The 106,990-nt window shown below is 72.2% G+C and carries 72 protein-coding genes and 5 pseudogenes (1 of these 77 cut by a window edge); 48 read left to right on the forward strand and 29 right to left on the reverse strand.

Going from position 1 to position 106,990, the window contains the following annotated elements:
- The 7 genes from IF28_RS0124160 to IF28_RS0124190 form a co-directional block, all read left to right on the forward strand.
- On the forward strand, positions 1 to 459 hold the 3' portion of the coding sequence (locus tag IF28_RS0124160) for an RNA polymerase sigma factor (protein WP_030224045.1). Its footprint begins 33 nt before the window's first position; 459 of the gene's 492 nt are visible here — the last part of the coding sequence; its start codon lies off the left edge, out of view; its stop codon occupies positions 457 to 459.
- Positions 443 to 847 (forward strand): hypothetical protein, encoded by a 405-nt coding sequence (locus IF28_RS39945; protein WP_037893907.1) that lies wholly within the window; start codon positions 443 to 445, stop codon positions 845 to 847. Before IF28_RS0124160 ends, IF28_RS39945 begins: the two co-directional genes overlap by 17 nt.
- A gap of 51 nt (positions 848 to 898) precedes the next feature.
- Positions 899 to 1,351 (forward strand): MarR family winged helix-turn-helix transcriptional regulator, encoded by a 453-nt coding sequence (locus IF28_RS0124170; RefSeq protein WP_030224050.1) that lies wholly within the window; start codon positions 899 to 901, stop codon positions 1,349 to 1,351.
- 50 nt (positions 1,352 to 1,401) lie between these two features.
- A complete protein-coding gene (locus IF28_RS0124175; RefSeq protein WP_030224052.1) occupies positions 1,402 to 3,123 on the forward strand; it encodes an MFS transporter in 1,722 nt (573 codons plus the stop codon).
- A 146-nt stretch (positions 3,124 to 3,269) separates the two neighbouring features.
- Positions 3,270 to 4,253 (forward strand): hypothetical protein, encoded by a 984-nt coding sequence (locus tag IF28_RS0124180; protein ID WP_030224054.1) that lies wholly within the window; start codon positions 3,270 to 3,272, stop codon positions 4,251 to 4,253.
- A 44-nt stretch (positions 4,254 to 4,297) separates the two neighbouring features.
- Positions 4,298 to 6,139 (forward strand): HSP90 family protein, encoded by a 1,842-nt coding sequence (locus tag IF28_RS0124185; protein ID WP_030224056.1) that lies wholly within the window; start codon positions 4,298 to 4,300, stop codon positions 6,137 to 6,139.
- Between the two features lie 2 nt (positions 6,140 to 6,141).
- Positions 6,142 to 9,087 (forward strand): hypothetical protein, encoded by a 2,946-nt coding sequence (locus IF28_RS0124190; protein ID WP_030224058.1) that lies wholly within the window; start codon positions 6,142 to 6,144, stop codon positions 9,085 to 9,087.
- Here IF28_RS0124190 and IF28_RS0124195 read toward each other — a convergent pair.
- Together IF28_RS0124195 and IF28_RS38035 are read right to left on the reverse strand one after the other, a co-directional pair.
- A complete protein-coding gene (locus IF28_RS0124195) occupies positions 9,055 to 9,972 on the reverse strand; it encodes an NAD-dependent protein deacetylase (protein ID WP_030224061.1) in 918 nt (305 codons plus the stop codon). The genes IF28_RS0124190 and IF28_RS0124195 overlap by 33 nt on opposite strands.
- 25 nt (positions 9,973 to 9,997) lie before the next feature.
- Positions 9,998 to 10,444, reverse strand: a pseudogene (locus IF28_RS38035) (DUF664 domain-containing protein); the annotation flags it as partial.
- A 294-nt stretch (positions 10,445 to 10,738) separates the two neighbouring features.
- Between IF28_RS38035 and IF28_RS0124200 the strand changes: the two are divergent.
- The 5 genes from IF28_RS0124200 to IF28_RS0124220 all read left to right on the forward strand — a co-directional run bounded on the left by IF28_RS0124200 (position 10,739) and on the right by IF28_RS0124220 (position 24,331).
- Positions 10,739 to 13,750 (forward strand): glycosyl hydrolase, encoded by a 3,012-nt coding sequence (locus tag IF28_RS0124200; RefSeq protein WP_030224062.1) that lies wholly within the window; start codon positions 10,739 to 10,741, stop codon positions 13,748 to 13,750.
- 284 nt (positions 13,751 to 14,034) lie between these two features.
- Positions 14,035 to 16,608 carry a beta-L-arabinofuranosidase domain-containing protein gene (locus tag IF28_RS0124205; protein ID WP_030224063.1) on the forward strand — a complete coding sequence of 858 codons (2,574 nt, stop codon included), beginning with the start codon at positions 14,035 to 14,037 and terminating at the stop codon, positions 16,606 to 16,608.
- A gap of 35 nt (positions 16,609 to 16,643) precedes the next feature.
- On the forward strand, positions 16,644 to 20,021 hold the full coding sequence (locus IF28_RS0124210; protein WP_030224064.1) for a glycosylhydrolase-like jelly roll fold domain-containing protein: 3,378 nt from the start codon (positions 16,644 to 16,646) through the stop codon (positions 20,019 to 20,021).
- Between the two features lie 32 nt (positions 20,022 to 20,053).
- Positions 20,054 to 23,284 (forward strand): family 78 glycoside hydrolase catalytic domain, encoded by a 3,231-nt coding sequence (locus IF28_RS0124215; protein ID WP_030224071.1) that lies wholly within the window; start codon positions 20,054 to 20,056, stop codon positions 23,282 to 23,284.
- Between the two features lie 114 nt (positions 23,285 to 23,398).
- Positions 23,399 to 24,331, forward strand: coding sequence for a DMT family transporter (locus IF28_RS0124220; protein WP_051713861.1), 933 nt, complete (start codon positions 23,399 to 23,401; stop codon positions 24,329 to 24,331).
- On the opposite strand, the gene IF28_RS0124225 is transcribed toward IF28_RS0124220, so the two are convergent.
- Positions 24,294 to 25,241 (reverse strand): methionyl-tRNA formyltransferase, encoded by a 948-nt coding sequence (locus IF28_RS0124225; protein WP_030224075.1) that lies wholly within the window; start codon positions 25,239 to 25,241, stop codon positions 24,294 to 24,296. The two genes, IF28_RS0124220 and IF28_RS0124225, sit on opposite strands and share 38 nt — an antisense overlap.
- Before the next feature lie 261 nt (positions 25,242 to 25,502).
- Here IF28_RS0124225 and IF28_RS0124230 point away from each other — a divergent pair, with 261 nt between their 5' ends.
- The 8 genes from IF28_RS0124230 (at position 25,503) to IF28_RS0124265 (ending at position 45,533) form a co-directional block, all read left to right on the forward strand.
- A complete protein-coding gene (locus IF28_RS0124230) occupies positions 25,503 to 26,849 on the forward strand; it encodes a lysine N(6)-hydroxylase/L-ornithine N(5)-oxygenase family protein (RefSeq protein ID WP_030224076.1) in 1,347 nt (448 codons plus the stop codon).
- Positions 26,850 to 26,860: 11 nt separating this feature from the next.
- A complete protein-coding gene (locus IF28_RS0124235; protein WP_030224077.1) occupies positions 26,861 to 27,922 on the forward strand; it encodes a FecCD family ABC transporter permease in 1,062 nt (353 codons plus the stop codon).
- Entirely contained in the window at positions 27,919 to 29,004 is a 1,086-nt protein-coding gene (locus IF28_RS0124240) for a FecCD family ABC transporter permease (RefSeq protein ID WP_030224078.1), read from the forward strand. Before IF28_RS0124235 ends, IF28_RS0124240 begins: the two co-directional genes overlap by 4 nt.
- Before the next feature lie 41 nt (positions 29,005 to 29,045).
- On the forward strand, positions 29,046 to 29,885 hold the full coding sequence (locus IF28_RS0124245; RefSeq protein ID WP_030224080.1) for an ABC transporter ATP-binding protein: 840 nt from the start codon (positions 29,046 to 29,048) through the stop codon (positions 29,883 to 29,885).
- 112 nt (positions 29,886 to 29,997) lie between these two features.
- Positions 29,998 to 31,056 carry an iron-siderophore ABC transporter substrate-binding protein gene (locus IF28_RS0124250; RefSeq protein WP_030224082.1) on the forward strand — a complete coding sequence of 353 codons (1,059 nt, stop codon included), beginning with the start codon at positions 29,998 to 30,000 and terminating at the stop codon, positions 31,054 to 31,056.
- Between the two features lie 46 nt (positions 31,057 to 31,102).
- Entirely contained in the window at positions 31,103 to 32,890 is a 1,788-nt protein-coding gene (locus IF28_RS0124255) for an ABC transporter ATP-binding protein (protein ID WP_030224084.1), read from the forward strand.
- 57 nt (positions 32,891 to 32,947) lie between these two features.
- Positions 32,948 to 43,846 (forward strand): non-ribosomal peptide synthetase, encoded by a 10,899-nt coding sequence (locus tag IF28_RS0124260; protein WP_030224086.1) that lies wholly within the window; start codon positions 32,948 to 32,950, stop codon positions 43,844 to 43,846.
- Entirely contained in the window at positions 43,833 to 45,533 is a 1,701-nt protein-coding gene (locus tag IF28_RS0124265; RefSeq protein ID WP_030224089.1) for an ABC transporter ATP-binding protein, read from the forward strand. The genes IF28_RS0124260 and IF28_RS0124265 overlap by 14 nt, the downstream gene beginning before the upstream one ends.
- A gap of 6 nt (positions 45,534 to 45,539) precedes the next feature.
- On the opposite strand, the gene IF28_RS0124270 is transcribed toward IF28_RS0124265, so the two are convergent.
- Positions 45,540 to 46,616, reverse strand: a complete 1,077-nt coding sequence (locus IF28_RS0124270) for an alpha/beta hydrolase-fold protein (protein WP_030224091.1) — start codon at positions 46,614 to 46,616, stop codon at positions 45,540 to 45,542.
- A gap of 92 nt (positions 46,617 to 46,708) precedes the next feature.
- Between IF28_RS0124270 and IF28_RS0124275 the strand changes: the two genes are divergently transcribed.
- Positions 46,709 to 46,927 carry an MbtH family protein gene (locus IF28_RS0124275; RefSeq protein ID WP_030224093.1) on the forward strand — a complete coding sequence of 73 codons (219 nt, stop codon included), beginning with the start codon at positions 46,709 to 46,711 and terminating at the stop codon, positions 46,925 to 46,927.
- An 11-nt stretch (positions 46,928 to 46,938) separates the two neighbouring features.
- Positions 46,939 to 47,979, forward strand: coding sequence for a P1 family peptidase (locus tag IF28_RS0124280; protein ID WP_030224094.1), 1,041 nt, complete (start codon positions 46,939 to 46,941; stop codon positions 47,977 to 47,979).
- 36 nt (positions 47,980 to 48,015) lie between these two features.
- Here IF28_RS0124280 and IF28_RS0124285 read toward each other — a convergent pair whose 3' ends face one another.
- Positions 48,016 to 48,879 carry an NAD(P)H-binding protein gene (locus IF28_RS0124285; protein WP_030224095.1) on the reverse strand — a complete coding sequence of 288 codons (864 nt, stop codon included), beginning with the start codon at positions 48,877 to 48,879 and terminating at the stop codon, positions 48,016 to 48,018.
- 151 nt (positions 48,880 to 49,030) lie between these two features.
- On the opposite strand from IF28_RS0124285, the pseudogene IF28_RS39950 reads away from it, so the two are divergent.
- A pseudogene (locus IF28_RS39950) lies at positions 49,031 to 49,201 on the forward strand (helix-turn-helix domain-containing protein); the annotation flags it as partial.
- A 469-nt stretch (positions 49,202 to 49,670) separates the two neighbouring features.
- Here IF28_RS39950 and sigJ read toward each other — a convergent pair.
- Positions 49,671 to 50,618 carry an RNA polymerase sigma factor SigJ gene (gene sigJ, locus IF28_RS0124295; protein WP_051713862.1) on the reverse strand — a complete coding sequence of 316 codons (948 nt, stop codon included), beginning with the start codon at positions 50,616 to 50,618 and terminating at the stop codon, positions 49,671 to 49,673.
- Positions 50,619 to 50,718: 100 nt separating this feature from the next.
- Between sigJ and IF28_RS0124300 the strand changes: the two genes are divergently transcribed.
- Positions 50,719 to 51,144, forward strand: coding sequence for a hypothetical protein (locus IF28_RS0124300; RefSeq protein ID WP_051713863.1), 426 nt, complete (start codon positions 50,719 to 50,721; stop codon positions 51,142 to 51,144).
- Here IF28_RS0124300 and IF28_RS0124305 read toward each other — a convergent pair.
- The 4 genes and pseudogenes from IF28_RS0124305 to IF28_RS0124325 all read right to left on the reverse strand — a co-directional run bounded on the left by IF28_RS0124305 (position 51,093) and on the right by IF28_RS0124325 (position 56,135).
- Positions 51,093 to 52,036 (reverse strand): annotated as a pseudogene (locus IF28_RS0124305) (porin PorA family protein). The gene IF28_RS0124300 and the pseudogene IF28_RS0124305 overlap by 52 nt on opposite strands.
- Positions 52,037 to 52,057: 21 nt before the next feature.
- The gene (locus tag IF28_RS0124315) at positions 52,058 to 52,534 is read right to left on the reverse strand and encodes a (2Fe-2S)-binding protein (RefSeq protein WP_030224103.1); all 477 of its coding nucleotides are present in this window, start codon (positions 52,532 to 52,534) and stop codon (positions 52,058 to 52,060) included.
- 17 nt (positions 52,535 to 52,551) lie between these two features.
- Entirely contained in the window at positions 52,552 to 54,846 is a 2,295-nt protein-coding gene (locus IF28_RS0124320; protein ID WP_030224106.1) for a molybdopterin cofactor-binding domain-containing protein, read from the reverse strand.
- Between the two features lie 65 nt (positions 54,847 to 54,911).
- Positions 54,912 to 56,135 carry an oxygenase MpaB family protein gene (locus IF28_RS0124325; RefSeq protein ID WP_030224108.1) on the reverse strand — a complete coding sequence of 408 codons (1,224 nt, stop codon included), beginning with the start codon at positions 56,133 to 56,135 and terminating at the stop codon, positions 54,912 to 54,914.
- Positions 56,136 to 56,273: 138 nt separating this feature from the next.
- On the opposite strand from IF28_RS0124325, the gene IF28_RS0124330 reads away from it, so the two are divergent.
- The 5 genes from IF28_RS0124330 to IF28_RS0124350 all read left to right on the forward strand — a co-directional run bounded on the left by IF28_RS0124330 (position 56,274) and on the right by IF28_RS0124350 (position 61,814).
- On the forward strand, positions 56,274 to 56,942 hold the full coding sequence (locus tag IF28_RS0124330; protein WP_030224110.1) for a TetR/AcrR family transcriptional regulator: 669 nt from the start codon (positions 56,274 to 56,276) through the stop codon (positions 56,940 to 56,942).
- 162 nt (positions 56,943 to 57,104) lie between these two features.
- The gene (locus tag IF28_RS0124335) at positions 57,105 to 58,925 is read left to right on the forward strand and encodes an AMP-dependent synthetase/ligase (protein WP_030224112.1); all 1,821 of its coding nucleotides are present in this window, start codon (positions 57,105 to 57,107) and stop codon (positions 58,923 to 58,925) included.
- A gap of 36 nt (positions 58,926 to 58,961) precedes the next feature.
- On the forward strand, positions 58,962 to 59,582 hold the full coding sequence (locus tag IF28_RS0124340) for a TetR/AcrR family transcriptional regulator (protein WP_030224113.1): 621 nt from the start codon (positions 58,962 to 58,964) through the stop codon (positions 59,580 to 59,582).
- Positions 59,583 to 59,620: 38 nt separating this feature from the next.
- Complete coding sequence (locus IF28_RS0124345; RefSeq protein ID WP_030224118.1) at positions 59,621 to 60,763, forward strand: acyl-CoA dehydrogenase family protein; 1,143 nt, start codon at positions 59,621 to 59,623, stop codon at positions 60,761 to 60,763.
- Between the two features lie 91 nt (positions 60,764 to 60,854).
- Positions 60,855 to 61,814 carry a DUF1152 domain-containing protein gene (locus IF28_RS0124350; protein ID WP_030224120.1) on the forward strand — a complete coding sequence of 320 codons (960 nt, stop codon included), beginning with the start codon at positions 60,855 to 60,857 and terminating at the stop codon, positions 61,812 to 61,814.
- A 256-nt stretch (positions 61,815 to 62,070) separates the two neighbouring features.
- Here the strand turns inward: IF28_RS0124350 and IF28_RS0124355 are convergent, their stop codons facing one another.
- Positions 62,071 to 63,390: a PP2C family protein-serine/threonine phosphatase gene (locus IF28_RS0124355; protein WP_078621386.1), complete on the reverse strand. Its 1,320-nt coding sequence runs from the start codon at positions 63,388 to 63,390 to the stop codon at positions 62,071 to 62,073.
- A 451-nt stretch (positions 63,391 to 63,841) separates the two neighbouring features.
- Complete coding sequence (locus IF28_RS0124360; RefSeq protein ID WP_030224124.1) at positions 63,842 to 64,378, reverse strand: GNAT family N-acetyltransferase; 537 nt, start codon at positions 64,376 to 64,378, stop codon at positions 63,842 to 63,844.
- An 89-nt stretch (positions 64,379 to 64,467) separates the two neighbouring features.
- On the opposite strand from IF28_RS0124360, the gene IF28_RS0124365 reads away from it, so the two are divergent.
- A complete protein-coding gene (locus tag IF28_RS0124365; RefSeq protein ID WP_051713864.1) occupies positions 64,468 to 64,737 on the forward strand; it encodes a hypothetical protein in 270 nt (89 codons plus the stop codon).
- Here IF28_RS0124365 and IF28_RS0124370 read toward each other — a convergent pair.
- Positions 64,734 to 65,783, reverse strand: a complete 1,050-nt coding sequence (locus IF28_RS0124370) for a zinc-binding dehydrogenase (protein ID WP_030224127.1) — start codon at positions 65,781 to 65,783, stop codon at positions 64,734 to 64,736. The genes IF28_RS0124365 and IF28_RS0124370 overlap by 4 nt on opposite strands.
- Positions 65,784 to 65,855: 72 nt before the next feature.
- Here IF28_RS0124370 and IF28_RS0124375 point away from each other — a divergent pair, with 72 nt between their 5' ends.
- The 3 genes from IF28_RS0124375 (at position 65,856) to IF28_RS0124385 (ending at position 69,931) form a co-directional block, all read left to right on the forward strand.
- Positions 65,856 to 66,416, forward strand: coding sequence for a TetR/AcrR family transcriptional regulator (locus tag IF28_RS0124375; protein ID WP_030224129.1), 561 nt, complete (start codon positions 65,856 to 65,858; stop codon positions 66,414 to 66,416).
- Between the two features lie 40 nt (positions 66,417 to 66,456).
- Positions 66,457 to 67,173, forward strand: coding sequence for a peptidase E (locus IF28_RS0124380; RefSeq protein ID WP_030224130.1), 717 nt, complete (start codon positions 66,457 to 66,459; stop codon positions 67,171 to 67,173).
- A 163-nt stretch (positions 67,174 to 67,336) separates the two neighbouring features.
- The gene (locus tag IF28_RS0124385; RefSeq protein ID WP_030224133.1) at positions 67,337 to 69,931 is read left to right on the forward strand and encodes an MXAN_6230/SCO0854 family RING domain-containing protein; all 2,595 of its coding nucleotides are present in this window, start codon (positions 67,337 to 67,339) and stop codon (positions 69,929 to 69,931) included.
- Positions 69,932 to 70,093: 162 nt separating this feature from the next.
- On the opposite strand, the gene gap is transcribed toward IF28_RS0124385, so the two are convergent.
- From gap to IF28_RS0124400, 3 genes are all read right to left on the reverse strand, one after another.
- On the reverse strand, positions 70,094 to 71,092 hold the full coding sequence (gap, locus tag IF28_RS0124390; RefSeq protein ID WP_030224135.1) for a type I glyceraldehyde-3-phosphate dehydrogenase: 999 nt from the start codon (positions 71,090 to 71,092) through the stop codon (positions 70,094 to 70,096).
- A gap of 111 nt (positions 71,093 to 71,203) precedes the next feature.
- Positions 71,204 to 72,166, reverse strand: a complete 963-nt coding sequence (locus tag IF28_RS0124395) for a GlxA family transcriptional regulator (RefSeq protein WP_030224136.1) — start codon at positions 72,164 to 72,166, stop codon at positions 71,204 to 71,206.
- Between the two features lie 25 nt (positions 72,167 to 72,191).
- Complete coding sequence (locus IF28_RS0124400; RefSeq protein ID WP_030224137.1) at positions 72,192 to 72,971, reverse strand: SDR family NAD(P)-dependent oxidoreductase; 780 nt, start codon at positions 72,969 to 72,971, stop codon at positions 72,192 to 72,194.
- 70 nt (positions 72,972 to 73,041) lie between these two features.
- On the opposite strand from IF28_RS0124400, the gene IF28_RS0124405 reads away from it, so the two are divergent.
- From IF28_RS0124405 to IF28_RS0124430, 5 genes are all read left to right on the forward strand, one after another.
- Entirely contained in the window at positions 73,042 to 73,878 is an 837-nt protein-coding gene (locus IF28_RS0124405) for a hypothetical protein (RefSeq protein ID WP_051713865.1), read from the forward strand.
- A gap of 334 nt (positions 73,879 to 74,212) precedes the next feature.
- Positions 74,213 to 76,525, forward strand: a complete 2,313-nt coding sequence (locus IF28_RS0124415; protein WP_051713866.1) for an SDR family oxidoreductase — start codon at positions 74,213 to 74,215, stop codon at positions 76,523 to 76,525.
- Entirely contained in the window at positions 76,525 to 77,331 is an 807-nt protein-coding gene (locus tag IF28_RS0124420; RefSeq protein WP_030224140.1) for a hypothetical protein, read from the forward strand. Before IF28_RS0124415 ends, IF28_RS0124420 begins: the two co-directional genes overlap by 1 nt.
- Before the next feature lie 124 nt (positions 77,332 to 77,455).
- Complete coding sequence (locus tag IF28_RS0124425; protein ID WP_051713867.1) at positions 77,456 to 78,175, forward strand: lysophospholipid acyltransferase family protein; 720 nt, start codon at positions 77,456 to 77,458, stop codon at positions 78,173 to 78,175.
- Entirely contained in the window at positions 78,172 to 79,863 is a 1,692-nt protein-coding gene (locus IF28_RS0124430; RefSeq protein ID WP_234325335.1) for an FAD-binding oxidoreductase, read from the forward strand. The genes IF28_RS0124425 and IF28_RS0124430 overlap by 4 nt, the downstream gene beginning before the upstream one ends.
- A gap of 60 nt (positions 79,864 to 79,923) precedes the next feature.
- Here the strand turns inward: IF28_RS0124430 and IF28_RS0124435 are convergent, their stop codons facing one another.
- Positions 79,924 to 80,472 (reverse strand): hypothetical protein, encoded by a 549-nt coding sequence (locus IF28_RS0124435; RefSeq protein ID WP_030224145.1) that lies wholly within the window; start codon positions 80,470 to 80,472, stop codon positions 79,924 to 79,926.
- Positions 80,473 to 80,537: 65 nt separating this feature from the next.
- Positions 80,538 to 81,239: a 2-phosphosulfolactate phosphatase gene (locus IF28_RS0124440; RefSeq protein WP_030224147.1), complete on the reverse strand. Its 702-nt coding sequence runs from the start codon at positions 81,237 to 81,239 to the stop codon at positions 80,538 to 80,540.
- A 150-nt stretch (positions 81,240 to 81,389) separates the two neighbouring features.
- On the opposite strand from IF28_RS0124440, the gene IF28_RS0124445 reads away from it, so the two are divergent.
- Positions 81,390 to 82,031 (forward strand): DUF1707 SHOCT-like domain-containing protein, encoded by a 642-nt coding sequence (locus IF28_RS0124445; RefSeq protein ID WP_030224149.1) that lies wholly within the window; start codon positions 81,390 to 81,392, stop codon positions 82,029 to 82,031.
- Positions 82,032 to 82,155: 124 nt separating this feature from the next.
- Here the strand turns inward: IF28_RS0124445 and IF28_RS0124450 are convergent, their stop codons facing one another.
- Positions 82,156 to 85,431: a GH92 family glycosyl hydrolase gene (locus IF28_RS0124450; protein WP_030224152.1), complete on the reverse strand. Its 3,276-nt coding sequence runs from the start codon at positions 85,429 to 85,431 to the stop codon at positions 82,156 to 82,158.
- Between the two features lie 379 nt (positions 85,432 to 85,810).
- On the opposite strand from IF28_RS0124450, the gene IF28_RS0124455 reads away from it, so the two are divergent.
- Entirely contained in the window at positions 85,811 to 87,010 is a 1,200-nt protein-coding gene (locus IF28_RS0124455) for an oxygenase MpaB family protein (protein ID WP_030224157.1), read from the forward strand.
- Between the two features lie 230 nt (positions 87,011 to 87,240).
- Here IF28_RS0124455 and IF28_RS0124460 read toward each other — a convergent pair whose 3' ends face one another.
- From IF28_RS0124460 to IF28_RS0124475, 4 genes are all read right to left on the reverse strand, one after another.
- On the reverse strand, positions 87,241 to 88,440 hold the full coding sequence (locus IF28_RS0124460; RefSeq protein ID WP_030224158.1) for a TetR/AcrR family transcriptional regulator: 1,200 nt from the start codon (positions 88,438 to 88,440) through the stop codon (positions 87,241 to 87,243).
- Positions 88,441 to 88,517: 77 nt separating this feature from the next.
- On the reverse strand, positions 88,518 to 89,609 hold the full coding sequence (locus IF28_RS0124465; RefSeq protein ID WP_030224159.1) for an NAD(P)-dependent alcohol dehydrogenase: 1,092 nt from the start codon (positions 89,607 to 89,609) through the stop codon (positions 88,518 to 88,520).
- Complete coding sequence (locus IF28_RS0124470; protein WP_030224161.1) at positions 89,606 to 90,109, reverse strand: DUF4334 domain-containing protein; 504 nt, start codon at positions 90,107 to 90,109, stop codon at positions 89,606 to 89,608. Before IF28_RS0124470 ends, IF28_RS0124465 begins: the two co-directional genes overlap by 4 nt.
- A gap of 48 nt (positions 90,110 to 90,157) precedes the next feature.
- Complete coding sequence (locus tag IF28_RS0124475; RefSeq protein WP_030224163.1) at positions 90,158 to 90,862, reverse strand: TetR/AcrR family transcriptional regulator; 705 nt, start codon at positions 90,860 to 90,862, stop codon at positions 90,158 to 90,160.
- A 260-nt stretch (positions 90,863 to 91,122) separates the two neighbouring features.
- Here IF28_RS0124475 and IF28_RS0124480 point away from each other — a divergent pair, with 260 nt between their 5' ends.
- From IF28_RS0124480 to IF28_RS0124510, 7 genes are all read left to right on the forward strand, one after another.
- The gene (locus IF28_RS0124480; protein ID WP_030224165.1) at positions 91,123 to 92,277 is read left to right on the forward strand and encodes a CaiB/BaiF CoA transferase family protein; all 1,155 of its coding nucleotides are present in this window, start codon (positions 91,123 to 91,125) and stop codon (positions 92,275 to 92,277) included.
- Positions 92,277 to 93,302 carry an LLM class F420-dependent oxidoreductase gene (locus IF28_RS0124485; protein WP_030224167.1) on the forward strand — a complete coding sequence of 342 codons (1,026 nt, stop codon included), beginning with the start codon at positions 92,277 to 92,279 and terminating at the stop codon, positions 93,300 to 93,302. Before IF28_RS0124480 ends, IF28_RS0124485 begins: the two co-directional genes overlap by 1 nt.
- Positions 93,299 to 94,447 carry an acyl-CoA dehydrogenase family protein gene (locus tag IF28_RS0124490; protein ID WP_106982131.1) on the forward strand — a complete coding sequence of 383 codons (1,149 nt, stop codon included), beginning with the start codon at positions 93,299 to 93,301 and terminating at the stop codon, positions 94,445 to 94,447. Before IF28_RS0124485 ends, IF28_RS0124490 begins: the two co-directional genes overlap by 4 nt.
- 78 nt (positions 94,448 to 94,525) lie before the next feature.
- On the forward strand, positions 94,526 to 95,740 hold the full coding sequence (locus tag IF28_RS0124495; protein WP_030224172.1) for an acetyl-CoA C-acetyltransferase: 1,215 nt from the start codon (positions 94,526 to 94,528) through the stop codon (positions 95,738 to 95,740).
- A gap of 40 nt (positions 95,741 to 95,780) precedes the next feature.
- Positions 95,781 to 97,955 (forward strand): 3-hydroxyacyl-CoA dehydrogenase NAD-binding domain-containing protein, encoded by a 2,175-nt coding sequence (locus IF28_RS0124500; protein ID WP_030224173.1) that lies wholly within the window; start codon positions 95,781 to 95,783, stop codon positions 97,953 to 97,955.
- 346 nt (positions 97,956 to 98,301) lie between these two features.
- Positions 98,302 to 100,125 carry an AMP-dependent synthetase/ligase gene (locus IF28_RS0124505; RefSeq protein WP_030224174.1) on the forward strand — a complete coding sequence of 608 codons (1,824 nt, stop codon included), beginning with the start codon at positions 98,302 to 98,304 and terminating at the stop codon, positions 100,123 to 100,125.
- A gap of 132 nt (positions 100,126 to 100,257) precedes the next feature.
- On the forward strand, positions 100,258 to 100,884 hold the full coding sequence (locus IF28_RS0124510) for a TetR/AcrR family transcriptional regulator (RefSeq protein WP_030224176.1): 627 nt from the start codon (positions 100,258 to 100,260) through the stop codon (positions 100,882 to 100,884).
- Positions 100,885 to 100,896: 12 nt separating this feature from the next.
- Here the strand turns inward: IF28_RS0124510 and IF28_RS0124515 are convergent, their stop codons facing one another.
- The 4 genes and pseudogenes from IF28_RS0124515 to IF28_RS0124530 all read right to left on the reverse strand — a co-directional run bounded on the left by IF28_RS0124515 (position 100,897) and on the right by IF28_RS0124530 (position 104,666).
- Positions 100,897 to 102,402, reverse strand: a complete 1,506-nt coding sequence (locus IF28_RS0124515) for an aldehyde dehydrogenase family protein (RefSeq protein ID WP_030224178.1) — start codon at positions 102,400 to 102,402, stop codon at positions 100,897 to 100,899.
- Entirely contained in the window at positions 102,399 to 103,340 is a 942-nt protein-coding gene (locus tag IF28_RS0124520) for an oxygenase MpaB family protein (protein ID WP_030224186.1), read from the reverse strand. Before IF28_RS0124520 ends, IF28_RS0124515 begins: the two co-directional genes overlap by 4 nt.
- A gap of 232 nt (positions 103,341 to 103,572) precedes the next feature.
- Positions 103,573 to 103,857: pseudogene (locus IF28_RS0124525) on the reverse strand (MarR family transcriptional regulator); the annotation flags it as partial.
- Positions 103,858 to 103,904: 47 nt separating this feature from the next.
- Positions 103,905 to 104,666, reverse strand: coding sequence for a DeoR/GlpR family DNA-binding transcription regulator (locus tag IF28_RS0124530; protein WP_030224190.1), 762 nt, complete (start codon positions 104,664 to 104,666; stop codon positions 103,905 to 103,907).
- Between the two features lie 89 nt (positions 104,667 to 104,755).
- Here IF28_RS0124530 and IF28_RS0124535 point away from each other — a divergent pair, with 89 nt between their 5' ends.
- Positions 104,756 to 105,943: an MFS transporter gene (locus IF28_RS0124535; RefSeq protein WP_030224192.1), complete on the forward strand. Its 1,188-nt coding sequence runs from the start codon at positions 104,756 to 104,758 to the stop codon at positions 105,941 to 105,943.
- Positions 105,944 to 106,198: 255 nt separating this feature from the next.
- Here the strand turns inward: IF28_RS0124535 and IF28_RS0124540 are convergent, their stop codons facing one another.
- Together IF28_RS0124540 and IF28_RS38050 are read right to left on the reverse strand one after the other, a co-directional pair.
- Positions 106,199 to 106,399 carry a type II toxin-antitoxin system VapB family antitoxin gene (locus tag IF28_RS0124540; RefSeq protein WP_030224196.1) on the reverse strand — a complete coding sequence of 67 codons (201 nt, stop codon included), beginning with the start codon at positions 106,397 to 106,399 and terminating at the stop codon, positions 106,199 to 106,201.
- A gap of 378 nt (positions 106,400 to 106,777) precedes the next feature.
- Positions 106,778 to 106,983: pseudogene (locus IF28_RS38050) on the reverse strand (IS200/IS605 family accessory protein TnpB-related protein); the annotation flags it as partial.
- Positions 106,984 to 106,990: the final 7 nt, after the last annotated feature.

The raw sequence follows: 106,990 nt of genomic DNA on the forward strand, positions 1-106,990 counted from the left end.
CTCTTCGCCGCCCTCTACCCGCGCCTCGCCGGCTGGTGCCGCCGGCTCGTCGACGACGACGAGACGGCCCACGAGATCGCCTCGGAGGCGTTCACCCGGCTCTGGGCCCGCTGGACGTCCGTGGCCGAGCCGCGCGGCTTCCTCTACGTCACCGCGGCCAACATCGTCCGGGACCACTGGCGCAGACTCGAACGCGAACGCAAGGCCGTCCACCGTGTCACCACCGAGACGGTGGTCCGCCCGCACACCGAACCGTCCGACCCGTCCGTACGCCTGCTCGTGCAGTCGTTGCCGGAACGGCTGCGCGTCCCGATCCTGCTGCACTATTACGCCGACATGCCGGTCCGGGAAGTGGCGGCGGTGACCGGCCGCAAGGAGGGAACCGTCAAGGCCGATCTCCACGCGGCCCGGGAACTGCTCCGCGCCCATCTGAGGAGGAGCCTTGATCACACACGCTGACGAGGGACCGGAGTTCGAGCCCGACGACCCGCTCGCCGTCATCCTCCGCCCCGGCTCCGACTACCTCGGTCCGCCCCCCGGCCGGTACGAGGAGATCCGCCGCGGAGCGCTGCGCCGACGGCTGCTCCGCGCCGCCGCCGGGGCCGGACTGACCTGCGCCGTCGCCCTCCTGGTGGCACTGCCCCTGCTGTCGTCGGCCCCCGACGAGCCGGTGTCCCCGACGGTCCCGCTCGCCCCGCCGGTGCCCGCGACCAGCGCGGCTCCCACGCCCACGCCCACGCGGCCCGTGTCACCCGAGCCCGCCGAGGACCTCACCACCCCGCGGGTCCCGACCGACGCCCCCGGCGTCACGGCGAGCGACGTCGCGCCCGTACCCCAGCCGCGGTGAACCCTCGCGACCGAAGTTGATGCACATTACACGTACATGCATAATGTGCTTATGGACAAGCGGGACTCGGACGCTCCGGACGTCTCCACCGAGGAGTTGACGCTCGCGGTGGAGCAGATGGTCCGCTACGTGCGCCGCGGTACGACGGCCGGTGGGCTGAGCACCGCCGCCTCGTCGCTGCTCAGCCGGCTGGGCCGCGAAGGCCCTCAGCGCCTCACCGGACTGGCCCGGGCGGAGAAGGTCTCTCAGCCGGGCATGACCCAGCTCGTCACCCGCCTGGAACGGTCCGGACTGGTACGGCGCGTGGCCGACGGCTCCGACGGCCGGGCCGTACTGGTCGAGGCCACCGATGCCGGCCTGGAGGTGTTCCGGCAACGCCGGGCCGAACGCGCCCAAGCCCTGCAGTACTTGATCGACGAGCTGCCGGAACCCGAGCGGGACGCGGTGCGCGTCGCGCTCCCCGCGCTGGCGCGCGCGATCCATCGGCGCATGACGCGGTCCTGAGCCCGCCCCACCGAACCCGGTCCTCCGGGTACGACATGGAAGGAGCGGTGATGACAGCACCGCACGACAGGGCGGCCGGCCCGTTCCGGCAGCCGAGGGCCGTCTGGGCCGTGGCGTTCGCCTGTGTGATCTCGTTCATGGGCATCGGACTGGTCGACCCGATCCTGCCCGCCCTGGCCGAGAACCTCGACGCCACCCCCAGTCAGGTGTCCCTGCTGTTCAGCAGCTACCTCATCGTGACCGCTGTCGCCATGATCTTCGTCGGCTGGATATCCAGCCACATCGGCGCCAAGCGCACCCTCGTCATCGGCCTGGCCGTCATCGTCGTCTTCGCCGCCCTGGCCGGAGCCACCGGCTCCATCAACGGCATCGTCGGCTTCCGGGCCGGCTGGGGACTGGGCAACGCGATGTTCATCGCGACCTCCCTGGCCGTCATCGTCGCCTCCGCCAGCGGCGGATTCGCCGGCGCCATCATCCTGTACGAGACGGCGCTGGGCCTCGGTATCGCCGTGGGCCCCCTGCTCGGCGGCTTCCTCGGCGACCTCAGCTGGCGCGGCCCGTTCTTCGGCGTCGCCGTCCTCATGACCGGCGCGCTGATCGCGACCGTCCTGCTGGTCCCCGCCACACCGAAACCGAAGCACCGCACCTCGCCCATCGCCCCGCTCAGGGCACTGCGCCACCGCTCCCTGCTGACCATGGGCATCGTGGCACTGATGTACAACTGGGGCTTCTTCACCATGCTGGGCTACGCGCCCTATCCGATGGAACTGGACGCCACCGCGCTCGGCCTGGTCTTCACCGGCTGGGGCCTCCTCGTGGCCCTCTTCAGCGTCTTCGGCGCACCGCGGCTGCAGGCCCGCTTCGGCACCGCTTGGACGCTGTACGCCAACCTCGCCGCCCTGGCCGTGATCATGACCGTGATCGCCATGGGCGTGGACACGCCCACCGTGGTGATCGTCGCCGTCATCGTCAGCGGCGCCTGCATCGGCATCAACAACACGCTCACCACCCAGGCCGTCATGCTCGTCGCCCCGGTCGAACGCCCCGTGGCCTCCTCCGCCTACGGCTTCCTGCGCTTCATCGGCGGCGGCATCGCCCCGTACGCCGCCGGCAAGCTCGCCGACGCCGCCGGTCTGTCGCTGCCCTTCTACGTGGGCGCCGCCTCCTTCCTCCTCGCCATCCCCGTCCTCGCCACCGGCCACCGGATGCTGCGCGAGGCCGAGACACGGCCCGCCGACCCGGAGCCCCTCGTCCCGGCCCTCACCGCCGTCGGCGCCCCCGCCGCCTCCGGCACACCCCGGGTGATCGTCGCCGTCGGGTCGCACGAGAGGGCCGCGGGCATCGTCGACGCGGCGGCCCGTCTCGCCCGTGACACCGACAGCCCCCTGGAGATCGTCCACGTCCGGCGGACGGCCGTGGTGGAGGAGCAGGCCGTCGACACCGAGAGCGACGAGCAGGCCCGCGCCGCCGTCACCGCCCACCTCGGCCGGGTCACCGCCGCGGGAGTCACCGCCACCGGCCAGATCCTCACCAGCGTCGGCGACCACGCCGCCGCGGGCCGCGCCCTCGCCCGGCACGCGGCCTTCGCCGGCGCCCGGACCGTCGCCATCGGGCGCTCCCCGCGCGGCCCCCTCGCCCAGTTCGCCGACGGCAGCTTCACCAGCGCCCTCACCCACGCGGCACAGTGCACCGTCGTCCTCGTGGACCCCGACGAGGAACCCCGGCCGCTGACGGCGGCGGGCCTGGCCCGGCTGCGCGACAGCACCGTCTGATCCGTCCACGCGCCGCGCACCGGTGAGGAGCGCGGCGCACGGACGGCCGTCGGTGAAGCAGCGGTGAAAAAACCCTGTGGAAGCGGTGTCAGGGGGGTCCCTTATGCTGCACGCGATGATCACGCGGGCCCAGGGGAGGGTGCGGCATGCTCGGCAGGCTGTTCGGCAGGGACACCGAGAGAACGACGGACGATCCGCACGCCCTTCCCGCGCCACGCAAGAAGAACGGGATGTACCGGCTGCGCGCACTCGGCGACACCCGGGTGCTCGCGCTGGTGGAGGCCGCCGACGCGGCCGACTGGCCGGCGGTCGAGAAGGCGCTGGCCCCCTTCGACCTCGGCCACGACCACCAGGTCCTCGGTGAACTCGCCGGTCTGGACGGCGTACAGGACTGGATCGGCCGGGCCGTCGAGGAGGACGGGGAACACCGGGCGGCGGCCCTGCTGATATCCGGGGCCCGTCACATCCGCTGGGGCTGGGAGGCCCGCACCAGCGCACGCGCCGCACAGGTCACGCAGGAACAGTGGCACGTGTTCCACGAACGGCTCGAAATCGCCGAGGAACAGCTCTTCCAGGCCGCCGAGCTGCGGCCGGAATGGGTCACGCCGTGGAGCGAACTCCTCACCTCCGGCCGCGGGATGTCGCTCGGCGGTGACGTCAACCGGACCCGGCGCGACGCCGCGCTGCGCCGCGACCCGTTGAACCTGGACGCCCACCTCGCCTGGATGACGCAGCTGCAGCCCCGTTGGGGCGGCGAGCCGGGACAGGCCCTGGCCTTCGCCCAGGACGCCTTCTCCCGCGCCCCGCAGGGCCACCGCCTCGGCTGCGTGATCCCGATGGCGTACATCGAGGAATGGGTCGAGTCCGACCGCGGGGACCACCTCGAGACCGACGAGATCCGGGCGCGACTGCGGGAAGCGGCGGACCACAGCATCCTGCATCCCGCCTACCTCTGGCGTCCGGGCTGGCAGCAGGACTTCAACATGTTCGCCATGGCACTGTCCCTGGCCGGTGAGCGCCACACGGTCCGGCGCGTCTTCCGGACCCTCGACGGCGCCTGCACCGAGTGGCCCTGGACCTTCTTCGCCGAACCCGAGAAGCAGTTCGCCCGCCATCAGCGCCGCGCCTGAGCGCACCCGCCCCGCCCGCCGCCCCTCCCACCCCGGACTGCCCGATGACTCTGCCCGAAACGCCCCCGACCCCGGCCGGCACGGACCGCACCTTCCAGGTGGACCTGCGCGGCCTCGTCGACCTCCTCTCCCACCACCTCTACTCCAGCCCCCGCGTCTATCTGCGCGAACTCCTGCAGAACGCCGTGGACGCGCTGACCGCCCGGCACACCCTCGAACCGGACGCCCCCGCCGGCTCCTTCGGCATCCGCCTGTACGCCGACGGCGCGCGGGTACGGGTCGAGGACGACGGCGTCGGACTCACCGAGGCCGACGTCCACACCTTCCTCGCCACGATCGGCCGCAGCAGCAAGCGCGCCGAGAAGATCGCGGAGCAACGCGCCGACTTCATCGGCCAGTTCGGCATCGGACTGCTCTCCTGCTTCCTGGTCGCCGACGAGATCCACGTCCTCAGCCGCTCCGCCCGCACGCCCGACGCGCCCACCGTGGAGTGGCGGGGACGCGGCGACGGCAGCTACACCGTGCGCGTCCTGCCCGCCACCGCCCGTCCCCGCCCGGGCACCACCGTCACCCTCACCCCCCGCAGCGACGCGGGCGAGTGGACCCGCCCGGGCCAAGTGCATTCACTGGCCCGGCACTTCGGTTCCCTGCTGCGCCACCCGGTGACCTTCGACGACGGAACGGGCGCCGCCTGTGTCAACCCCGAACCCGCCCCCTGGGCCCGCACGTATCCGACGCCCGGAGCCCGCTCCCGCGCGCTGGCCGCGTACGGCAAGGAGGTCTTCGGCTTCGAACCGCTCGACACCATCGAGCTGGACCTGCCGGCCGTCGGCCTGAAGGGCATCGCCTGCGTGCTGCCCGAGACGGTGCCCGCCGGACGCCGCCACGGCCACCGCGTGCACGTCAAGGGCATGCTGCTGTCCGAGCAGGCCGAGGAGATCCTGCCCGAATGGGCGTTCTTCGTCCGCTGCGTCGTCGACGCCGAGAGCCTGCGCCCGACCGCGTCCCGCGAGTCCCTGTACGAGGACGACACCCTCGCCGCCGTACGGGACGCCCTCGCCGAGCGGCTGCGCGCCTGGATCGCCCGTGCCGCCGCCAGCGACCCCGGCCTCCTGCACCGCTTCCTCCAGGCCCACCACCTGGCCGTCAAGTCCCTCGCCGTGCACGACGACGAGATCCTGCGCATGCTGCTGCCCTGGCTGCCGTTCGAGACCACCGACGGGCACACCACCCTCGACGAGTTCGCGCGCACCCACCGCACCGTGCTCGTCACCTCGAGCGTTGAGGAGTTCCGGCAGGTCGCGGCGATCGCCTCGGCCGCCGGACTGGGCGTCGTCAACGGCGGCTACACCTACGACCGTGAACTGGTCCACCGGCTGCCCGAGATCAGGCCCGAGGCGAGCGTCGCCGACCTCGACCCGGCCACCCTCACCGCCCACCTCGACCCCGTCGACCGGGAGACGGAACTGGCCGCCGCGGCCTACCTCGCCCAGGCCCGCGACGCCCTCGCCGTCTTCGACTGCGACGTCGCGCTGCGCACCTTCCAGCCCGCCTCCGCCCCCGCCCTCCTCGTCGACAGCCGAGAGGCCCGGCACGAGCGCACCCGCTCCCAGCTCGCCCGCGAGCAGGAGGGCGGCCTGTGGGGCGACATCCTCGGCGCCCTGCGCCAGGAGGCCCCGCGGGCCCAGCTCATCCTCAACCAGCTCAACCCGCTGGTCCGCACCGCCGTCGCCATCGACGAGCCCGAACTCGCCCGCACCAGCGCCGAGGCCCTCTACGGGCAGGCCGCGCTGCTGTCCCGGCGACCGCTCAGGCCCGCCGAGTCGAGCCTCATCAACCGCTCCTTCCTCGACCTCCTCGCCCACGCCCTCCGCAAGGACAGCTGACGATGCCGACCACACCCCTTCCCCGGAGCACCGACGAGCTGTACCAGGCGCTCCAGGAGAACCACGAGCGCCCCTACGGCCGAGCGCGCACCGTCACGGCGGAGGAACTCGCCGAGGCAGCCGAGCAGTTCGAGGAGCCCGTCCCGCTGATCCGCGCGCTCCTCGAACTCCAGGAGGCGTACACCTACGGCTCCGAACCCCGTAAGTCGCCCGTCGTCTTCGCCCGGCTGCTCACCCTCTTCGACGAGCAGCCCGACCTCTTCGACGAGCGCCTGCGCCACACGCTGTTCTGGCGCTTCAAGTGGGTGGCCAACGCGCTGCGCGCGCTGCCCGAGATACCGCTCGCCAGCCTGCGCCAGTGGCAGACGGAGATGCGCGACCGCTACGAGAAGGCCGGCTACGGCCTCCAGCCGTACTACGGACAGGCCTACCAGCTCGCCTCCCACATCGGCGAGGATACCGCCCTCGCCTACGAGCTGTGGGCCGGCCGCACCCGCACCCGGCTCAGCGACTGCGAGGCCTGCGAGATCTGCGAGCGCGCCCTGTACCACCTGACGGCCGGCGACGACGAGGGGGCGCTGCGCGCCTGGGAGCCCGTCCTGCAGGGCAAGGAGAGCTGCCAGGAGGAGCCGGCCCGATCCATCTCCCACGCCCTGCTGCCCCTGCTGCGGACCGGCCGCACCGACCGGGCACGCGAACTGCACCTCGCCGGCTACCGCGGCTGCCGCCGCAACCCCTCGATGGCCGGGGAGGTCGGCCGGCACCTGGAGTTCTGCGCGCTGACCGGCAACGAGGCACGCGGACTCGAACTCCTCGCCGAGAACCGGAGTCTGTTCGACGAGGTGGACTCGCCGCGCGACCAGCTCGACTTCCTCACCGGCGCGGAGGTCCTCCTCCAGCGCGTCGAACTCCTCGGCCACGACGAGCTGCCCGCCGCCGGATTCGCCGGCCGCACCTGGACGGTCACCGGCCTGCGTGCCGAGGTACGCGAGCGCGCCGACGACCTCGCCGCCCGCTTCGACACCCGCAACGGCACCACCGCCCACGCCGGCCGCCGCGGCGCCCGCCTCGGCCGTGAACCGCTCACCGACGCACTCGAACTGACCCTGCGCGCCCGCGGCCTCGACGACGTCACCCCGGCCGCCGCCCCGGCGCCCGCCACCCGTGCCGTCACGCCCGCGCCCGACGAGTCGCTGCCCGAACTCATCGTGCGGGCCCGCACCTTGGACGAACAGGGGGACCCGGACTCACGGGCCTGCTGGGCACGGCTGCGCACCCTTGTCGCCGCCCGCGACTACACCCACCCCGACGACCCCGCCGTGGGCCCGCTCGTCCGGTTGCGCGCCGACCTGCTGGACGACGAGGCGGCCAAGGCCGGCGAGAAGGACGACTACGCCGAAGCCGCCGCCCTCTACGAGGAGGCCGCGGGCCTGTACGACGACGCAGGGCAGCCGGCGTACGCGGCGGTCGCCCGCGGCTGCGCCCTGCTCGCCGCCGGGCAGATCCCCGATCCGGACGACGACGGGGTGGAGGCGAAGGCCGCCGCGCTGACCGCCGCCCACGCCGCCGTGACCGCGCTGCACGAGCGGACGCCCGGCCTGCCCCCGTACCTGGAGGCCCGCCTGCTGAGGCTGCGGGCCACCGCCCTAGGCCTGCGCCTGCAGACCTCGGGGGACGAGGAGCACATCGCACCGGTCCTCGCCGAGGCGGACCTGCTGCACACCTTCGCCGTCCGGCACGACATCGCCACGCAGATCTCCGGAGCCCTGCTGCTGCGCGCCACCACCTTCGCCCTGGCCGGCGATCTGCCCGCCGCGCTCGCCGGGACCGACGACGTCCTCGACCGGCTCAGGACGCACGGCCCCGCCTGGCACCTGCCCCGCACCCTCGGCCTGCGCGGCAGGCTCCACCTCGGACTCCAGGACCCGCAGTCCGCGTACACGGACCTCTCCGAGGGCCTGCGGCTGGCCGCCGGCCGGCCCGCCGACACCAGCGGAGCCGCCCGCCTCCACAACGACATGGCCGGCGCCTGCCTGCACCTGGGCCGCCCCGACGAGGCACTGCGCCATCTGACCCGCTCGGCGGAGCTGGACCTGCGCCACGGCGTCCGGTTCGACGCCTTCTGCACGTACAGCAGCGCTGCCCGGCTCAGCCTCGACCTCGGCCGGGTCGAGGACTGCATCGCCCTGCTGGACTCCCTGCTCGCCGAACCGGACGTCACCACCGGCGAACTGGACGACCGGCTCACCGCGCAGCTGCGGCTCACCCGTGCCCGCGCGCTGCACACGGGGGAGGACCTCAAGGCCGCCACGGCGGAGTTCGTCGCCCTCGCCGCCGAGTCGGCCGGCTGGGACGACGACCCGGGGAGCCACGCCATGATCGCCGCCGAGACGGCCGTACTCCTCGGCGAGTCCGGTGAGTTCGCCCGTGCCCGCGAGGCCGCGGACCAGGCACTCGCCGCCCACGCCAAGGATCCGCGCTACGAGCAGCTCAGCAACTGTCTGCGCGAACTCGCCCGTCTCCAGGCGGAGCGCCAGGGCCCGGACGGCCTGGCCGGTGCCCGTGCCTTCCTCACCGACGCGGGCCGGGTCGCCGACGAGGCGGACGCCGCCGGGTACGAGGCGCAGGGCCGCCCGCTGGACGTCGCCCTCGCCTACGAACACGGGCGGGTCCACGCGTACGCCGGTGAGTACGCGCACTCCCTGACGGCCCTGGAGGAGGCGCTCGCCCTGATCGGCGAACCGGGGCAGGCGCAGGACCCGGAGCAGGCCGGCTCGTGGGCGGAATGCGTCCGCCTCGCGGGTGTCGTGGAGGGCGTCTACCTCGAACGCCCCGCCCCGGCCCTCACCCGCCTGGACGCGGCGATCGCCCGGCTGACCGCACTGGGCCACACCGAGGAAGCCGAGTCGCTGACCTCACTGGCGGCCAGGCTGCGCGACGAGGACTGAGCCGTCGACGGGGACGCCCAGACGGCCGGCCAGGGTGGTGAGGGCCGGCCCGAGGGGCAGCGCGACCCGGGTGACCGCGTGCCGGTCGCCCCGGGTCGGGTCCCGGTTGACGATCAGTACGGGCTTGCCGGCGTCGGCGGCCTGACGCACGAACCGCAGCCCCGACATCACCGTCAGCGAGGAGCCGAGGACGAGGAGCGAGGAGGCCTCCCGGACCAGTGAGCGGCAGTGCTCGACCCGCCCCGGCGGCACGTTCTCACCGAAGAACACCACGTCCGGCTTGAGGACACCGCCGCAGAGCGTGCAGGGCACCACCTGGAAGTCCCCGACCTGGTCGTCGGTGAGATCGGCGTCACCGTCGGGATTGATGCCCGCGGCCACCGGCTCGAACCCCGCGTTGGCCTCCTCCAGCCGCCGCGCCAGTTCGCCGCGCGGGCCGAGAGCACCGCAGCCGAGGCAGACGACCCGGTCCAGGCCGCCGTGGAGCTCCACCACGTCCGCACTCCCGGCGGCCTGGTGCAGACCGTCGACGTTCTGCGTGATCACCCCCGACAGCAGACCCTGCCGCCCGAACCCGGCCACGGCCCGGTGCCCCGCGTTGGGCAGGGCGCGGCGGAAGGTGCGCCAGCCGAGATGGCTGCGCGCCCAGTACCGGCGCCGGGCCTGCGCGCTGCCGGTGAAGTCCTGATACGTCATCGGCGTATGACGGCTGAGGCTCCCGCCCTCACCCCGGTAGTCGGGAATGCCCGACTCCGTGGAGATCCCCGCCCCGCTGAGCACCAGCACACCGCCGCTGCCCAGCGCGTCGGCGACCGGCGCGAGATCCGTGGTGCCCGGCGGCAGGTCCGCGTCGGGGGTCCATCTCAAAGTGGGGCGCATCCGCATGCGGCAAGGGTACGGAACGAGGTCGGCGTCCGGTCGACCCGTCGATCAGCTCACGCAGGATGTCCGGGTGGCCCGTGTGGCGGCCGGTCTCCTCGATCATGTGGGCGAGCGCCCGGCGGACGCCGGGGGCGGGGCTCCTGTCGGGCACCTCGTTCGCCCTTGCGACCGTCTGCCGGTAGCGGGTGACGACGTCGGACACGCTGTCGCCGGGGGCGGCCCGGAAGGCGGCCGGCCAGTCGGTGACCCGTTCCCCGACAACGTCGCGCGCTCGACGAAGGTGAGTGTGGTGGAGCAGCCCGAGCAGATTCGTGCCCGACGGCACCGCGGCGGTCCGGACCTGCGGTTCGGGCGCGCCCTCGACCTTCGCGGCGCCCGAGGCCCGCAGACGGTCGAGGAAGCCGCGCAGGACCTCGCTCTCGGCGGGGTCCCCCTCTCCAAGCTCCCCCGGCAAACAAAGTTGCCAACCCGGCAAACCACACACCGAGCCCCGCCCCACGCCCCCACCGCGGCGAACCGCACCCCCATCCCGCCCGTCAAACGGACGTGCCGCGAGTGCAGCACCGCCAGGGGCGCGGGGAACTGCGCAAAGGGGGTCTGGGGGCGGAGCCCCCAGGGACGGGACGGGAAGGGGCGGCGGGGGCGAGAAAAATCGTCCACCCCACCCCGCCCCACCCCTTGACCCACCGGAACCACGCGGATTAACGTTCCGGCGTTTAGTGGCGATTGAAACGATTCAACAGCACGCGAACTCCCCTGAGGTGCACTCATGTACGACGAATCCGTCCCGCAGCGCGGCAGGATGTCCCGGCGCACGGTCCTGGCCGCCGCAGTGACCGTGGGCACCGCAGCCGCCCTCGGCGCAGCCTCACCCGCCGCCACCGCGGCCGCCACCGCCACCGCAACCGGCCCCACCGCCACCTGGTTCGCCGACCCCACCCGCGCGGCACGCCCCAAGTTCCGCTGGTGGTGGCCCGACGGCCTCGTCGACCCCGACGAGATCACCCGCGAGATCGACCAGATCGCCGACGCCGGCTTCGGCGGAGTCGAGATCGCCGCCGTCCACCACAGCATCAGGGACAAGTCACCGCTCGACACCGCCCGCCACGGCTGGGGCAGCACACCCTGGCGCGACGGCGTCGAGGCGGCCCTGCGCCGCGCGGCGAGACGCGGCGTCACCGTGGACATCACCCTCGGCCCCAGCTGGCCCGTGGCCGTCCCCGGCGTCACCCCCGACGACGAGGCCGCCGCGAAGGAACTCGTCCACGGCCGGGCGGAGCTGGCCGGCGGAGCCACCTACGAGGGCCCGGTCCCCCCGCCCGTCCACGAGCCCGCCCCCCACGTCACAGGCACCCGGCTCCTCGCCGTACAGGCCGCCCGCGTCGACACCGCCAACTCCACCCGCAAGGAGACCGGCCTCGCTCCGGACAGCGTCCGCGACCTGACCGCCGACGTCACCGGCGGCACCCTGACCTGGACGGCGCCCGCCGACGGCGACTGGGTACTGATCTCCTACTGGCAGCGCGGCTCGGCCCAGCAACCGGAGTCCGGCCCCCACTCCGCCCCGGCCGCCTACGTGGTCGACCACTTCAGCGCGGCCGGCACCACCGCCGTCACCGACTACTGGGAGCGCCACCTCCTCACCCCCGGCCTGCGCCGCCTGCTGAAGGCCGCGGGCGGCGCCTTCTTCGAGGACTCCGTCGAGATGGAGACCGACGGACTGGTCTGGACGGGGCGTCTGCCGCAGGAGTTCGAGAAGCGCACCGGCCGCCCGCTCCTGCCGTATCTGCCCGTTCTCGTCCTGGACGACAGCAACCAGGTGTTCGCGTTCGAAGCCCAGCTCACCCGGCAGATCAGGCACGACTTCTGGGGCACGGTCTCCGCCCTGTTCAACCGTCACCACCTGCGCGCGCTGCGGGACTGGGCACACGGCCTGGACATGACCCTGCGCTCCCAGCCGTACGGCCTGCAGACCGACGCCATCGAGTCCGCCGCGATCCTCGACATCGCCGAGGGCGAGTCCCTCGGCTTCAAGAACCTGGACGACTACCGCTGCCTGGCCGGCGGCCGGGACATGGCCGGTCACACCGTGCTCTCCTGCGAGTCGGGCGCCTACAACGGCTCCGCCTACAGCACGACGTGGGACCGTGTCCTGCGCACCATGGGCGGCGCCTACGCGGCCGGCGTCAACCAGACCGTCCTGCACGGCTTCTCCTACGCGAAGGCGCCCGAGGCGCAGTGGCCCGGCTTCGCCGCGTTCAGCCCGTACAACGGCAGCCCCGGCTACGGCGAGTCCTGGGGCCCCCGGCAGCCGACCTGGCGGCACGTCGGGGACATCTCCGGCTATCTCGGCCGGGTGCACCAGGTCCTCCAGGCCGGTACGGTCCGCGCGGACGTCGCCGTCTACCGGCAGACCGGCTACACCGCCACCGGCATCGGCGCGTCCTGGTTCACCTCCACCGGTGTCCCGCTCGGCTGGACCCACCAGTTCATCAGCGGCGCGCTGCTGGACCTGCCGAACGCCGAGGTGTCCGGCGGCCGGCTGGCCCCCCACGGCCCCGCCTACAAGGCGCTGTTCGTCGAGGGCGACTTCTTCCACGGCTCCACCCCGACCCTCGCCCTGGCGGACGCCCGCACACTGCTGCGCTTCGCGAAGGCCGGGCTGCCCATGGTGCTCCTCGGCGCCTTCGACCAGGCGCTCACCCCGGGCGTGCCCGACTCCGGCGAGACGGAGCGGCTGCGGGAGGTTCTGGCCCGTCTGCTCGCCCTGCCCAACGTGGTCCGGGTCACCGAGAAGCCCGCGGTCGGCGACGCCCTCACCGCCCTCGGCGTCAGCCCCGACGTCCGCCACTCCGTCTCCTCGACGCTCCTCAACGCGCACCGTGTGACGAAGGAGGCGGACTTCTACTACCTGTGCAACGGCAAGCACGCCGAGACCGTCAAGCCCCCGGTGGCCGCGATCGACCACGACGTCACCCTGCGCTGCACGCGCGGCCGCGAGCCGGTGCCGTATCTGCTCGATCCCTGGACGGGCGAAGCCGTGCGGGTGGGCCGGTACACGCGGGAGGGCGACGAGATCACCCTGCGCGTCGCGCTCCGGCCGGGCCAGACGACGATCGTCGCGCTGGGCAGGCCCGGACTCTTCGGGGACCGGCACGGAAACCGCCCTTACGCCGTCTCCTCGGACGCCGACAAGGTGCTGTTCACCCGCGACGGACTCACCGTACGGGCCGCCGCGGCGGGCACCTACCGTACGACGCTGTCCCAGGGCCGCACGGTCACCACCACCTTCCGGTCCGTGCCCGCCGCGATCGAGCCGGACCGGTGGAACGTCGAGGTGGAGGACTGGACCCCGGGCTCCGACGTCACCCGGACCGAGAAGGTGCGCAGAAACCTCGTAATGGACACGCTGCTGCCCTGGTCGAAGATCCCCGAACTGGAGGACTCGGCCGGCATCGGCCGCTACCGCACCACCGTCGTGCTCCCGCGCGACTGGAGCCCCGCCTCCCACGGCGCCTACCTGGACCTGGGGCAGGTGAGTGACACCTTCCGTGTGACGGTCAACGGGAAGGAGTCGGGACCCGCCGACCGGCTGTCTCCCGTCCTCGACGTGGGGCCGCTGCTGCGGCGGGGTGAGAACACCATCGAGATCGAGGTGGCGACGCCGCTCGTGAACCGGCTCCGGGTCACCCGTCCGGAGGTCTTCGGCTCCCTGGCCCGCCAGGAGCACGGGCTCGTCGGGCCGGTGAAGCTGGTGCCGTACGCCCAGACCACACTCTGATTGAACGTTTCAATATTCCTCCTCCAGACCCCACACCGAGACAGCCGCTGTGCGGACGGTGCGTGCGCCGATCCGCGCAGCGGCATGCCTGAACACAGGGCAAACGCCCCCTTCCCGGGGCCTTTTCGAAGCCCCGGTCGCATTCTGTGAGAACACTTGACGCATGTATGACATGCGCTTAGCGTCTCCGCCCAGTCGGGTAAAACGATTCAATCCTCCGTCGGTGTCCCGGTGCCGTGCCCGACCCGTCCGCCGCCGTCGCCCGTGAAGGGAGCCCCCGCGCCATGCCCGCAGAGTCCGGCAGGCCCGCCCCGTCCCGACGTCAGATCCTGTTCACCGCGACCGCCGCGACCGCCGCGGCCACCGCCGTGTCGCTGACGGCGTCCCCGGCCGCCGCCGCACCGGCCCGCCACCCGGCGGACGCGACCCGCCCGCACCCGGTGCTCACCCCGTTCGCGCTCTCCGAGGTCCGGCTGCTCGACAGCCCCTTCCTCGCCAACATGCGCCGCACCTGCGCCTATCTCCTCTTCGTCGACGTCGACCGGCTGCTGCACACCTTCCGGCTCAACGCCGGCCTGCCGTCCTCGACGGAACCCTGCGGCGGCTGGGAGGCCCCCGACGTCCAGCTGCGCGGACACACCACCGGACACCTCCTCACCGCCCTCGCCCAGGCGTACGCGAACACCGGCGACACCGCCTACGCGGACAGGTCCCGCTCGCTCGTCTCCGCGCTGGCCGAGTGCCAACGCGCCGCGCCGGCGGCCGGCTTCCGCCGCGGCTATCTCTCCGCGTTCCCCGAGTCGGTCTTCGACCAGCTGGAGGCCGGGGGGAGGCCCTGGGCGCCGTACTACACCATCCACAAGATCATGGCCGGCCTGCTCGACCAGTACCGGCTGGCGGGCGACCAGCAGGCGTTGGACGTGCTGCTGGAGATGGCCGCCTGGGCCGAGGCCCGCACCGCGGCGCTGTCCCGCGAGCGGATGCAGGGCGTGCTCAAGGTCGAGTTCGGCGGCATGAACGACGTACTCGCCCAGCTGTACCTGGTGACCCGCGACCCGGCGCATCTGCGCACCGCCCAGCGCTTCGACCACGACGAGCTGTACGCGCCGCTCGCCGCGGGCCGCGACGAACTCGCCGGCCGGCACGCCAACACGGAGATCGCCAAAGTGGTGGGCGCCGTGCCGGGTTACGAGGCCACCGGCGACCGGCGGTACCTGGACATCGCCGACACCTTCTGGACCGCCGTCGTACGCCACCACTCGTACGCCATCGGCGGCAACTCCGACAAGGAACTCTTCGGCCCGCCGGACGAGATCGTCAGCCGGCTCTCCACGGTCACCTGCGAGAACTGCAACAGCTACAACATGCTCAAGCTCGGCCGGCACCTCTTCCGCCACCGGCCGGAACGCGCCGAGTACCTGGACCACTACGAGTGGACGCTCTACAACCAGTTGCTCGCCGAGCAGGACCCCGACTCGGCCCACGGCTTCGTCACCTACTACACCGGACTGTGGGCCGGCTCGCAGCGGGAACCCAAGGGCGGCCTCGGCTCCGCGCCCGGCAGCTACAGCGGCGACTACGACAACTTCTCCTGCGACCACGGCACCGGCCTGGAGACCCACACCAAGTTCGCCGACACCGTCTACTTCCGTTCCGACCACCCCCGCCGGCCCGAGCTGTACGTCAACCTCTTCATCCCCTCCGAAGTGCGCTGGCACCAACAGAATGTGACGATACGTCAGGAAACCGAGTACCCCGCCGGCGACCGCACGCGGCTCACCGTCACCCGCGGACAGGCGCGCTTCTCGCTGCGGATCCGCGTTCCCGGATGGGTGGCGGAGACCGGCGGGCGGGCCGTGCTGAAGGTCAACGGCCGCACCACCGGCACGCGCCCCGAGCCGGGCACGTACGCCACCGTGACCCGTCACTGGCGCACCGGGGACCGCGTGGAACTCGTCCTGCCGCGCGTCCCGGTCTGGCAGCCCGCGCCCGACAACCCGCAGGTCGCCTCGGTCTCGTACGGTCCGCTGGTCCTGGCGGGCGAGTACGGCGGCACCGGCCTCGCCACTCTGCCCGTCATCGGCCCCGGCACCGTGCGCCGTGTGCCGGGCGAACGCACCGCGTTCAGCGCGGTCGCGGACGGGCGCGCGGTCTCACTGCGCCCCTTCCACGAGATCCACCACCAGCGCTACAACGTCTACTGGGCCGTGCCGCCGAAGCCCGGCCGCGCCCGCGACATCGCCCGCTACCCCCTCGACGAGGGAAGCGGCACGACGGCCGCCGACCGCACCGGGACGTTCGCCCACGCCGCCCTCGCCGGCGGCGCCGCCTGGAGCACCGACGGCGGCACGCCCTCCGTCACGCTCGACGGACGCGACGGCCACCTCGCGCTCCCCGCCGCACTGCCCAGCGGCCTCGACGAGTTGACCGTGGCCGTGCGGGTCCGCGTCGACACCCTCGCCCCCTCCGCCCGCGTCTTCGACCTCGGCTACCACAAGGACACCTATCTCTTCCTCGCCGCGACCACGGGCTCCGGCCGCGCCCGGGCGGCGCTGAAGATCGCCGGCATGGAGGCCGAGGACGTCGTCGACGCGGCGGGCCCGCTGCCGCCCGGCCGGTGGATCCACGTGGCACTCACCCTCGCCGACGGCACCGGAGTGCTCTACATCGACGGCGCGGAGGCGGGCCGCAACCCGGCCATGGTGGCCGGACCCCTCCTGCTCGGCCGGACCAGCCACAACTACCTCGGCCGGTCCCAGAACAGCACCCACCCCCATCTGCACGGAGCCGTACGGGACTTCCGGCTGCGCAACCGGGCCCTCACCGCAGACGAGGTACGGCGACTCGCCGACGGCTGACCCATCACACCGACCACCGCTCCAGGAGCTCCGCCATGCCCGAGAACCCCCTCTCCAGACGCCGTTTCGTGGCCGCGGCCGGCGCCACCGGCGCCCTCGCCGCCGTGGGCCTGCCCGACCTCGCCCACGCGACGGACGCAGCCGCCGCGCACGGCCGGGGCGGCTTCTCCCCGCGGCACTTCGCCGACCCGCGCCGCGACAGCCGCCCCACCGTCTACTGGTACTGGAACGGCCCCGTCACCCCCGAACTGGTCGACCGCCAGCTGGCGGACCTCCGCGACAAGGGCATGTACGAGGTCGTCCTCTTCTCCTTCGACAACGCCGAGATGACCCCGGTGTTCTTCACCGAGGAGTGGTTCGACATCGTGGGCCACGTCCTGCGCACCGCCGAACGCACCGGCATGCGCGTGTGGTTGTTCAACGACGACCACTTCCCCAGCGGCCGGGCGGGCGAGTTCATCGTCAAGGGCGGCCGGGTGGGCACCCGCACCTACGCCCCCCGTCCCGAACTCCGGCTGAAGGCGCTGGCCCGCTCGACCACGGTGGTGCGCGGCCCGGCCTCGGTCGACCTGCGGCGCAGCACCGGGGTCGGGGCGGAGGCGGGACGCCTGGTGGCCGACTCCGCGGTCCTCGACGGGGCCGCCGTCCTGCGCGACAGCGCCGGGTGGGGCGACCTCACCGTCACCGGCAGCGCGAAGGCCGAGCACGGCGCCGCCGGCCTCGTCGTACGCGCCTCCGCCGACGGACGCTCCGGATACGCCGTCACCTTCGACCAGACCGGCGTGGTCACCGTCGACCGGCTGGCCCCCGGCGCGGAACCGGCCGAACTGCTGCGCAGTACCCGCACCGACGGCTTCAACAAGACCAAGTTCCACACCCTGCGCGTCACCGTCCACGCCGGCACGTTGTCCGTCACCCTCGACGGCCGGGACAAGGGCACCGTCCAGGACGCCGCCCACCCCGAGGGCGGGGCCGGTGTGCGGGCCGTCGGCGACCAACGTGCCCTGTGGGAGAACCTCACCGTCGAGTCGGCCGACGGCACCGTCCTGTACGACGGTGCCTTCGACGACCCCGCCGCCGCACGGGACTTCCCCGACCGCGACCTGCCCGCGGAGGGCTTCACCCTGGCCGCCGCCGCGGCACGCCCCGCCGGATCGGCCGACGTCACGGACCTCACCGCCCGGCTGACCGGCGACCACACCTGGCGGGTACCGGAGGGGGAGTGGCAGGTGGACCTGTTCGGCGGGGTCGCCCTCGTCGACGACTCCCAGGGCTACAGCCGCAGTTACGTCGACCTGCTCGACGACGAACCGGTCGAGCTGTTCCTTGACATCGTCCCCGGCGAGTACCACCGCCGCTTCGGACGCTACTTCGGCACCGTGGTCCCGGGCTTCTGGGACGACGAACCCTTCTTCGCCTCCGCGGAGGCCCACTTCAAGCGCCTGCCGTGGTCACCCTCCCTGGGGACCGCCCTGCGCGCAGTCGGCGTCACCCCAGGAGCCGCCTACGCCGCAGCGTTCGACGACCTCGGCCGTACGGGCCGCACGGCACGCGGCCGCTACTGGCAGGCCGTGTCCAACCGTTTCGCCCGCGCCTTCGAGAAGCAGGCACGCCTCTACGACAGCTGGGGCGTCTCCCTCATCACCAACCCGCTCTACGACGAGACCGCCCCCGCCAAGCGTGTCGTCACCACCGGCGACCTGCACAAGGTCCACCAGTGGGCGCAGGTGCCCGGCGGCGACATCATCACCGCCGAGTACGTGGCCGGCGAACCCACCATGATCCCCCGCAACCCGGTCTCCGTCGCCCACCAGATGGGCCGCGAACGGGCGTTGCTGGAGATGTTCGGCAACATGGGCTGGCAGGTCACCCCCGCCTTCGTGCACGCGACCGTCGGCGCGCAGGCCGCCCGAGGTGTCAACCTGACCGTGCTGCACGCCCTGTGGACCGACGAGGCCCGCGTCTACTTCCCGCCGCCGTTCGGCCCCCGCGCCCCCTGGTGGTGGGCGATGCGCCCGCTCGCCGAGTGGATCGGCCGCGTCATGGAGGCCGGCCGGGGCACCTCCGACGCCCGCACCGCGCTGCTGCAGCCGCAGCGCGCCGCCGAGCAGTGGACCGGCACCGACAGGCAGCAGGACGTCGACGGGCCGCTCGCCGACGCCGCCTACGCCCTCGAACGCGCCCAGGTCGACTTCGACCTGCTGCACGAGGGCGCCCTCACCGGCGACCCGGAGCTGCGTGCGCACGCCGAGGTCCGCAAGGGCCGGCTCGAGGTCGGCGCCGCCGGCTACGACCTCGTGGTGATCCCCGGGACGCCGACCCTGGACGTGACCGGACTGAAGGTCCTGCGGGAGTTCGTCCGGGCGGGCGGCACCGTGATCGCGGTGGGCGCCCTGGACGCCGACGAGGCCGGCGGCAGCGATCGCAGCCTCGCGCACGGACTGACCGGCCTGTTCGGCGACCGGGCGCCCGGCCGCCGCACCCTGGGTCGCGGACACGCCGTACGGGTCGCCGACACCACAGCCCTGGGCGCCGCCGCCGTCGAAGCCGGGGCGGCCGCCGCCGTCCTCGACCCGCCCCGGGACGCCGTCCGCGTGCTGCGCGTACGCCAGGGGCCCGACACCGTCTTCCTGGTCAACAACGAGAGCGGGGAGCGGGTGGAGACCGTCGCCGCCCTGCCCGTCAGCGGTACACCCGAGATCTGGGACCCGGCGACCGGCGCCGGCGGTCCGGCTCCCCTGCACCGGAGCACCAAGGACGGCGTACTGCTGCCCCTGGACCTCCAGCCGTACCAGTCCGTCGTCGTCGTGGTCCGGCCCGGCGGCCGCGACACCCCCCACCTCACGGACTCGCCGCTGCCCGTCCTGGCCGTCGAACGGCACGGAACGGCGCTCAGGGCCACCGTCGAGGCCGCCGGACCCGGCACCCACACCCTCACCGGCACCGACGGCCGCCACCGCCACCGCGGCACCGTACGCGTCGACGACCCCCTCGTCCCGGTCACGGTGGACGGCGACTGGACGTTCGCCTTCGAACGCGACGGCGCCACCCCCGTCACCGCGCCCCTGGGCAGCTGGACCGAGCACGACCCGCTGTTCTCCGGCAGCGGCGTCTACACCAGGGACGTCGACGTGGACGCCGCGCACCTGCGCGACCGGCGCGTCCTGCTGGATTTGGGAGACGTGCGCGACGTCGCCGAGGTCACCGTCAACGGGACCGTGCTGCCGCCGCTGCTGTGGGCGCCGTTCGTCGCCGACGTCACCGGCCGGCTCCGCCCCGGACGCAACACCGTGCGGGTCCGCGTCGCCAACACGCTGTCCAACGAGCGCAAGAAGCCGCTGCCGTCCGGGCTGCTCGGTCCCGTGACCCTCCGGTTCCGGCGCCGCGTCACCGCCGAACTCCGCCGTATCTGACACCCGTTCCCCCGACCCCGGCAGGAAGCCCCATGCCCACATCGCACCGCGGACACCGATGGCCGGCCGCCCTGGCCGCCACCACCGCCTTCGTGACCGTACTGGCCGGCGCGGTCACCGCCGACGCCGCCACCGGCACCATCTCCCCGGCCGCACTGCGCACCCAGCACCTCACCGAGGCCCTCGGCATCGACGACACCACCCCCGACCTCAGCTGGGGGACCACCGCGAACACGCCGAACGTCCGGCAGACCGCCTACCGCGTACAGGCCGCCACCTCCGCCCGGCTGCTGAACTCCGGCCGCCCGGACCTGTGGGACTCCGGCCGGGTCGGATCGGCCGTCCCCGAAACGACGTACGACGGCAGGGAACTCGGTTCCCGCACCCGGGTGTACTGGCGCGTGATGCTCTGGTCCGGACCCGGACAGCGGCACAGCGGCTGGAGCCGCGCCGCCGTCTTCGAGACCGGACTGACCCGGCAGTCGGACTGGAACGCGGACTGGATCACCCACCCCGACTGGCAGTTGAGCCGGCGCACCGCCGAACCCGTCGTCGTCCGCCTCCCGAGGACCACCGCCCGCTACGTCCGCCTGGACGTCACCCGGCTCGGCCTGCCCCTCGCCGAGTCCTTCCCCGACCGCGCCTGGCGGCTCCAGCTCGGCGAGATCGACCTCCGCGACTCGGCCACCGACACCACGGGCCTCGCCCGCGGCGCCACGGTCACCGCCTCCGAGAGCAACACCGTCCGCAAGACCTGGGAACCCGCCCTGGCGGTCGACGGCCTGCCCAACAGCGCCCTGCAGACCGCCGCCGGTTACGCGAGCGCCGCGCACACCGGCCCGGACGTATCCGCCGCCCCGGTCACCCTCACCCTCGACCTCAAGTCGGCGAAGACGTTCGACGAACTGGTCCTCCACCCACGGGCCGACGTCCTCACCGACGACGGCAGGGTCCCCAACTTCCCCGTCGACTACGCCGTTTCCGGCGCCGACGCCGCCGACGGCCCGTTCAGCACGCTCACCCGGGTCAGCGGACAGCAGCCGCCGGCCCCGTACCTCCCGGCCGGACTGCCCCTGCTCGCCGACGACTTCACCCTCCCGAAGCACGTCCGCAGCGCCCGCCTGTACATCGCCGGACTCGGCGTGTACGAGGCGAGCATCAACGGCGAGCCCGTCGGCGACGCCGTCCTCGAACCCGCCAACACCGACTACGCCGAACGCGTCCAGTACGCCACCTACGACGTCACCGACCGGCTGCGCACCGGCGCCAACACCATCGGCGTGGCCCTCGGCAACGGCATGTCCAACGTCGTCAGCACCGCCGACCGCTACCGCAAGCTCTACGGCAACCTCAGCGACCCCAAGCTGATCGCCCGGCTGGAGATCACCCTCGCCGACGGCCGGGTCCGCACCGTGACCAGCGGCGACGACTGGCGCACCGAACTGGGCCCCACCACCTCCTCCCACTGGTACGGCGGCGAGGACTACGACGCCCGCAGGGAGATCCCCCACTGGGACGAACCCGCCGGCGACCGCCGCGACTGGCGGCACGCCACCGAGGTCCCCGGCCCCGGCACCGCCGTGCTCAGCGCCCGCGAGACCGAGCCCGTCCGGGTCGTGGAGACGCTTCGCGGCCGTGAGGTGGACGGCGCCGACGGCAGCCGGGTCTTCGACCTCGGACGCAACATCGCCGGCTGGCCGGAGATCACCGTACGCGCCCCGAAGGGCACCACCGTCCGGGCGTATCCGGCGGAGAGCCTGAAGGACGGCCACGCCTTCCAGTCCATCAGCAACGTCGGAGCCCCCCTGTGGGACTCCTACACCGCCCGCGGCCGGGGCTCGGAGACCTGGCACCCGCACTTCGGCTACCACGGGTTCCGCTACCTCGAACTCAAGGGCGTCCCCGAGGGCGCGACCGTGAGCGTGCGCGGGCACGTCCTGCGCACCGACAACGCCACTGCCGGCGACTTCACCAGCTCCGACCCGCTGATCAACGGCATCCACTCGCTGATCCGCCGCTCCATCGAGGGCAACATGATGAGCGTCCTCACCGACTGCCCCAGCCGCGAGAAACTGGGCTGGCTGGAACAGAACCAGCTGGTCTTCCCGGCCCTCGCCGGCAACTACGACATGCGGTCCTACCTGCGCAAGATCGTCCGCGACATGGCGGACGCGCAGACCGCGGACGGACTCGTCCCGAGCACCGTCCCGGAGTACACCAGCCTGCCCGGCGGCTACCGCAACGACGCCAACTGGGGCGGCGCCTTCGTCCTCGTCCCCTGGCAGCTCTACACCACCTACGGCGACAAGGAGACCCTGGAGACGTACTACCCGCGCATGCGGGAGTACGCGGCCTTCCTGGAGAACCAGGTCAAGGACGGCATCCTCGACTACGGCCTCGGCGACTGGTTCACCCCCGACCGCACCTTCCCGCGCGCCGTGGCCGGCACCTACGGCTACTGGCGGGTCGCCGACGCGCTGAGCCGTATCGCCGGCGTCCTCGGTGACACCGACACCGCCGGCGCCTACCGGGCCAAGGCCGACGCCAGTGCCGCGGCGCTGTCCGCGAAGTACTACGACCCCGCCACCGGGACCTTCGGAGGCGGCGGCCACGGAGCCGAGGCGCTCGCCCTCGACATGGGCGCCCACCCGGCGGGGGAGCGGGACCGGCTGCTCGCCCACTTCACCACCGCGATCCGTGACGCGGACGACCACCTCCTGCTCGGCGAGATCTCCCTGCCCGCCGCCTTCCGGGTGCTGAGCGGGGCCGGGCGCGACGACATCGTGCACGCCATCGCCACGCAGACGACCAGCCCGAGCTACGGCTACCAGGTACGCGCCGGCAACACCACCCTCGGCGAGTCCTGGGACGGCGGCCCCGGCCAGTCGCAGAACCACTTCATGCTCGGCGCCATCGACTCCTGGTTCACCACCCGCGTCGCCGGCATCTCCCAGACCGCCGGCTCCGTCGGCTACGCCGAACTGCTGATCGCCCCGGCCGTCGAGGGCGACATGACCTCGGCGTCCGGCTCCTACCGGACGCCGTACGGCACCGCCCGCACCGACTGGGAGCGCACGGCCGGCCGCTTCCGGCTCACCGTGGACGTCCCCGCGGGAAGCACCGCCGAGGTGCACGTCCCGGCCGCCGGCGGCCACGCCGAGGTGCCGGGGGGCGCGCGGCTGCTGCGCACGTCAGGGGAGGAGGCCGTGTACCGGGTGGGTTCGGGCCACTGGACCTTCCGCTCGGCCCCGCCCGGGGCCTGACGGCCACTCCCGCCGGGGTGACGACGCCGTGTCGTCACCCCGGCGAAGCGCCCGCGCGGGTCACCATGGCAGGGCACGGGGAGGGGCCGAACGTCATCCCGGAGGACACCCACGGTGGACATCCTGCTGCCGGTCCTGTTCGCGCTGGGCGCCGCGTCGAGCAACGCCCTCGCGACCGTCCTCCAGCGCAAGGCCGCCCTGACCGTGCCACGCTCCGACGGTCTGCGGGCCGGTCTCATGCTCGATCTGCTGCGCCGCCCCGTCTGGCTCGCCGGCATCGCCGCCGTCGTCGCCGCGGCGGTCTGCCAGGCCGTGGCCCTCGCGACGGGTCCGCTGACGGTCGTCCAGCCCCTCCTCGTGCTGGAGCTGCCGTTCGCCCTGGTCATCGCCACCCTGCTGCTCCAGGGACGGCTGTCCCGCGTGAGCTGGCTGGCCGTCGCCTCCGTGGTGGCCGGACTGGCCGTCGCCCTGGCCGCCGCGTCCCCCGAGGGCAACCGCACCCAGGTCCCGATGGACCGGTGGATCCCGGCCCTCGCCGTCTGCGCGGCCGCCCTCGCCGGACTGGTGCTCGCGGCGCTGCGCCGGCCCGAGGGCCGGGGGCGTGCCGCCTGCTTCGGGCTGGCCACCGCCGTCGCGTACGCGGCGACGGCCGCGCTGATGAAGGCGTCGATGCACACCCTCGACGACGGCGGCCTCACCGCCTTCCTCACCGCGTGGCAGACCTACGGCTTCGCCCTCTTCGGCGTGGCCGCGCTGTTCTTCCTGGAGAACGCGATGCAGTCGGGCCCCCTCGTCGCCTCCCAGCCGGCCGTCACCCTCGGCGACGCCGCGGTGAGCCTGACCCTCGGCATCACCGTCTACGCCGAATACGTACGGACCGGCTGGTGGCTGCTGCCCCAGCTGCTGGGCGTCGCGCTGATCGCGGCGGGCGTGCTCGCCCTCTCCCGGGTGCCGCTCGCCCACGCCCTGACCGGCGACGGCGCGGGGACGTCGGGAGAGGGGCCGGCGGTCAGGGACGATGCGTCAGATAGCCGCCCATGGAGGTGAAGTACTCCGTCGCGGGCAGTTCCCGGCCGTCCTGCGTCCGTACGCGCGTGATGGCCAGGCCGCGATTGCGGCCGGTACGGGCGTCGGCTCCGGCGACGATCACCACGCCGTCGCCCTCGCGGTAGAAGATCCGGCCCGGAGTGCCGCCGTAGCGTCCCGTGGAGACGACGGCGGCCAGCACCTCGAGGCGCGCGCCCCTGTGGAAGGTGAAGGCGCTCGGATACGGCTCCGACTGGGCGCGCACCAGACGCTCCAGGTCCTCCGCCGGCCAGGACCAGTCGATACGGCTGTCCTCGATGGACCGCTTGTGGAAGAAACTCGCCCCGGATCGGTCCTGCCGGGTGAACTCCGTCCGGCCGGAAGCGATCAGGTCCAGCGCGCCGATGGTGACGGGGGCGATGAGGCCCACCGTCTTGTGGAAGAGGTCGGTCGCCGTGTCCGCCGGCCCCACCGGCACCGCCTCCTGCCGGACGATGTCGCCGGCGTCGAGCTCGTCGTTCATCATGTGCGCGGTGACGCCCACTTCGGGTTCACCGTTGATGAGGGCCCAGATCAGCGGGGAGAAGCCCGCGTACTTCGGCAGCAGCGAATCGTGCACGTTCAGGGTGCCGTGCCGGGGAAGACCGAAGATGCGCGGCGGGATCCACGTACGCCAGTTGTTCGCCACGATGATGTCCGGGTCGGCCTCCTTGAGCCGCTCGAACAGTTCCTCGTCGTCGGGCCGGTTGCGGATCACGACCGGTACGCCGTTCTCCTCGGCGAGGTCGGCGACCGAGTCGCTCCAGATCTTCTCGTACGCGTGCTCGCTCCTGGGGTGTGTCACCACCAGGACCACGTCGTGCTCGGAGTCCAGCAGGGCTTGCAGGGTGCGATGCCCCCAGGTCTGGTAACCGAACATGACGACCCGCATGTGGTTCCTCCTCGTGCCAGGAATGGGCCAGGACAGTAAAGCAAGGCTTACCTAAGCGGTCAACGGGGCTCATGGAGACTCGCGTTGACGGTCCGTCGGCTTCCAGGTGTCCGTTTTGCGCTATGGACAGCCTCGCAAGCTGAGCTTAGCCTTACCTAAGTTTGGGGCGCGGGTCTTCGGCGTGCCCATCCTCCGTACTTCCCGATGCTCGACCAACGGCGGCCTGCCCCGCACGGCCGCCGTCCGCACGATGGGAGTGACATGGCAGAGGCTCGTCCTGACGACGCCCCGGTGGTCCACGACATCATTGGTATCGGCTTCGGTCCGTCCAACGTGGCCATGGCGATCGCGCTCAGCGAGCACAACGCACGCGCCGGCGAAGAGGAGGCGGTCAGCGCCCACTTCTTCGAGCAGCAGCCGCGCTTCGGCTGGCACCGAGGCATGCTGATCGACGACGCGACCATGCAAGTGTCCTTCCTCAAGGACCTGGTGACGCTCCGGAACCCGGCCAGCGAGTACAGCTTCCTGTGCTACCTCAAGAGCAGGGAACGGCTGATCGACTTCATCAACCACAAGAACCTCTTCCCGCTGCGCGTGGAGTTCCACGACTACTTCGAGTGGGCCGCCGGCAAGGTCGACGACATGGTCTCCTACGGCCACGAGGTCGTCGGCGTCATGCCCGTCGCCGGTGACGACGGCGTCGAGTGCCTGGACGTGACGGTCCGGTCGGGGGAGGGGCTTGCCGTCCACCGCGCCCGCAACCTCGTCATCGGCACCGGCCTGCGTCCCCTCATGCCGGAGAACACCGAGCGCACCGATCGCGTCTGGCACAACTCCGAACTGCTCGCCAGAGTCGGCGAACTGGAGGGCACCGCCCCGACCCGGTTCGTCGTCGTGGGCGCCGGACAGAGCGCCGCCGAGAACGTCGCCTACCTTCACCGGCGCTTCCCCGAGGCCGAGGTCTGCGCCGTCTTCGCCCGCTACGGCTACAGCCCGGCCGACGACAGCGGCTTCGCCAACCGCATCTTCGACCCGGCCGCCGTCGACGACTACTTCACCGCTCCGGACAGCGTCAAACGCCGGCTGATGGACTACCACGGCAACACCAACTACTCCGTGGTGGACATCGACCTGATCGACGACCTGTACCGGCAGATGTACCAGGAGAAGGTGCTCGGCACCGAACGCCTGCGCTTCCTCAACGTCTCCCGGCTCACCGACGTCACCGAGACCCCCGACCGCGTCGAGGCCACCGTCACCTCCCTGGTCACGGGGGAACAGACCCGGCTGGACGCCGACGTCGTGGTCTTCGCCACCGGTTACACACCCGCCGACCCCGTCGGTCTGCTCGGTGAGGTCGCGGACCGCTGCCTGCGCGACGAGGAGGGCCGCGTCCGCGTCGAACGGGACTACCGCATCGCCACGGACCCCGGTCTGCGCTGCGGCATCTATCTGCAGGGCGGCACCGAGCACACCCACGGCATCACCTCCTCGCTGCTGTCCAACACCGCCGTCAGGGTCGGTGAGATCCTCGACTCGCTCCTCGATCGGGGTCTCAAGTCCGCTTCGGACGAAGCCCGTTCGGTCGCCGACGGCACCGCCCGGTAACGTACGTCCGCATGAGCACGACTGCGGTGGAGCGTCCCGCCGCTCCCGGGGCCGTCACCGGTCCCCGACAGCGGCGGGTCGCGGGGCTGAGCGCGCTGGCGTTACTACTCGTGATCGCGGGGGTCGTGTCGCTGGCCGTCGGCGCCCGGGCGCTGACCCCCTCGGAGGTGTGGCACGGGCTGTTCGCGGCGCCGGAGCCGGACCAGCGGCTCACCGAGATCAGACTCATCGTGCGCACCGTGCGGGTGCCCCGCACGGTCCTCGCGATCGTGGCGGGCGTCGCCCTCGGGGTCGGCGGCGCGCTGATCCAGGGGTACACGCGCAACCCGATCGCGGACACCGGCCTGCTGGGCGTGAACTCCGGCGGGTCGTTCGCCGTGGTGACGGCGATCGCCGTGTTCGGGCTCTCCGACCCGTTCCAGTACCTCTGGTTCGCCTTCCTCGGGGCGGCGGTCGCCGGTGTGGTGGTGTTCGGGCTGGCGAGCATCGGCCGGGGGGCCGGCAATCCGCTGACGCTCGCCCTGGCCGGGCAGGGGGTCACCGTCTTCCTGGCGGCGATGACGACCGCGGTCGCGCTCTCGGACCAGAAGTCCCTGAACGCGCTGCGGTTCTGGAACGCCGGCTCCGTCGCCGGAGTCGGCTTCGACGTCATCTGGCCGGTGACCGTGTTCATCGCGGCCGGGCTGGTGCTGGCACTGACCACGCTGCCCGCCCTCAACCTGCTCAACCTGGGCGACGACGTCGCGCGCGGCCTCGGCGTCAACATCGCGCTGACCCGCACCGTCGGCATCGCCGCCATCACGCTGCTGGCGGGCGCGGCGACGGCCGCCTGCGGCCCCATCGCCTTCGTCGGGCTGATGGTGGCCCATGTGGCCCGCCACCTCACCGGCCCGGACTACCGCTGGCTGGTGCCGTACGCCGGTCTGCTCGGCGCGGTCGTCCTGCTGGTCTGCGACATCGTGGGGCGTCTGGTGGTGCGCCCGGGCGAACTCGACGCCGGCATCCTCGTCGCCCTGCTCGGCGCCCCGTTCTTCGCGGCACTGGTGTGGCGCGGAAAGTTCAGGAACGCGTGAGCGGGGCCGGGGTGAAGGTGAACGGGGCGGACGGGAAGGCGTCGTTGACGCCGGGCGTGCGGTTCGGCGGGGTGTCGTTCGTGTGGCGGCCCTGGCTCGTGCTCGTCACGCTGCTGCTGGCGGCCGTGACGTTCCTGTTGTTCTGTGTGTCCATCGCCGTGGGGGACTTCCCCATCGCCCTGCCCCAGGTGATGGCCACGCTGGCCGGCCGGGGCGAGCGGGTCGACGAGTTCGTGATCATGGACCTGCGGATGCCGCGCGCGCTGGCCGGGCTCGTCGTGGGCGTCGCGCTCGGCGTGTCCGGCGCCATCACCCAGTCCATCGCCCGCAACCCGCTGGCCAGTCCGGACGTGCTCGGGATCACCGGCGGAGCGAGCGCGACCGCCGTCTTCCTGGTCACCGTGTCGGGCGGGACCTCTGCGGCGATCATGAACTCCGTGGGCCTGTCCGCGGCAGCGCTCCTCGGCGGACTCGGCACCGGGCTGCTGGTGTACTTCCTCGCGTGGCGGCGCGGCATCGACGGCTTCCGGCTCATCCTCATCGGTGTCTCGGTGAGCGCCGTGACGGAGGCGATCACCTCCTGGCTGCTGGTCACGGCCGACATCAGGGACGTTGCCCAGGCCCAGGCCTGGCTCGTCGGCTCGCTGGACGACCGGTCGTGGGACGAGGTCCGGGTGGCCCTGTGGGGCACGCTCGTCCTGCTGATCGTGGTCACGGGCGTGGCGTTCCAGTTCAAGCCGATGCACCTCGGCGACGACGTCGCCGCGGGCCTGGGCGTCCGCTACTCGGCGGTGCGCGCCGTCCTGCTGCTGTGCGCGGTCCTGCTGGCCGGCGTGGCGGTGGGCGCGGCCGGTCCCGTCCCCTTCGTGGCGCTGGTCGCACCGCAGGTGGCGATGCGTCTGGCACGGTGCCCCACCCCGCCGATGGTGGCCTCCGGGGCGTTCGGCGCCCTGCTGCTGATCGGCGCGGACCTGATCGCGCGCACGGCACTGCCCTTCACCCTTCCGGTCGGTGTGGTCACCGCGGCGATCGGCGGCCCCTTCCTCGTCCATCTGCTGGTGCGTGCCAACAGGCGCGGATAAACGGGTAACGAAGCAATGCACGAATCGACGAGGGGGGCCCTGTGGTCACTCGGTCCATCACCAAGATCGCGACGAAGGCGGACGCCGCCTCGCGGCTGACGGCCGACGGTGTCACGGTCGGCTACGGCGCGCGCACCGTCATCGACGGCCTCGACGTCGCCATCCCGTCCGGCGAGGTCACCACCATCATCGGCCCCAACGGCTGCGGGAAATCGACCCTGTTGCGGACCCTCGCGCGGCTGCTGAAGCCGACGGGCGGAACGGTGGTGCTGGACGGCGAGGACATCGCCGGACTCAGGACCAGGGACGTGGCGAAGAAGCTCGGCCTGCTGCCGCAGGCGCCGGTCGCCCCCGAGGGGCTGACGGTGGCCGACCTGGTCGCGCGCGGCCGCCATCCGCACCAGAGCTGGCTGCGGCAGTGGTCGTCGGACGACGCCGGGGTGGTGGAGCGCGCCCTGGCCATGACCGGCGTGTCCGACCTGGCCGACCGCGCGGTCGACACCCTGTCCGGCGGGCAGCGGCAGCGCGTCTGGATCTCCATGACCCTGGCCCAGGGCACCGACCTGCTGCTCCTCGACGAACCGACGACCTATCTGGACCTGGCGCACGCGGTCGACGTACTCGACCTGGTCGACGACCTGCGCGGGTCGGGGTGCACGGTGGTGATGGTGCTGCACGACCTCAATCTGGCCGCGCGCTACAGCGACAACCTCGTGGTGATGCGCGAGGGCTCCGTCCTCGCCCAGGGCCACCCGCGCGACGTCATCACGGCCGAGCTGCTGCGGGAGGCGTTCGGACTGCGGGCCAAGGTGATCGACGATCCGGTGGGCGACCGGCCCCTGATCGTGCCGATCGGCCGTACGCACGTTCAACTCGACTAGTCCGCAATAAAGTTATACCGGTTAGGCTAGGCTTGCCTTATCTCCATGGGGTACGGTTTGCCTGCCCTCGGTCAGGGGCGCAGCGGACAGCGCACGAGCAAGGGGACACCGGATGCTCCACCACAGAACGACGCGTACGAGACCATGGCGACGAGTGGCGGCGGTCCTGTCCGCGGCGACGCTCGGAGCCGGGCTCCTCGCGGGATGCGGCTCCGACTCGGACGCCTCGGACAAGGCGGCCGACACCGGTTCGACCGCCTCGGCCGGCGCCTTCCCGGTCACCGTGGAGCACGCTTTCGGATCCACGACCGTCGACAAGGCCCCCGAGCGCGTCGTCACCGTCGGCTACACCGACGACCAGACCGTCCTGGCGTTCGGCGTCAAGCCGGTCGGCATGACCGACCAGTACCCGAACCCCACGGGGCAGAGCCCCGACATCAACACCCAGTGGCCCTGGGTGAAGGACAAGTGGGGCGATGCCGAGCCCGAGGTCGTCATGAAGAACGGTGACGCCGGCCCCAACTACGAGAAGATCGCCGCGCTGCGCCCCGATCTGATCATCGCGGTCTACTCCGAGATCGACCAGGCCGGCTACGACAAACTCTCCAGGATCGCTCCGACGGTGGGCCGTACCAAGGCGGAGAAGGAACTCTTCAGCGCCCCCTGGCAGGACAACGCCCTGCACATCGCCAAGGCCCTCGGCAAGGCGGAGGAGGGCGCGAAGATGGTCGAGGACATCGAGGGCAGGCTCGACACGGCCAAGAAGGACCACCCAGAGTTCGCCGGGCAGTCCGCCGTCGCACTGTCCTGGTACGAGAACTCGGTGGCGCCCTTCACCTCCACCGACGTACGCGGACGCCTGGTGTCGGGCATCGGCTTCACCTACCAGACCAAGATCGACGACATCGCCGGCGGCAGCTTCTACACCAAGCTCTCCCCCGAGCGCGTGGACCTCGTCGACGTCGACCACATCTTCGTCATCAACGACGAGGCGGACACCGAGGCGCTGAAGAAGTTCAAGCTCTTCGCCAACCTCGACGCCGTGAAGAAGGGCAACGTGTCGTACCTGCCGGACAGCGAGGGCCCCGCGGTCGGAGCGGCCATCTCGCAGGGCACCCTGCTGTCGATGCCGTACGCCGTCGACGAACTCGTCAGGTCGGCGGCCGAGTGAGGACGGCCGGCCGCACTCCCCGTCCGCGAGCCCCGTGGGCAGCGGTGTGACCACGACCGCACCACGCGTCGCCCCGGCCGCGCTGCGCACGGCGACCGGACGCGAGGCGACCCGATGGGTCGCGGCCCACTGCCGCGACGTGCCCTGGCTGACGGCCGCCACCGTGCTCACCACGGTGGCCGGGGCGGCCCTCCAGGTACTCCCCGTCCTCCTGCTCGGCCGGGTCGTCGACGGCGTGGCCGACGGCGCGTCACGCTCGGTCCTCGTCACCATCGGCGTACTGATCGGGGCCGCCGCGCTGCTCGGCGCGGCGGCCACCGCGGTGTCGACGTATCTGATCGGACGGCTGGGCGCCGATCTCCTCGCGCGGCTGCGCGAGGGCGCCGTCCGTGCCGTCCTCGGCATGCCCAGCGCACGCATCGAGCAGGTCGGCAGGGGAGACGTCCTGTCCAGGGTCGGCGACGACGTCGCCGTCATCTCCAAGGGCATCCGCACGGCCGTTCCCACGGTGTTCTCGGCGGGGGTGCTGGTCGCCATCGCCACCCTCGGCATGTTCGGCCTGGACTGGCGGCTCGGGCTGGCGGGCGCCGGCGCGCTGCCCGCGTACGCGCTCGCCCTGCGCTGGTACCTGCCCCGTTCGGCGCCGCTCTACCGGGAGCAGCGCATCGCCCAGGCCGACCGCGCACAGGCCCTGATCAGCGGCCTCAACGGGATCGACACCGTCCGGGCCTACCGTCTGGAGGAGGCGTTCCGGGAGCAGGTGACCCGGGAGTCCTGGCGGGTGCGCGATCTCGGGATCGACGTCTTCCGGTTCTTCGGCCGCTTCGTGGGCAGGGAGAACCGCGCCGAGTTCATCGGCCTGGTCCTCATCATCGTCGTGGGGTACGCCCTGCTGGAGGCCGACGCCGCCACACTGGGCGAGGTCTCCGCGGCCCCGCTGCTGTTCCACCGACTGTTCGGCCCGCTGGGCCTGATCATGTTCACCTTCGACGAGGCGCAGAAGTCGGGCGCCAGCCTGACCCGGCTGGTCGGCGTCCTGGGCGAGCCCGCCGAGGAGCGGCTGGTGGGCGACGCGACCGCCCTGCAGGCCGGCACGGCGCCACTGCCGGTGACCGTACGGGGACTGACGTTCACCTATCCCGGCGGCGAGGAACCCGTGCTCAGGGACATCGACCTGACCATCCCGGCGGGCGGTTCGCTCGCGCTGGTCGGGGCGACGGGCGCCGGCAAGACCACCCTCGCCGCGCTCGTCGCCGGCATCGGGACACCGCAGGCCGGGTCGGTCCGCATCGGGCCGACCGACCTCGCCGGACTGGACGAGGCCGGGGCACGGGCACTGGTGAGCATCCTCACCCAGGAGACCCATGTGTTCTCCGGTCCGCTCGCCGCCGACCTGAGGCTGGCGGCACCGGAGGCGACCGACGCCGAGCTGACGGCAGCCCTGCGTACGGCCGGCGCGGGCGAGTGGGCCGAATCGCTGCCCGAGGGGCTGAACACCCCGGTCGGCGAGGGCGGCGCACGTACGGACGTCACCAAGGTCGCCCAGATCGCCCTGGCCAGACTGGTGCTGACCAGGGCGCCGGTGGTGGTGCTCGACGAGTCGACCGCCGAGGCCGGCAGCGAGGGGGCCGCCGAGCTGGAACGCGCCGTGCTGGCCGCCTGCGAGGGCCGGACCACCCTGTTCGTGGCACACCGGCTGACCCAGGCGATGGCGGCGGACCGGATCGCCGTACTGGACGCCGGACGCGTCGTCGAACAGGGGCGGCACGAGGAGCTGGTGGCCGCGGACGGCCGGTACGCGCGCCTCTGGCAGGCATGGCGCGAGGGTAGTTAGGTAAGCCTAAGTCAGGTTGCTTGCTCTCATTTCCTTGGAAAGGGTGCTGAGTCTTCGATGGAACCGAGCGCTCGTCTCGTACGGCTTTCCCCCACCCGCCTGACCGATGTGCGCCGGCGGACCGGCGACTACTCCGACAGGACGATCACCCGGGCGTGCGCCCTCGCACTGTCGTACTGGGCGACCGGCCGAGGACCCGACGGCATCCATCTCACCCCCGCCACCCTGTTCGCCGACGTCCTCGGCTGGGTCGACAACGGCGGCGCCCCGCCGGCCGGCTGGGCGGCCGGCGCCGACGACCGCAGCATCACCGTGCCCGACGGCGTCGTCACGGCCGACGCGCAGCTCGCCCTGGACGACCTGGCCGACTTCCCGGACCGTCCCCTCGGCACCATCGCCCCGACCGGCGCGGAGGCCCGGCTCCGCCTCCTGGCCGAGTGGAACGACACCCACGCCGACCGGGTGCGCCCGACCATCGTGGAACTGTTCCTCGAGCAGGCGGAGTCCAGGCCGGACGCCGTGGCCGTCGTCGACGAGCGGCGCTCACTGACGTACCGCCAAGTCGCGGCATACTCGGCTCAGCTGGCCCACCACCTCACGGAACGGGGGCTCACCGCCGAACAGGTCGTCGGCATCTCGCTGGGACGCTCGGCCGACATGGTGATCGGGCTGCTGGGCGTCCTGCGCGCGGGCTGCGCCTTCGTGCCGCTCGATCCGCAGTGGCCCGCCGCACGCCGGGCCGTCGTCATCGAGGACGCCCAGGTCGTGCTGCAGCTCAACGACTCGGGCGAGCACGACCCGGCCGAACCGGACGCCGTGCCCGTCGGCCTCGGCGACTGGCGTCATGGCTCCCACCCCACGGACGGGCCCGGGATCACCGTCCCCGGCGACGCCCTGGCCTACGTGATCTTCACCTCCGGTTCCACCGGGCGGCCCAAGGGCGCGATGATCCGGCACGAGGCGATCAGCGAGCGCCTGCTGTGGCAGTCCGCCGAGATCCTCGGCTTCGGCCACGACGACGCCTCGCTGTTCAAGGCACCCCTGTCCTTCGACATCTCCATCAACGAGATCTTCCTGCCGCTGGTGACGGGCGGCCGGCTCGTGGTGCTGCGGCCCGGCGGCGAACGCGACCCGCACCATCTGCTGAGCGTGATCGCCGAACAGCGCGTCACCTTCACCTACCTGGTCTCGTCCATGCTGGACGTACTGCTGGAGATCTCGGGCGACTCGGACCGGCTGGACAGCCTGCGGCACGTGTGGTGCGGCGGCGAGGTACTGACCCCGGAACTGTACGAACGGTTCCGCACCAGGCTCGACATCCCCATGTACCACGGCTACGGCCCCGCCGAGACCACGATCGGCGTCTCCCACGTCATCTACCGGGGCGCGGCCGAACGCCTGTCCACGTCGATCGGCAGGGCCAACCCCAACACCCAGCTGTACGTCCTGGACGACGAACTGCGCCCCGTCCCGGTCGGCGTCGGCGGCGAACTGTACGTCGGCGGCCTCCTCCTGGGACGCGGCTACGCCGGCGCGCCCGGCCTGACGGCGTCACGGTTCGTGGCGAACCCCTTCGCGGACGACGGGTCCCGGCTGTACCGGACGGGTGACCTCGCTCGGTACACCCCGGACGGGACGCTGGACTTCCTGGGCCGCGCCGACAACCAGGTCAAGATCCGCGGCATGCGGCTGGAGATCGAGGACGTCGAGGCCGGCCTGGCGGAGCACCCGGACGTCCGGCACACCTGTGTCGTCGCGAGGAAGAACACCGCGGGCGGCACCTATCTGGTGGGCTACGTCATCCCGGCCGGCGGCCGCGAGGACCTGCGGCCCGACGAGGTCAGGGCGTGGGCCGCCGAGCACATGGTCGAGTACATGGTGCCCGCCCACATCGTCGTCCTGGAGGAGTTCCCGCTCACCGCCAACGGCAAGCTCGACCGGGGCGCGCTGCCCGAGCCCACCGTCGTGACCGGCGCGATCGTACGGCCCACCACCGACGAAGAGCGCGCGGTGTGCGCCGCCGTCGCGGCCGTGCTGCGGCTCGAGGAGGTCGGCGTCGACCAGGACTTCTTCCAGCTCGGCGGCGACAGCATCCTCGCCATCTCACTCCTCGGCGCCCTGCGTGAGGCGGGGCTCCACGTCACGGCGCGGCAGATCTTCACCCACCCCACCGTGGGCGCGCTGGCCGCGGTGGCCGGCCGTGAGGACCTCACCGTCGTGGACCACCGCGACATCGCGACCGGGCCCGTGGTGGGCGCGCCCATCGTGCAGTGGCTCGGCGAGACCACGGACGCGATCGACGGGTTCGTCCAGTCGGTCGTGCTCAACACCCCGCCGGAGCTGACCGCCGACGCCCTGGACCCGATCCTCACCGCCGTGGTCCGGCACCACGCCATGCTGCGGGCCCGGCTGGTGCGCGGCGACCGCTGGAGCTTCGACATCCCGGACGCGGACGCGGCCGTCGCGCCATGGCAGGAGAGCGACCGCCCTCTCGACGAGTGCGTCACCCTCGCCACCGAGGGGCTGGACCCGGACGGCGGTGTGATGCTGCGTGCCGTCTGGCGTCGCGCGGCTCGACAACTGGTCCTGGTCGCCCACCATGTGGTGATCGACGGCGTGTCCTGGCGGGTCCTGATGGACGATCTGGCCACCGCCTGGCGGCAGTCGGCCTCCGGCGCGCCGATCGAACTGCCCCCGGTGGGTACGTCGTTCCGCCGCTGGACCCAACTCCTCGAGCGCGCCGCCTTCGACGCGGACAGCACCTACTACTGGCGTCCGCTGCCCGCGGAGGACCAGCCGGTGGGCAGGCGGCCACTGACCGCCACCGACACCGTCGCGACGGAACGCCTGTGGACCGTGTCGGTCGGTCCCGAGGTCACGGCCGAGCTGCTGGGCGGGACGCCCGCGAAGTTCCACGCCGGCGTCAACGACGTCCTGCTCACCGCACTCGCCGTCGCCCTCGCCCGCCGGCGCCGCGACCTCGGACAGGACCAGACGTTCGCGCACATCGAGCTCGAGGGCCACGGCCGCGAGCCACGGTTCGTCGCCGGTTCGGCCGGCTTCGAGCCCGAACTGTCCCGCACCGTCGGCTGGTTCACCACCCTCGCCCCGGTGGTCGTGGACCCCGGCGCGGCAACGGACTTCACCGCGCCCGCGTATCTGACCGCCGCACTCAAGAGGGTAAAGGAAGACCTCGCCCGGGTGCCGGACAACGGCGTCTCCTACGGAGCCCTGCGCCATCTGACCGGTACCGCCTTCGACGCGCCCGCCCCGCAGGTGCTCTTCAACTACCTGGGCCGCTTCGACGCCGGCTCCGCCGAGGACTGGCAACTCGCGCACACGACCGGCCAACTGGGGGAGCGGCGCGACCCGAGGATGCGGCTGCCGCGTCCCCTGGAGTTCAACGCGATCGCCGAACCCGCCGCCGGCGGCGCCTACGAACTGGTCACCACCATCTCCTGGCCCGACGGCATGTTCACCGACGAGGACATCGCCGCCCTCGCCGACCACTTCCGGACGGCCCTGACCGGGCTGGCCGCCCTCGAGCGGGGCGGCCACTCGCCCAGCGACTTCGCCATGGTGCCCCTCACCCAGGCCGACGTCGACGCCCTGGACGGGCCGGGGCTGCGGGACATCCTGCCGCTGACCCCGCTCCAGGAGGGCCTCTACTTCCACTCGGTCTTCGACGAGGACTCGGCGGGCGCCTATGTCGAGCAGCAACTGCTCACGCTGCACGGCGAGGTGGACGCCAACCGGCTCGCGGCGGCCGCCACCCGGCTGCTCACGCTCTACCCGAACCTGGCGGCACGGTTCGTGGCCCTCGCCGACGGCCGCGTGGTCTCCGTCCTGGAGAGCGGCGCCGAGGCCCCGTTCACCGTCCTGGACCGACCCGGCATCACCGACGACGAGATACGCGACCACGCCGAGCGGGACCGCCGCACCGGGTTCGACCTGGCCGCCGGGCCCCTGATGCGCTACACGCTCGTCCGCGGCGGCCCCGGCCGCGACGTCCTGGTGCAGACGGTGCACCACATCATCGCCGACGGCTGGTCCGTGCCGCCGATGCTGCGCGCCCTGCTCGCCGAGTACCACGCGCCGGGCACCAGGTACCCGCTCGGCGGCTTCCCCGACCATGTACGCCGGCTCGCCGGACGCGACGCCGACGAGAGCGACCGCGTCTGGAGCGACCAACTCGCCGGCCTGCCCGGCCCGTCGCTGATCGCCGAGGGGCACACCCCCTCCGACCGGTTCGCCGACATCGCCGTACACCCGGAGACCGACATCGACGCGGCGGCCCGGTCGGCCGGCGTGCCGCTCAGTGTGGCGGTGCACAGCGCCTGGGCGGTGACCCTGGGCGGCCTCCTGCACGGCGGTGACGTGGTGTTCGGCTCCACCGTCTCCGGACGGGACGCGGACGTGCCCGGCATCCAGGACATGGTGGGCCTGTTCATCAACACCATCCCGGTACGCGCCCGTTGGACCAAAACCACCACGGCACGCGAACTGCTCGCCTCGGTACGGGAACACCAGAGCGCGGTGCTTTCGCACCAGCATGTCTCCCTGGCGCGGATCGGCCGACTGGCCGGCGCCGGCTCCCTCTTCGACACCCTGGTGGTGTTCGACGTGGAGACCGATGTGGCGGCACTGCGCCGGCCCGACGACACGCTCGTCATCGGCGGCATCCTCAACGAGGGCGCCCCGCACTACCCGTTGACCCTGGTCGTCGAACGCACCCCCGACGGACGTCCCCGCTTCAACCTCATCCACGACGGCGAGGTGCTGGGCGAGACCCGCGCCCGGGAGATCCTGCGGGCCTTCACCTCGACACTGACCGGCCTGCTCACCCGGCCGGACGCCCTGATCGACGACCTCACGGCGGAGGACTCCCGGCTTCCCGAGCGCATCACCCCCACCACGCTGGGCGAGCTGTTCGACACCGCCGCGCACCGCGACCCGACCGCCACCGCCGTCACCCAGTGCGGCCTCGACGGCGGCACCCGGTCCCTGACATACGGCGAACTGGCTTCGGCCAAGGACGAGTTGGCGGCAGCGCTGCGGGCGGCCGGGGTCGGGCCGGGCAAGCGGGTCGCCGTCGCCGTCCCGCGCTCCGTCGAGCAGGTCACCGCCCTCGTCGCGATCGTCGGGGCCGGCGGCGCATATGTGCCGCTGGACCCGGCCTACCCGGACGAGCGGCTGGAGTACATCCTCGCCGACGCCGCCCCGCAGGCGGTCCTGGTGGAGCGCGAGCAACGGGACCGCTTCGCACGGCTGCTGGACAGGGCGGGCGTACCGGCCCGGGTACTCGTGCGAGGGGACGAGGCGCAGCCGGTAGCCGCCGGTACCGTGGCGACGCCGAGCTGGCACGACCCCGCCTACGTCATCTACACCTCCGGATCGACCGGCCGGCCCAAGGGCGTCGTCGTCCCGCACTCCAGTGTGGTGACGCTGCTCGCCCGCACCCGGCCCGCCATGGGATTCGGCCCGGACGACGTATGGGTCCAGTTCCACTCCTTCTCCTTCGACTTCGCCGTCTGGGAGCTGTGGGGCGCGCTGGCCCACGGCGGAGAGCTGCTCCTCCCGGAGTACGGGCTGACCCGCTCCCCGGTCGACTTCCACCGGCTGGTACGCGAGCGCGGAGTGACCGTGCTCAACCAGACCCCCTCGGCGTTCTACCAGTTCATCGAGGCGGACCGGCACGCCGGTACACCCCTGCCCGCCCTGCGCCGCGTCATCTTCGGCGGCGAGGCACTGGACCTCGGACGGCTGCGCGGCTGGGTCGAACGGCACGGCACCACGTCGCCCGAACTGGTCAACATGTACGGCATCACCGAAACCACCGTCCACGTCACCCACCGGGTGCTGACCGACGGCGACTTCGGCTCCGGCGACGACGTCAGCCCGATCGGCGGCCCGATCCCCGGCCTGGTCACCCATCTGCTCGACGACCGCCTCCACCCGGTGCCGCCGGGCCGGGTGGGCGCCATCTACGTCGCCGGCGACCAGGTGGCGCTCGGCTACCTGGGCAGGCCGGGGCTGACGGCCGGCCGGTTCGTGGCGAACCCGTTCACCGGGGACGGCTCCCGCATGTACCACACGGGCGACCTCGCCCGCCGCACCCTCGACGGCGAGCTGGAGTTCGTCGGCCGCGCCGACGACCAGGTGCAGCTCAAGGGCTTCCGCATCGAGTTGGCCGAGGTGGAGGCCGCGATCAGGGAACTCGACGGGGTCGTCGACGTGGCCGTCACCGTGGCGGACGGCGGCGACCACCTGGTCGCACACCTCGTGGGCCGGGTGCCCGGAGACCTCATCGAGCGGCTCTCCGCGAAACTGCCCGCGCACATGGTGCCCGGCAGGGTGCTCTCGGTCGACGCGCTGCCGCTCACGGTCAACGGCAAACTGGACCGCAAGGCGCTGGCCGAACGCGCCACGCGGGACGACACCCCGCTGCCCCGCACCGCCGGCTCGGCACTCGGCGCACTGGTCGACATCTTCGCCGGTACCCTGCCCGGATCCGACGTGGACGGTGACACCGACTTCTTCAGGGCCGGGGGCGACAGCATCCTCGCCATCACCGTGGTCAACCGGGCCAGGGCACTGGGCCTGACGATCGCCCCCCGGGACGTGTTCCTGCACCGGACCCCGCGAGCACTCGCCGGCCACCTGGCGACGACCGCGCCCACGCCCGCCGCGACGCCCTCGCCCGCCCACCCGGCCGACGGTCCGGTCCTACCCACGCCGATCATCCTGCGCCGGCGTGAACTGGGAGGATCACTGGCCGGGTTCGCCCAGGCCAGGGCGCTGACGGCCCCCCAGGGCACCGGGTTCGCCGACGCCGTACGCGCCGCGAACGCCGTAGTGGCCACGCACCCCGCGCTGCGGCTGAGGCTGCGCACCGAGCACGGGGTGTGGGCCCTGAGCACCGAACCGGTCCGTGAGGTCACCGTCGTGGCGACGGACACGACCGACGCGACCACGGCGGCGAACCGGGCCGCCGGACGGCTCGACCCGGAGTCCGGGAACGTGGTCGCGTTCACCTGGCTGGAGGCCTCCCGGACACTGGTCGTCACCGTCCACCACCTCGCCGTCGACGCGGTGTCCTGGCTGATCCTCCTCGACGACCTCACCACCGCGATGCGCGGCGCCCCCCTGCCCCCGCCGACCACCTCCTACGCCGAATACGCCGAGGCGCTGACCCTCCGCACCGCCCGCGCCGTCGACGACCTCGGCCACTGGCTCACCACACTCCGGGCGCCCGCACTCCTGCCCGCCGTCGAACGAGCGAGGGAGATCGAGGCCGTCCTTCCGCCCGAAGCGACCGGACACCTGACCCGCACCGCGCCCGCCGCACTGGGCGTCGGGCTCACCGAGCTGCTGTGCGGCGCTCTGCGCACCGCGCTCACCCGCGTCCAGGCGACACCCACGGATCTCGCGATCGAACTGGAGCGGCACGGCCGGGTCCCCGCCCTCGACCACCACGACTACACCCGCACCGTCGGCTGGTTCACCGCCATCGCACCCGTGCGGCTCACCGCCCACACCGACCCCGTCGCGGCGGCGCGCGAGGTCGCGGAACGCCTGCCCGACGAGCGCACCCACGTCGCCTACGGCGTGCTGCGGTACCTCGACCCGCAGACCGCCCCGCTCCTCACCGCCCGCCCGCAGGTCCTGTTCAACTACCTCGGCAGGGGCAGCGAGTCCCAGGCACTGCACCTCACCGGCGGCGAGGGGAACACGCCGTACGCCGTCGAGGTCAACGCCTGGCTCGACGACACCACCGGCAGCCTGCGCGCCGTCTTCACCCTCGCCGACGGCATCCCCGACGAGATCACCGCACACTGGCTGAGCGCGCTGCAAGCCGTCGCGCACACCTCCGCGACGGCCGAGCGCACCGCACCGGTGACCCCGCTCCAGCGCGGCCTGTACTTCCAGGCCCAGCTGGCGGGGACCGCCGGACACTACGTGGCACAGAACTGGTTCACCTTCGACCGGCAACTGGACACCGGCGCGCTCGCCGAGGCCATGACGCATGTGATGTCCCGGCACCCGGCCGTGGGCGCCGGCTTCACCACCGACGACGACGGCAACCCGGTCCAGGTCCTCGCCGGGGGCCGGCGCGTCGACGTCCACACCGTCGAACTGGCCACCGACGCGGACATCGAGGCACTGCGTGCCCGGGACCGCGACACCGGATTCGACACCGGCGCACCGCCCCTCGTCCGGCTCACCGTGGTACGCCGGCCCGACGGTCGCGACGGACTGCTGCTCAGCTACCACCTGCTGCTCTGGGACGGCTGGTCACGCGAGATCGTCCTGCGCGACCTGTTCGACGCCTACCGGTCGCTCCTCGCCGGTGAACCGCTCGACCCGGCCCCGGCCACACCCGGCTTCGAGGAGTACGCCCGTGCCCTCGACGCCAGGGACACCGCCGTGTCGGAACGCTTCTGGGCGGAACACCTGGCCGGACTCACCGGCCCGACCCTGCTCGCCGGACCGGCACCCTCCCTCACGGACGAACTGCCGCGCGCACTCGTCCACACCCTGTCCGCCGAACGGTCCGACCTGCTCCGGGACGCCGCACGAGCGCACGGCGTCACCCTGAACTCCGTCCTGACCGGGGCGTTCGGCCTCTTCCTGGGCTCCCGCACCGGCCGCAGCGACGCCGTCTTCGGTGTGACCGTCTCCGGCCGCGAGGGCGAAGGGCTCTCCGGCATCGTGGGCGTGCTCCTCAACACCGTGCCCCAGTGGACACGGCCCCGCCCCGGCCACACCGTCCGCGAGTACCTCACCGCCGTGCAGGAGGCCCGCGTCGCCGCGATGGAACACGAGCACCTCGGCCTCGGCGAGATCCAGCGGGCCGGCGGCCACGACACGCTGTTCGACAACCTCTTCGTCCTCCAGAACTTCCTGGACATGGAGGCGTTCGCCGAGATGAACGCCCGCCACGGCATCACCTCGGTGAAGGCCGACGACTCCACCCACTACCCCTTCACCTGGGTCGTCACCCCCGGCGACCGGCTCACCGTCAAGCTCGAGTACCGCGACGACGACACCGGGAACGCCCGACGGCTGCTCGACGACTACCTGCGCGTCCTCGACGACCTGGCCCGCTCCACCGGACCGGTGGGCGCCCTGCCGGGCCCGGCACCCCGGCCCGGGCCCACGCGGCGCACGGACGTCGGCACGGACACCGTCGTCGACCGCTTCGACCTCGCCGCCGACCGTGACCCGGAACGCGTCGCGCTCGTCGCCCACGGCTCCACCATGACCTTCGCCCGGCTGCGGGACCGCAGCCGCGCGGTGGCGGGGGTGCTCGCCGCGCGGGGCATCGGCCCCGAGACGACGGTCGGCCTGGCGATACCCCGCTCCCTCGACTCCATCGTGGCGCTGTTCGCCGTACTGCGCACCGGCGCCGCGTACGTGCCGCTGGAGCTGGACCACCCCGACGAGCGGATCGCCGCGATCGTCGCGGACGCCCGCCCCGACGCCGTCCTCACCGTGAGCACCGTGACCCCCAGGCTGGCCGGACTCACCGGCGAGCTGATCGAACTGGACCGCCCGCTGCCCGGGGGGGAGCCGTACCGCACCTTCGCGCCCGACGACCCGCACCGGCTGCGGCACCCCGCGTACACGATCTACACCTCCGGCTCCACCGGAAAGCCCAAGGGTGTGGTGACCGAGTACGCCGGGCTCACCAACATGCTGATCAACCACCGACGCCGCATCTTCGAACCGGTGCTGGCGGACCACGGCCACCGAGTCTTCCGGATCGCGCACACCGTCTCCTTCGCGTTCGACATGTCGTGGGAGGAACTCCTCTGGCTGGCCGACGGGCACGAAGTGCACATCTGCGACGAGGAGTTGCGCCGTGACGCGCCCCGGCTGGCCGAGTACTGCCGGGAGCACGCCATCGACGTCGTCAACGTGACCCCCACCTACGCCCAGCAGTTGGTCGCCGAGGGTCTGCTCGACAACCCGGAACGGCGCCCGGCACTGGTGCTGCTGGGCGGCGAGGCCGTCACGCCCAGCCTGTGGCAGCGGCTGGCCTCGACCGGGGGGACGGCCGGCTACAACCTGTACGGGCCCACCGAATACACCATCAACACCCTCGGTGTCGGCACCTTCGAATGCCAGGACCCGGTGGTGGGCGTCGCCATCGACAACACCGACGTCTACGTACTGGACCCGTGGCTGCGGCCCCTGCCGGACGGAGTCCCCGGCGAGCTCTACGTGTCCGGCATCGGCATCGCCCGCGGCTATCTCGGGCAGCCCGCCCAGACCGCGCACCGGTTCGTCGCCTGCCCGTTCGGCGCGCCCGGCGAGCGCATGTACCGCACCGGCGACCTCGTCGTCCGGCGGCCGGACGGCAATCTGATGTACCTGGGCCGCACCGACCAGCAGGTCAAGATCCGCGGCCACCGGGTCGAACCGGGCGAGGTCGAGGCCGCGTTCGAGGCACACCCGGCGGTGCGGTTCGCCGCCGCGGTCGCCCAGCCCGACCCGCGGGTCGACGGCGCCCACCGGCTCGCCGCCTACCTCGTCCTCGACGGCTCCGACCTCGCGTCGGTCGCCGCCGACGTCGGCGCCGCCCTGCCCGACTTCATGCGCCCCACCCACTACGCCCAGGTCGACGCCATCCCGCTCACGGTGAACGGGAAGGCCGACACGAAGGCACTGCCGGAGGCCAAACCCCTCGGCGCCCTGACCACGGCCGGCGAACGCCGGCCCGGGACCGACACCGAGATCACGGTGTGCGAGTTCTTCGCCGAGGCGCTGGACCTGGACGACGACGAGGTCAGCGCGGTCAGCGACTTCGTGTCCCTCGGCGGTCACTCCATGCTCGCGGTGCGGCTGATCGGCCTGCTCCGCCGGGAGTACGGTCCTGTCGTCACCATCCGTGATCTGCTCACCCTGCGCACACCGGAAGCGATTGCCCGCCACCTCGATGACCACAACTGACCCGCAGCGGCCCTTCACCGGGTCCCACATCCTGCGCACCGCACTCCGCCGCAACACCGGCGCGATGGCCGGCGGCACCGTCCTCATGGGCCTGTACCAGGCCGGTGAGACGGCGTTCCCCATCGCGCTCGGCCTGATCGTCGAACACGCGCTGCGGGACCGCGGTCCCGCAGCCCTCGGCTGGTCCGTCCTCGCCCTCGCGGTGATCATCACGACCGTGTCGCTGTCCTGGCGGTTCGGGATGCGCGTCCTGCAGAAGGCCAACACGACGGAGGCGCACCGCTGGCGGGTGAAGGTCGCCGCCCGCGGACTCCAGCCGGTGGCGCGGGACGTCGACCTCAAGTCCGGCGAGGTCCTGACCATCGCCACCGAGGACGCCGACCAGACCGCCGACATCATCGAGGTGGTGCCCCTGCTGATCAGCTCACTGGTCGCGGTCGTGGTCGCGGCCGTCGCCCTGGGGCTGGCCGATCTCCGGCTCGGCCTGCTGGTGATCGTGGGCACCGCCGCGATCCTGTCGGTCCTCAGTGTGCTGTCCCGGCGGATCGGCAGCAGCACCAAGGAGCAGCAGGCCCGGGTGGCCCGCGCGGGCGCCAAGGTCGCCGACCTGATCATCGGCCTGCGCCCGCTGCACGGATTCGGCGGCAACCACGAGGCGTTCCGCGCCTACCGGAAGGTCAGCACTCAGGCGCGGCTCCAGGCGATCACCGTCGCCAAGGTGAACGGCGCGTACGCCGGCACCGCGCAGGCCCTTAACGCGGTCCTCGCCGGCGCGGTCACCCTGCTGGCCGGCTGGCTGGCCTTCGACGGCCGGATCGGCATCGGTGAACTCGTGATGGCCGTCGGGCTGGCGCAGTTCATCATGGAACCGCTGAAACTGTTCTCGGAGATGCCCAAGTACGTGATGATCGCGCGCGCGTCGGCGGAGCGGATGGCCCTGGTGCTCGCCGCGCCGCCGGTGACCACCCCGGGGACGGAACTCCCGTCCCCGGGAGGGGACATCGAGGTCGACGGCGTGCAGTACGGTGCCCTGCGCAGGCTGAAGTTCCGGGTGTCGGCGGGTGAGTTCGTGGCGATCGCCTGTTACCGGCCCCGGGCGGCCGCCGACCTCGCGTCGGTCCTCGCGGTGAACGTCCCGCCGGACGCGTACGAGGGTGCGGTGCGGCTCGGCGGACGGGAGCTCGGGGAGCTGTCGGTCGAGGCCGTCCGCGCACAGCTGCTGGTGAACCCGTACGACGGCGAGATCTTCGCCGGCACGCTCCGCACCAACATCGACCCCTCGGGCACCGGCAAGCGGATCGCCGAGGCCGTGGAGGCGTCCATGCTGACCGACGTCGTCGCCCTCCACCGCGAAGGACTCGAGCACGGCGTCCGCGACCGCGGCGCGAACCTCTCCGGGGGGCAGCGCCAACGGCTCTCCCTGGCCAGGGCGTTGGCAGCCGACACCGATGTCCTCGTGCTCCAGGATCCGACGACGGCCGTCGACGCGGTCACCGAACAGCTCATCGCACGCAACATCGCCCGGCTGCGCAGGGGCCGCACCACCGTCGTGATCACCAGCAGCCCTGCCCTGCTGGACGCCGCCGACAGGGTCCTGGTCCTGGACGACGGCGTCATCACGGCCGAGGACACCCACCGCAACCTCCTCGCCGCCGACGAGGACTACCGCAGGGCGGTGGCCCGGTGACAGGCCCTAGGCGAGCGCCCAGGCGACGTCCCTGAGCAGGGCGTGCCGCCAGCCCGCCCGGTCGTGGTGCGACGCGGACCGTGAGACCCGCACGGTCGCGCCGGCCCGTTCGGCGAGGGTCTCGGTGAGCGCGCAGTGCGGCAGCATACGGGTCTCGTGTTCTCCCACGTCGAACGCGACCCGCAGCCCGGTCAGTCCGTGGCATTCCCGCAGTCGCGCGGCCAGGCTGCCGCCGACCGGGCCTCCCAACGGGTCCGGCCGGTCCGGGGCATCCGGCGTCCACCAGAACGCCCCCGACTGGCAGGCCACGCGCGACACCAGCTCCGGGAACTCCAGGGCCGCGTACAGCGCGCTCAGCCCGCCGAGGCTCTGTCCGGCGACCACGAGCCGGCCCGGGTCGGCGGTCACGCCGGACTCCGCCACCAGCGGCAGCAGTTCGTCCCGGACCGCCTCCCACAGCTCGGACCGGCACGCGAACTCGGCCTCCCGGTCCCTTGCGGGCAGGAAGACGAGGGTGACCGGGGGCATCTCGCCATGGGCGACGGCCGAGTCGAACGCGGACATCGCCGGGTGCAGATACAGCCAGTCGTCCCCGTCGAGCAGCAGCACCACCGGCCCACCGCCACCGGCCGGATGGACGCGTACGGTGCGCCGCCCGCCGAGCCGTTCACTCGCCCAGCGGATCCGGGTGCCGGGGAGGGGCAGGACCCCGTCGGCACCGACGGCCGGCCAGTGCGGCTGCTCCGGGGCGTCCGGCGTCGCCGCGATGGACCGGTCGCCGCCCGCGCCGACCGGATTGAGCGGATCGGCGTACGCCACGTCGTCCACGAGGAACTGATACGTCACCCGCAGCCGCGCCGGCATCCGCACCTCGGCGTACCAGCAGTCCGTGTCGCCCCACCGGCGCAGCGGCACGGGATCCGACCAGCTCTCGAAGCCGATGCTCGCGGCCGGTCCCCGCCACAGGAACAGGGTCGACCACCCGCCCCCGTCCGCCGGCACCGACACGGGCGCCCTCACCCCCGCCCAGAACGCGTCTTCACCGGGGCTGCCGGACACCCCGAACTCCGCGAGGGGGCGCATGACGTCTCCTTGTGAGGGGGAACGGGAAAAGCTAGGCTCGCTGCAATTAGGCGAGCCTAACCTAATGTTGACGTTCCTGGGAGGCACTCAGCATGAGCACGAACCCCTTCGACGACACCGACGGCCGCTTCCTGGTCCTGGTGAACGACGAGGGCCAGCACTCGCTCTGGCCGTCCTTCGCCGAGGTACCGGGAGGGTGGACCGTCGCCCTCGCCGAGAACACCCGGGACGCCTGCCTGGACTACATCGAGACCCACTGGACCGACCTGCGCCCCCGGTCCCTCACGGCGGCCACGGAGCGGCCCGCGTAACGTCGGGCCGTATGGAATCACAGTCGCCGGGCACCGGGCGTCGGGCCCGTGACCTCGGTCTCGCCATCGGACGCATCGCCCCCGGACCGTTCAACGCGATCACCGACGTGCCGGGCGTCCGCGTCGGCCACGCGACCGTCCGCCGGCCGCCCTCCGTGCACAGCGGAGTCACCGCCGTGGTGCCCGGTGCCGTCGGCCCCCGCACACCGCTGCCGGCGGGGGTCTTCACCGGCAACGGCTACGGCAAACTCATCGGCACGACCCAGCTCGCCGAACTCGGCACCCTGGAGACGCCGGTGCTGCTCACCTCCACGCTCTCGGCGTTCCGGGTCGCCGACGCCCTCGTCGGCTGGATGCTGGAACAGCCCGGGTGCGAGGAGGTGCGCAGCCTCAACCCGGTCGTGGGGGAGTGCAACGACGGCTTCCTGTCCGACATCCGTGCCCGGCCCGTCCACGCGGAGCACGTCCGGGCCGCCCTCGACGGAGCGTCCGGCGGGCCCGTCGCCGAGGGCTGCGTCGGCGCGGGCACCGGCACGGTCGCGCTGGGCTTCAAGGCCGGCATCGGGACCGCCTCCCGCACACCGGACGTGGACGGACGGCGCTTCACCGTCGGCGTCCTGGTCCAGGCGAACTTCGGCGGCACCCTGCGGGTGCTCGGCCGCACCGTCCCGCCAAAGGCCGACGATCCGGCGGCGGAGGGGGAAACCGGCTCCTGCATGATCGTGGTGGCCACGGACGCCCCGCTCGACGCCCGGCAGCTCACCCGCGTGGCGAGGCGCGCGGTCTTCGCCCTGGCCCGTACGGGCGCGGCCTACAGCCACGGCAGCGGTGACTACGCCCTCGCCTTCGGTACCCGGCCCGGCGGGGCGCCGGTGGCCGACACCGGACTGGGGCCGCTGTTCGAAGCGGTCCTCGACGGGGTCGAGGAGGCGGTGCTCAACTCCCTGCTCGCCGCGGAGACGACCACCGGCTTCGGCGGGCGGACGGTGGCCGCCGTCCGGGCGGACCGGCTGCTCGCCGTTCTCGCGGCGCCCGTGGACACCTCCCGCTGACCGGGACGCGGGCCATCGGCACCGGGATCCCGCGGGCTACCGGGACCGTACGAGATCCCCGAGCACCTCGTGCACGGTCCGCGCCGGGCGGCCGATGACGGTTTCCAGCGTCGGGTCGGTCACCGCGAACTCGCCGTTCCGCGATGCCGCGAACATGGCCAGGGTGAACTCCGCCGCCGCCCGCGGCATGCCGCCGGCGACCGCCGCGGACAGCCACTCGTCGTCGTCCACGACGACCCGGGTGACGGTCCGGCCCGTGACCCGTCCGAGGACGTCGGCGACCTCGGCGAAGTCGAGGGCGTGCGCGGCCGTCAGCGGCGGTGTGACCCCGTCGAGCGCTCCGTCCCCGGTCAGGGCGATGGCCGCCGCTTCGGCCAGGTCCTCGTGGGCCGTCCAGGACACCGGGCCGTCCTGCGGCACGGCGAGCGTGCCGCTCTCCAGCGCGGAGCCGATGTAGTGGCCGAGCGTGGAGGCGTAGAACCCGTTGCGCAGGGCGGTGCAGGGCACTCCTTGCCGCACCAGATGCTCCTCGGTGGCCGCGTGGACCCGCTGCGGCGGGAAGAGCGAGACGGGCGAGGCGGCCTGGTGGCTGGTGTACACGATGTGCCGGGCGCCCGCTTCCCGCGCCGCGTCGACGGCTGCCCTGTTGGCGGCGGCCGCGCCGGCGCCCCGGATGGCCGCGGAGACGACCAGGACGCGCTCGGCGCCCTCGAAGGCGTGCTTCAGCGTGCCGGGCTCGGTGAAGTCCCCCTCCCGCACCCGGACACCGCGTCGGGCGAGCCCGGCCGCTGCGCCGGCGTCGCGCACACTGACACCGACCCGGCCGGCCGGTACCCGCTCCAGCAGGCGGTCGACGGTCAACGACCCGAGATGGCCGGTGGCTCCCGTGACGATCAGCATGGTCGGCTCCCCATTCGCGATGATTCCAATGGAACGAGAATGACGATAACACTGATACTTCCGCTGTGAGTAATAGCCAAAGAAGGCACAGCTCAGGCGCGGGTATCGTCGATAACATCAACTGTCGCGTCCAAGCGGTACCATCGTCACCATGGCACCGAACACGCGGCGGCGGGACAGCACGCGGGACCGCATCCTGAAGGCCGCGGCGGACCTGCTGCGCGACCAGGGGCCCGGCGCGGTGACCACGCGCCGCGTGGCCCAGGAGGCGGGGCTCCAGCCTCCCGCCCTCTACCGGATCTTCCAGGACAAGGACGATCTGCTGGTCGCCGCCGTGGAGCACGTCTTCGCCGAACACGTGGCCGGCAAGCACACCGCCGCGCCGTCGGACGACCCCGTCGAGGACCTCCGCGCCGGCTGGAACATCCAGATCGGCTTCGGCCTGGCCCACCCGTACGTGTACGGCCTGCTGCTCGACCCCGACCGCGCGCGCGGCAATCCGGCGCACCTCGAGGGAGTGCGGGTGCTCGCCGAACGCGTACACAGGATCGCCGCAGCCGGGCGGCTGCGGGTGAGCGAGGAACGTGCCGTCGACCTCATCCGGGCGGCGGGGGTCGGAACCGTCCACACCCTGCTGACCCAGCCGCCGGAGCGGCGCGATCCGCAGCTGGCCGACGCCGCCTTCGACGCGGTCACGCGCGCCGTCCTCGTCGACGGGCCCGCCGTGCCCGCCGAGGACCCGGCGGCCGTCGTCGCGGCCTTCCGCACCCTGCTGCCCGGGCTGCCCGGCCTCAGCGCGGCCGAGGCCGCCCTGCTCGACGAGTGGCTGCGACGCCGGCCTCGGGGTCCGGTGCCGGCGTCCGCGTCCACGGCCGCAGCTTCTCCGGATTGCGGACCACCCAGATCCGGGTGACCCGCCCCTCGGAGATCTCGAACGAGGCGACGGTCTCGACGCCGCCGGCCCGCCGGGCGACCAGCCCCGGGACGCCGTTGACCGACCGCTCCAGGAGTTCGAGTCCCGGCGCCCGCTCGGCGACGGCGACCATGTACCGGGCGATGCGCGCGGCGCCCTCGACCGGGCGCGGGGCCGTGCCGGCCAGGCCGCCGCCGTCGGCGGTCATCACCGCGGCCGGGTCGAGCAGGCCGACGAGGGCGGCGATGTCCTTCGACTCCCACGCCTCCCTCACCCGCCGCACCACCTCCGCCCTCCCGGCCGCCGGCACCGGAGCGGGCGCCGCGCCGATCCGCCGCCGGGCCGAGGCCGCCAGCTGCTTGCACGCCGCCGGGGTCCGGCCGAGCACGCCGGAGATGTCGGCGAACGGGTACCGGAAGACGTCGTGCAGCACGAACGCCACCCGCTCCGCGGGCGTCATCGAGTCCAGTACGACGAGGAAGGCCATGCCCACCGACTCGTCCAGGACGATCCGGTCGGCCGGGTCCGCGACGTCCCACTCGGCGCGGTCGGGCAGCGGCTCGGGCAGCCACGCGCCGGCGTAGCGTTCCCGGCGGGCCCGCGCCGAACCGAGCAGGTCCAGGCAGATGCGGCCGGTCACCGTCGTCAGCCAGGCGCCGGGGGAGCGGATCTCCTCCCGCCGGCTCGGGGACAGCCCGTACCAGCGTGCGTAGGCGTCCTGGACCGCGTCCTCCGCCTCGGTCAGCGAACCCAGCAACCGGTAGGCCACGTTGACGAGCCGGCCGCGCTCGCCCGCCTCGTCCGTGCCGGTGCGGACAGTCCCCATGCTTCCGGTGGCCCCCTCGCCTTACCTTTCGCGTGCCCGCGTCGTCGAACTGCCGAGACCTTATCGAGCCGCAGCCCAAGGGCGGGAAAGGGGACCGGACATGGCCACCGAGGTGACGACGACCGACCACACGCAGCGGGGACTCTCGTTCCTGCGCATCGCGATCGCCCTGCAGACCCTCACCATCTTCCTGCAGGCGGTCTCCGCGGGGCTGTTGCTCACGTCCGCCCACGGGGAGACGCTGCACAGCGCCGGAGCCCGGGTGATGTACGGGGCGTCGATGCTGTACGTGCTCGCGGCGGTGCTGGCGTGGAAGCCCGGCGGCGGCTCGCCCCGGCCGGTGTGGCACGCGTGCGGGTTCCTGGCACTCGCCTCCGTCCAGGTGATCCTCGGCATCGCCCGCGTTCCGTCGGTGCATCTCCCGCTGGGCGTGCTGATGTTCGGCCTGAGCGTGCTGGCCCTGGCACGGGGCTTTCAAGCGGACGCGGCCGGCGCCGGACGCCTCCGTCTCCGCCCGCGCAGGTAGAGGACCGACAGCGGCACGGCGGCGACGGCGAGCAGGACGAGCGGGGCCACGACGGTCACGAGGGTCAGCAGCAGGCCGGCCGAGGCGGCCTTGTCGCCCAGCTCCTCGGAGCTTTCGGGAGTGATCCCGAACGTGACGGCGGACACCGGCAGCAGCGGGACCGGCTCCCCGCCGACCCGGACGGTCGCCACGACCTTCCGGTCCACCGTCTGGTCGATGGCGATGCCGGTCTGCCGGTCGACGTAACCGACCAGCGTCGACTCCCCCCGGTAGGCGAGGGGGACGGGGTCCGGCAGTGCGGACAGCGCCTCGGGCGTCAACCGTTCCCGGGCCCCGCCGTCGAGTCCGGGGACCAGCGCGGCGACGAGCTTCTTCGGCAGGGCGGGCGGCAGCGGTCCGAGCACCTCCGGGTCCTTGACCGCGGCCGACACGCCGATCTTGTAGACGTTCACCGTACGGCCCTGGCGTTGTGAGGATCCCGTGTAGCGGACCGGCACGACGGAACGGGTCGTCGAGTCGTAGTACGTGTACGAGTCGTCCTGGGCGGCATCCGGCGGAAAGGCCGAACTCAGCGCGCCCCGCGAGGGTTCGACGGCGGTCGAGTCCGGCGGTGACGTCCCCTCCCTGCTGACTCTGTCGACGGCGTACGTCTTCGAGCTGGGCTCCGGTCGACGGTGACCGGGATGCCGGACCTGACCGCGTGGGCGGTGTCCCCGGACCGCAGGGCCTCGTCGTCCAGCATGGTGGCCCTGCCCGCGTAGCGCACCGTCAGGTCGGTGTCACCGGGCAGCTCGGTGAGTCCGGGGGCGACGACGAAGCGTACGACCGCCGCGAGCGCGGCCAGGACGACGGTCAGGGTGATGAGCACGATCGATGAACGACGAGCGGACACGGTGTCCTCCTGTCACGGGTGTCACATGCGGTCGGCGCCGGCTCTGATCGCCTGGCGGATCCGGGGGTAGGTGCCGCAGCGGCAGATGTTGCGGATGCCGTCCAGGTCGGCCTCGGTGATCGTCCGGCCCTCCTCCCCGACCCGGCGGACCAGGGCGACGGCGGCCATGATCTGGCCGGGCTGGCAGTAGCCGCACTGCGCCACGTCCAGGTCGAGCCACGCCTCCTGCATCGGGTGCAGCTCCGCGCCCACCGTGGCCGGGAGCCCCTCGATGGTGGTCACCTCGTCCGACGGACGCAGTTCCTTCACGGGGATGGCGCAGGGATTGGCCGCCCTGCCGTTGAGGTGACTGGTGCACGCCTTGCAGACATTGATGCCGCAGCCGTACTTCGGCCCGGTGACGCCCAGGACGTCACGCAGGACCCACAGGAGCCGCTCGTCGTCCGGGACGTCGACGGTGACCTGCTCGCCGTTGAGGCGGAACGTGTGCTCGGGCACGGGAACTCCCTGGTGTGTCAGCGGACATGGTCCAGGCCGTCCACGGGGGACGCCGGGACGGGCGGGACGGTGGGCTTGGGCTCGAAGGAGAGCGTGCCGTGATTGACCGGGAAGACGGTCGGCATGGTCCCGGTGGCGCGGCCGTACGCACAGGCGACGGCGGCCATCGACGCGGCCACCCCCAGTTCCCCGGCGCCTCCGGGCCTGCCGGTGCTGTCCGGCAGGACGACGACCTTCAGCTCGGGCGGAGTGTTCCACTGCCGGGTGTAGAAGTAGTTGTCCCAGCTGGCTTCCAGGAAGTGACCGTCCTCCAGATGCAGGCTGGAGGTCAGGGTCAGGGCGATGCCGTCCATGAGGCAGCCCATCATCTGCGCCTCCAGCCCCCGCGGATTGACGGGGAGGCCGACGTCCACGGCGACGACCGCCCTGGTGACGCGCGGGCCGGCGACGCCGTCGCGGACGGGACGGCCGACCGTCTCCGGGCGGCAGTCGATCTCCACCAGGACCGCGCAGGCGGAGTGGTACTCCGAGTGGAAGGCGATGCCCTGGGCCGTGCCGGCCGGCATGCTCCTGCCCCAGTCGCCCACCTCGGCGGCCTTGTCCAGCACCGCGCGGAACCGATCGTCCCGCAGGAAGTCGTGCCGGAACCGGAAGGGATCCTTTCCCATGGTCGCGGCGAGCCGGTCGACGAGGAGTTCCCGGGCGCAGGTGACGTCGGGGGAGTACACATTGCGCATGCTGCCCGTGTTGAAGCCCTTGTCGGTCTCGCTCAGCAGCCGGCTGTTGACCCCGAAGTCGTACGGCATCGACTGGGAGAGCTGGAAGAACGTCTCCGAGAACCCGATGTCACCCACCGGGAGCCGCGCCGCCAGGGCGGTGAAGATCTCGCCCAGACCGTGGCCGAGGTCGGTGGCGACACTGGTGTGCCGCTGCCGGTAGGCGAGGACGGTGTCGCCGAGGTAGGAGATCCGTACCCGCGAGGTGGCCATCGGGTGGGTGCGCCCCTGACGGGAGTCGTCCGCGCGGTGCCACATCAGCTTCACCGGTTTGCGGATCCTCTCGGAGACCTCCACGGCCTCCAGCGCGGCGTCGAAGAAGAGCTTGCGGCCGAACGACCCGCCCCCTTCGGTGACATGCACGGTCACCGCACCGAGCGGCAGTCCGAGCCTGGCGGCGATCGCCTCCTTCGCGACGATCGGTGCCTTCAGGCTCGACCAGACCTCGGCCCGGCCGGAACGGACGTCGGCGATCGCGCAGTTCGGCTCCAGCGCGCTGTTGCTGCGGAAGTGGAAGGTGAACCGCTCCTCCACACTAGGCGTCAACGGCGGCAGTCCGAGCGGCAGTTCGGCCGCCCGCAGTTCCCTCAGCACCGACGCGTCGGACTTGCCCTCGGCGCTCCCGGGCCGCCACGTGACCCGCAGGGCGCGTACGGCGTCGATGCACCGGCCGAAGGTGGTCGCCCGTACCGCCACCCCGGTCGGGATGACGACGACGTCCGTGACCCCGGACATGGCCCGGACCTCCGGGAGGTTGGCCACCGAGCCGACCCTGCCGTTGATGGTCGGAGGCCGGCACACCATCGTGGGAAGGGCGTCCGGGACGTTCAGGTCCATCGTGAACCTCTTGCGTCCGGTGACCGCGTCGAGGGCGTCGACCCGGCCGTGCGGCTTTCCGATGACGGTGAACATGTCGCGCGGCTTCAGCCGCACGCTCACCTGCTCGGCCCGTACGCCCGCCGCCTTCTCGGAGAGTTCCCCGATGCCGGCGCTCCGGTTGCCGGGGCCGCCGACGACTCCCGCCTTCAGGGTCAGTTCGGTGACGGGAACACCCCAGTCCCGCGCGGCCGCCCGGAGCAGCCGGTCGCGGGCGACGGCGGCGGCCACCCGGATCGGGGTGTAGGTCGAGAACGTCGTGTTCGAGCCGCCGGTGAGCTGATTGAACAGCAGCTCCGGCCGTGCGTCGGCGAGGGTGATGTGCACCCGTCGCAGGGGGATGCCGAGTTCCTCGGCGATCAGCATGGCCGTCGACGTGGTGATGCCCTGTCCGACCTCGGTCCTCGGCAGCGCGAAGGACACGGTCCCGTCCGGGTTCACCTCGACCGTGATGAGGCCGGACGTCGGCAGGGCCGCCGCCGTCATCACGTCGTTGAGGTCGATCAGTTCCGTGATCTCCGGCGAGGGGATGTCCGCCCGTGCCTCGGACGGGGGGACGAGCTGGGCCGCGGTCACCAGTGTCGGAGCGGCCAGTACGTATCCGAGGAACCGGCGCCGGGCGAAGGGCTGTGCCTTGTCGTCACTGTGCGATGTCGTCATCGTCCCCACTCGGGTTCGTGATCGGAGGCCCCGGCACCGGCGGCTTCGCCGGTGCCGGACGTGGTTCAGGTGGGACGGTTGGTGTCCGGGATCTCGAGGTGGATGCCCCGTCCCTCGGAGAGGAAGAGCAGGACGAACTTGCGCAGCGCCTCCTCCAGCGCCCACGCGGCCTGGGGGATCAGCGGCAGCGGGATGAGCCCTTCGCGGAAGGCCACCAGCAGCGGCCAGGCGGCGCTGATCAGCGGCTGCCAGAACGGCTCCCGGTCCAGCCCGATCAGATCGCCGGTCCGGTCGCCGAGTGTGTACCGGGCGAAGCCGTTGATGAGCGGCCGGGTGAGGCCGGCGTCGAGTTCCGCGACGATGTCGAGGAGGACGTCGGTGAGGTTGATGCCTTCGGGGGTGGAGTCCAGGATCGGGTCGAGGACCTGCCGGGACTGCGCGTCGGCCTCGGCCCAGGTGGCGGGGATGTACTCGTCCCGGACGCCGAGCATGTGCGCGGTCACCTGCCACACGTGCAGATAGCCGTCCGACTCCGCGGTCGTGACCGGCACCCGCCAGTCTTTTAGCTTGCGCATGACAAACGTGGCCAGGCTGTGCCAGGTCACCATGATGTCGGCCTGGCTGATGGGGATCGTCTGGCCGCCGCTGGTCCGGGTCCAGCCCGGGGACTGCGGCAGCAGATGCCGTACGGCCGCGTGCACGACCCGGGTCTTCACGGCGGTCACGATCATGCCGCCCTGGGGCTGGTAGGCGTCCAGGTCCCCGACGTCGTAACCGAGTTGGGCCGTCTTGGCGATGCGGTCCTTCATGTCCGCGCCGCCCTTGGAGTAGTAGACGGCGCGTGCCTCCCGGGGGATGGCGGTGCTCATCAGGCCGCTGCCCAGGCCGTACAGGGCCCCGGTGTAGATGCCCTTCTTCGTGGTGAACCGGGCGGCGGCCGTGAGCTTGTTCCGGTCCGTCCAGGACGGCAGTTGCCGTGCGTGCTCCATGAAGTCGCGCAGGTCGGCGGGGAGTCCGGCCGGCAGCGGCTGGTCGTTGCGGGTCCACTTGCGCAGCGCCTCGTTGGCCTTGGCCGTGTCGCCGCGGTCGATCACGGCCGCGACCAGCCGGTCCACCTCCTCGTCCCAGACCCATTCCGGGTCGACGCCCGCCCCCGTGCCGGCCACCGAACCGCTCGGCGACCACGTCCACAGGGACCGCGCGCGGGCCGGTGACGCCAGGCTCAGCGCCCCGAACGCCCCCAGGGTCCCGCCCGCGACCAGCATCCTGCGCCTGCTGAGTCCGTCCATCGCTGCGCACTCCTCCTCGACTTCTGTGGCGGTGCTGCGTGAGTTGATACGATGAAACAGATGCTGCTCCGTTGTTTCAACAGGGGAGCACATGCGTGACGTGAGCGCCAGAGGCCGCGCAGAATCGGGGAGGCAATCGTGGAACCTGTCCTGTCGGCCCTCATGAGGCCGTCCGGCGACCCCTCCGTCCTGGAGGTCGCGTTCACCGAGGCCGTGGAAGGTGCCGGACGGGACGACGAGATGACGGAACGTCTGCTCGACGCCGCCCGTGACCTGTTCTGCCGCATGGGCGTCAGACGCTCGACCATGGCGGACGTGGCGGGGCGGGCCGGCGTCTCCCGGATCACCGTCTACCGCCGGTTCACCACCAAGGACCGGCTCGTCGAGCAGGTCGTACGGCGGGAGTTCCGGCGCTACTTCGACCGGTTCATGGTGGACATCCAGGACGCCGAGACCGTGGCCGACCGGGTCGTCCTCGGATTCGTGAGCTCCTTGCGGGCCATCCGCGGCAACCGGCTCATCGGCGGTCTCATGGCCGCCGAGCCGGACGCGGTCGTACCGTCCATGACCACCGACGGGGGCCACACCCTGGCCGTGGTGCAGCGGTTCGTCGCCTCCCGGCTGCGCCAGGAGCAGCGCGCGGGCAACGTCCGCGACGGCGTGGACGTGAACCTGGTCGCGGAGATGATGGTCCGCGTCTCCGCCTCCTTCCTCGTCATCCCCAGCCAGGTGATCGACCTCGACGACGACGAGCGACTGCGCGCGGTGGCCAGGCGGTTCTTGGTGCCGATGCTCGAACCGTGCTGAGAACTCCTGTTGGCGATGCGTCAATACCCGCCAACCGCACGGTCGCCAAGTCGCATCGGTGGAACAGCGAGCAGGGCACGGCCTATTGACTCCGGGCCAATAGCCGTTCACTGTGAGGACCGCTCAGAGTCCGCTCACGCTTCGCGAGGGAGGGAGCCCGCCGTGGCCACAGCAGAACAGCCGCACCCGTCCGCCGAAGGGCTGACGATCACCGCGTTACTGCGTCGCAACGCCCAGCAGTACCCCGAGCGCCCGGCGCTGACCACCGGCATCGGCCCGGACGCCGGAACCCTGACCTGGTCGCAGCTGCGCGCCGAGGTCGCCGCCCTCACCCGCGGCCTCACGCTCCTCGGACTGGAGCGCGGCGACCGCATGCTCATCGCGATGTCCGCACGGGCGGAGCACTGGATCGCCGACCTCGCCGCGGTCCACGCCGGAGCCCTGCCCTGCAGCACGTACGACACGATGGGCACCGAGCAGATCGGCGTGCTCGCCCGGCACAGCGCCGCCACCGTCCTCCTCCTGGAGGGCGAGGAGCAGGTACGGCGCTGGCAGCCGCTCCTGGACGACCTGCCGGACCTGCGCGCCGTCGTCGTACTCGACTGGGACGCCGCTCCCGCAGGCGACCCGCGCTTCGTCGCCTACACAGCCGTACGCGGCGCCACCGCGCCCGACGACGCCGCGTTCGAGGCGCTCACCGACGCCGTCACCCCCGACCGGCCGCTCGCCCTCACCTACACCGCCGGCACGACCGGCGATCCCAAGGGCGTGGTGCTCACCCATCGCAACGTCATCCACGAGTGCCTGATGCAGCAACAGCTCGTCCCCCTCCCCGAGCACCCGCGGTCCCTCGCGTACCTGCCGCCGGCGCATGTCGCCGGGCGCGTCCTCGGGATCCACATGCCGGTCTGCGACGCCGGCCATGTCACGATCTGCCCGGCACCCGGCGGGCTTCTGCCCGCACTCCGCACGGTGCGCCCACAGGTCTTCTTCGGCGTCCCCCGAGTCTGGGAGAAGATCGCCGCCGCCCTGCGGGCGGAGCTCGCGGCCCTGCCCGCGGAGCAGGCCGAGCCCGTCGCGCAGGCCCGCGGGACCGCCCTGGAGGTGCACCGGCTGCGCTCCGAGGGAACGGACCTCCCGGCGGAGCTCACCGGGCCGCTGGAACAGCTCGACACACAGGTGATGCGCCCGTTCCGGGCCGCCGTGGGGCTCGACGACTGCCACCGGGCCTTCAACGGCGCGGCCCCCGTCCCGACCGCCGTCCAGGAGTTCCTGGCGAGCGTGGGACTGCCGGTGTACGAGGTGTGGGGCCTGACCGAGACCACCGGCGCGGCGACGATCAGCGTCCCGGGCGCGTTCGCGCCCGGCTCGGCGGGCCGGCCGGGACCGGGCATCGAGGTCGAGGAGGCCGGCGACGGGGAACTGCTCGTCCGCGGCCCCGTCGTCTGCGCCGGCTATCTGCGCGCCGACGGCACCGTCGAGTCCGCGACCGACGCGGACGGCTGGCTGCCCACCGGCGACGTCGGAACCGTCGACTCCCGCGGGCTCGTCACGGTGACCGACCGCAAGAAGGAGATCATCGTCACCGACGGCGGGAAGAACATCGCCCCGGCCAGGATCGAATCCCTGCTGCGGGCCCACCCGTTGGTCGCCCACGCCGTCGTGATCGGAGAACGCCGACGCCATCTCACCGCGCTGCTGGTCCTGGACGAGGAGACGGCTCCGTCCTGGGCGCGGGCCCGCGGCATCACCGTATCCGGCCCGGACGCGCTGAGCCGCGACCCGGAGGTGCTCGAAGCCCTCGACCGGGCGGTGGCCGAGGCGAACGTGGTCTTCTCCCACGAGGAACAGGTCAGGAACCACCGGGTCCTGGCCGGACCCTGGACCACCGAGACCGGCGAGCTGACGCCCGAACTGAGCCTGCGGCGCCGCGCGATCGACGAACTCCACGCCGCCACCATCGAGGCGATGTACACGCCCTAGCGGGAACCGCCCGGGACCACGGAAGGACACCACCACATGGGCGTTGAGCGCCAGGACCGGCGACGCCGTATGGAGCCGGACGCCCGGCGGGCCGAGATCCTCGGCGTCGCGCGCCGCCAGTTCGGGGCCAGGAGCTACAGCACGGTGTCCCTCTCGGACATCGCGGCCGAAGCCGGCGTGGCCCGCGCCCTGGTCAGCCACTACTTCGGCAGCAAACGGCAGCTCTACCTGGAGGTGGTCCGGCAGATGATGGTGGTCCCGGCCTCCGTCTCCGAACGGCTGCCGCCGACCACCGCCGAGGAACGCGTGTCGATCTGCGTCGACCGGTGGCTCGAAGTCGTCGAACGCAACCGGGAGATGTGGCTCTCCGCCATCGGCCTGGAAGCCCTCGGCAACGACCCGGAGATCGACCGGATCATGCTCGAGGCCGACGAGATCGCCACCGACCGGGTCCTCGAGGCCGCCATGATGGCCGACATCACCGAGGGCCGGGAGAAACTCCGGGCGATGATCCGCGCCCACAGCAGCATGCTGAAGGCCGCCTCCCGTGAATGGCTGGTCCGCGGCACCCTCGGCCGGAGCGATCTGCACGTCATGCTGACCCGCACGGTGCTCCACCTCGTGCACACCGTGTTCCCCGCCCTGCGGGACGACTGAGCACACCCTGACAACCGCGCCAAGGAGACAAGAGCGTCATGCCACGAGTCCTCTCAGACGAACGCCGTGACCTGGTCAGGACGATCGCGGACTTCTGCCGCCGCGAGTGCGGAACCAAGGAACAGCGCGACAAACTGACCGACGACGGCCAGGAGCAGCACAACCAGAAGCTCTACGAGAGGATGGCGGCACTCGGCTGGCTCGGCATCGCGGTCCCCGAGGAGTACGGCGGCGCCGGCCAGGGCATCACCGACCTCTGCCTCTTCCTTCAGGAGACCTCCTACGGACTGGCGCCCATCAGCGGCTTCGGCACCACCGTCATCGCGGCGGCGGCGTACGAGAAGTTCGGCACCGAGGAACAGAAGCGCACCGTGCTCGAAGGCGTCGTCAACGGCCGTGTCGAAGCCATCTCGATGTCGGAACCCGGCGCCGGCTCCGACGTGGGCGCCCTCGCCTGCCGCGCGGAACGCGCCGACGGCGGCTATGTGATCAACGGCCAGAAGACCTGGTGCTCCAACGCGCACTTCGCCGACCACATCCTCCTCATCGCCCGCACCGGCCAGGGCGGCGGGAAGCACGACGGACTCACCCAGTTCATGGTGCCGACCGGCATTGACGGCCTGCGGATCAGAGGCATCGACACCATGGGCGGCAAGGACGTCAACGACCTCTACCTCACCGACTGCTTCCTGCCCGACTCCGCCGTCGTGGGCACTCCCGGCGAGGGCTGGGCCCAGCTCATGGCCGGACTGAACCTGGAGCGGATGATCCTCGCCGCCCTGATGCTGGGCGTCGCGCGGCGCGCCTTCGACGACACCCTCACCTATGTGCGCCAGCGCGAGCAGTTCGGCCGCCCCATCGGCTCCTTCCAGGTGCTCAAGCACCGGATCGCGGACATGGCGACCGAACTCGCCTGCGCACAGCTGCTCCTGGACGACGTCTGTGCCGCGATCGACGCCGAACCCGGCCGGGTGTTCGCACGCGAGGCGTCCATGGCCAAACTCAAGTGCACCGAACTCGCCAAGCACATCACCCTGGAGGGCATGCAGATGATGGGCGGCTACGGCTACGCCACCGAGTACGGCATGGAAGCCCTGCTCCGCTCCACCGTCGTCTCCACGGTGTACGGCGGAACGAGCGAGATCCAGCGGGAGATCATCGGCAGGACCTACGGACTGTAGACACCGCGGGCGTCACGGTGCGCCGGACCCCGGACCGGACCGCGCGGAAAGCCGGAAGCGGCCGGGCCGGTCACCGGCCACAATGACCGTCGTGACGTCACTCCACACCAACCCTCTCCTCACCCGGCTCGCCGGCTCCACGCGGATCCTCGTCGCGGGCGCGGGCGGCGGTTTCGACATCTACTCCGGCCTGCCCCTGGCGCTCTCCCTCCTGCACCAGAACAAGGAGGTCCACCTCGCGAACCTCTCCTTCAGCGCACTCGCCGGCCTGCCGCCGGACGCCTGGGCCGCCGAGGACCTGGCCGTCGTCACGCCCGAAACCGCCCCGCACCAGAGCTACTTCCCCGAGCGGACCCTCGCCCGGTGGCTGCGCGTCCACGGCTATCCGGACACCGTGTACGCCTTCCCGCAGACCGGAGTCCGCCCGCTGCGCGCCGCCTACCGGGCACTCATCGAACGGCACGGCATCGACGCCGTGGTGCTGGTCGACGGGGGGACGGACATCCTGCTGCGCGGTGACGAGGCAGGTCTCGGCACACCGGAGGAGGACCTGGCCAGCGTGGCCGCGCTGGCCGCGCTGGACGGCGTACCGGACCGGTTCGTGGTGTCCGTCGGTTTCGGCGTGGACGCCTACCACGGGGTGAACCACGTCCAGGTGCTGCAGAACATCGCCGCCCTGGAACGCGACGGTGCCTACCTGGGCGCGTTCTCGATACCCCGCGCCACCCGGGAGGGCGCCCTGTACCTGGACGCGGTGGCACACGCCCAGGAGCACACCCCCGACCACCCCAGCATCGTGAACGGGTCCATCGCGGCGGCGGTGCGCGGCGCGTTCGGGGACGTCCGGTTCACCGACCGCACACGGGGCGGCGAGTTGTTCGTCAACCCGCTGATGTCCCTGTACTTCGCCTTCGACCTGCCGGGCCTGGCAGCCAGGTGCCTCTACCTCGACCGCATCGAGGACACCCACCTCATACGTCAAGTCCACTCCCGCATAGCCGAGTTCCGCGACTCCGTCGTGCCCCGCCCGCCCCGCACCTTTCCCCACTGAACCGGCGGCCGGAGCGCGAGTCGCGGGCCGTGCCGCCCTGCGGAACAATGGCGGGGCGGGCCGGCGCGGTGTGCCGGTCCGGGACCTTCGGGTGAGACCCGGTCTCACGGCCGTACGACACGAGGGAGACGCACATGTCCTCGAAGAGGCGCCGCAAGAAGAAGGCACGCCGCAACCACCCCGCCAACCACGGCAAGCGGCCGCAGTCCTGAACGTGCCCGTCCCGGGGACCGGTGACCTCCGGCCCCGGGACGGTTCAGGCGGGCGGTCCGAGCGGCACGCGGAGGGCGAGCACCGCCATGTCGTCGCGGCCGTCACCGGGATGACGGTCCGCCAGCGCCCGCACGAGATCCGGCAGCGGCAGTGAGGCGTGGGCGACGGCGAGCCCGGCGAGCGCGGCCAGGCCCTCGTCGATGGGATGCGCGGGGTGTTCGACGAGCCCGTCGGTGAAGAACAGCAGCACGGAACCCGCAGGCAGCTCCCGCGTGTGATCGGGCCGGGGCTCCCCGGTGCTCACCCCGAGCGGCAGGCCGGGTTCGGCGTACAGGTACTCCGTCTCCAGCTCCGGGCCGATCAGCAGGGGCGGGAGATGCCCCGCACTGCTCCAGCGCAGCACCCACCCGGATTCCCCGGGCTCCACACGTGCCAGACACGCCGTGGTGACGGGGATGTCCGCGGTGGCGTGCAGCGTGCGGTCCAGCTGGGTGAGAACCCCGCTGGGCGGGGTGCGGCGGTCGTAGAAGAGCGCCCGCAGCATGCTGCGGGCCTGCGCCATCGCGGCGGCGGCACGCAGGTCGTGACCGCCCACGTCACCGATCATGACGCCGACCGAGTCGTCGGGCAGCACCAGGGCGTCGTACCAGTCCCCGCCGAGCCGGTTCGGCTCGGCCGCGGGCCGGTAGACGGCGGCCGCGGCGAAGGGGCCCAGGTCGGACAGGGTGGGCAGCAGCAGCCGCTGGAAGGTCTCGGCGCTGTCGCGGACCTGCGCGAACAGCCGGGCGTTCTCGATCGCGATACCGGCGGCGCCGGCGAGGGCGACGACGATGTCCTCGTCGCTCCGGTCGAAGGGCCGCCCGTCCTCGCGTTCCGACAGGTAGAGGTCGCCGTAGATCTCGCCGCGGACACTGATGGCGACCCCCAGCAGGGTGCGCATGCGCGGGTGGCCGGGCGGGAACCCGGCCGAGGCGGGATGCGAGGGGATGTCGAGGAGGCGCAGCGGCTCGGGATGGTGGATCAGATGACCCAGCACGCCCCGACCGTGCGGGAACTCCACCCCGGACAGCGCGGCGCGCTCGTCCTCCGTGAGCCCCGCCGTGATGAACTCCTTGAGATGCTCGCCCGACTCGTGCAGCACCCCCAGGGCCCCGTAGCGGGCGCCGACCAGTTCCATCGCCGTGGTGACGATACGGCGCAGCACCACCGACAGATCCAGCTCCCTGCTGATGGCCAGCACCGCATCGAGCAGGCCCTGCAGCCGCTCCTTGGCATCGGTCACGGCCCGCAACCGCGCACCGACCTGCTCCAGCCCCGTGCCGGGCCGCAGGCCGGGGACCTCCGGCTGCCCTCCGCCGTTCACAGCGGACGCCTGCCCGGTGTGCTGAACCGGGCTCCACACGAGCGGTACACCCGGCCTCCCGACTCGACCGTGAGCGGACAAGCACCCAGCGTGACACGGTCGGCGAACGCCGCCCGCCCATTACTCCGAACGCGGCACGCCCCATCCGCACGCGGTTGTCACAGCCCGGTCCGCTGCCCGGTCAATGCGGTGACGGGGGCCCGCGGCAACGACCCGGGCTCCGGCGAAGGGAGCGCGTATGTCCACAGCAGGCGACCACCGATGCCCCGGCGGGCTCGCGCCGGGGAGGGGCGCATGACGCCCCGGGAGCCCGAGCTCGCCGCCGCCGGTGTGTCCCTCGCGACGGAGGCCGCCCTGCTCGAGGCACGTGCGCGGATGCTGCAGGAGGCGCTCGACACCGTCGACGCCCGTATCGGGGAACTGTCCGAGACGCTGCGGCGGCTGCAGGATCCTACGGGTTCGGCTTCCAGTCCCGGGCGAGAAGCCCGAGCAGTACCTCGTCCATGAACTCGCCCATCACCCAGGCCGAGGCACGCAGCACACCCTCGCGGACGAACCCGTTGTGCTCGGCGGAGCGCAGCATCGCGACGTTGTCCGACAGCGTCTCGATCTGCAGACGCTGCAGACCGCGCACGACGAAGCCGTAGTGGCACAACACCGCGACCACGTCCGTGCCGTAACCCTTGCCTCGGGCGGACGGCAGCAGCCCCAGGCCGATGTGCGCGTTCCGGTTGTGGGTGTCGATGCCCCACAGGTTGGCGGTGCCTATCAGTGAGCCGCCGTCCAACTCCACGACGGAGAACGGGACACGGCCCTGCTCCTCGTCGTCCACGAAGAGCCGGGGGTCCTTCGAACCGGGCGAGACCGGCCGCCAGGGTCCGGCCTCGGCCCGTGACGCGTTGGCCACGTCGTCGTAGAGCTCGGTGCGCAGTACCGGGATGTCGTCCTCGTGCCGGGCCCTGAGCCCGACCTTGCTGCCGCTCAACATGCGTGCTTCCTATCCGAACGGATCGGCCGGTCGCAAACGAATAAGTCCCCGACGCCTTGCCGTGACGGCGGTCCGGCCCGCAGGATGCCATGGCGTCCGCGTTCGGCCTCGTCGGTGATCTGCCGGGCTCCGTCACGGCCGGCTGCGGGCTGCGGGTGCCGTACGCGATGACCTCGGGGCGTCCGGACCGGGTCACCTGCCTCGCCTGCCGCGAGCACGCCGGGCGCGAACACCTGCGCTTCGCGCGGGAGGTCGAGCGTCTCAGTGCTGCGCCCGGCTCGGTCATCGGCGCCGACCAGGGGAAACTGGCCGCGGACAGACATCGCGAGCTCGCGCGGCGTTTCGGACAGAACCCCTAGGGACGCATGACGATCTTGCCCACATGGCTCCTGCGGGCGAGCTCCTCCTGCGCCGCCGCGGCCCGCGCCAGCGGGAAGACCGCGGCGATGACGGGCCGTACCCGGCCCTGACGAGCCAGGTCCATGAGCAGAGCGAAGTGCGCCGGCGTGTGCATCGCGGAACCGATCACCTGCGCGTTGTGCAGATAGAGACGGCGTACGTCGAAGGCGACGTCGTACCCGCCGAGGGCGCCCGCGACGACCCACCGGCCCCCTTCGCGCAGCAGCGGCAGTCCCTCACCCACCAGCTCTCCGGCCACGACGTCGAGTGCGACGTCGACGCCCTTCGGGGCGGCCGCGCGGATCTGCCCGGTGACGTCCCCGGCGCGGTCGACGACCTCGTGCGCGCCCGCCTCGCGCACCGCGTCGATCTTGGTTCCGCTGCTCATCGCGACGACCCTCGCGCCACGCGCCCGCGCGAGCTGTACGGCGGCGAGCCCGACACCGCCGGACGCCCCCGAGACCAGGACGGTCTCGCCCTCCCGCAGCCGGCCCCGCTCGATCATCCCCAGCGCCGTGCCGTACGCCGTCGGCAGCGCCGCGAGCTGGTCGTCCGTGAGCGGCGACTCCGTCACGTCGTGCACACGCTCCGCCGGCGCCGTCACATACTCCGCGTAACCGCCGTCGCGTTCGCTCCCCATCAGGCCCACCGGATTGGCGTCCGGCCCGTCACCGTCGTAGATCGCCGGGTCGACGACCACACGCAGCCCCACGAGGCTCCCGTCCACGCCCGCGCCGACCGCCGCGACCCGGCCCGCGACGTCCGCGCCCTGGATACGCGGGAAGTCGAGCGGGCCCCGCCAGCCCGACCGGGCCGTCGGAGCTCCCGGACGGCCGTAGGCCCCCTCCCGGGTCCACAGATCTGTGTTGTTCAGCGCCACCGCACCGACCCTGACCAGCACCTCGCCCGGCCGCGGAACCGGCACGGCCACCTCCGCCGGCTCCAGTACCTCCGGCCCACCGTGCGCGGTGGCGCGCACCGCGCGCATGATCTCGGGCGTAGTCATCGCCTCACCCTCCACAGGTATACTGATCTGTGAACTCCTGCCACCGTACACCGACCAGTGAAGGGGCGCCCGATGCGCGAAGCACGGCCCATGACGCCGGCCGGCCGCCGTATCGTGGCGGCCGCCGAGGAGCTCTTCTACCACCGCGGCATCACCGCCGTCGGCGTGGACCTGATCGCCGAGCACTCGGGCGTGACCAAGCGGACGCTGTACAACCGGTTCGGTTCGAAGGACCATCTCGTGGCGGCGTATCTCATGGAACGCGACCAGCGCTGGCGTGCACTCGTCCGCGCCGCCGTCGACGCCTGCGACAGCCCCGTCGAGGCCGTCACCGCCCCCTTCACGGCCCTGCGGACCTGGAGCGAGACCAACACCCGCGGATGCGCGTTCATCAACGCCCTGGCCGAGATCCCGGACCCCGCGCATCCCGCCCATGCCGTCGCCGCCGCCCAGAAGCACTGGCTGCGGGACCTGTTCGAGGAACTCGCCACCGCCGCGCACCGCCCGGACCCCGCGACTCTCGCGACCCGGCTCCTCGTGCTCCACGAGGGCGCCCTCGCCACACAGCCGCTCCTGCCCGGCACCCTGTCCGCGAGCACCGACCTGGCACGCGCCCTCGTACGAGCCGGCTAGACATCGCACGCACCCCGGCACCAGCTCTGGAGGCACTCCCGTGGGAACCGCAACAGCCCGTCGTCTGGCACTCGTCGGGGGAGGCTTCTCGACCGATGAGGACGGGCTGCTGGACGACTGGCTGCTCACCCACGCGAGAAGCCCCCGGCCCAAGGTGTGCTTCGTCCCGACCGCCAGCGGCGACGCGCCCGCGTACACCGACCGGTTCCTGCACGCCTTCACCTCACGCGACTGCGAACCGTCCGTACTGCCGCTGTTCCGGCGCGAGCTGGACGACGAGAGCCTGCGGACGTTCCTGCTCGGCCAGGACGTCGTGTACGTCGGCGGCGGCAACACGGCGAACCTGCTGGCGGTCTGGCGCGCCCACGGAGTCGACCGGCTGCTGCGCGAGGCCCACGCACACGGCACGCTGCTGTGCGGCATCAGCGCCGGCGCCAACTGCTGGGCCGACGGCTCGCACACGGACTCCTTCGGCCCGCTGACCTACCTCCAGGACGGACTCGGCCTCCTGCCCGGCTCGGTGTGCCCGCACTACGACAGCGAACCCGGGCGCCGCACCTCCTACCGGCACGCCGTGGCCACCGGCATGCTGCCCGCGGGCTGGGCGGTCGAGGACGGGGTGGGAGCCCTCTTCACGGACGGACATCTCGGGGAAGCGGTCACCCGGAGCCGCGAGGCCCGGCTGTACCGGGTACGAGCAGACGCACACGACCAGGTCCACGAGGAGGCCCTGCCCTGCCGGCTGCTCGCGAACTGAGCGGCCCCGGTTATTCGGTTGGCGCCCGCCCGCGCATGTGGTGGGATCAGGGGCAACGGGGGCGGCTCCCCGACGCGCATCCTTCTCACTCTCTCGAAAAGACCCGGCGCGTCCACTCTCCGCCCCCGTTCTCCCATCCCCGGCCCAGAGTGAGGATTCCCTGTTGTCCGCCGCCGAGTCCGTACTGCTGCGCCGCGTCCGGACCGTGTACCTCGACGTGACATCGCCGGTGTCCGGTGCGGCAACGGGACCGGCACTGCGCCGGATCGAGGCCGAACTCCTCGGCCGCGGTCACCTCCTCACTCCCGGCCTGCTCACGGCACTCGGCTCGCTGGCTCCCAAGCAGCTCGCGGCGGCACACGCACGCGTGGTCGGCCTCGTCGACGACCTGCTCGGCTCCGACCGCAGCCACGTCCCGCTCTTCCGCCGCTTCCCGTACACCGTGCCGCGCGACACCGAAGCGCTGTACGTCGACCGCATCTTCGCCTTCCTGCTGCAACAGCCGGAGCAGCCCTGCGTGCTGTGCGGCGAGGCGCGCACGGTGTTCCCGGTGTCGCCCTGCGCCCACCTGGTGTGCCGGCTGTGCTGGGACGGATCCGATCACAGCGGCTGCCCCGTCTGCCACCGGCGGATCGACGCGGACGACCCCTTCCTGCGGCCCGTCCGTGCCGTCGGCGCCGCCAAGCCGTCGGTCCCCGGCCCGCTGCGCCTGCTGCGCCTGGGCGCCGACCGGTCCGCCGACGCCACCGCGGTGGTCGACGCCCTGCTGGCCCGCCGTACCCCGCTCTCCCCGCAGGACCGGGACGACCTGCTGACACTGCTGCCCCTCACCCCGGCCGGCCGCGGCCTGCTGCCGCGCGACATCCCCGTCCGGGAGACCAAGGCGATGGTGCTGGGCGCCCTGCTGCGCGAGGCACCGCAGGGCCTGTCACGGCGGAAGCTGCTGGCCGAGCGGCTCACCACGGCCACCGACGTCCTGCGGCTGCTCACCGTGCTGTCCGGCGGCGACGCCGGGCTGGTGACACCGCCGCGCCTCACCAGCCCGCCCCGCGCCCTGCGCGGCGAACTCCTCGCCGTCCTGGACGGGTTGCCCACGCCGTACCTCGTGGAGGACGTACTCCGGCACCCCACGGCATGGAAGCGGGCCGCCGAGATCCTGCACCCCTTCGAGCGGCATGCCCGGCACCCGCGTGCCGCCCTCGCCTTCGCGGTGCTGCGCGGCACCGCGGTGGACCCCGGCGCCGCCTTCGGCGCCGCCCTGCTCGCGACGGCCGCCGCGCACCCGGACGCCGTCCGTGTGGACGGCAGCCGGATCCGCCCGGCCACCTGGGCCGGACGACTGGAGGAGAAGCTGGCCGGGGCGGACGCGGGAGGGGCCGCCGCCCTCGCCGGCGAACGGCCCGGCGAACTCGTACGGCGCCTCGACCGGTTGCTCCGCCTGCACACCGACGACTCCCTCGATCCCGAGCTGGAGAAGGCCCTGGTGCGCGGGCTGCCGAAGGTGGGCCCCGGCCCGCTGCTGTCGGCGCTCGGAGCGCTACGGGTACGGGCCGAGGACCGTACCGGCCGCCGCCGCGTGTTCTTCCCGCGCGGGGAGGTCACCCGGGCCCTGACCGTCCCGGAACGACGGGCCCCGCTGCCCGCGGAGCTGGTAGCGGCGGCGGTCGCCCTGCTGCGGGCCGAGGTGCTGCGCCGGTTCGCCGCCGGGGAGCGGTACGAGCTGTCGGTACTGGATGCCGCTCTGAGCGACCTCACCGTGCCGTTCACCGAGCGGTCCACGGCGAAGGCCCTGGTCGCGGTTCCCCGGGGCAGTTGGCAGACCCTGCCCGAGGGGGAGGTGCTGCGACTGTTCCTGCACTGGACCGAACCGCGCGGCAACCGTACGGACCTCGACCTCTCCGTCGCGTTCTTCGACGCCGAGTGGACGTTCACCGGCCTGTGCGACTACACGAACCTGGTGCACGGCACGGACGCCGCCGTCCACTCCGGCGACCTCACCTCCGCACCGGCCCCGCGCGGTGCCACCGAGTACGTGGACCTGGACCTGGAGCGGCTGGCGGAGCGCGGGGACGTGTACGCCGTACCGCTGGTGTTCAGCTTCAACAACGTGCCGTTCGAGGAACTGCGGGACGCGTTCGCGGGCTTCATGGCGCTGCCCGCGCAGGGTGTGCGGGGCTCCTCCTACGACCCGCGTACGGTCCGTCAGCGCTTCGACCTGGCCGGAGACTCGCGGGTGTGCCTGCCGGCGATCGTCGAGCTGGGCCGTCGCCGGATGCTGTGGACGGACACCCATCTGCCGTCCACCGGCGGCTTCCAGAGCGTCGGGTCGCACGGCGGGGGCGCGCTGGCCGCGGTGGCCCGGGACCTGTGGGACCAGTTCGGCTCCGGCAGCCGCACCACGCTCTGGGACCTCGCGGTGTGGCGGGCGGCGGCGCGCTCCGCCGAGGTGGCCGTGACGTCCCGGGAGCCGGAGCCCGTACTGCTGAGGTACCGGCTGCGGCCGGACGAGGACACGGCGGCGTTCGCGGCGCGGGTGTCCTCCATGGAGGACAGCGAGGAATACCTGCCGCACCCGGACCCCGACGCGGCGGCGGCCGAACTCGCCGCCGGCAGACGGGTGTTCCTGGCGACGGTCCACGGAGGCATCGGCCCGGCGCACGCCTCGGGCACCCTCTACCGGCTGTTCCCCGGCCCCGGCGACGCCACGGAGACGTTCGACCGGGTGACGGCCGGGGACCTGGTCGCCGAACTCGGCTGAGCCGGCACCGGCGGCAGTCGCCGGTTCTCCCGCTGCCCGCCGCCGTGTCCCGGCACGACGAGCGGGCGCGTGCCGGTCCCGCGGCCGACCCGGCCGTCGACGTCCACCGCCACGCCGGCACGTACGGGTCGGCCCCGAGGGCCCCGTCGACCGCCGCTCCGGTCAGCGCGAGGCGAGGAGTTCCAGCGTGTCGATGACGCGGTTCGAGAAGCCCCACTCGTTGTCGTACCAGGCGACGACCTTGATGTGACGGCCGTCGACACGGGTGAGGGCCGAGTCGAAGATGGACGACGCCGGGTTGCCCGTGATGTCGGACGACACCAGCGGATCCTCCGAGTACTCGAGGACGCCGGCCAGCGGGCCGTCGGCCGCGGTGCGGTACGCCGCCAGGACGTCGTCGCGCGTCACGTCGCGGGCCACGGTCGCGTTCAGCTCGACGATCGAACCCACCGGAACGGGCACCCGGATCGAGTCACCCGACAGCTTCCCGTCGAGGTTCGGCAGCACGAGACCGATCGCCTTCGCGGCGCCCGTCGTGGTCGGCACGATGTTGACGCCGGCCGCACGGGCCCGGCGCGCGTCGCGGTGCGGACCGTCCTGGAGGTTCTGTTCCTGCGTGTACGCGTGCACGGTCGTCATGAACGCGTGCTCGATGCCCGCGAGTTCGTCCAGCACCGCGGCCAGCGGCGCGAGCGCGTTGGTCGTGCACGAGGCGTTCGAGACGATGGTGTGCACGGCGGGGTCGTACGTGTCGCTGTTGACCCCGTACGCGAGCGTGACGTCGGCACCGTCCGAGGGCGCGCCGACGAGCACCTTCTTCGCGCCGGCGTCGAGGTGGGCACGGGCCGCCTTGGCCGACGTGAACCGGCCGGTCGCCTCGAGCACGATGTCCACACCGAGCTCCGCCCAGGGCAGCTGCGCCGGCTCGCGCTCGGCCAGCACCTTGATGCGCCGGCCGTCGACGACGAGGACGTCCCCGTCGACGGTCACCGGGCGGCCGAGCCGGCCGGCCGTCGTGTCGTAGGCGAGCAGCCGGGCGAGGGTGGTGGGCTCCGTCAGGTCGTTGACGGCGACGATCTCGAGGTCACTGTCGCGTTCCAGCAGTGCGCGCAGCACATTGCGTCCGATGCGGCCGAATCCGTTGATCGCGATGCGGGTCATGAGTGGTGTCCTTTCGGTTCCCCACCAGCGTCGCGTGCGGCGGCCGCCCGGCACAGCGGCGCGATCGCCACGGTTCGAAAGGATCGTGCCACGGGCCTCGCGGCGCATGTGTCAGGGCTCCTCACCCCGGGCGAAGGTGCGCCGGTACTCGCTCGGTGTGGTGCCGAGGATGCGCTGGAAGTGCAGCCGCAGATTGGCGCCGGTGCCGAGCCCGACGTCGTCGGCGATCTGCTCGACGCTCAGCCGTGACCGTTCCAGCAGTTCGCGGGCGCTGTCGACGCGGGCCCGCATCACCCACTGCATCGGCGTGTACCCCGTGTCGTCGAGGAAGCGCCGCGAGAAGGTACGCGGTGAGACCGCCGCGTGCCGGGCGAGTGCCTCCAGGGTGAGCGGCTCACCGAGACGGCGCAGCGCCCACTCGCGGGTGGCGGCGAACCGCTCACCGAGCGGCTCGGGCACACTGCGCGGCACGTACTGCGCCTGGCCGCCGCTGCGGTAGGGGGCGGCGACGAGGCGCCGGGCCGCGTGGTTGGACGCGGCCACCCCGAGATCGACGCGCAGCATGTGCAGACACAGGTCGATGCCGGACGCGGCACCCGCCGACGTGAGCACGCTGCCCTCGTCCACGAACAGGACGTTCTCGTCGACCCGCACGAGGGGGTGCTTCGCCGCCAGTGCCCGCGTGTAGTGCCAGTGCGTGGTGGCCCGCCTGCCGTCGAGCAGTCCCGTGGCGGCGAGCGCGAAGGCGCCCGTCGAGATGGCGGCGAGCCGCGTGTCCCGCGCATGCGCGTCGAGCAGCGCGTCCACGACGGCGCCCGGCGGATCCTCACGGTCGGGGAAGCGGTAACCGGGGATGAAGACGGTGTCGGCCCATTCGAGCGCGTCCAGGCCGTGCGCGACGGCGTACGACAGCCCGTCGCCCCCGGTCACGGGGCCGGGCGCCGCCCCGCACACCCGCACCTCGTACGGCATGCTCGCCCGGGTCGTGAACACCTGCGCGGGAATTCCGACATCGAGCGGCTTCGCGCCCTCGAGCACCAGGACGGCGACACGGCGAAGACGGGAGGCTGGCACGGGAAGAGGTTACGTGAGAGCCCACTCAGCGCGGGCGACCGTCGCTCCGGCCGGACGAGATCCTCCGTGAGATCCACCGCACCGTGCGACGCGGCAGATGACGGGTGAACCAGATGAGCACCCGGTACCGAAGGCTGGGCATCGAGATGACCCGTCCCCGGCGCACATCGCGCAGACTCGTCTCCACCAGCCGGTCGGCGTCCAGCCAGAGGAAGCCCGGAATGCCCGACGAGCGGATCCCGGCCCGCTCGTGGAACTCGGTGCGCACCCAGCCCGGGCAGAGCGCCGTCACGGTGACGCCCGTTCCGTGCAGCTCGTTCGCCAGGCCCTCCGTGAGTGTGGTCACGAAGGCCTTGACCGCCGAATAGCTGCCCATCGTGACATGACCGGCCGTGCTCGACACATTGACGATGGCGCCCGCCCCCCGGTCCCGCATGGCCCGCGCCGCGGCACCGGAGAGGACGAGCACCGTGCGCCCCATCACCTCCAGCGCCCGGTCGTGCACCGTGGTATCCACCGATGCCAACGGTGCGTGCACACCGAAACCAGCGTTGTTCACGAGCATGTCGACCGGACGGCCGGGATCCTCCAGCCGGGCGGCGACACGTTCGACGTCCGTACGGTCGGACAGGTCCGCGGGGAGGATCTCCACGGTACGGCCACACGACCTGAGTTCGACCGCCATACGGTCGAGCCGGTCCTTGTCGCGGGCGACCAGGACGAGATCCCAGCCCCGGTCCGCGAGTGCGCGCGCGAACGCGGCCCCGATGCCCGACGTACCACCTGTCACAAGTGCGACTCCCATGCTGTCTACGATAGTGCCAACCTTCCCCACTGTTGGGCCGAGCTTCCGCCCGTCCCCCGGAGGCGCACACATGTACCCGCAGGACGGCCCGGCGAGCTTCGACATACGTGAGTTCGCCCGCACGGCACAGGGCAGCCACCGCTCCGCGATCGACCTCGCGCGCCTGGTGGAAGAGCCGCTGGACTCCGACTCGGCACGTCTGCTGCGCGCGCTGCGGGACGGCGAACGGGCCACGCTGCACCGGATGCGCGACCTCCTCGTCACCGCCACGCACAAGGACGCCCGGGTGACAGCGTTTCTCACCACATGGATGTTCGAGAGGTACTGGATCGCAGATGCCCTTGACACTGTCCTGGACGCCTCACCCGCCGCCCGGCATCTCCCCGCCACCGTGGGGCCGGCCCGACGGGTCCGGGCGGAGCGCCGTGAGCGCCGCGGCCCGATCAGACGTTCCGTCGTCGCCGGCATCACCGGTACGCGGATCGTCGCCGAACACATGACGACCGGTCTGGTGGACGAGTGGATCGGCCAGGCCGCCTATCGGCGTCTCGCGGGGGCGTCCCCGGCCATGGAGTCGATCGTCGACCCCCTGATCGAGGTCAAGAAGCGCCACATCCGCTTCCTCGCCGAGGAGGCGGAGCGCCTGCTCACCCACTCCGCCGGCGCCCAGCGCGTCACCCGCCGCGCTCTGCGGCGTACGGCCTGGCCACTCGGTGCGGTCGACCGGTCCCACCACGAACGCGCCTTCTTCGAACGCCAGGTCTTCGGCGACGGGGACGGACGGGCACAGGCACGCCGCATACGGGACCGGATCGCCGCCCTTCCCGGCATCGGCGCCGGAGTGGCGGCCACCGTGGAGTCGAGGCTGCTTCCGGAGCCACACGGCGGGAAGTCCGGAGCGGACTGAGGCGTATCCACGGGACCGGTCAGGGAGTTGTCACAGATGCGCGCGGTGTCTTGTCACCAGGGTCGAGTGAAGTGAACTGGGGGCGAAATCCGGGCGTACAGTGAAAAAACGTATGTAAACGATCGTAGTGCCCGTGTTCGGGTGCCCAGGCGAGGAGGGAACGTGCCGGATCCCGACGGTCCGGACGGAACACCATGTGCCACTGTCTGACCTCGCGCTCCCACACCACGGGCCGGCCCGCCGCGGTCCGGTCCCGGACCGTGCCGGGCTCCGCCCCCGCGCTCTTCGGCATCGCACCCGGTGCCGTGTCCACCATGGAATCGAGGCCCCTTTCGTGATACTGCAGAGCGCGAAGTCCGAACTCGGCGAGGCGCACGTCCTGCTGACCGGCGCGACCGGATTCGTCGGCCAGGCCGTCCTGGAGCGGCTGCTCCGCGACCACCCCGCCACGCACATCTGGCTTCTCGTACGCGGAAAGGGCCGTCAGAGCGGACAGGACCGTCTCCGGCATCTGCTGCGCAAGCCGGTGTTCGAGCGCTGGCGCGACGAGGTGGGCGCCGAGGAGGCGGGCCGTATCGTCCGCGAACGGGTCACCGTGCTGGACGGCAGCCTCACCGACCTGCCCGAACTGCCCTCCCGCCTCGACGTCGTCATCCACTCGGCGTCCACCGTCTCCTTCGACCCGCCCATCCACGAGGCCTTCGACACCAACGTCAACGGCGCCGTGAACCTCTACGAGGCCCTGCGCGCCGCCGGATCGGACCCGCACGTCGTCCACGTGTCCACCTGCTACGTCGGAGGGCTGCGGCGCGGCGTCGTGCCCGAGGCCAGGCTCGGCCACGACGTCGACTGGCGCGCCGAGTGGAGTGCCGCGACGAGGACCCACGAGGCCGCCGAACTCGCCTCGCGGGAACCCGAGACGCTCGAGCGGTTCATCTCCCGCGCCCGCGGCAGACACGGCAAGGAGGGCCCGATCGCGGCGGCCCGCGCCAGTGAGAGCGCCCGGCGCGAGTGGGTCCGCTCCCGGCTCGTCGACGCCGGCCGGCGCCGCGCGCAGAGCCTGGGCTGGACCGACGTCTACACCCTGACGAAGGCGCTCGCCGAGCGGGCCGCCGAGCAGCTGTGGGGCGAGGCCGGACACCGGCTGTCCGTGGTCCGCCCGGCGGTCATCGAGAGCGCCCTGGAACACCCCTTCCCCGGCTGGATCGACGGTTTCAAGGTCGCCGACCCGCTGATCTTCGCCTACGGCCGCGGGGAGCTTCCGGAGTTCCCCGGACTGCCCGACTCGATCCTCGACGTCATCCCCGTCGACTTCGTCGTCAACGCCATCCTCGCCGCGGCGGCCAACCCGGGGCCCGCCGACGAGCCCCGGTACTTCCACATCGCCTCGGGCGCGTCGAACCCGCTGCCGTTCCACCGCATGTACGAGAACGTACGCGACTACTACACCCAGAACCCGCTGCCCAAGGGTGACGGTTTCGTCAAGGTGCCGACCTGGAAGTTCGCGGGCGAGGGCAGATTCAACCGGGGTCTCGCACTCGCGAAGAGGCGGGCCGACCTCCAGGAGGCCGCCCTGCGGCTGCTGCCGAACAACGAGCGCAGACACGCCCTGGCGGCACGGACCGCCAAGCTGCGCGCCGGCGTGGCCACCCTGCGCAATTTCACCGACCTCTACCGGGCCTACGCGCGCACCGAGATCGTCTTCGACGACCGCAACTGCCGCGCGCTGAACGACGCCCTCCCCGCCGGGGTGCGCGAGGACCGGGGCTTCGACGTGGAGCGCATCGACTGGGAGGAGTACCTGCAGAAGGTGCACCTCCCCGCGCTCGACGAACTGACCGCCGCCCACCGCCGGCGCAAGGCCGCGGCCGCGGCCTCCCGCGTCCGGCCGAAGCGCGAACTGCCCCGGCGCACGGACGTGCTCGCCGTGTTCGACCTCGAACGGACCGTCGTCGACTCCAACATCGTCGAGCAGTACCTGTGGGTGCGCTCCTGCGGCGTCCGCGGGACCGCCTGGCCCAGGGAGGCCGTGGACCTGCTCACCTCGGTGCCCGGCTATCTGCGGGCCGAGAAGCGCGACCGCGGCGAGTTCATCCGGGCCTTCCTGCGCCGCTACCGCGGTGTGCCCCTGACTCGTCTGGAGAGCGCGGTGGGGCGGGGCTACGCCGACACGATGCTGCGGCACACCAGCGCGGAGGCCGTGGCACGCGTCCTCGAACACCGTGCGGCCGGTCATCGCACCGTTCTGGTGACCGGCTCCATCGCCCTGCTCGCCGCACCGCTCGCCGGACTGTTCGACGAGGTCGTCGGCAGCTCCATGCACACGCGGGACGGGACGCTCACCGGCTACCTCGCCAAGCCGCCGCTCGTCGACGAGGCGCGGGCCGCCTGGCTCGAGCGGTACGCCGAGCGGGGCGGCTACGACCTCACGGCGTCCTACGGCTACGGCGACAGTCACTCCGACCTGTCCTGGCTGGCGCTGCTGGGCCGGCCCTCGGCGGTCAACCCCGACGCCGAACTGGCCCGCGAGGCCCACAGCAGAAGCTGGGACGTCCACCGCTGGAGGAGAGGCGGTGCGGCGGCCCGCCGCGAGGTCATCGCGGCGCGGGCGGCACTTTCGGCACCTACCGACGAGACGAGCGGCTGATGGCCTTCGACATCGACAAATACACGAAGAACTCCACCGGCGTGCAGTGGGCCGACCTCGACTTCGACGCGTTCGAGCGCGACCCGCTGCCCGAGTCGACCCTGCGCACCCTGCGCTACATGTGTGACATCGAATATCACACGGTCTGCTATCTGCGGGATCTGCTGACGACCCCGTCCCACGACGAGCCCGCGGTGGGCGCCTTCATGACGATGTGGAACCGTGAGGAGTTCTGGCACGGGGAGGCGCTCGCCGCCGTACTCGAACGGCACGGTGTCCGCGTCGACTTCGACGAGCTGAAGGCGACCCGCCTCAAGCTCGGCTGGAAGGACCGGCTCGGTACGGTGAAGCAGACGGTGACGAGCCGGCTCGTCGGCCACGACTTCGTCGCCGTGCACATGGCGTGGGGCGCGGCCAACGAGTGGTCGGCGACCGCCGCCTACCAAAGGCTCGCCGCACTGGAGAGGCATCCGGTGCTCGCACCGCTGCTGCGGCGCATCGCGCAACAGGAGACCAAGCACGTCGCGTTCTACGCGTCCCAGGCCCGGGAACGGCTCGCGGCGAGCAGGAAGGCCCGGATCGTGGCCCGGCTGGCGCTCGAGAAGGCCTGGGGGCCGGTGGGTTCGGGCGTCATGCCGGAGAGCGAGGTCACCCATGTGATGAAGCACCTCTTCGCCGGGGCCGACGGCCGCAAACTCGTCCGCGACATCGACGCGCACATAGCGAAGCTTCCGGGCATGGAAGGGCTGCGCATAGTCGAGACGTCCATGGACCGGCGCGGCATCCCCGCCGGAGACACCGTGTGACAACGGTGGGTACGACGCCGTACGGCGCCCACCCAGCCGTGACTCACCCCGAAGGACGAGGAAGAACCGCAGCTCCGGGCCCCTCTGCGCGCCCCGCGGCCCTCGGCGGAACGAACGGAACACCATGCGCGACCGGTACACCTCACGCTCACACGCCGCGGCACGTTTCGTCGCGCAGCGGGGGCTGCTGAAAGCTGTCGTCTGGAACGTGACCAGGGTCACCGTGTCCGGGCGCGAGTGTCTGAAGGACGTCAAGGGCGGTGCCTTCGTGGTGGTGGCCAATCACAGCTCGCACCTCGACACACCGCTCATCATGGGCGCGTTGCCCCGCCCGCTGGCCCGCCACCTCGCCGTGGGCGCCGCCGCCGACTACTTCTTCGACGTGTGGTGGCGACGCGGCCTCACCGCACTGTTCTGCAACGCCTTCCCGGTCGACCGCACCGGAACCAACCCCCGCCGCGTGAGCGCCAAGTCGCTGCTCCACCGGCGGGTGCCGATCCTGATCTTCCCCGAGGGAACACGCTCACGCGACGGATCGCTCGGCGCGTTCAAGCCGGGAGCCGCGGCGCTCGCCTCGTCGGCCGGGCTCCCGGTGCTCCCCGTGGCGGTGATCGGCGCCTACGCGGCCCACCCCCGCGGAGCGAACTGGCCCAAGAAGGGCCGGCCGCCGGTCGGTGTCGCCTTCGGCCACCCCCTCATCGCCCATCCGGGGGAGTCGACACACGAGTTCACCGCACGCATCCGTGCGGCCGTGGTCAAGCTCCTGGAGGAGAACGCCGACCGCGTCCTCGGCCCGGCCCCCGCCCCGTCCCACGTACCGACAACCGAAGGAGAACGTCCGTGACCGCTCCCGCCCGCCCGGCCGGCACCGTCGATGTGAAGCACATGAAGTGGTGGGGCTGGGGCGTCGAGGGCGTCGGCTTCCGCCACGAGGACAAGCCGGCGTTCGCACCGTTCGTGGAGAAGGCGATCGGCCTGGATCTGCGGCAGGCCGCGAGCACCGCGCGTCCCGACTTCGCGGACCTGAAGGTGCCGGACTCGCGGGCGCCGGAGAAGTTCGTCGACGCCCTCGGCCAGATCGTCGGCGACGGGAACGTGGTCGTAGACGACATGGCGCGCGTCGTCCACACGTACGGCAAGAGCCTGCGCGACCTGGTCCGCGTCCGGGCCGGCGAGATCGCCCGCACGCCGGACGTGGTCGTCTACCCGGCCGACGAGGCGGAGGTCCGGGCAGTCGTCGACACGGCCGTCGACCTGGACGCCGTGATCATCCCGTTCGGCGGTGGCAGCAACATCGCGGGCAGTCTCGAACCGCACGCCGACGAGGACCGGGTGGTCGTCTCGCTCGACCTCGGGCGGCTCCGCCGGGTGCTGGACATCGACACGGACTCCGGTACGGCACGCATCCAGGCGGGAGCGCTCGGGCCCGACCTGGAGGCCCAGCTGAACGAGGCGGGATGGACCCTGGGCCACTTCCCCGACTCGTTCACCCACTCGACGCTGGGCGGATGGGTGGCCACGCGCTCGTCCGGCATGCAGTCGGACAAGTACGGCGACATCGCGGACATCGTCAGGGGGCTGCGTGTCGTACGGCCCGGCGGCGTCCTGGTGATCCGGCCCGTGCCGAGCGCGTCGACCGGACCGAGCGTACGGGAGATGGTGGTCGGCTCGGAGGGCCGTCTCGGTGTCATCACCGAGGTCACCGCGCAGGTCCACCGGCTCCCCGAGAAGCGGGACATCTACGCCTACTTCTTCAAGAACCTCGACCACGGCCTCGCCGCGATGCGGGAGATCGCCGAGAGCGACGCCGCGCCCTCGGTCACCCGTATCTCCGACGCCAACGAGACGGGCTTCTCCCTGGCGACCGGCAAGGAGGCCAAGGGAATCGCCAAGGCCGCCCAGGCCGGCCTCATGGCCTTCCTGAAAAAGCGCGGCTGGAACCTGGACGAGATGTGCCTGTCCTTCATCGGTTTCGAGGGCGGCGCGGCGCACGCGAAGCGGCAGAAGGCGATCGTCGACCGGATCGTACGCAGACACCACGGCCTCGGCGTCGGCAAGGGCCCCGGCGCGCTGTACGACCAGAAGAAGTTCGACACGCCCTACATCCGGGACTTCCTGCTCGACCGCGGTGCCGCGGGCGATGTCAGCGAGACCGCCGCTCCCTGGTCGAAGCTGCGGCAGGTGCACGCGGAGGCGTACCGGGCGGCCCACGACGCCTTCGGGAGGATCGGCCGCCGGGGCTGGATCATGTCCCACCTCTCCCACTCGTACCACTCCGGCGCCTGCCTCTACTTCACCTTCGCGTTCGTCTTCGGCGACGATCCGCTCGGTGAGTACGACACCGTCAAGCGCGCGGTCCAGCAGGCGTTCATCGACGCGGGCGGCACGCTCTCGCACCACCACGGCGTGGGCCTGGAACACGCGCCCTGGCTGGAGCAGGACATCTCCCCGCAAGGCGTCACGGTCCTCTCCGGCCTGCTCGCCGCAGCCGACCCGGGCGGCAACTTCAATCCCCGCAAGATCGTCGTCTGAACGGGGACGTCGGGGAATCGGGCAGCGCCTCCCGGGCGCTGCCCGCGCCGGGCCCTCGAGTCAGCCCGGGCGGCGCCAAGCGACGCCCAGCGCGCCGCACACGCCTTCAGGGTCCGGGAACGGCGCCTCCTCTCCCACCGCTTTGTCGAACCATGTCAACGGGTTGAAGATGTATCCGGTGAAAAGGACCCAGAACCCGCCCGAACCGTCACCGTCGTTGTCGACGTCCAGTTTCACGCTCTCCCGCCAGGCGTGGTCCATGCACGAGGACACCTGGGCATGCTCGTTCAGGGCCGCGTAGCAGGTCGCGAGCAAGTACGTGAGCTCCCAGAGCCGGTGCATCTCCCACTCGTACTTGTGGGGCCGTATGTAGCCCTTGTAGCGCTGTGCGCCCATCTGCGCGACCTGAGTGCTGATGGCGCCTTCCAGGTGCGTGGCCGCGGAGCGGATGAACGAGTCCGGCGAGTTCGCGCTCCCGGCGCGTTCGAGTGCCAGGTTCGCGGCGTCCATCCCGGCCGCCGAGAGCGCCCGCGACATCGCGGTGCTGGTGATCACCCGGCGCACGGTGTTGCCCTGGGCGAGAAGGCCCATCACTTCGGCGAAAGGCATGATTCCCCCCGATTCGTGCTTCGTCGGTGCGGTCCGGGTCCGCCGCCGACCCTCCTCGCGGGTGATCAGCCGAGGGTCTCGTCGGCGGGTGAGAGCGCGGTGTGCGGGCGGAGAACCATGAGGGAGTCCTCCTCGGTCGCCACCATGGCGAAGGGGAAGCGGTCGAGTTCGAGGCACAGGGCGACGTCGTCGGGGTGGGCTCCCCGGCGCAGGCCCTGTGCCAGTTCGGCGGCGGCGCGTGAGGCGGCCGCGCGGTGGAGGAAGCCGGCGGGGTCCGTCTCGGCCCCGGCGGCCCTCCGGGCGATGTACTGGGCGCACGCCAGGTCCTCGTCGGCGCGCCCGTCCTCCCCGGTGACCACGAACGTGACGCTGTCGCACCCGCGTGCCCGCAGGAGCCGGGCTGTCGCCTCCGCCACCACGAAACCGGCGCACAGCACCAGCGACGCCTCCCTGACCGCGAGGGCGCCGACCGTCCCCGCCGTCGTCTTCTGCACCACGGTCCGTCCGCCGAGGTCGCACGTCCGCAGCAGGGCAGGCGAGTTGACCATGTCGAAACCGGGCGCGGGCGCACCGTCCTTGAGCGCCACCCAGTCGGGGTGGCGGGCCTTCAGCGCCAGGGCCTCGTCCAGCGACCCGGCGAGCACGATCTCTTCCGCTCCCCGGGCAAAGGCCCAGGCCGCCACCGTGAACGCACGCATGACGTCGATCACGACCGCCACGGACGGGGGTCCGGCGAGCTCGGGGATGCCGAGGAAACGAGTCTGCATCCGGACATGATCGCGCACAGCCCCCGGACGGTCACCGTCTTTTCTCCGTGACGGAGTCCGAACGGGAGCGGTGACGCGATATAGCGTAGGTCTTCCCCTCGCGCGGACGTTCCCTCGCGCGGCTGGGTTCGACCGGACCAGGACGGAAGCATGCCCGAAGAGATCTCGCCCATGGAACCGCCTTCCGGCACCGGCTCGTCGCCCGGGCTGCGCGCCTCCCACGCGGACCGGGACCGGGTGGTGGACGTACTCCGTGTCGCGGCGGGGGACGGCCTCCTGACCGCGGACGAATTGGACGAGCGCCTGGAAGCGGCCCTGTCGGCGCGGACGCTGAGCGAACTGGCTCTGCTCACCACCGACTTGCCGGCCACCGTGGAGGGTACGGCGGCGGAGGCCAAGGACCTCGTGCGGATCGAGCAGGTGTTCAGCGGCACGGTGGAGCGGACGGGCCGATGGGTGCTGCCGCGACGGATGGAACTCGCCGTGACGTGGTGCGACGTGACGCTCGACTTCACCGAGGCCGTGATCACTCAGGACACCGTGCGGATCGAGGTGGCCATGACGGGGAAGACCCTGACACTCGTCACGGCGCCGGACGTCGAGGTCGATGTCGACGGCCTGGCCCTGGTCCACTGCAAGCTCAAGGACCGCCGGGAGCGTACGTCACCGGCCGCCCCGCCCAGACTGCGCGTGGAACTGGTCGGCCAGAAGGCCCACGGCACGGTCGTGGTGCGACCCCCGCGCCGGACGTTCGGGCAGTGGCTGCTGCGCAGGTCCGAGCCCGCGGGCTGAGTGACGCGGACGGCGGGCCCGTTGCCCGCCCCGCCGGAGCCCGGAGGCGCCGGGCGGCAGCACGACCAGTACGGTCACGCTGCCACCCGGCGAACTCCCGGAGCCCCGACGGACGTACGAGCCCCTACCGGAGCGTGATCGCGTAGATCTGCACCCGGGGATCGTTCTGCAGGCCGACGGACCGCACCGTCTTCGACGCGTCGAGGTCCGCCGAGGAGCCGAACAGGCGTACCGGCGGCCCGTCCACGCCCTGTCCGCTCTTGATGCGGTGCGGCATCTCCAGCACCACGGAGCCGCCCTGCGGTGTCGAGCCGGCCCAGTCGCCCACGGTGACCGGCAGTTCGGCGGTGGTGCCGTCGGTGTAGCGGACGGTGAGGGTGGTCGTCACCGGGCCGTGGTGGGACGCGCCGACCAGGCGCAGCGTGCCGTACGAGCCGGCCGGGAGCAGCATGGCCTGACCACGGGCCTCGACGAAGTTCGGGGCTGTGCCGGACGGAACGGGGGCGTCGTAGGTCACGCCGTCCCAGACGACCGGACCCGCCGCGGGCAGCAGGTCACCGTCGTAGCTCCAGCCCCCGCCGTCGAAGTCGCCCTCGCCGGAGGCCGCGACGGTCGCGGTGCCGTCGTGGTTCAGCTCCTTGCCGAGATCGACGGCGCACTGTCCGCCGGTGTCCGCCGCACAGCGGGCCGCGTCGCGCACCTCGATGGTGGCGACCCGTTCCACGCCCTTCACCCCCTTCGCGTCCGCCGCGATCCGCACGGTGTACGAACCCGGCGCGGTGCCGGCCGGCACGGTCACGTCGACCGTCGCGGTCCGCTGGACCGGGAGCCGATGGGACGCGAGCGAGAACGGCTTCGAGGCCTTCGCCTTCCAGCCGCCGGGCGCCTTCGCGTCCACGCCGACCCGCAGCGTGCCGGGGGACTGGCCCAGCACGTCCAGCTTCAGCCGGACGCTCTGCGCGCGGTCCGCCGTCGGCAGCACGTCGGAAGCGGTACGCAGCGACGCGTCGAGGTGCCGCCGGGAGTCGGCCGTCGCACGGTTCACCGACGGCGGCTCCGCCGCTTCGCCCGTACCCCATGCCGACGGCTTGCCGCTCATCTCGAAGGCGAGGGTTCCGCCCTTGGCGACCGCGTCCCAGTCCAGCCAGGTCCTGCGCAGGTTCTTCCCGTCGAACTCCGCCCGCTTCACATAGCGTTCGGTGTCGTTCGTGCCCGGCGCCCGGACGGTCAGGGTGCCGCCCTGCCGCTTCCCGTAGTCACCGATGCGGATGACCGCCGACGGGAACTGCGGGCTGGAGACGGCGAGGAAGTCGCCGCCGTTCGTCGTCGGGTACAGACCGAGGGAGGAGAAGACGTACCAGGCCGACATGGTGCCCAGGTCGTCATTGCCGGTCATGCCGTCGGGCCCGTCGGTGAAGAGCGTCATCGCGGCCCGGACCACGGTGGCGGTCTTGGCGGGTGCGCCGGCCCACAAGTACATGTAGGGGGAGTGCAGATCGGGCTCGTTGTTCGGGTTGTAGGTCGGTTTCCCGTAGTAGTCGTACGGTGCCGAGATCCACTCCTCGCGAGCGGTACCGGCGGGGTCCTCGAGGAGTTCGTCGTACGCGAAGAAGGCGTCGAGCCGCTTCTCCGTCGCCTGCCTGCCGCCCATCAGGGACACCAGTCCGGCCGGATCCTGGGGGACCAGCCACTGGTACTGGTAGGCGCCGCCCTCATGGAACTGGTGGCCCGCCTCGACGGGGTCGTAGGGCGTCAGCCAGGTGCCCTCGGCCGTACGCGGCCGGAACTGCTGGAGGGACGAGTCCCACAGGTTCCGGTACCACTGGCCGCGTGCTGCGAACAGCCGGGCGTCCGCGGAGTGCCCCAGCCCCTTGGCCATCAGTGCCAGCGACGCGTCCGCCGCCGCGTACTCCAGGGTCGCCGAGGCGGGGTGACGGCAGTCGTTGTCACCCCCCTTGTCCGGGCAGTCCTTCCCCGGCTCCAGCCCGCTGGGTATGTAGCCGCGCTCCTGGTAAGCGGCCACTCCCGCACGGCCGTTGTAGGGCGAGTCGTCCGGCGGCGTTTCGAGCGCGTTCTTCCTCAGGAGGGCGTACGCCTCCTTCTCGTAGCCCGCGAGCAGGCCCTTGGACCACGCCTCGACCAGGAACGGGGTCACCGGATCGCCGGTCATGATGTTGGTCTCGCTGTTGGCGAGCGACCAGCGCGGCAGCCAGCCGCCGTCCCGTCCGATCGCGACGACGGACAGCGCGACATCGCGGGCGACCTTCGGCTGCAGCATCTGCAGCAGCTGGTTCTGCGGCCGGTGGGTGTCCCACAGCGACAGGTTCTGGTACGGCGTGAAGCCGGAGGCGGTATGGGTCTTCCCGTCGAAGCCCGCGTACCGGCCGTCGACGTCCCCGGCGATGTTCGGATGCAGCTGCGCGTGGTAGAGGGCCGTGTAGAACGCGCGCTGCCGCTCGGCGGACCCTCCGTCGATCCTGACGGCGGCCAACTGCCGCTCCCAGGTGGCGTGCAGGGCCGCGCGGGTGGCGTCGAAGTCGTACGAGTCGTCCGTCTCCGCCGTCAGGTTCTTCCGGGCGCCCTCGATACCCGTGTAGGAGAGCCCCACCTTGACGACCACGTCACGGTCGGTGCCGGCGTCGAAGGTCACCCAGGCACCGTTGCCGCCCTCACCGGCCGCGTCCCGCTCACCGGGTGCGGGGGTGGAGCCCCGCCAGGTGCCGTGCGAGGTGAACGGCCGGTCGAAGGTGGCCGTGAAGTAGACGGTGTGCCGGTCCTTGCCGGCGCAGAAGTTGCCCGCCTCGACCCGGCCCTCGACGGTCCGGTCGCCGACGACATGCACCTCCGAGCCGTACACCCGCTGATTGGCCCTGCCCGTGTTGAACAGGACGTTGGCACGGTCGGTCGAGGGGAAGGTGTAGCGCTGCCAGCCCGTGCGGGGCGTGGCGGTCAGCTCGGCGTCGATGCCGTACGTCTTCAGCCCGACGCGGTAGTAGCCGGGTTCGGCGTCCTCGTCGTCGTGCGAGTACGTGGAGCGGTAGGCGTCGGGGTCGACACTGTCGACCGCCCCCGTCGTCGGCATCAGCGGCAGCTCGCCCATCACGGAGCAGCCGACACCGGACAGATGGGTCTGGCTGAAACCGTGGATCCTGTCCTGCTGGTAGTCGTAGCCGCCCTGGCCGCCGGTGTCCGGGCTGACCTGCACCATGCCGAAGGGGGCACTCGCGCCGGGGAAGGTGTTGCCGAAGTTCTGTGTGCCGATGAACGGGTTGACCCGCGAGGTGAGCTGGTCGTCGGCCGCGGCGAGGGCCGGCGCCGGGACCAGGGCGCCGCCCGCGACGAGCAGTGCGGCGAGGACGGTCGAGGCGCGGGCGCGCCATCGGCGCGGAGGTCTGTGCATGGAAACGGTCTCCTGTTCCTCACCGCTCATGTGCTGCGCGACACGAGCGGTGATCACCGGGCGACGGACGGAGGGGCACCTCGGATCGGTCGCACGAGCGGCGGTTCCCGGACGGAAGCGGACTAGATCACGGCCCTGACATCGTTGTCAAGGGTTTGCGCAGCAAGGGGTGGCACGGCCGCGGGCCGGGCGGCCGGAGCGTGCGCGGCGCGAGGGGGCGCGAGCCCTCGGTCGCCACCATTGCCGACGGCCACACACCTCGCTATGTTAATCGAAAATCACATCCGTGCGGCAGGGATCACCACGCCCCGCTCGTGCAACCAGCAAGTCTGCGAAGGAATCTGGAACCAACCGGCCCATCAGGGAAGCAGGTAAGTCAATGGAGAACCTCAGCAGGCGAAAGGCGCTGTCGCTGGGCGTCGCGCTCGGTCTCGTGGGCGTGGCCGGTCCCGGCCCCGCGTGGGCGTCGACGGGGCAGGCGAACGGGGCCGCCGCGGGGACCGGCCCGGAGTGGATCTGGGACGACGCCGCGGACCCTCTGATGGCGTCGATGATCGACGGCGGACACGTCCCGGCGATCAACAGCGCGTGGGCGTCGTGGGTGGACAACAACGACCCGCTGCCCAGCGGCCTGCCCACCGAATTCGCCGCCTATCTGCGGCAGGTCAACCGGATGCCCTCCTGGGCCGACCCCGCCAAGCTGGCCCGCGCCGCCGACTTCAACCGGCGCAAGGACACGTATCTGTTCATGCTGTACGGCCTCGGCAGCGGCATCATGAGCACCGTCATCCCCCGCGAGGCCAAGAGCGTCTACTGGTCCGCGGGCGGCGCCGACATGCAGGACCGCGCGGCCAAGACGTTCACGTTCGGCTACGACCTGTCCCAGCGGGGTGCCTTCGAGCCGACGGGACAGTTCGTCGTCACCGCCAACAAGACGCGTGTGGTGCACGCCGCCGTGCGTCATCTGCTTCCGCAGTCGCCGCACTGGAAGGCGGTCGCCGACGAGACCATCCCGATCAGCGCCGCCGACATCCTCGTCACCTTCCACAGCCTCGGCACCTTCGTGCACCGGAAGCTGCTCGACTGGAGGATCCCGTACCCGGCGGCGGACCAGGAGGCGTTCCTGCACTCGTGGCAGGTCGCCGTCCACCTGCTCGGTGTGCCGTACGAGCACATCCCCCGGACCTGGGCACAGGCGGAGGCGCAGGCGGCGCGGGTGCTCACCCCGATCCTCACCCCGTCGACCGAGGGCATCGCCCTCGCCGAGGAACTGCTGGGCCTGACCGCGCAGATCGACCTCGGCGTCACGCGCGGGTTCCTCAACGAGTTCGTCCGCTACGTCCTGAGCGACGAGGTCGGCGACTGGCTGGGTCTGAGGCGCGACTACGCGGCGGCGGCCCTCGTGCGCACCGTGTGGCCCGCGTTCATCGTGTTCCGTGAGGGGCTGTCGCCCGTCATGCCGGGCACCTTCTACATGTTCGACCAGTTCATACGCGCCGTGGCCATGCTGTTCCTCAACAAGGGCTCCTCCGGGACCACCACCCCGATCACCATCCCCACCGGCAACAGGCCGGGCTGAGCACCGGGGTCCCGCACTGCCCGGCGCGCGACACGACGCGAGGCCGAGCGCCGTCCGGAGGGGCGCCGCAGGTGCCCCCGCCCGCCGCGCCGGGCCCTGGGTCACGTACAGCCGGTACGCGGCTCGGGGCCCGCGATCAGGGGGACCCCGGAGTACGGCCGAGACGCGGGACTCCGCCCGGAGGGGCTCGGCCCAGGGGGTGTCCGACACCCCTTGCGGCCCAACACCCGCTACAGCCCCAACGCCCCCACGACCAGCGCCGTCACGGCCTCGCGATGCTCGGCGCCGTCCCGCCACCGCAGCCGGCGCCCCGCCTCGACCACCACGCCGAACCCGGCGTGCACCAGTACCCGGGCCTGGCGCGGGTCGAGTTCGGGACGGGCCAGCCGCAACTGCTGTTCCCAGACGGCGATGTGCTCGCGCTGGGCGAGGACCACCGGCCGCCGCAGCTCGGCCGGCAGACCGGCCAGCTCGGCCTCGGCGACGCTGTTGAGCTCGGTGTACTCGAAGCTGTAGGCCACATACGTCGCCGCCAGCGCGACGACGGCGTCGTGCGGATCGGCGGCCACCTCGCGCAGACTCCGCTCCGCGCCCTGCGCGAGCAGTCCCGCCGCCTGGAGGCAGGCCGCCGCCAGGATGTCGATCTTGCCGGGGTAGTGGCGGTAGAGCGCGGACGGGGTCAGTCCCACCGCTTCGGCGATCTGGCCGTTCGTGACGTTGGCGAATCCGTCCCGGGCGAACAGCGGGACGGAGGCCGCGAGGATCTCCGCGCGTCGCGTCCGCGGTACCGGCCGCGCCGGCAGCTCGACGGGGTGGGCGGCCGTCCGGCCCGCCGCCGGATCGGTCGCGGCCACCCGCAGAGCGGACGCCACCAGGAGTTCCTCGGCCCGGCGCTGGGCGATGGAGGTGTGGTGCATCGTGATGGACCCGATCGCGCCGAGGGCCGCCATGGCCCGCAACCGCTCGTCGGGCAGGGGGCGTTCGCGCTGCACGGCCTCGTCGACCCGATCGACGAGGCGGCGGAACTTCGTCCCGAGCCGCCGGCGGTCCTCACGCTCGAGGTACCGCGCCTCCCACCGGTACACGCCGCCCGACGCGCGATGGGCGATGGTGACGCGGGTGACGGCGGTGAGGACCTCCGTCAGGGGCGCCTCGGACGGCACCTCGTCGAGCGCGGCCACCAGCCCGTCCACCATGAGGTGGGCGCACGCGGCGAACAGGGCGTACTTGTTCGGGAAGTGCCGGTACAGCGCCGTCGCGGTGATGCCCACCCCGGCGGCGACCTCCTCCATGGACGCCTTGTGGTAGCCGCGCTCGCTGAAGACCCGCCCGGCCGCGTCGACGATGAGCTGCTTGCGGTTGCGGGGCCGGGTGGCCGCCGTGGGACGGGCGGCACCGGCCGAACGGGCGGGCGGGGAGGCGGGAGCCATGCGGTCAGTCAATCACACGCTGTCAGCGGTTCCGCCTCCTGCGATGCCGCCCCGCGCCGGGCGGGAGAACGGGGGCGTCAGACGAAGGTGAGGACCGGCTTGACCGCGCTGCCGTCCGCCATGGCGGCCACGGCCGCGCCGATCTCCTCGAAGGGGAACGTGGTGACCAGCCGCCCGATCGGGAAGAGCCCGCGCCGGTGCAGGCCGATCAGCTCGGGAAGGAAGCGGCCGGGGTCGGAGTCGCCCTCGATCACCCCGTGGACGTGAACGCCTTTGGAGAGCAGGCCCATCACGTCGAACGTCACCTCTCCGCCGAGGCCGAGCAGGACGATCTCACCGCGCGGACGCAGCGCGGAGACGGCCCGGCGGACCGTCTCCGGACGGCCGGTGGTCTCGACGACATGATGGGCGCCGCCGCCGGTGAGGTCGCGCAGCGCCGCCACGAGTCCCTCCCCGGGAGCCAGGGCCGTCCTGGCTCCGAGTTCCACGGCCAGGGCACGGCGCGAGGCGACCGGGTCGACGGCCACCACCGGATCGCAGCCCACGGCCACCGCGGCCATCAGCGCGCTGAGCCCGACCCCGCCCGCGCCCAGGACCACCAGCGAGGATCCCGGTGCCGGCCGCAGCCGGTTGAGCACGGCGCCCGCGCCCGTCTGGCCGCTGCAGCCCAGCGGCGCCACCACCGCCGACGGCAGATCGGACGGCATCTTGACCACACCGCGTTCATGGACGACGGCGTACGTGGCGAAGCTGGACTGGCCGAAGAAGCCGGCGTGCAGCGGCGCCCCGTCCAGGGAGAGCGGCGTGGTGCCGTCGGGGCGCCCACCGGAGAGGTTCCGCGCCCGCGCGGCCCTGCAGTAGGCCGGATGGTCCGCGACGCACTGGTCGCAGGCGCCGCAGCTGGCGAAGGTGAGACAGACACGGTCCCCGGCCGCCACGGAGGTCACCTCCGTGCCCACCGCCTCGACCCGTCCGGCGCCCTCGTGGCCGAACACCATCGGGGTGAGCTTTTGGGGCCAGGTGTCCCGCATCGCCAGGTCGGTGTGGCAGAGGCCCGCCGCCTCCATCCTCACCAGCACCTCGGACGGCCGTGGCTCCTCGAGGTCCGCGTCCCGGACGGCGAACGGGGCGCCCGGCGCCTCGGCGACCGCGGCACGGACCCGTCTCACGCGGCCTCTTGGGCGCGCGGGGCCGGGGTTCCGGGGACGCGCTCGAGGAAGAAGTAGTAGAAGGGCCCCTCCGGCGGGACCCCCTTGGCGTTCATGATCCCCATCAGGGTGGCGTCGTCCACCCGCTTGAAGTGGTCGAAGACCGGCTGGCCGTCATAGACCATGGTCGCCGTCGTCTCGCCCCGGAACTCCACGGTCCACAGGCTGGCCTCACCCTTGCCGAGCTCCTGGTTGGAGTACAGCCCGCCCTGCTCGTCCCGGCACATCAGCGGCTTGACGTCGTGCACGGAGGCGAACGTCTTGCCGTACCAACGGGCTTTCGCCAGCATGCCGTTGAGCGGGTGACCGGTCTCGAACTCGCCGCCCTTCCACTCACCGAGGATGTCCTCGGGGCGGACGGCGGCCAACGCCGCCCAGATCTCGTCGAGTTCGGCGGGATCGACCGGACCGTCGTTCTCCCGGAGCTCCTGGAACCGGGCGCGGGCCTCGGGCACGTCCATACGGGTGTCCTCTCGTGGAAGCGTGACGTCGTCATGCGGCGGGACGGTTCACCGGGGGCCGCGCGGAGCCGGACCCCGGGATGCCGGGATTCTCGAGAACCCGGGCGGGAGGTCACCGGTGACCGCGGCGGGGTGCCCCACGGTGCCGAGGCTCATCAGCACATGGCGCTCGGCCACTTCCTCCGCGGTGAGCGGGCCCTCGTCGCGGAACCAGTTGGCCACCCCCTGGCACATCACGAGCACCGAGCGCACCGCGTCGGCCGGGATCGGCGTGGTGAACACTCCCTCGGCACGCCCTGTCTCGACCGTGTCCAGCAGCATGTGCTCGAGATAGTCGCGCAACGCGACGTAGCGCGCCCGGTTCTCGGGCTCCAGACTGCGGATCTCGGTGTCGAGGAACGCCAGTTGGCGGCGGTGGGCCATGTACAGCACGATCGACTCGACCATGCCGCAGAACCGTGCCAGCGGATCGTCCCCGGCCTCCCGCGCCGCGGCCCGGCAGCGGTCCAGGACGTCCTTGATGGACGTCTCCAGCAAAGTGGCCAGCAGAGCCTGCTTGTTCGCGTAGTGGTAGTACAGCGCGGGCACCGTGACGCCCACCCGGCCGGCGATGTCCCGGACCGAAGTGCCGTGGTAGCCCTGCTCGTTGAACGCTTCCATGGCACGCATCAGGATCGGGTGCAGATCGAGCGGTCCATAGGCGCGCCAGTGCTCCGCTACGGGTGTGCTGTCCTGGCTCGGCACGGCGTTCAACGACTCTCCTCGGGACGGGTGGCGATCGGCGCCATCGTACGGCCGCGACCCCGCCGCACCTCCCTCCGGCGGCTTAGCGTTCGTTCAGTGCGAAGTGGTGCCCGGCGCTCGATCTCGTGTCACTCTCCCCGTACGGGCCCGTAAAAACAAGTGGTGCGTGAGGAGTTGACCGTCCGGCCGCACGCTTCTACGTTTTAGCGAACGCTCAGTAAGTCCCCGGTCGGCGGCAGCGAGTCCGCCCTGCACCGAGAGAGGAACCCATGAGCCGGCACCCCACCGAACCTCCTCACCACGGCGTGGCGGGCCCGCTGGACGGCGTACGCGTGGTCGAACTGGCGGGGATCGGTCCCGGACCCTTCGCCGCGATGCTGCTCGCCGATCTGGGCGCGGACGTGGTGCGCGTGGACCGCCCCGGCCCCTCCCCGCTCCGCGGCGACCCCGTCCACGACGTGACCAACCGCAACAAGCGCTCCGTCATGATCGACCTCAAGTCACCCGAAGGGCCGCAAGCCGTACGGGCGTTGGCGGCGCGCGCGGAGATCCTGGTGGAGGGCTACCGGCCCGGTGTGGCGGAGCGGCTCGGTGTCGGTCCCGACGCGTGCATGTCCGCCAACCCCGCTCTGGTGTACGGCCGGATGACCGGCTGGGGCCAGGGCGGCCCCCTCGCCGCCCTGGCGGGACACGACATCGGCTACATCGCCACCGCCGGCGCCCTGTCCATGATCGGCGCCCCGGACGGACCACCGGCCGTCCCGGTCAATCTGCTCGGCGACTACGCGGGCGGCTCCCTCTATCTGGCCACCGGTGTCCTCGCCGCGCTGCTCACCGCCCGTGTCACCGGGCGCGGCCAGGTGGTGGACGCCGCGATCGTGGACGGCACCGCACACCTCACCGCCATGTTCTGGGGCATGCTCGCCGAAGGCACCTGGCAGGACGCCCGCGGCCGCAATCTGCTCGACGGCGGCTGCCCCCACTACGGCGTCTACGAGACCGCCGACGGCGGCTGGATGGCGGTCGGCGCCCTGGAACCACAGTTCTACGCGGTGTTCGTCGCCCTGCTCGGCCTGGACGGCGAGACCCTGCCCGACCGCACCGATCCGCGCAACTGGCCGGAACTGCGGGCCCTGTTCACCCGCCGGTTCAAGACCGCCACCCGGACGCGGTGGACATCGGTCTTCGAAGGCACCGACGCCTGTGTCGCCCCCGTCCTCTCCCTGCGCGAGGCGGCGGACCACCCCCACCTCACCGGACGGGGCACCTACACCGAGGCGTACGGCGTCACCCAGCCCGCCCCCGCCCCCCGTTTCTCCGACACCCCCGGCACCCTCCGGCTCCCCCCGGCCGTCCCCGGCGCGCACACCCCCGACGTCGCCCACGACTGGGACGTGCCCGAACTGCTGAAGGACCACTGCTGATGGAACTGTCCACACCCCTGACGTACGCCGCCGATCCGCGCACCGCCGCGGACCGGGCCGCCGCCCTGGAGTCCGCGGGACTCGACGCCGTATGGGTGGCCGAGGCCTACGGCTTCGACTCCCCGACGATCATGGGCTACCTCGCGGCGAAGACCGAGCGGATGCGGATCGGCTCGGCCATCCTCAACGTCTACTCGCGCACCCCCGCACTGATCGCCCAGACCGCCGCCGGACTCGACGCCCTCACCGGCGGCCGCGCCATCCTCGGCGTCGGCGCCTCCGGACCACAGGTCGTCGAGGGCTGGCACGGCCGCCGCTACGACAAGCCGCTCGGCCGGACCCGCGAGGTGATCGAGCTGTCCCGGCGGATCTGGCGGCGCGAGGTGATCGAACACCACGGCATCACCGAGCTGCCCCTGCCGGCCGACAAGGGCGGCACCCTCGGCAAACCGCTGAAGCTGCTGAACCACCCGGTCCGCGACACCATCCCCGTACACGTCGCCGCGCTCGGCCCGGCCAACGTCCGGATGACCGCCGAACTCGCCGACGGCTGGCTGCCGTTCCTCTACGTCCCCGAACACGCGGCCAAGGTCTGGGGCGAACCGCTCGCCGAGGGCACCGCCCGGCGCGACCCCGCGCTCGGCCCCCTGTCCGTCGTAGCGGGCGGCCTGCTCGCCGTCGGCGACGACGCCGAAGCCGTCCACGACCTGATGCGCCCCACCGTCGCCCTGTACGTCGGCGGAATGGGCGCCCCCGGCCGCAACTTCTACCACGACCTGATCTGCGCCTACGGCTACGAGTCGGCCGCCGCCACGATCCAGGAGCACTATCTGGCGGGCCGCAAGAGGGACGCGGAGGCCGCAGTACCCGCCGAACTCCTTGAACTCCTGTGCCTGGCCGGCCCCGAGGGCCATGTCCGCGACCGTGTCGAGGTCTTCCGCGAGGCGGGCGTGACCATGCTCAACGTCACCCCCGTCGGCCCCGCCCCCGCCCGCCTGATCGAACGCGTGAGGAACTGGCTGTGACCCTGCAACGAGACCTGTACGGTCCCGACCACGAGGCGTTCCGCGACACGGTGCGCACCTTCCTCGCCAAAGAGGTGACCCCGCACCACGAACGCTGGGAGAAGGCCGGAGTCGTCGACCGCGAGGTGTGGCGCTCCGCCGGCCGCCAGGGCCTGCTGGGCATGGCCGTGGACGAGGAGTACGGCGGAGGCGGCACCGGCGACTTCCGCTACAGCGCCGTCCTGATCGAGGAGTTCGCCCGCGCCGGCGCCTCGGGACTGGCCCTGAGCCTGCACAACGACATCGTCGGCCCGTATCTGACCCGGCTGGCCAGTGAGGAGCAGAAGCGGCGCTGGCTGCCCGGCTTCGTCTCCGGCGATCTCGTCACCGCCATCGCCATGACGGAACCCGGCGCCGGCTCCGACCTCCAGGCCATCCGCACCACCGCCGTCGACCGGGGCGACCACTATCTGCTCAACGGCGCCAAGACCTTCATCTCCAACGGCATCCTCGCCGACCTCGTCGTCGTGGTCGCCCGCACCACCCCCGAGGGCGGCAGCGGCGGGCAGAGCCTCCTCGTCGTCGAGCGCGGCACGGAGGGCTTCGAACGCGGCCGCAACCTCGACAAGATCGGCCAGAAGGCCCAGGACACCGCCGAGCTGTTCTTCCACGACGTACGCGTCCCCAAGGAGAACCTGCTCGGCGAGGAGAACCAGGCGTTCGCCCACCTCATGGCCAACCTCGCCCAGGAGCGGCTGGCCATCGCCGTCGGCGCCGCCGCGGCGGCCGAGGACATCCTGGACGTCACCACCCGGTACGTGAAGGAGCGCGAGGCCTTCGGACGGCCACTGGCCGGGCTGCAGCACATCCGGTTCGAGATCGCCGAGATGGCCACCGAGACCGCGGTCACCCGCACCTTCGTCGACCGCTGTGTCACCGACCACAGCGAGGGCCGGCTCGACGCCGTGCACGCCTCGATGGCCAAGTGGTGGGCCACCGAACTGCAGAAGCGCGTCGTCGACCGCTGTCTCCAACTGCACGGCGGATACGGCTACATGACCGAGTACCGGGTAGCGAAGGCGTTCCTCGACAGCCGCGTCCAGACCGTCTACGGCGGCACCACCGAGATCATGAAGGAGATCATCGGCCGCTCGCTGCTGCGCTGAACACCGCCCGGCACCCCTCCACCCCACGCGTGTCGCGTTCGCGCGGCCTCCCTCAGACCGATACGGAAGGCACCCAAGGTGAGCACCGAAGCGTACGTGTACGACGCGATCCGCACCCCGCGCGGTCGCGGCAAGGCCAACGGGGCCCTGCACGGAACGAAGCCGGTCGACCTGGTCGTCGGCCTGATCCACGAGACCCTCCGCCGCTTCCCGGACCTCGACCCGGCGGCCGTCGACGACATCGTCCTCGGTGTGGTCAGCCCCCTCGGCGACCAGGGTGCCGACATCGCCCGCACCGCCGCCGTCCTCGCTGGTCTGCCCGACACGGTGGCGGGCGTACAGGAGAACCGCTTCTGTGCCTCCGGCCTGGAAGCCGTCAACATGGCGGCGATGAAGGTCCGTTCGGGATGGGAGGACCTGGTCCTGGCGGGCGGCGTGGAGTCCATGTCGCGCGTCCCGATGGGCAGCGACGGCGGCGCCTGGGCACTGGACCCGCGTACCAATCACGCCACCGGCTTCGTTCCGCAGGGCATCGGCGCCGACCTGATCGCCACCCTGGAGGGCTTCTCCCGGCACGACGTCGACTCCTATGCGGCGCTCTCCCAGGAGCGGGCCGCCGCCGCGTGGAAGGACGGGCGCTTCGACCGCTCCGTCGTCCCCGTGCACAACCGGGGCGGGCTGCTCGTCCTCGACCGGGACGAGCACATGCGGCCCGGCACGACGGCGGAGAGCCTGGCCGGTCTGAAGCCCTCCTTCGCCCAGGCCGGCGAGCTGGCGGGATTCGACGCCGTGGCGCTGCAGAAGTACCACTGGGTGGAGCGCATCGACCACGTCCACCACGCGGGCAACTCCTCGGGCATCGTCGACGGCGCCGCACTCGTCGCCATCGGCAGCGGGGAGGCCGGGGAGCGCCACGGCCTGGTCCCGCGCGCCCGGATCGTCTCCGCCGCGGTTTCCGGAGCCGACCCCACCATCATGCTGACCGGGCCCGCCCCCGCCTCCCGCAAGGCCCTCGCCAAGGCCGGCCTCACCATCGACGACATCGACCTGGTCGAGATCAACGAGGCGTTCGCCGCCGTCGTCCTGCGCTACGTCAAGGACATGGGGCTGACGCTCGACCGGGTCAACGTCAACGGCGGCGCCATCGCCATGGGCCACCCGCTCGGCGCCACCGGCGCGATGATCCTCGGCACCCTCGTGGACGAACTGGAGCGCCGTGACCGGCGGTACGGGCTGGCGACCCTGTGCGTCGGCGGCGGCATGGGCATCGCCACCGTCGTCGAACGCCTCTGAGCCCCCGGCGCCCCGCCCCCTCACTCACGGAGACCCCCTCATGACCGAGAGCACCACCATTCGCTGGGAAGAGTCCGACGACCACGTGGTCACCCTCGTCCTCGACGACCCCGGGCAGTCCGTCAACACCATGAACGCCGCGTTCATCGACTCGCTGGACGCCGTCGCGGCGCGCCTCACCGAGCACCGCGACACCATTCGGGGCGTCGTCGTCACCTCCGCCAAGCAGAGCTTCTTCGCAGGCGGCGACCTGCGCGACCTGATCTCCGTCACCCCCGGGACCGCGGGCGCCTCCTTCGAGGCCGGGATGCGCGTCAAACGCTCCCTGCGTGTCCTGGAGACACTCGGCAAGCCGGTCGTCGCGGCCATCAACGGCGCCGCTCTCGGCGGCGGTTACGAGATCGCCCTGGCCTGTCACCACCGCGTCGTCCTGGACAGCCCGGCGGCCCGCGTCGGACTGCCCGAAGTCACCCTGGGTCTGCTGCCCGGCGGCGGCGGGGTGACCCGCACGGTCCGCATGTTCGGCGTCGAGGTCGCCCTGCGCAAGGTCCTCCTGGAGGGCACCCAGTACGGGCCGGCGCGCGCCCTGGAGGCCGGCCTCGTCGACGAGATCGCCGCCGACCGGGACGAACTCCTCACCAGGGCACGCGCGTTCGTCGACGCGCACCCGGAGTCCGCCCAGCCCTGGGACGCCCCCGGATACCGCATCCCCGGCGGCACCCCCGCCTCCCCGCAGCTCGCCGCCCGCCTCCCCGCCCTCCCCGCGCTGCTGAAGAAGAAGACGGGCGGCGCGCCCTGCCCGGCCCCGCGCAACATCATCGCGGCGGCCGTGGAGAGCGCTCAGGTGGACATGGACACCGCCTTCGTGGTGGAGGCCGGATACCTGACCGAACTGGTCACCGGGCAGATCACCAAGAACATGATCCAGGCGTACTTCTTCGACCTCCAGGCGGTCAACTCCGGTGCGGGCCGCCCGAAGGGGGTCGAGCCTCGCGCGGTGACCAAGGTGGCCGTGCTCGGCGCGGGCATGATGGGCGCCGGAATCGCCTACTCCTGCGCCAGGGCCGGCATCGACGTCGTCCTGAAGGACGTCACCGCCGAAGCGGCCGCGCAGGGCAGGGCGTACTCCGAGAAGCTGTGCGCCAAGGCCGTGTCGCGCGGCAGTACGACGCGGGCGACGGCGGACGCCCTGCTGGCCCGCATCACCCCGACCGCCGACCCCGGGGACCTGGCCGGCTGCGACGCCGTGATCGAGGCCGTCTTCGAGGACACCGGCGTCAAGCACAAGGTGTTCCAGGAGGTACAGGAGACCGTCGCCCCGGACGCGCTGCTGTGCTCGAACACCTCCACCCTGCCCATCACCGTCCTCGCCAAGGGGGTGGAGCGTCCGGAGGACTTCATCGGCCTGCACTTCTTCTCGCCCGTCGACAGGATGCCGCTGGTGGAGATCGTCAAGGGGGAGCAGACGGGGGAGGAGGCGCTGGCGCGCGCCTTCGACCTGGTCCGGCAGATCCGCAAGACCCCGATCGTGGTCAACGACTCGCGCGGCTTCTTCACCTCGCGGGTCATCGGCCGCTTCATCGACGAAGGCGTCGCCATGGTCGGCGAGGGCATCGAACCGGCCTCCGTCGAGCAGGCCGCCGCGCAGGCCGGCTACCCGGCCAAGGTCCTCAACCTGATGGACGAGCTCACCCTCACCCTCCCGCGCAAGATCCGCGAGGAGACCCGGCGCGCGGTCGAGGCGTCGGGCCGCACCTGGGAGCCGCACCCCGCGGACGCCGTGGTGGACCGCATGATCGACGAGTTCGGCCGCCCCGGACGGTCCGGCGGCGCGGGCTTCTACGACTACACCGACGGCCGGCGCACCGGGCTGTGGCCGGGTCTGCGCGAGCACTTCACGGACCCGGCGAAGCAGCCCGCCGACCTGGCCGAGCTGATGGAGCGGATGCTCTTCGTCGAGGCGCTGGACTCGGTGCGCTGCCTCGAGGAGGGCGTGCTGGTCTCCGTGGCGGACGCCAACATCGGCTCGCTGCTCGGCATCGGCTTCCCGCCGTGGACGGGCGGCGTACTGCAGTACATCAACGGCTACGAGGGCGGACTGCCCGGCTTCGTGACCCGCGCCCGCGAACTGACCGCAACCCACGGCGCACGCTTCGCCCCGCCCGAACTACTGCTCCGCAAGGCCGAATGGGCCGAGACCTTCACCGACACCTGACCCACTCCGCTCCACCAGCACCTCACCCACCCACCGTCCGCAGACACCCCTGCCGCTTCCCCGCCCTCGGGTGCACCCGCTTCCGCTTTCCCGCCCTTCGGGGGCACCCGCTTCCGCTTTCCCGCCCTTCGGGGGCACCCGCTGCTGCTGTCCCCGCCCTCCGCGGGCAGTCGTGCCGCTGGGGCGGCACGGGTGGGCGCGACGGCACCCCGCAAACGCCGGGCTGCGCAACCCGCCCCCGCCCAGCCACCACACCGGGCGACTGCCCAACCCCATCGGGTGCTCCACGCCACCCGGCGCCCCGGTCCCCCCGATCTACCCCTACGACACCCGCAAGGAGGCCCCGATGACATCAGCACCAGGCGCCACCGGCGACCTGCCCGGCACCCCCACCCTGCCCCAGCTCCTCGCCCGCAACGCTCACCAGCACCCCCAACACCCCGCCCTCTCCTGGCAGTCGAAGGACCCCGACGGCACCTGGACCACGCTCACCTGGACGGAGGTCCACGAACGCACCGCCACCCTCGCCGCCGGCTTCCGCGCCCTGGGCGTCGAACGCGGCGACCACGTCCTGCTGATGATGTCCAACCGGCCCGAACACTGGCTGTCGGACCTGGCACTGGTCCGGCTCGGCGCGGTCCCCGTCAGTGTCTACGGCACCGCGGCCCCCGAACAGATCACCCACATCGCCCGCAACTGCCGCGCCCGCCTCGCCGTCGTGGAAGGGGCCGCGCAGGCCGCCGTATGGGAGCCGCTGCTCGCCGACCCGGACACCCCGCTGGAGCGGCTGGTGGTGGCCGAGGCCGGCGCCGAGGCCGGCCATCTCCCGTACGCCGCCCTGCTCCACGAACCGCTGCCGGAACACTTCGGCAAGGAACTGGACGCAGCCCGCCCCGACGACCCGCTGACCGTCGTCTACACCTCCGGCACCACCGGTGAGCCCAAGGGCGTCGTCCTGACCCACCGCCAGGTGATGTCAAACGCCCTCGCGCTCGACGCCGTGGTGGAACTGCCCCCGCACGTCGAGCACATCTGCTACCTGCCCTTCGCTCATATCGCCGAACGCATGCTGGGCATCTATCTGCCCTGCCACCGCGCCTCGCACGTGTACCTCTGCGCCGACCCGACGCGCGTCGGCGAGGTGGTGCGCAAGGTGCGGCCGGCGCAGTTCTTCGGTGTGCCGAGGATCTGGGAGAAGCTGTCCGCCGCCGTACGGGCCGTGCTGTCGCTGATGCCGGCCGAGGAACGCGTGGTCATCGACCGGGCGTTCACGGTGGCCCGCGAGCACGTCGAGTACCGCGAACGGGGCGAGACGCCGCCCGCCGAACTCGAGGAGCGCTACGCCCGCGCCCGCGAGGACGTCCTGCTGCCGTTGCTGGCCGCGGGCGGACTGGACAGGGTGACCTGGTCGGCCAGCGCCTCGGCACCCATGCCGATCGACGTGGTGCGGTTCTGGGCCGGCTTCGGCATCGTCATCATGGACGCCTGGGGACTGACCGAGACCACCGGCGTGGCCACCAGCAACAGCCCGAAGGCCGGATTCCGGCTCGGCTCGGTGGGACGCCCGGTGGAGTCCGTGGAGATCCGGGTCGCCGAGGACGGCGAGATCCTGGTGCGGGGCTCCTCCGTCTTCTCCGGCTACCTGCGGCCGGACGGCTCGGTACGGTCCGCCCTGGACGACGACGGCTGGCTGGCCACCGGCGACATCGGCCGGATCGACGGGGACGGCTATCTCTGGCTCACCGACCGCAAGAAGGAGATGATCGTCACCTCCACCGGCAAGAACGTCTCGCCGGCCCTGGTGGAGAACGCGCTCAAGGAACACCCGCTGATCGGCCAGGCGCTGGTGCACGGCGACAACCACTCCTACCTGGTCGCCCTGTTGGTCCTCGACCCGGAAGCCGCCCCGGCCTGGGCCGCCGCCAACGGCGTCGCGGCGCAGGGGAGTCCGGCCGCGCTGGCCGAACACCCCGAGGTCCGGGCGGAGATCGACCGCGCGGTGGCCGCCGCCAACTCCCGGCTCAACCGCACCGAGCAGGTCAAGCGGTACGAAGTGCTCACCGAGGAGTGGGGCCCGCTGACCGGTGAACTGACGCCGTCGCTGAAGATGCGCCGCCGGGTCATCCGGGACAAGTACGCCGACACACTGTCCGGGCTCTACGGCGACTGACCCGGCCCCAGGCCACGAGAACCTGCCGCCCGTCCCCGTCCCCAGGGGGTGGGCGGCTCGCACGGTTTACAGACGTACGTCCAACGTCTCATGGTATCCGGGAGGGCGCCGGCCGGTATCGTGAGGAGCACCATGAGAACTGACACGAACGACTCGTGGCTCGAACGGGCGCTCGCCCAGCCGGAGCCCGAGGACGAGACGGCGCGGCGGATCCTCGACGCGGCACTGGAGCAGTTCACGCTTCTCGGCCTGCGCCGCTCCTCCGTGGACGACGTCGCCAAGCGGGCCGGCGTCTCCCGCGTCACCGTCTACCGGCGCTTCCAGACCAAGGACCGGCTCGTCGAGGAGACCCTGCTGCGTGAGCTCAGCCGCTTCTTCCAGCGGCTGGACGTCGCGGTGGCCGGACTGCCGACCATGAAGGAACGGGTCGTCGAGGGCTTCGTGGTGGCCCTGCGTCACACCCGGGCCCATCCGCTCTTCGGGGGCCTGCTGCGCCTGGAACCCGAGGTGGTGCTGCCCTATCTGACCGTGCAGGGCACGTCCTCGCTCTCCGCCACGGTCGAGTACCTGACGGGCCATCTGCGCCGCGCCCAGCAGGCCGAGGGCCGTCCCGACGAGGACCCGCGTCCGCTCGCCGAACTGATGGTGCGGGTCGCCGTCTCCTTCCTGCTCAACCCCTCCAGCTGTATCGAGATGGAGGACGAGGACCAGGCCCGGGCCTTCGCCCGCCGCTACCTGGCCCCGCTCCTCGACGCCTGACCGGCCGGCCGTTCAACGGCGCCGGTGCAGGGACCGCGCCAGACGCACCGCGCGCTCCCGCGTCGCGGCCGGAACCGCGAACGAGGTCAGCGCGACCGGCGGAGTGAACCGCTGCACCGTCGTCGACTGCACGGCGGTGAAGGCGCGCAGCCCCTCCGCACCGTGGATCCGCCCGAAGCCGGAGTCCTGGGAGCCGCCGAACGGCAGCGCCGGTACGGCCGCGAAGCCCAGCACCGAGTTCACCGACACCGCCCCGGCGCGCAGCCGTGCCGCGATCGCCGCGCCGGTGCGCCCGCTGCGGCAGAAGACCGCCGCCCCCAGGGCGTACCGTGAGGCGTTGGCCCGCTCCACCGCCTCGTCCATGTCGGCGACGGCGTTGACGGCCACGACGGGCCCGAAGGTCTCCTCCGTCATCGCCGCCGCGTCCTCCGGAACACCGGTCAGCACGACCGGCGCGACATACGGGGCACGCACCGACTCGGGCCCGCCCAGCAGGGCCCGCGCACCCGCCGACACCGCGCCGGACACATGCCGTTCGACGATCGCGACCTGGCCCGGAAGCGTCATCGGGCCGTAGGGGGCGTCCGCCCCGCCGCCCGGATGCAGTGCCGAGGCCCGCTTCACCACCCGTTCGCACAGCTCCGCGTGGATCTCGCGGGCCGCGTAGACACGCTCCACGCCCGCGCAGGTCTGCCCCGCGTTGCTCAGCGCGCCCCACACGATCGCGTCGGCCGCCGCGTCGAGGTCCGCGTCCGCGGTGACGATCACCGCGTCCTTCCCGCCGCACTCGGCGAGGAATGGCGTCAGCGTCTCGGCGCACACCGCCATCACCTTGCGGGCCGTCCCCGGCGAACCGGTGAACGCCAGCTTGTCGACCCCGGACCGGGCCAGCGCGTCCCCGGTGGACGCGGCGCCGGTGACGGTGGTGAGCAGCCCGGCATGCCCGGGTACGGCGCCGTCGAACAGCCCTGCCAGCAGGGTCGCTGTGCCCGGGGTCAGCTCCGACGGCTTGAAGACCACGCCGTTCCCCGCGGCCAGGGCGTACCCGATGGAGCCCATCGGGGTGTAGAGGGGGTAGTTCCAGGGGCCGATCACGCCGACCACGCCCAGCGGCCGGTGCACCAGTGAGGCCCGCTGATGGACGGTGAACAGTCCGGTGCCCACCTTCCGCCTGCGCAGCACGCGTTCGGCGTTGCGGGCGGCCCAGGCCAGGTGCTCCAGGGTGAGCACGACCTCCAGCGCGGCGTCACCGGCTGGCTTGCCGGTCTCCTCGGAGATGGTGCGGGCCACGGCGTCCAGATCGGCGGCGAGCGCCTTCTTCCAGCGCAGCAGATGGTCACGGCGCCGGGACGCGGGCAGCTCCGCCCAGCCCGCCTGGGCGGAGCGGGCACGGGACACCGCGCGGGAGACCTCCTGCGGCCCGTCCACCGGGTGTTCGGCGATCGGTTCACCGGTCGCGGGGGAGTACGTGGTGAAGGTCGCGGCGCGTGGCGCCGTGGCCGGGGTGGTGTCGGTCATCGGGTCTCCTGACGGGGGACGTGCGGGGCGGACGGCTGCGCCGTGTCGATTGCCTGTTCCGGCGGCGTCTCGTCCGGGAGCGGGGCCGGCGGACGGGAGTGCGCCCAGTGCGGACCCAGGTCGTCCAGCGTCCAGCCGAAGGGATACGTGCGCGCCTTCGGCTTGCGCGGGAACCGCTCCGGACGTGCCGGCAGCAGTCGGATCAGCGCGGCACGGGCGCGCAGCACACGGGGGACGACGGCACGCAGCGGACGCGGCTGCGGGCTGAACCCGAGCGCCGTCAGCAGCGGTTCGTCCAGGACGGCGAGCGACAACCGGGCCGCCGCCCCGCGTAAGGGGGCCGGATACCAGGAGGTCAGCACCCGAAGCGTGGCCGCGGCGACCCGGCGGTTCGCGGGGTCGTACGCGAACATCTTCCGCTCGTAGTCGTCGTGGAGCCGCTCGAACCCGGCATAGGTGTCGGGCACGCCCTCGATGTCCATCATCTCGCCCATCCGCCGGCCCACCAGCGCCAGGCTCTCGGTCTCCTGCTCGCACAGGCGCCGCCAGCCGAACCGGTCGATCCACCGCTTCGGACCCACCACCGTGGTGGCCAGGACGTAGAGGAAGTCCTCGTTGGGGATGCGGTACCGCCCGTGTATGCGGTTCAGATGACGGGCGGCCGCCCGGCCGTGCTCCGAGTCCATTCCCTCGCGGACCATCTCGTAGCTGATCAGCACCGTGTCGTCGTACCGCTTCTGGCCGGCACGCTCGAACTCCTGGGTGCGGTCCAGGAGCCGCGAGATGCGCGGGACGCCGAAGTCGCGCAGAAACGCGACCGACGTCCCCTGGAGATAGTCGCGGGGGAACTCGTAGTGGGTGATCCACCGGAAGATCTGCTCGAAGTCCTGCTGCGGATCCATCCGCCGGATCCGGCGGAGCCGGCTGTAGCGCCCCATGGGTGATCCCTCCTGTCGGCACCGCGGCCGCGGGCTCGCGGTACGAGTGGTCGTGCCGGGACGGCGCACGGCCTCACCATGGGCACCTCCGGCTTCGGGAATCTGCCTGGCTACCGGGAGCCCGGGGGCGGACCGGGAACACCCGTGAGTCGAAGATACTGAAACTATTGAGTTGTAACATCAGGCGTCAATACCCCGCCCGCGGCGGAGACTTGAAAGCGTCGGCGGCGGATCAGGCGTTGAGGGCGGCCAGTTCCGCGTCGGCGCGCTCGGTGACCAGCGCGAGGACGCGGCCGGCGGCGGCCAGGTCCTCGGCGGGGATACCGCCCCAGATGCGGGCGCTGATCGGAGCGGTCCGCGTGCCGACGGAGGCGAGCAGTTCGCGTCCCGCGTCCGTGGGCCCGAGGTGCGCGCCGTCCATGACGAGCAGCCGCCTGTCCAGCAGTTCGTCGACGGTGGCGCGGACGGCGGCCGGATCGGCCTTGAGGGAGTCCCGCACCTGCGCTTCGAGTTCGTCCCGCGCCCCACCCCCGCTCCGTACGGACGGTGAGGGGGGCGGACGTCTCAGACGGTCTCCAGTGTGGTGCCGCCGCTCTCGAGCGCGGCGATCTCGTCGCTCGGCGCGCCGCTGTCGGTCACGAGGATGTCCACGAGGCTCGACGGGCCGACGTACGCGTGGGCGGTACGGCCGAGCTTCGTGCCGTCGGCCGCGACGACGACGCGGCGCGCGGAGGCGATCACCGCCTTCTTCACGCTCGCCTCGTCGAGGTCGTAGGCGGTCATGCCGTCGGCCGCGGTCAGGCCGCAGCACCCCAGGACGGCGGTGTCGAAGCGCAGCGCCGACAGCGACGCGAGGGTGAGGGGCCCGATGAGCGCGCCCTCGCCGGCACGGGGCCGGCCGCCCGGAACCAGCAGCACGGTCGGTTCCGGCGCGTCGCCGAGCACGGCGATCGCCTGCAGCGACAAGGGCATCACGGTGACCGGCCGGCCGTGCAGCAGACGGGCGACCTCCAGGCAGGTGGTGCCGCTGTCCAGCAGCACGGTCTCGCCGTCGGTGATGAGCGAGGCCACCCTGGCCGCGATCCTGCGCTTGACGTCGACGCCTTCGTGGGCGCGCAGCGCGAACGGGGGCTCGTCGCCCCGCAGGAGCAGGGTGCGGGCGCCCCCGCGGAACCGTTCGAGGACCCCCTGGGCGGCCAGATGGCCGAGGTCCCGGCGGATGGTCATCTCCGACGCCCCCGTGAGGCCGGTGAGTTCGGTGACGGTGGCCGTGCCCGTCTCCTGGACGGCCTGGGCGATCAGACGGTGGCGCTCCGCGGTGTTCATGCCGTGATTCAACACCACACAGAACGAACAGTGAAGATGGTTGAAAGACCCTCTACTGAACTTGAAATTTGTTCGTTAGGGTGTGTGACATGGAAAGACCCCTGCGAGCGGCCCGTGCTGCGACATTCATCTACTTCGTGCTCAACGGCACCCTGCTGGGCATGTGGGTCGTGCAGATCCCGGCCATCGAGGAACAGGTGGGCATCAGCCACGCGGCCCTGGGCGGGTTCCTCGTGCTGCTCGGCGCCGGGGCCTTCCTCGGCATGCAGGTCGGCGGCCGGCTGTCCGACCGGCTCGGCCCCCGCACCGTCGTACCCCTGGCCGGCGTCCTGTGCAGCGTCACCCTGATCCTGCCCGGCCTCGCCCAGCAGCCGTGGGTCCTCGGAGCGGCCCTGCTGATCTTCGGATTCGGCAACGGCACCCTCGACGTCAGCATGAACGCGCACGCCGTACAGGTGGAGAAGGCCTACGAACGTCCCGTCATGTCGGCCTTCCACGCCACCTTCTCCATCGGCGGCGTCCTGGCCGCGCTCGTGGGCGCCGCGGCCCTCGGCATCGGCTGGGGCCCGGCCGCGACCCTCGCCGCGGTGGCGGTGACCGGCGTCGTCGTCGCGCTCGCGTCCGCCCGTCTCCTGCTGCCGTCCGCCCCCGCCGAGCCCGCGGCCGATGCCGCCGACGGGCTACAGACCGAGAAGCGCGCCGTCCCCGCCCGGATCTGGCTCCTCGCCGTCCTGGCTCTGCTGATCATGCTGTGCGAGGGAGCCGCCAACGACTGGAGCGTCCTGCACCTCAAGACCGTCCTGGGCGCGCCGGAGAGCACCGCCGCCTTCGCCTTCGGCACCTTCGCGGCGACGATGACCATCGGCAGGTTCCTGGCGGACCGCGTGTCCGCACGGTTCGGCCCGGTCGCCGTCCTGCGGTACGGCTCCGCGCTGGCCGCCGTCGGCATCACGCTCGTGGCGCTCTCGCCCTGGATCTGGGCCGCCCTCATCGGCTGGGCCCTGTTCGGCCTCGGCCTGTCCGGCTGTGTCCCGCAGCTCTTCAGCGCCGCCGGACACGCCGATCCGGCGGCCGCCGGCACCAACGTCTCCCGGGTCGCCGGACTCGGTTACATCGGCATGCTCGCGGGCCCCGCCGTCATCGGCTGGATGACCCACGTCATGCCCCTCAACCACACGTTCCTGCTCCCCGCCCTGTTCTGCGCCATCGCCGCCGTGGCGGCCGGAGTGCTCCGCACCCCCGCGCAGCGGCCCCGCGAGGTCGAACTGACCTCCTGACCACCTGTGCGGCACGGCCTGACCCCGTGCCGCACAGGCCTTCCCCACTCCACGGACGCGAAAGCGGCCGCCGCAACGGCGGACGGACTCCGGGCCCTCACGGACGGCCCGCCGGGACACGCCGGGACTCGGCCGACTCGGAAGAGCGGACGCCCCCGCATGCGAGGCCGGCGTCGGCGAGGGTCCGGGCCCCGGCCGTGAAGCGGCCGCGCGAGAGCCCGGCCCCCGGCCTACGGCGTCGCGCGCGAGGCGCGATCAACCCTGCGGCTCCTGCGGCTTGGCGTCCACCTCACGCAGCGCCTCGTCCTTGAGCTCGGTCCGCGCCTCCGTACGGTGGCCGCGCGCGATGTAGTCCCGCACGACCACCTCGATCGCGTCCTGCGGTGATCCGACTCCGGCCAGCACCATCACTTCCACCACGAGCTCGGCGTCCAGACTGATGTTCACCTTGGCCACAGTGCCCCCTCCTCGCATCCCGCCCGCACTGTATCCGTACGGCACCCGGTGACCGGAGCCCGTCCGCTGCCACGGCCGAGGTGGAGCGGCTGCTGACGGCCGAACTCGAGGACCGCGCCGCCCGGCACGGCGGCGACCGGGTGCGACTCGACACCGACGAAGCCCTGGAAGCGGCCACCCGGCCCTACCGCGACAGCGGGTACGCCGAAGCCCCCGGCCGCACGGTGGGCCAGGGGTCAGGTCGTTCCCGCGCGCGGGGCGCTGCTCCCGCGGACGACCAGCCGGTGCGGGATCGTCAGATCGGTCGCGGGAACCTCGTTGCGCGGGCTGTAGATGCGGTCGGCCAGACACTGCAGGGCGCGGGCGGCGATCTGGCGGCGTCAACTCCCGCTTGCGCACCGCCCACGCCCCGGCATCATGTTCCAGAGCGTCATGGCAGCGCGCCTTCAGATCACGCCCGGCCAGCGCGCCCAGATGCGCACCTTCTCGTCCGCACCGGTGAGCTGACCCAGCCGGGTACGGACCGCCACCCCCGACGGGCCGGAAACGACGAACGGCGCCGCAAGCGTCCGCAGCCCGCCCATTGCCTCA

This window comes from Streptomyces sp. NRRL WC-3626, from assembly GCF_000718785.1.
Lineage (GTDB): Bacteria > Actinomycetota > Actinomycetes > Streptomycetales > Streptomycetaceae > Streptomyces > Streptomyces edwardsiae.

What these genes read in the sequence shown, in the direction of transcription:
- IF28_RS0124185 (WP_030224056.1), top strand. Translation starts at nt 4,298, where the DNA reads ATGACTCTGCCCGAAACGCCCCCGACCCCGGCCGGCACGGACCGCACC.
- IF28_RS0124325 (WP_030224108.1), bottom strand. Translation starts at nt 56,135, where the DNA reads ATGGACGGACTCAGCAGGCGCAGGATGCTGGTCGCGGGCGGGACCCTG.
- IF28_RS0124225 (WP_030224075.1), bottom strand. Translation starts at nt 25,241, where the DNA reads ATGCGGGTCGTCATGTTCGGTTACCAGACCTGGGGGCATCGCACCCTG.
- IF28_RS0124285 (WP_030224095.1), bottom strand. Translation starts at nt 48,879, where the DNA reads ATGCTGATCGTCACGGGAGCCACCGGCCATCTCGGGTCGTTGACCGTC.
- IF28_RS0124400 (WP_030224137.1), bottom strand. Translation starts at nt 72,971, where the DNA reads ATGGGAGTCGCACTTGTGACAGGTGGTACGTCGGGCATCGGGGCCGCG.
- IF28_RS0124450 (WP_030224152.1), bottom strand. Translation starts at nt 85,431, where the DNA reads ATGCACAGACCTCCGCGCCGATGGCGCGCCCGCGCCTCGACCGTCCTC.
- IF28_RS0124320 (WP_030224106.1), bottom strand. Translation starts at nt 54,846, where the DNA reads ATGACGACATCGCACAGTGACGACAAGGCACAGCCCTTCGCCCGGCGC.
- IF28_RS0124470 (WP_030224161.1), bottom strand. Translation starts at nt 90,109, where the DNA reads ATGGACGTGCCCGAGGCCCGCGCCCGGTTCCAGGAGCTCCGGGAGAAC.
- IF28_RS0124510 (WP_030224176.1), top strand. Translation starts at nt 100,258, where the DNA reads ATGAGAACTGACACGAACGACTCGTGGCTCGAACGGGCGCTCGCCCAG.
- IF28_RS0124515 (WP_030224178.1), bottom strand. Translation starts at nt 102,402, where the DNA reads ATGACCGACACCACCCCGGCCACGGCGCCACGCGCCGCGACCTTCACC.
- IF28_RS0124370 (WP_030224127.1), bottom strand. Translation starts at nt 65,783, where the DNA reads ATGACTACGCCCGAGATCATGCGCGCGGTGCGCGCCACCGCGCACGGT.
- IF28_RS0124275 (WP_030224093.1), top strand. Translation starts at nt 46,709, where the DNA reads ATGAGCACGAACCCCTTCGACGACACCGACGGCCGCTTCCTGGTCCTG.
- IF28_RS0124300 (WP_051713863.1), top strand. Translation starts at nt 50,719, where the DNA reads ATGGCCACCGAGGTGACGACGACCGACCACACGCAGCGGGGACTCTCG.
- IF28_RS0124265 (WP_030224089.1), top strand. Translation starts at nt 43,833, where the DNA reads ATGACCACAACTGACCCGCAGCGGCCCTTCACCGGGTCCCACATCCTG.
- IF28_RS0124170 (WP_030224050.1), top strand. Translation starts at nt 899, where the DNA reads ATGGACAAGCGGGACTCGGACGCTCCGGACGTCTCCACCGAGGAGTTG.
- IF28_RS0124535 (WP_030224192.1), top strand. Translation starts at nt 104,756, where the DNA reads ATGGAAAGACCCCTGCGAGCGGCCCGTGCTGCGACATTCATCTACTTC.
- sigJ (WP_051713862.1), bottom strand. Translation starts at nt 50,618, where the DNA reads ATGGGGACTGTCCGCACCGGCACGGACGAGGCGGGCGAGCGCGGCCGG.
- IF28_RS0124455 (WP_030224157.1), top strand. Translation starts at nt 85,811, where the DNA reads ATGGAGAACCTCAGCAGGCGAAAGGCGCTGTCGCTGGGCGTCGCGCTC.
- IF28_RS0124375 (WP_030224129.1), top strand. Translation starts at nt 65,856, where the DNA reads ATGCGCGAAGCACGGCCCATGACGCCGGCCGGCCGCCGTATCGTGGCG.
- IF28_RS0124505 (WP_030224174.1), top strand. Translation starts at nt 98,302, where the DNA reads ATGACATCAGCACCAGGCGCCACCGGCGACCTGCCCGGCACCCCCACC.
- IF28_RS0124215 (WP_030224071.1), top strand. Translation starts at nt 20,054, where the DNA reads ATGCCCACATCGCACCGCGGACACCGATGGCCGGCCGCCCTGGCCGCC.
- IF28_RS0124405 (WP_051713865.1), top strand. Translation starts at nt 73,042, where the DNA reads ATGTACCCGCAGGACGGCCCGGCGAGCTTCGACATACGTGAGTTCGCC.
- IF28_RS0124205 (WP_030224063.1), top strand. Translation starts at nt 14,035, where the DNA reads ATGCCCGCAGAGTCCGGCAGGCCCGCCCCGTCCCGACGTCAGATCCTG.
- IF28_RS0124360 (WP_030224124.1), bottom strand. Translation starts at nt 64,378, where the DNA reads ATGTTGAGCGGCAGCAAGGTCGGGCTCAGGGCCCGGCACGAGGACGAC.
- IF28_RS0124210 (WP_030224064.1), top strand. Translation starts at nt 16,644, where the DNA reads ATGCCCGAGAACCCCCTCTCCAGACGCCGTTTCGTGGCCGCGGCCGGC.
- gap (WP_030224135.1), bottom strand. Translation starts at nt 71,092, where the DNA reads ATGACCCGCATCGCGATCAACGGATTCGGCCGCATCGGACGCAATGTG.
- IF28_RS0124230 (WP_030224076.1), top strand. Translation starts at nt 25,503, where the DNA reads ATGGCAGAGGCTCGTCCTGACGACGCCCCGGTGGTCCACGACATCATT.
- IF28_RS0124480 (WP_030224165.1), top strand. Translation starts at nt 91,123, where the DNA reads ATGAGCCGGCACCCCACCGAACCTCCTCACCACGGCGTGGCGGGCCCG.
- IF28_RS0124175 (WP_030224052.1), top strand. Translation starts at nt 1,402, where the DNA reads ATGACAGCACCGCACGACAGGGCGGCCGGCCCGTTCCGGCAGCCGAGG.
- IF28_RS0124190 (WP_030224058.1), top strand. Translation starts at nt 6,142, where the DNA reads ATGCCGACCACACCCCTTCCCCGGAGCACCGACGAGCTGTACCAGGCG.
- IF28_RS0124520 (WP_030224186.1), bottom strand. Translation starts at nt 103,340, where the DNA reads ATGGGGCGCTACAGCCGGCTCCGCCGGATCCGGCGGATGGATCCGCAG.
- IF28_RS0124435 (WP_030224145.1), bottom strand. Translation starts at nt 80,472, where the DNA reads ATGCCTTTCGCCGAAGTGATGGGCCTTCTCGCCCAGGGCAACACCGTG.
- IF28_RS0124235 (WP_030224077.1), top strand. Translation starts at nt 26,861, where the DNA reads ATGAGCACGACTGCGGTGGAGCGTCCCGCCGCTCCCGGGGCCGTCACC.
- IF28_RS0124425 (WP_051713867.1), top strand. Translation starts at nt 77,456, where the DNA reads ATGCGCGACCGGTACACCTCACGCTCACACGCCGCGGCACGTTTCGTC.
- IF28_RS0124200 (WP_030224062.1), top strand. Translation starts at nt 10,739, where the DNA reads ATGTACGACGAATCCGTCCCGCAGCGCGGCAGGATGTCCCGGCGCACG.
- IF28_RS0124530 (WP_030224190.1), bottom strand. Translation starts at nt 104,666, where the DNA reads ATGAACACCGCGGAGCGCCACCGTCTGATCGCCCAGGCCGTCCAGGAG.
- IF28_RS0124365 (WP_051713864.1), top strand. Translation starts at nt 64,468, where the DNA reads ATGGCGTCCGCGTTCGGCCTCGTCGGTGATCTGCCGGGCTCCGTCACG.
- IF28_RS0124440 (WP_030224147.1), bottom strand. Translation starts at nt 81,239, where the DNA reads ATGCAGACTCGTTTCCTCGGCATCCCCGAGCTCGCCGGACCCCCGTCC.
- IF28_RS0124280 (WP_030224094.1), top strand. Translation starts at nt 46,939, where the DNA reads ATGGAATCACAGTCGCCGGGCACCGGGCGTCGGGCCCGTGACCTCGGT.
- IF28_RS0124270 (WP_030224091.1), bottom strand. Translation starts at nt 46,616, where the DNA reads ATGCGCCCCCTCGCGGAGTTCGGGGTGTCCGGCAGCCCCGGTGAAGAC.
- IF28_RS0124345 (WP_030224118.1), top strand. Translation starts at nt 59,621, where the DNA reads ATGCCACGAGTCCTCTCAGACGAACGCCGTGACCTGGTCAGGACGATC.
- IF28_RS0124260 (WP_030224086.1), top strand. Translation starts at nt 32,948, where the DNA reads ATGGAACCGAGCGCTCGTCTCGTACGGCTTTCCCCCACCCGCCTGACC.
- IF28_RS0124340 (WP_030224113.1), top strand. Translation starts at nt 58,962, where the DNA reads ATGGGCGTTGAGCGCCAGGACCGGCGACGCCGTATGGAGCCGGACGCC.
- IF28_RS0124195 (WP_030224061.1), bottom strand. Translation starts at nt 9,972, where the DNA reads ATGCGGATGCGCCCCACTTTGAGATGGACCCCCGACGCGGACCTGCCG.
- IF28_RS0124180 (WP_030224054.1), top strand. Translation starts at nt 3,270, where the DNA reads ATGCTCGGCAGGCTGTTCGGCAGGGACACCGAGAGAACGACGGACGAT.
- IF28_RS0124250 (WP_030224082.1), top strand. Translation starts at nt 29,998, where the DNA reads ATGCTCCACCACAGAACGACGCGTACGAGACCATGGCGACGAGTGGCG.
- IF28_RS0124445 (WP_030224149.1), top strand. Translation starts at nt 81,390, where the DNA reads ATGCCCGAAGAGATCTCGCCCATGGAACCGCCTTCCGGCACCGGCTCG.
- IF28_RS0124485 (WP_030224167.1), top strand. Translation starts at nt 92,277, where the DNA reads ATGGAACTGTCCACACCCCTGACGTACGCCGCCGATCCGCGCACCGCC.
- IF28_RS0124500 (WP_030224173.1), top strand. Translation starts at nt 95,781, where the DNA reads ATGACCGAGAGCACCACCATTCGCTGGGAAGAGTCCGACGACCACGTG.
- IF28_RS0124460 (WP_030224158.1), bottom strand. Translation starts at nt 88,440, where the DNA reads ATGGCTCCCGCCTCCCCGCCCGCCCGTTCGGCCGGTGCCGCCCGTCCC.
- IF28_RS0124420 (WP_030224140.1), top strand. Translation starts at nt 76,525, where the DNA reads ATGGCCTTCGACATCGACAAATACACGAAGAACTCCACCGGCGTGCAG.